Raw genomic sequence first — 113,710 nt, 5'->3', positions numbered from 1 at the left:
CTGCACGAGGCCGGGTACCGTCTCGGGCTGGTCGGCAAGTGGCACCTGGGGGCCAACGACCGGCCCAGACCGGGGTTCGTGCGATGGCTGGCGCACGAGAGCGGCGGCGGGCCGTACCGCGGCGCGGTGCTCTACGACCAGGGCGTCCGGCGGGACGAGCCCGGCTACCTGACCGACGTGTTCACCGGCGAGGCGTGCGCGTTCCTGCGCGCGGAGGCGGAACAGGACGCGCCGTTCTACCTGTCGCTGCACTACACCGCTCCGCACAAGCCGTGGCAGGGGCAGCATCCCGCCGCGTTCGAGGCGCTCTACGACGGGTGCGCGTTCGAGTCGTGCCCGCAGGGGGAGCCGCACCCCTGGCAGAAGTACGGCTCCCGCGGGGCTCCCGTCGGCGGTGAGCCGGACACGCGGGCGGCGCTGACCGGCTACTTCGCGGCGGTGTCGGCGATGGACGCCGGGATCGGGCGGGTGCTGGCCACGCTGTCCTCGCTCGGCCTCACCTCCTCCACGCTGGTGGTCTTCACCAGCGACAACGGGTTCAACTGCGGGCACCACGGGATCTGGGGGAAGGGCAACGGGACGTTCCCGCAGAACATGTACGACAGCTCGGTCAAGGTGCCGGCGATCGTCAGCCAGCCGGGCAGGGTGCCAGGCGGGCGGGTGTGCGAGTCCCTGCTGTCGGCCTACGACATGCGGCCCACGCTGCTCGACCACCTCGGCCTCGGCGGCGACGATCCCGACCTGCCCGGCCGCTCGTTCGCCGGGGTACTCGCGGGTGCCCCGGGGGACCCGGACGCGTCGGTGGTGGTCTTCGACGAGTACGGCCCGGTCCGCATGATCCGGACCAGCCGCTGGAAGTACGTGCACCGCTACCCGTACGGTCCGCACGAGCTCTACGACCTGGCCGTGGACCCGGGCGAGGAGCGCAACCTGGCCGGGACGCACGCCGTACAGGACGAGCTCGCGGCGCGGATGGACGCCTGGTTCACCGCCTACGCCGACCCGGCGGCCGATGGGCGGGCGCTGCCCGTGACGGGGGCGGGGCAGACCGCCCCCGGCGCGGCGGGAACGGCGGCCTTCGAGCCGCCGCCGTTCCCGGTGGTCCCGCACTACGGGAGCGCCTAGCTCAGCAGGTGCTCGAAGGTCGGGCCCTCGCAGCCTGGCGCCGTCGGTGTGGTCGAACCGCCCGAAGGCGCTGGTACTGACCGACGATCGCGTGGCCGGCCGGAACCACGTCTTGCAGCGGTGGCTTGTCGCCGCGCGGCGGTGCCGCGGCTGATCGCGTTGCGGGGGGCTGCGACGCGGCGAGAGCTCGATGGGCGGGACGTCCTGGGCCCCTGTGTCGTGGGAGGCTGTTCATGCCAGCAATTTTAGTCTAGTCTGAAATTGCTGGCATTTTGGATGACCTAGAGGGATCGCATGGCAGGGGAGCGGACCGGGCGGACCCGCCCGGCCGGGGAGTCCATCGCGGTACTCGAGCAGGCCGATGCCAGGGGCGTCACCCAGAACCTCTGAACCCGGGCACGCCCGGCTCTGGCCCGGCGCCGCCGGGCCGCTTCTTCGGCGCGCCCGGATCCGGACCCGTCCTTCACAAGGAATGACACCATGAACGATCTGATCTCGGTCGCCGGCCTCACGAAGTCCTACGGCGCGACGCGCGCACTGGACGGACTGGACCTGACCGTCCGCCCCGGCGAGGTGCACGGCTTTCTCGGCCCGAACGGCGCGGGAAAGTCCACGACCATCCGCATCCTGCTGGGCCTGGTACGCGCCGACTCCGGCCGAATACGGCTGCTCGGCGGCGACCCCTGGCAGCAGGCCTGCGAGCTGCACCAGCGCCTGGCGTACGTGCCCGGCGACGTGACCCTGTGGCCGGCCCTCAGCGGCGGCGAGGTGATCGACCTGCTCGCACGCTCGGGCGGCGGCCTGAACGAGCGACGCCGCGCGGAGCTGACGGACAGGTTCGAGCTCGACCCGCGCAAGAAATGCCGGACCTACTCGAAAGGCAACAGGCAGAAGGTCGCCCTGGTCGCCGCCCTCGCCTCCAACGCCGAACTGCTCATCCTCGACGAACCCACCTCGGGCCTCGACCCCCTCATGGAGGCGGCCTTCAGCGCGTGCGTCGCGGAGGAGAAGCGGGCGGGCCGTACCGTGCTGCTGTCCAGCCACATCCTGTCCGAGGTCGAGGCCGTGTGCGACCGGGTCAGCATCATCCGCGCCGGCCGTAACGTGGAGTCGGGCACCCTGGCCGAACTGCGCGAGCTCACCCGCACGTCGGTCACCGCCGAGCTGGCCGGGCCGCCCGACGGCCTCGACCGGCTGCCGGGCGTTCACGGGGTGTCGGTGACGGACGGCCGGCTGACCTGCCTGGTCGACGCCGACGCGCTGGACGCGCTGCTCGCCAGGCTGGCGGTCATCGGCGTGCGCGGCCTGACCTGCAACCCGCCGAGCCTGGAGGAACTGTTCCTGCGCCACTACCAGAGCGCGGGAGCGGCCCGATGACCGGCACCGGCCTGCTGCTCGGGCTGGTCGTGCGCGGCGAGAGGATCCGCTCGCCGCTCTGGATCCTCGTCGTGGTCCTGCTCGCCACGGGACTGCTCACCTACATCAACGGCTACTTCCCCACGGCGCACGACGTGCGCGTCTACGCGGAGCTGATCTCCGTCAACCCGGTGTTCCTCGGACTCGGCGGGCCGGTGCCGGAGCCGTCCGCCGCGGCGATGGCGGCGTGGCGCAGCGGCGGCATGTTGTACCTGCTCACCGCCTGGATGGCGATGACCATCGTCCTCCGTCACACCAGGGCGGAGGAGGAGGACGGGCGCCAGGAACTGCTACGCGCCGGCGTGATCGGCCGCCACGCCCCGCTGACCGCCGCGCTCGTCGTCGCGGCGCTCGCCTCCCTGCTCTCCGCGACGCTCACGGCCGCCGCGCTCGTCATGAGCGGCGTCGAGGTCCAAGGCACGCTGGCCTACGGCGGGGCGATCGCGGCCGCCGGCCTGGTGTTCGCCGCCGTGGCCGCCGTGGTCGCCCAGCTCACGCAGACCATGCGGAACGCGACCGGGCTCGGCCTGCTCGTACTCGGCGTGTCGTACGTGCTCCGCTACGTCGGCGACGCCTCGGGTCTGACCTGGCTCGCCTGGCTGTCGCCGCTCGGCTGGAGCCACCTGGTCCGTGCGTACGCGGCCGACCGCTGGTGGGTGCTCGCCCTGTCCGCCGTGACCGGCGCGGTCCTGCTGGCGCTCGCCTACAGACTGGCCGCGCGCCGCGACCTGGGCGCCGGACTCCTGCTCGAACGGCCCGGCCCCGCCACCGGCCCGCGACTGAAAGGCCCGTTCAGCCTGGCCTGGCGGCTGCAGCGGGGCATGATGCTCAAGTGGGCCGCCGGCGTCGTGGTGGCCTCGGTGCTCTTCGCGAGCCTCAGCGGCGCCGCCCCGCGCCTGGCGCAGCAGCCCGCGGAGGTCCTGGCGGGCTTCCTTCAGCGGTACGGCGGGCCGTCCGCCGACCCGGTCGACGCCTATCTGTGGGTCATCGTGCTCATGCTGGCGTACACGATCGCCCTCTACCCGGTGGTGGCGACGCTCCGGCTGCACCAGGAAGAGCGCTCCGGCCGTGCCGAGGCGCTGCTGGCCACCGCGGTGAGCCGTACCCGCTGGGCCGCGGCGCATCTGGCCGTGGCCGCCGCGGGGACGCCGGCGCTGCTGGCGCTCGGCGGGCTGGTCACCGGGCTGGTCTACTCGCTGATCCTCGGTGATCCGGCCGCCGACCTGCCCCGGGTGCTGCTGGGCACGCTGGCGCACGTACCGGCCGCCTGGCTCGTCGGGGCGGTCGCCGCGCTGGCCGTGTGCGTGCTGCCGCGGGCGTCCGTCGCGCTCTCCTGGGCGGCGTGGGGGTTGGTGGTGCTGATCGGTGACCTGCTCGGGCCGCTGATCGGCTTGTGGGGATGGAGCCGGGCCGAGCCGTTTCACTACACGGCCAACACCGTGGCGGGAGCGTCGTTCACCATCGTCTCCCCGGTGGTCATCCTGGCCCTGACGGCGGCGCTCGGCGCCGTGGCTCTGAACAGACTCAACCGCCGCGACCTCGGCTGACCACGACGAGCACCCCCGGGCCTCGCACGTCAGGGACGTCTCTTCCGACGTCCTGCCCCTCGCCCCGGACGTCGCCACGACGGGCCGATCCGCCGGCTCGCCTTCGACGTCCTCGGGCCGGCAGCCAAGATCGCTAGGCGCTCGTTCTCAAGGCTCGCGTGGTCGGTGCGTGTCCAGGCCCGGATCTGTTCAGCCGGTCAGTGAGATCGGCGAGCCGGAGATGGGGATAGGCGAGGGCGCAGGCGGTCACCGCCGCGAGCCCCTGCGGGAGTCCCGCGCTCCATTCGACGAGCTTGTCCGCGGCCATGGATTCCGCCGCGACTCTGTCCGCGCCGAGACGATGGTTCAGCATTTGCCGAGCCTCTTCTCTCGTGAACGGCTCCAGCAACAGCAGGTGGGCATCGGTCGCCGCCACGAGATCGATCAGCCGATTCCTGCTGGTGACCAGGGTCAGGGACCCGGGCGCGCCGGCCAGGAGTGAGCGTGTCGGTGCGGAGTCACTGGCGTCATCCAGCACGATCAGCACCTTCTTGGTCGCCAGCAGGCTGCGATACATCCCGATCTGCGCGTCGAGCTCCGCAGGTATCCGCCACGACGGCACACCCAGCGTTTGCAACAATCCGCGTACCGTGGTCGGGCTGGACGCTGCGAACGCCCGGAGGTCCAGATATATCTGACCGTCCGGAAATTCATCGCGAATCGCATGCGCCCAGTGGACGACCAGCGACGTCTTCCCGATGCCGGCGGATCCCGAAATGACGACCACCTCCGCCTGCCTTCTTCCGGCAAGCAGAGTGTTCAATCGCCGTAGCTCTGACTGGCGGCCGATGAACCTTCTGATGTTCGCCGGAAGCTGCTGAGGAATCACGGAGCCGGTTGTGTCGATCTGGGCTTTCTGTGGCATCCAGCCGTCGAAGGGCTCTCCTGCGAGCATGTTCTGATAGAGCTGCCGCAGGCGCGGGCTGGGATCGATGCCCAGCTCGTCAGCCAGTTTCCGGCGAATGTTCTCGTAGTGAAAGTACGCCTCGGCCTGGCGGCCACTGCGATAGAGCGCGAGTATCAACTGCCCGGCCAGTCGCTCATCCAATGGATGGTCGGTGATCAGGGCCAGGAGGCCGGGGAGCAGCATGATGTGCTCGCCGCGCCGCAACTGTATGTCGTGGTAGTCCAGCGCTGCCGCGAGACGTTCGGTCTGCAGTGCGTTTCTGAGCTGATTCAGCCACGTGCTGTCCAGGTTGGCGAACGCCTCACCCCGCCACAGACCGAGCGCCTGCTGATACAACAGCACCTGATCCTCTTCGCCGGTCACGGCACGGGCACGGCCGAGAAGCCCGCGAAATCTGTGCAGGTCCACTGCCATCTCTTCGACGCGTACGACATAGCCACCGGAACGGCTCTCAATGGCCCACTCCTCGGTCGGCAGCACCGCACGGAGCCGGGAAAGATAGCTACGCACCGTTGCCGCCATGTGCTCGGGCGGATCCTGACCCCAGACTCGGTCCGCAAGCTGACCCAGGGAGACCGTGTGATTGGCGTCCGCCAGGAGCGCAGCGAGCACGGATTGCTGCCGGGCCGGGCCGAGATCGACCTCTTTCCCATCCATGGACGCACAAAGCTCCCCGAGCACCCCGAATTCAATGTGCACGCTGCCCCCTCCATGTCTTCCTGCGAACATCGCGGCAGGCCCCTCTGCCGCTCCGGGTGAAAAATGGAGAACGAGATTCTGGCGCGGTGAATCACCCGGCCCGTTCGTTCAGCAGCCAGGCGCGCCGCCTCGGCGATCTCGTCCCGGGGGAGTGCTCGGGCCTGTCGGCAATCCAGATGCCGCTCGTGCCGGCTGCCTGCATCCCACGAGCGTATTCACGGCCGATGGCACGGTCCTGTACCGCAGCCCGGCCGGAGAAATCCCAGGCCAGCCACCGGGTTCCGCCGCCTGACCGGCAGAACCCGGTGCCGCGGCGGACCAACGGCCCGGACGGAGACCCGGCCTCCCCGGAAACTGCCTCTTCCTCGGCAAAGCCCCAGGCTGAGCGCCTGCAGGGCGGTACAGGAATGTGCCGGTCCATACTCATAGCCTTGGCATCGCGTGCTGGATCGTCTGCCGGTCCTCGGGGGACTAGGTGATCATGAAGACTTCATCGGGTGAAAGCCTCAGAGCTGAGCGGGTCAAGCAAAGGCTCTCCCAGCGTGAACTCGCGTCGAAGGCCGGCGTGAGCGTCCGTACGATACGTGCGATCGAGAACGGCTCGGTCGCCCATCCCCATCCGGAAACCCTGCGGAAATTGACGGCGGTACTCGGAGAGAACGCTTCTGTGCTGTCCCAGACAGCTGAGCTCAGCATCCACATACTCGGACCGCTACGGGTGTATAGGAACGGCGAGCCGGTCGCCATCGAAGCCGAGAAACAGCGGAGGCTTCTCGGGTTGCTGGCTCTCCGGCCTGGCCGCGTCGCCACTCTCGACGGCATCGCCGCGGTCCTGTGGGACGATTCCGCACCCAGATCGTGGCAGAGTCTCATTCACACCTATGTGGCCCGGCTCCGAAACGCATTGGGGTCGGAAACCGCCATCCTCACCGCCCGTGGTGGGTACGCGCTCCATGTCGACGACGAGCACATGGACGTCGTGCGGTTCTCCAGGGCTTTTGACGACGCGCTGCGCTGCCGGCGCACGGGCGATCTCGAGGGCATGGCCCAACGGTTACGGCAGGCGCTGGACCTGTGGCGGGGGCAGGTGCTCGACGGATTGGCCGACCGGCTGCGTCCGCATCAAGCCGCGATCGACGAGTTGACCCACGATCGGCTGAGGGCCGCTCTGGCATTCGCGGACGCGGTCATGGCGCTGGGCCGGCCTGGGCAGGCGGTAGGCGTACTGGAAGGTTTGGCGCGGGAACAGCCTTTGCACGAAGGAGTGCACGCGCGGTTGATTCTCGCTCTGGCCGGTGACGGGCGGCAGGCCGCCGCGTCGACCACCTACGCGCACATCCATGAACGGCTGGCCGAAATGGGGCTCGAACCGGGATGGGAGCTTCGGGAGGCACGAATCCGGGTGCTGCCTCAGGATATGCCGGGGTGCGGAGTGGCCGTTCCCTTGGCGCTGGCGGAATCGCCCGCTGAGGCCGCCTCCTTCGTCGGACGTACGGCAGAGGGGGATGAGCTGTGTGAGCTGCTGGCCCACGGCGGAGTGGCCACGATCACCGGAGCCGCGGGTGTGGGAAAGACCGCGCTGGCGATCCATGTCGGACACCGGGTCGCGCGGGACTTTCCCGATGGACAGCTCTATCTGAACCTGCGGGGAGCAGTCCCGGGTAGGGCGCCGCTGACGGCGGGCGAGGCGCTGGGCGCACTCCTGCGTTCGCTCAAGGTGTCCGATTCGGCGATTCCGGTGACCGACGACGAAGCGGCGCGGCGGTTCCGGTCGCTCGTCGCCGGCAAACGGATGCTGCTCGTCCTTGACGACGCGCGCGACGCGGCGCAGGTTCGGCCGCTTCTGCCGGGAGGCGCCGGTTGCGGGGTGCTGGTCACCAGCCGCCGGACGTTGACCGCGCTGGACAGCGCCGCTCATCGCGAGCTCGACGTACTGTCCGAGGGCGAGGCCGTGAACGTCCTGGTTCGCCTGGTGGGCGCCGGCCGGGTCGAGGCCGATCCCCGGGCGGCGGCCGACCTGGTGCTGCTGTGTGGCCGGCTTCCGCTGGCGGTCCGCATCGTCGCGGCACGTCTGGCCGCTCGCCCCGCCTGGCCGCTGCGTGGCCTGGCCGACAAGCTGGCGGCCGAACATTCCCGGCTCAACGTGCTACGGGTGGACGATCTCGAGGTCCGCGCCAGCTTCCTGTGCAGCTACCGCGATCTCGATGCCGAAGCGGCCGCGATGTTCCGGTCGCTGGCGTTGCTCGACGGCCCCGATGTGAGCTTGGAGGTGGCCGCGTCCCTCGCCGATCTCGATACGGACACGGCCGGCACCCTGCTTGAGGTGCTGCTGGACAGGCATCTGGTCGAGGCGCACGCGGCGGACCGCTTTCGGATGCACGACCTGCTGCGGCTCTTCGCACTGGAGCGTGGGGCGGACGACGATCGCCCGCCGGCTCGGAAGGAGTCGGTACTACGGGCACTGCATCTGTATCTGGCCACGGCACGGGCGGCCAGCGAACTGGCCGGGCTCGGCCAGCCGTGGCGTCAGGAAGTCGGGCCGGCCACCCGAGGCGTACGCCGGCTCTCGCTGAAGAGCAACGCGGACGTCAACACATGGATCAACACCGACTCCGCCAACCTCATCGCCGCCGTCGGGCAGGCCGGTCGCATGGGCGAGCATGAACTCGCTGTCGCGCTGGCCACGGCGTTGTCGTTCTCGTTCTATGACCAGGGCCGATGGCGCGATCTGCTCTCGCTGGGCGAGATCGCGCTGGACGCGGCTCTCAGGTCGGAGGACGGCCGGCTGGAGGCGTACGCACGCACCGATCTCGCCTGGGCACAGCATCGGCTCGGCCTGCTCGACGCGGCCGGGCAACACCTGACCCGCGCGTTGTCGCTGATCGGCGAGCACGACCTGGACCACTTGAAGCCGCACGCCCTGGTGGGGCTGGCCGGCGTTCATCAGAGGGTGGGACGGCTCGACGAGGCGATCGCCTGTTTTCGGCTCGCGCTCGCCCTCAACCGGGAGCAGGACGATCCGGTCGGTGAGGCCTTCAACCTCACCAATCTGGGCGCCGCCTACACCCAGCTGGGCCGGCTCGACGACGCCATCGAAACCCTGACCCGCGCCGTGGTCCTGGCCGAGGAACACGGCACTCGTGCCAGGGTGTGCGCGGTCGGCGATCTTGCCGAGGCCCATCGGCTGGCCGGCGACGCGCGGCAGGCCGCCGCCCACTTCGAGAAGGCGATCACGCTCAGCCGTCGCGAGGGGCTGGTGAACACCTACGCGGAAGCGGAGAGCCACTGGCGACTGGGCTTGGCACTGCGCGACCTCGGCCGGCAGCAGGAGGCGGAAGTCAACTGGCGCAAGTCAGCCGACATCCTCCGGCAACTGGGGCTCACCCCGATCGACTCCACCCCACCTGGCGGCCACGCTTGATGGGGTTACACAACGCCGAGCCGGGTGAAGATCTCGCGCGCTTCTTCGAGTTCGGTCCGTCCCCTGCCGACCTCTCCCTGACGCATGTGCACGTTGCCCAGGACGGTCAGCGCGCGTGCCGTGTTGAAGGCATCGCCGATTTCCCGGACGATCGCCAGACTCCGCGTGGCATGTTTGATCGCCTCGCCGTCCTCGCCGGCCAGGAAACACGTATGGGCGATCTCGAAGAGGATGTTGGACCTTCCTCGGCTCCTGCCGGTGGCGGTGTCGAAGGCCAAGGTCTTGCCGAACGCCTCCACGGCCTCGGCGTACCGGCCCCTTCTGCGCAGGAGAATTCCGTGGGCCTTGGCGAGGTTGGCCGTGATGCCGGGGTCGTCGCGCCCTTCTGTGAGGGCGTGGACCTGCTCCAAAGTGGCCCCGGCTTCGGCGCCTCGCCCGGCCTGGTCAAGAGCCTCGACGAGATCTAGAAGGGCGTTGGCCTCACCGCGAAGGCGTCCGAGCTTGGCGAACTGAGCAGCCGCTTCGCGCAAGGGGCGAATGGCCGACTGCGGACACCTCTGGACGATGAACAGCATCGCCCGCAGGTGGCGTACTTCCGCGAGCAGCGTGCCGTCCCCCGTGGCCTGCGCCAGTTTGATGGCGCGGTCGCAGTGCCTGGCGGCGGTGGGCGGCTCCGATCGGGAGTAGGCGAGTTCGCCGAGCAGGACCCTGGCCATGGCCTCGCTGCGGTGATCCCCGGTGTTCTCGCCGGCCTCAACGACCGTGTGTGCGGCGTGAGCGATCGCGTTCCAGCTGATTCCCGCGCGGATCAGCCATTGCAGACTGTAGGTGAGGTCGGCGGCGATCCCGATGGCCTCTTCCGCGATCTCCGTGGTCTGGGTGATGGCCGCCAGCACATGCGGCGCCTGTTCGTGCAGCCACGCGGTCGCCGCCGCCGAGTCCTGGAACCGGAGTCCGGGGCTTTGAGTGTTGAGAAGCTTTTCCGGCCAGCCCCAGTTGGCGTCCACCGTGTTCACCGCGTTCCTGGTGGTCGCGGCGTAGAGGTCGAGGAGCCGGCGCAACGCGGCGGCTCGCTGATCCGGCGCGTCCTCCTGGTCGGCTCGGGCACGCGCGAACAGACGCAGCAGGTCGTGGTAGCGGTATCGGCCCGGGGTGCGGGATTCGAGCAGGTTGAGGTCGACCAGGTTCTTGAGCACTTCCTCGGCCCGTTCTTCGGGCGTGCCGAGCACGACCGCGGCGGCAGCGGCGTCGATGTCGGGCGCGTCGGGCAGGGCACAGAGCCGGAAGGCGCGGGCGTGGGTGGCGTCGAGTTCGCCGTAGCTGATCCTGAACGTCACGTCCATGTCGAGATCGCCTGCGTGAAGCTGATCGAGGCGCCGCTGGTGCAGACGCTCGACTATGGAGCTCAGGGTCCAGGCGGGGCGGGCGGCCAGCCGGGCCGCGACGATCCGTAATGCCAGCGGCAGGCCACCGCACAGCCGTACCAACTCCCGCGCCGCATCGGGTTCGGCGTCCATCCGGCCCTCGCCGAGCAGGTTGCGGAGAAGGTCGATCGCCTGGGTCTCGGCGAGCACGTCGAGGTGTTCTTGGACGGCGCCGAGGCCGGGCAGGATTCGCCGGCTGGTGATGAGCACGCCGCAGGAAGGAGCACCCGGGAGCAGGAGCCGTACCTGCTCGGCGTCGGAGGCGTTGTCGAGCAGGATGAGCAGGCGCCGCTCAGCCGCCAGAGAGCGGAAGCGGGCGGCCGCCTCCTCGGTGACGCGCGGGATGTTCTTCACGCCGAGGGAACGAAGGAAGTAGCTGAGCGCGTCGTGCGGATCGACAGGTCTGACGTCCGGGGTGGTCCCTCGCAGGTCCATGTAGAGCTGGCCGTCAGGGAAGTGGCCGGCCAGTCGCCAGGCCACATGGACGGCCAGGGCGGACTTGCCGACTCCGCCGCCCCCACTGATCGCCGGCACCGATCCGGAGCCGCTGAGGAGCAGGTCCCGCAGCCGTGCGCTCTCATCGGCGCGGCCCACGAACCCCACCACGTCGGCCGGCAGTTCCGCCGGTGTCACCCGGGGTGACGTCGAGGCGAGTCCGGGACGTGAGGCCGGAATCTCCTGCCGCAGCACCCGCAGATGGGCCTGCGTCAGCTCGGGGCCCGGGTCTACTCCCAGATCGGCCGAGAGACGATCGCGGATCCGGGTGAACAACGCGAGTGCGTCGGCCTGTCTGCCCTGTCCCGCCATCGCCAGGATCAGGCGCGCATGGACTCCTTCGTGCAGCGGAACCGCCGCGGCCACGGGCTGGAGCGCGGAAACCGCCGCCTCGAACTCGCCGCGTTCCAGGCTCACATCCGCGAGCCGCAGCGCGGCCGCCGCCCGCCGATCGCACATCCTCACCGTGGCCGGATCCTCCGACAACGCCGAAGGAAGATCCGCCAGTACGGGCCCGCGCCACAGGCTGAGCGCCTCGGTCAGCAAGGCCACCGTCTCATCCGGATCGTCGCAGGCCAGACCCCGCTCGGTGAGCTCATCGAATCGCAGCGAATCCAATGCGGTGGCGGCTACGCGCAACGTATATCCATGGTGCGTATGAGTAAGGAGCGCGTCCGGCTCCACCACGCTCCGCACCCGCGCCACGTAGGTGTGCACCAGTCCCCGCCACTTGGCCGGGGCTCCGTCCTCCCACAGTGTTTCCGCGATCCTGCCGAGTCCCACCGCCTGGTTGGGGTGGATCGCCAGCAGCCCCAGCAGAAGGCGCTGCTTCAGCGAGGCCACGTTGACGGTCTCACCGCCGTTGGAGACCTCCATCGGCCCCAGCACGGCGATGGACAGGCCGGCGTGGATCGCCTGATCGCCCAGGCCCAGCACGGCGGCGATCCTCATCACCGTCTCGTGCCGGGGGCGGGCCACACGGCCCAGCTCGATCCCTCGCAGGGCACGGGGGCTCACTCCGGCGCGTGCGGCCACGTCCTTCTGCGACAGTCCCAGAGCACGTCGTCGCTGCCGGGCGACCTGGCCGAATGACATCGACTCCACTCCGTATCCCACACGTCAACCGGGACCGGCTGAACGCGAAGAGCCTCTCCCGGGATGTTATAGGGGCTGTGCTCGACATCGCCCCGGAATTGATCACGGGGCAGGCGGCCGGCCATGCCGGCGCCGAAGCCGCGCCGGATCGGTCCGTGCTCCCGGGCCGAGTCCGTCCCCCACCGGTCACCGCAATCCGCCGGGACCGGGGGCACAACGTGGCCACAACGTTCCTACAACGCGGGTCGGCCATGCTGAGCTCGAACGGGGAAACGATCTGGAGGGTGCGCCATGTCCACACCGACGACCGAAGACATCTTCGACCTCGACATCGACCTCATCGCCGGCGAGGGTGTGCGAGCCCCGCAGGCCGGGGTGACGAACTACTGCGGTCTCAACTCCTTCGTCCTGACCTACACCTGCGCGTGGTCCTGCACCGGCCGGACCGGCGTGCCCTGCGCCTGCTGATCTCCTTGGCCCACGAACCGTACGTCGCCGGGCCGGTGTGCTTCGTGCGCGCCACCACGCTGCCGGTCGGCGAGGCCGTCCGCACCCACCTCGACGTCGAGGTCACCGATCCCGGCTCCGCCGGCCCGCTTCTCGCCCGGTTGCGCGAGTGGTGGGCGATCCCGGCGGTGCCGGAGGCGATCCTGCTGGCCAGCGCCTCGCTGTACCGGTCGATGGACCGGCTCTCGCAAGGCGGGCAGCCGGGTCACAAGGAACTGGTGCGCCTGTTCCGGTCCATGGCCGGCTACCTGCTGCGCATGAGCGGCCGGCCGACGCCGTTCGGCACCATGGCCGGTGTGGCGATGGCCCGCGTGGCCGGGCCGGGCGAGCCCGCGGCCGCCCGGTTCGGCGCGGACCATCTGCGCTGGGCCCGGCCCGACTGGGGGTGGCTCATCACCCTGCTGGCCGACTGGGAGAGCGAGCCCGACGTGCTCGAATGCCTGACGGTGGTGCGCGGTAACCTCGGCTTCCGGCGCGGGGACCGCTGGGTCAACCCCCATCCCCAGGAGTTCCACCCCGTGCCGGACTCGCATCCCGCCGAGTCGTCGGTACGGCTGACGCCCGCCCTGGCCTACGTCCTGAACCGCACCCGGACACCGATCCCCGCCACCGACCTGATCCAGGGCCTGCTCGCCGAGCTGCCCTCTGCCACGGCCGACGGCGCCAGGGCGTTCGTCACCACGTTGCTGCGGCAGGAGTTCCTGGTCAGCGACCTGTTCCCGCCCTTCCACGAGCCGGCGATCCTCGACCACGTGCTGGCCGTACTCGACCGCCACCCAGGGGCGAAACGCCGGCGCGAACGGCTGGCCGAGCTGGCCGAGTCGCTGGCGGGCTACCCCTCGGCGCCCGCCGGGGATCGGGTGCCGCTGCTTCGGGGCGTCGAACTGCGGATGGCGGACCTGATCGTGGTGGATCACGCGTACCTGCAGGCGGAGCTGAGACTCGACGCCGACGTCGTCATCTCGCGCGAGGTGGCGCGGGAGGCGGAACGTGCGGCCGACGCGGCCCACCGGGCGAACCCGGTGCCGCGCATGGCGGCGCACCTGCGTGGCTACTACCACGATTTCGTGGCGAGGTACGGCATGGCCACGGTCGTGCCGCTCACCATCGCGCTGGACGCGGAGCGGGGGATCGGGGCACCCGCCACCTACGAACGGCCGGTCAGCCCGCGGCGGCAGGAAGGGGAGCTGCGGCCGCAGGCGGTGATCGACGCCGATGAGGCCCGTTCGCGCCATCTGCGGGCACGACTGCAGGACGCGTGGATGTCGGGCGCTGAGGAGTTGCGCCTCACCGAAGACGATCTGCGGGCCATGCGGCCCGGGGACGCCCCTTCCGCCGGGCTGCCGTACGAGTTCGGGTTCCACCTGCTCGCGGGATCCACGGCGGCCCTGGACGAGGGTGACTTCGAGCTCATCTGGGCGCCGTACCTGGGGGCGACGCAGCTGCTGACCGGGTTCGGGCGGTTCTTCCACCTGCTGGATCGTGCGGCCGTGGCGGAGACGCTCGGGCACATGGAGAGCGCGGCGCACGTCTCGTTCCATGTTCCGTCGATCCGCGCCACGAACGTCGCCCGGCACGCGGCGGTCTTCGACCGGACCATTCACGTCGGCACCTTCCACGATCCCACCGAGCCCGGGGTGGTCGATCTGGCCGGCCTCGGCGTTTGCGCCGATCATGAGAGATTGCGCCTGGTCTCGATGGAGACCGGGGACGAGGTGGTTCCGCGGGCGTACACGATGCTGAACCCGCACGCCACGAACAACGTCGTGCGGTTTCTGCGGGAGTTCGCGCCCGACCGCGAGCGGACCGTATGGAACTGGAGCTGGGGACCGTTCGAGGAGTTTCCGTACCTGCCGCGCGTTACCCACGGCCGCACCACCCTGGCCAAGGCGCAGTGGACGCCGCCCGCCGGCCTGGCGAAGGCGCCGGAGCGTGATCGGGTGATCGGCGAGTGGCGGGAGCGGATGCGGGTGCCGAGCGCGGTTCAGCTGGCGATGGGGGACCAGCGCATCGCACTGGACCTCGACGTGGCCTCGCACCGCGACCTCCTCGCCTGGCACTGCCGCCGCCCCGGCGCCCTGATCTACGAGAACCGGGAGAGCCTCGCCGAGAACCTGGGCTGGTGCGACGGCCGGGCCCACGAGATCTATCTGCCGCTGCGCCCCACGGCACCCTCGCCGTCGACCGGCCGTCCCCTGGTCACCGTGCGGCACCAGCCGGACGTGCACCGGCCCGGCGGGCACTGGTACTACGCGAAGATCTACGTCTCGGCGGATCTGCACGACTCGGTGCTGCGCGGACCGGTGCGCCACCTGATCGACGAACTGCCCGGCGAAGTCGACCGCTGGTTCTTCATCCGGTACGGCGACGCCGCCCCCCACCTGCGCCTCCGGATCCACTGCCCCGATCTCGACGGAGCGGCCGAGGTCCGCAGGCTGGCCGAGCGGCACCTGCGGGCGATGTGCGAGCACGGACAGGCCGCGCACTTCCTCGTCGACACGTACGCGCCGGAGTTCACCCGCTACGGCGGCCCCGGCCTGATGCCCGCCGCCGAGCGCCTGTTCTGCGCCGACAGCCGCGCGGTGCTCGACCTGCTGTCCGCACCCGAACGGGAACTGGGCGGCCTGACGAGGCCCGAGATCGGGGTCCTCGCCATCCTGACGATCGCCGAGCTGATCGCCCCCGGCGAGGAGGCGTCATGGCTGGTCGCGCACTTGCCGCAGGGCGCCGAGACGAAACGGCGGCGTGAGGTCAGGAGCCGCATCGAGGCGGTCCTGCACGCGCCGCCGCCGGAGCCGGCGAGGATCCTCGGCGCGCTCCGGGCGGCCGGGCTCGACTACGGCGAGCGCGTCCGCCGGCTCGGCGATCCCCGGGTGGCGGCCGACATCGGGCTGGCGCTCGCGCACATGCACTTCAACCGCCTGGTGAACATGACGCGCAGCCGCGGCGACGAGGACGAAGGGCTGGTGCTGGCGCGCCATCTCGCCAAGCACGCCCTGGGCGCCGGCCTGAAGCTGAGGATGTCCGATGTCGCGGGCTGAGGCGGCGCGGGCGACGGCGGTGCGGCTGGCGGAACGGCTCGCCGACCCCCGGGAGGTCGCCGCGGTGGCGCGCCGGTCCCAGGGCGACGGCTTCGTGACGTGGACCGGGTTCTCTTTGGCCGGTGGTCACGCCGGTGTGGCGCTGGCGCTGGCGGGGTTCGGTGACGCGTATCTGCCCGCGGCCCGTGCGCACGTGAGTGCGGCCGCGGGCGAGCTTCGGTCGCACGGCGCGTACGGGTCGGGGCTGTACGAGGGGCTGGCCGGGCTGGGGTATGCGGCGGCGGCCATCGCCAGGCGGCCCGGTGACTGCGCTCGGGTCCTCGCGACCTGCACCGCGGACGCGGTCTCGATGGCTCGTGAACGCGCGGCCGTACTCGGAAAGCAGGATGACGAGCGCACCTTCCTGCACTACGACGTGATCGAGGGATTGTCCGGTCTGGCGCGCTTCCTCCTGGCCCGCGACGGCGCGGACGGGCCGGAGACCGTCGCGGCCGTGACCGGGCTGGCCAGGTTTCTGTGCCCGCCGGTTCCGCGCGCGGACGGCCTGCCGCCCTGGCTGGTGGGAGGTAACCCGGCGCTCCTCGACGGCGGGCACGATCCCGGCGAGAACCGGCTCCTCGATCTCGGGATGGCGCACGGGGTGGCGGGGGCGATGTCGATGCTCGCGGTCGCCAAGCTGGAGGGAGTCCGGGTTCCCCGGCTCGACGAGGCGATCGGCACGGCCGCCACGTGGCTGGCCGGCTGGCGCGGGCGAGCGGCGACGGACGGCTGGCCGACCGCCGTGTGGCCGTCGGAGGAGGCGGCCGGGCACTCTGCGATGCTCGACCGCATGGCCTGGTGCTACGGCACCCCCGGAGTCGCGGCCGCGCTCTGCGTCGCGGGGCGCGCACTGGGCCGCGACGAACTCGGCGCGCTGGGACGGCAGGCGCTCGTGCGGGCCTGCGACTCGCTGGCCGCCAAGGCAGTGACGGACATGGGCATCTGCCACGGCTGGGCGGGGATCGCCGCCATTCTGATGTCGCTGCGCGACGGCGGGCCCAGTCCGGAGATCGAGGCGCGCCTCGACGGCGTGATCGACCGGATCGTCGCGCATCAGGACGACGAACTGCCGTTCCTGTACCGCTACCCGCACGCCCCGGCGAGCCCGGACGTGGACGACGCGACCTTCCTCACGGGCGCGGCCGGCACCGCCGCGATCCTGTACGCCTACAGCCAGGGCGGGATGTCCTCGACGCCGTGGCGCGACGTGCTGATGCTGGGCTGATGGACGGCCGCGACGTGCTGTGGGAACTCGCGCGGCGCCTCCACAGCGACGAGACGCTGCGGTCGGCCTTGGACTCCTACGCCGCGACGTCGAGGTTCGCCGCGACCGTGCGGTGGACGCCCTCCGGCTGGGGTTTCGGCGGCGCGGGGCTCGCGATGCTGTGCGCGCAGGCGCACCGCGCGGGCGGCGGTGACGTCTGGGCGCGTCGCGCCCACGAGCATCTGAGGTACGGCGTGGCGGGGCTGGCCGCCGAGCGGGGCCTGGGCTTGTTCGACGGCGCCACCGGGTTCGGTTTCGTCACCGCCACCTTGGCGGAGGAGGGTTCGTACACCACGCTGGCGGCTCAGCTCGCGCGGCGGCTCGTGCCCGCCATCGGCGCGGCGGCGGCCGCCGGGGCGGGGCCGTTCGATCTGCTGTCGGGGCTGGCGGGGCACGGGGTCTACCTGAACGCCGGCGCGGGGGACAGGCAGGCCAGGCTCGCGGTGCGGGAGGCGTGCGATCGCTCCCTGCGGCTGTCCGGCGCCCACCCGCTCGCCGTCCCGGTCGCCGCCGAGGACGGTTTCCCCGCGCGCGTCGCGACCTCGGTGCGGTGCGGCATGGCCCACGGGGTGGCGGGCCTGATAGCGACGCGGGCCCGGCTGGCCTTGGCGGACGGCGAGGCCGGGCCCACGCTGGACACCCTCCGCGCCGCGACGTCCTGGCTGATGGCGCAGCGGACGGACACCCTGCTGTGGCCGAGGGCCGTGCTGTTCGACCGCGGTCACCGGGCGTGCGGTCAGGTGCCGGCCTCGTCGTTGAGCTGGTGGTGCACGGGCAGCGCGGGCATCGCGCGGTCGCTGTGGCTGGCCGGCACGGCCACCGGAACGGCGCAGCCGTGCGAGCTGGCCATGGACGTCATGGCGCGGCTGGCGGAGGACCGGTCGTCCTGGCCGTCCACCCCCGGACTGTGCCACGGAGTGGCCGGCCTGCTCGTGATCGCGCGGGAGTTCGCGCGGGACACGGGCCGGGCGGAGGTCGTTCAGCTCGCGGACGCGCTGACGGACCTGCTGGTCGAGCGGTTCGACGAGGCCGCTCCGCTGGGCTTCAGGAACGTCGAGTCATCGGGCCTGGCCGTCGACGACCCCGGTGTGATGTACGGCACGACCGGTGTGGCGCTCGGGCTCGCGTTCTCGTCGGGCCGGTCGGGCTGGGTTCGAGCGATGGGACTGTGACACGTGACTTCGATCAAGATTTCGGCGCTCGAACTGGCCGTTGCCTGGGAGGGGCGCGACGCCGGGCAGGCGCTGCGCGCGGTCGTCGAGGACGCGAGGCGGCTCGACCGCCTGGGGGCGCACCGGTTGTGGGTGGCCGAGCACCACAACAGCGTCGTGATCTCGTCGTCGTCCCCCGCGGTCCTGGTGAGCCGCATCGCGGCCGCGACCTCACGGATCAGGGTGGGCTCCGGCGGGGTCATGCTGAACAACCATGCGCCGCTGGCCGTGGCCGAGCAGTTCGCGACGCTTGAGGCGCTGTTCCCCGGCCGCATCGACCTGGGGATGGGACGCGCGTCCGGCACGGATCCCGACACGGCCCGGATGCTCCGGCAGGGCCGGCCAATGGACCGCGACGAGTTCGAGAGCCGGCTGGTCGAGGTCCGATCACTGCTTCGGAACTCGGCGGGCGTCACCCCGCGGCTGGACCACGCTCCGGCCATGTACGTGCTGGGCGGGAGCCCGGCGACGGCCGAGCTGGCCGGGCGGCTCGGGCTCGGCTTGGCGCTCGCCCACCACCTCGGCGGCGCGCCGCTCGAACCGGCGATCGCCAAGTATCGCGAGTGCTTCGAGCCCGGCCACGGCGAACCGCACGTGATCGCGTCGGTGACCCTGGTGCTCGCCGACACCGCGCGGGAGGGGGCGCGTCTCTACGACGCCGTGCTCCGCATGACCGTCGACGCCTCACGCGGCGGTACGGCGGGCCTGCGCCGGCCGGTTCCGGGGATGTGCGACGACCTGACAGAAGAGGAGCGCCGCGCCGGTGCGGAATACGCGGCGGCTCAGCTCGTCGGCGGGCCGGATGAGGCGCGGGAGGGTCTGCGCCGCCTGGCCGCCGCGGGTGTCGACGAGGTGATGGGGCTCGCGACGATCGTCGACGACCAGGCCAGGATGAACAGCTACGCGGTCGCGCTCGCCGCGGCCGGGCAGGGACCGCCGCCCTGATAGGACGCGAGCAACCACCCGTCCTTGACCGATGGGGACGCACTCGTCCCGCGGAGCAGGGAAGATCACCAGAGTTTGGCCTGGACGGAGATCAGCGCCGCCCTTTCCCGAGCTATGCTGCCCCCGGCTCTGACCGGGACCTCACCTGATGAGCCCCCTCATCGCCGGGACCTATCGGCTGGAGATTGCCCCCGGCCAGACCGCCACCGCCACGTTCACGGCCACCGGCGACGGCGGCGCCCTCACCATCGAGCGCCCGTGCCAGGACGCCGCCTTCACCTCCGGCCCGCGTACGACGCGAGCCGGAGCGGGTGGCCGGTGCGCGCTTGTCAGGGGTGGAGCAGGGTGGTCGCGAGGATCCTGGCGAGCCATTCCTCGTACGCGGTCTCGGTCCACCCGCAGACCTCGGTAAGTTTCTCGAAGTTCTCCGTCGAGGTGAGGACGTAGATCTGCGCGGCTGCTCCGGCGGGTGTGAGGCCCGGCCGCAGGGCGCCGAGCTCGTGCAGGTGGCGGGCCGGTGCGTGGCTGCCCTTCAGCCTTTCGTGTTCGATGTCGGCGAGGACTTCCTGGAGCCCCGCGTCGGCTGGGGCGGCGGCGGCCGCCGCGCGCAGGACGCGGTGCACGGGCTGGACGCGCCGGAGGATGCCGGTGGCCATCGTGGCGTATCCGGCCAGCTTGCGCACGGGGTCCGGCTCGTCGATGATCGCCTGGATCTCGGGGCGGCCGCTCTGTGGCAGGGGGCGGGCGTCGCCGGCCAGGGTGATGTCGTAGACGAGCTTGGCCAGGGCGGGTTTGCCGCCGGGGGAGGACGTGTACAGCGTCTGGAGTGCCACGCCGGCCTCGCGGGCGACCTCGGCCATGGTCGTGTCGGCGTAGCCCTTCCCGATCATCAGTTTCCGCGCCGCGTCCGCGATCTTCCGCCGCGTGGCCTCGGCCTGCTCCTGGCGTAGGGCGCTGGTGTACGGGCGGCGCTTGCTCTGCTCAGTCATCGCGCACCATGATTCCAGAGACATATTGACTGTATAAGCATCTAATGAAAATGTGTGCGTCTAGTTAACTTGTGACAGGGGAGGGTGTGCCGTGTCCTCGGTGTACGCCGCGTCCAGGGTGGTCGCGCTGCTGCTGGTCGGCCTGTACGCGGGCGGCGTGGTGTTCGTGGTGCTCGCTCCGTCCGTGGCGCGCCTGCCGGGACCCGCGTACGTCCGGTATTGGCAGGCGCTCAACACCGACTACGGCCGGGCCATGCCACCGCTGATGCTGGCCGGCATCGCTGCCCTGGTCGTCGTGGCGGCCTGGTCGTGGCGCCGCGGATGGTTCGCCTTCGGCCTCGTCGCGGCGGCCCTGATCATGGTGATCCTCGCCGTGGTCCTCACCTTGACGGGCCTGGATTCCCTCAACCGGGTCGTGGACGGCTGGGACCCCGACCTCCTGCCCGACGGCTGGGAAGAGAGCCGCCGGCGGTGGCTGGGCCTGCACCTCGTCCGTAGCGCACTCGCGTTGGCGGCGTTCGCCTGCCTGGTCATCGCCCAGACCTTCGACCGCGGCTGAGTGCCGGAGGTCCCGGCGATCGGATCAGTCGCGGCCGGGACGGGCGAGGGCGTCCACCAGAGCGCGGAGCCCGGTCAGGAAGGCGGTCTCGTGATCGAAGGCGCGGAACACGCGGTGGATGCGTTCCGGATCCTCCGCCACGGACGCCAGCAGTTCCTCGCGAGAACCGCGTCGTTCGGGGGTGGCGGCGGGCAGGTAGCTCAGGTGGCCGAGAACGTACCACCAGAGCTGGAGGTAGGCGTCGGTGGCGCGGTGGTCGTCGAGGCCGAGGTCGCCGAACCGGTCCAGGGCCCAGGTGAACATCAAGGTGGCCCGCGGAGCGAACCATTCGCCCTGACGCAGGATCTCGACGACCCACACATGCCGCGCGAGATAGGCGTCCAGCCCGGCGAACGCGGTGACCAGGCGCTCCTGCGGCGTGCCCTCGTCGCCGGGTAGCGGCGGCAGCCCTTTCGCCACGTCGTCCAGCAGGGCGAGGATCAGTGCGCGCTTGTCCTCGATATGCCGGTATATCGCCATCGGCGCCGCGCCCAGTTCGGCGGCGACCCGGCGGATGGTCAGCCCTTCGATGCCCTCGGACTCGGCCACCCGGCGCCCGGCGGCCACCACCACCTCGCGGGTGAGGAACTGGCGGCGTCGGCTGGCACTCGAACGGGCGATCACTCCCTCCACTGTAGTGGCGCGAGCCTACTGCCGATCCTGAAGTAAGGCTACCCTTGCTTTAGTGTACTAAGTACGCAAGAGTTCGCGGAGCGAGACGCTCTAGCGCCCGAAAATGATTATCGTTACTCTCTCGCTGTCCGGCTTGATGAGAAAGGTGTGGGGATGTCCTTGATGTCAACGGCGCAGCGGGCGCCATCGGTGCTGGCTCCGGCACGCGCCACACTGATCGGCTGCGGTCTCCTGACCGCGGTCAGCGCGCTCGCCGGCATGGCGCCTCTGGTGGCCGTGGTGGAGATCAGCCGGCGCCTGCTGCGCGGGGACACGGACGTGTGGCCGATCATCGCGGTCGCGCTCGTGGCGCTGGCGGTCAAGCAGCTCGGCACCTTCGGCGCGGGCGTTCTGACACATCTGGCCGACATCCGGGTCTCCTTCGGCATCCGCCGCGCCCTGCTGGGCAAGTTGCGCAGGCTCCCCCTCGGCTGGTTCACCGATCGCAACTCCGGAACGGTGAAGAAGACCGTCGAGGACGACGTGGCGGCGCTTCACCAGCTCATCGCGCACTCCGTGGTGGAGGTCACCGCGGCTGCGGTCCCGCCGGTGGTGGCGATCGTGTACCTCGTGGTCGTCGACTGGCGCATGGCCCTGGTCGGCCTGCTGCCCATGGTGGTCGGGCTGGTCGTCTACCAGCGGGCGATGGCCGACGCGGGCACGAAGTACCCGGAGTTCATGGAGTGGCTGACCCGCCTCAACGGCGCCGCGGTCGAGTTCGTCAACGGCATCGGCGTCGTGAAGGCGTTCGGCGTGCCCGGCGCCGCCAGCAGCCGCTTCCAGGAGGTCTCGCGGAGCTTCGCGCGGTTCTTCCTGGACTGGGCCCGCTCGACGAGCTCCGCGGGCGTCATCGCGGAGATCCTCCTGTCGCCGCCCAGCGTGCTCGTCGTCATGGCGAGCGCGGGAGGCGCGCTCACCGCGGCGGGTCAGTTGCCGGTCGAGAGCTTCATCGCCTTCCTGGTGTTCGGTACGGTCACCACCGCGGGCTTGATGACGGTCATGATGTCGATCCATCCACTGGTCACGGCCATGAGCGTGGCCCGGCGCATCCGCGACGTGCTCTCCGGCCCCGAACTGCCCGTCCCGGCCCGCCCGGTCGTGCCCGACCAGGACACGCCCGGCCCCGTGGTCAGGATGCGCGGGGTCCGTTTCACCTACGGCGACACCGTGGCACTGGACGGAGTCGACCTCGACCTCGAACGCGGCACGGTGACCGCGCTGGTCGGCCCGTCCGGATCCGGCAAGTCCACGCTGGCCAAGCTGCTGCCCCGCTTCGACGACCCGCAGGAGGGCTCGGTCGAGCTCTACGGCGTCGGCCTGCGTGACATCGACCCCGCCGAGCTGTACCGCCACGTGGCCTTCGTCTTCCAGGACGCGGCCCTGCTGCGCATGAGCATCAGGGACAACATCCGCCTGGCCCGCCCGGACGCCGACGACGCGGCCGTTCGCGCCGCCGCCGCCCAAGCACAGATTCTGGACCGCCTCGACGAACTGCCCCGCGGACTCGACTCGGTGGCCGGCGAGGACGCCGAGTTGTCCGGCGGCGAACGGCAGCGGGTGTGCATCGCCCGCGCGATCCTCGCCGACCGGCCGGTGCTGGTGCTGGACGAGGCGACCGCGAGCGCCGACCCGGAGAACGAGGCCCGCATCCAGGACGCGCTGAGCGAGGTCGCCCGCGACCGCACCGTGCTGGTCATCGCCCATCGTCTGAGCACCGTCCGCGGCGCCGACCGGATCGTCGTGCTGGACGGCGGCCGGGTGGCGGAGCGGGGACGGCACGAGGAACTGCTGGCTCTCGACGGGCTCTACGCGCGCCTGTGGGAGCACGACCAGCGCACGCGCGAGGACATCGTGGCCGGAACGGAGACGCGCTGATGATCACCATGATCCGATACCTGTCCGAGGTGCTGGACGAGAAGGGCAGGCGGCATCTGCGGGTCATGCTCATGGCCCAGGCGGCGCAGGGAGTCCTGCAGGGACTGGGCTTCCTCTTCGTGGCGCCCCTCGTCGCCACCCTGACGAGCCCGCCCGTGGACTGGAGCCGGTTCTGGCTCTGGCTGGGCGCGATCGCCGCCGCGGTCGGCGTCCATCACGTGCTGCTGGCCAAGAGCACCTCGCTGGGCTACCTCGTCGGCACGGACGTGCTCACCAGCTTCCACGAGCGCATCGGCAACCACCTCGCCACGCTCCCGATCGGCTGGTTCGGCGGCGACCGTACCGGACCGGTCGGGCGCATCCTCGGCAAGGGCACCATGGACGTGGCCAACATCCCCGCCCACCTGCTGAGGCATGTCGTCGTCGGCGTGACCGCGCCCACGGTCATGATCATCGGCAGCTTCCTGCTCGACTGGCGGATCGGCCTGGCCTTCACCGTCGGCGCGGTGGTGTGCGCCCTGGCACTGCGGCTGCTCATGGTGATCGTCCGCCGTAACGACGACGACTACGAGCACGACATCGGCGCGACGTCCTCCCGCATCGTCGAGTACGCCCGCCAGCAGCCGGTCCTGCGCGCCTACGGTGTGCTCGACCGGCCGGAGATGGGCACGCTGGAGGAGTCCCTGATCCGTCAGGAAGGATCGCAGTCCCGGCTGACGATCCGCGGCGCGTGGGGGCTGATCGTGTTCTTCGGCACCCTGCAACTCGTGGTCACGGCCGTCATCGCGCTCGCGGTCGCACTCACCCTGCAGAGCACCATCGCGCTTCCGGTCATGATCGGCGTACTGATCGTCACCCTGCGCATGCTGGATCCGATCACCCAGCTCGGCGAGCTGGCCGGGCACGTACAGGTCAACGCCGACGCCATCGGGCGCGTCCGCGCGCTGCTGGCGGTGCCACCGCTGCCCGAGCCGGAGCGCCCCGCCGAGCCCGCGGGCTCCGGCATCGAGCTGAGCGGGGTCCGCTTCGGCTACGAAGACGGCCCGGTCGTCCTGGACGGCGTCGACGTGACGATCCCGCTGGGGAGCTTCACCGCCATCGTGGGGCCGTCCGGCGCGGGCAAGAGCACGCTGCTGAAGCTCATCGGCCGCTTCTTCGACGTCGACTCGGGCACGGTCGCCATCGGCGGGCAAGACGTCCGCGAGCTCGGGAGCGCGGGCGTGTCCCGGCTGACGGCACAGGTGTTCCAGGACGTCTACCTGTTCGAGGGCACCATCGCCGACAACCTCCGCATGGCCGCGCCGGACGCGAGCGACGCCGACCTCGGCCGCGTGGCCGCCATCGCGCGGCTCGACGAGGTCGTCGAACGTCTCCCCGACGGCTGGCACACCCGGGTCGGTGAGGCGGGCTCGACCCTGTCCGGCGGGGAGAAGCAGCGAGTCTCGATCGCCCGCGCCCTGCTCAAGGACGCTCCCGTCGTGCTCCTGGACGAGGCCACGGCCGCCCTCGACGCGGCCAACGAGGCCGCCGTCGCCGACGCCATCACCGAACTGGCCCGCGACCGCACCGTCATCGTCGTCGCCCACCGTCTGTCCACCGTGGTCGCCGCCGACCGCATCCTCGTCCTCGACCGAGGAAAGATCACCGAGCAGGGCGACCACGACGCGCTCCTCGCCGCGGGAGGCACCTACGCCCGCTTCTGGAACGAGCGGGTACGCGCCCGCGGCTGGCAACTCGCCTCGAAGGGAACACCGTGACCACGACCACTTCGCCCGAGCGCCGTCTCGACCCGCGCATGAGCCCGAGAGACCTCATCAACATCGGCGTCTTCGGCGCCCTCTACCTCGCCGTCGTGTTCGCGATCAACATGCTGGGCTTCCTCAACCCGGCCGTCATGCTGGCCGCCCTCGTCGCGAGCATCGTGGCCGCCGGAGTCCCGTTCATGCTGTTCCTCACCCGGGTACGGCACGCGGGCATGGTCACGGTCTTCGCGATCATCACCGGCGGATTCCTCATGCTCACCGGGCATCCGCTGATCAGCTTCGTGATCACCATCGGCTGCGCGCTGGCCGCGGAGCTGATCATCTGGGTCGGCCGGTACGCCTCACGCCGCCTGAGCGTGCTCGCCTACGCCGTCTACTCCGCCTGGTACGCCGGGCCGATGATGCCCATCTTCTACGACCGCGACGCCTACTTCGCCGGCCCTTCGATGCAGGCGATGGGCGCCGACTTCGTCAGCCAGATGCGGACGCTGCTCTCCCCGCCGGTCCTGCTCGCCTTCGACGTCTCCACGATCGTCTTCGGCCTGCTCGGCGGGCTGCTCGGCCTGCGGCTGACCCGTAAGCACTTCGAGAAGGCGGGCCTGGCGTGAGCACCGGCGCCATGGCGTCGCGCGGGCGCGCCGCGACGGCGGCTCGCCCGAGCCCGCTGCTGCGGCTGGACCCGCGGACCAAAGCGCTGCTCGTGCTCGCGACGAGCCTGGTGGTCATGGCCCCGCAGGGCGCCTCGTTCGTGCCCGCCGCGCTCGTCCTCGGCGTGCTACTCGCGCTCAACGAGGGTGCCTGGGTACGCGCGCTCGCCCTGCCGGCCGGTGCCGCCGCCATCGGAGCCGTCGCCCACCTGCTGCCGGTGCTCCTCCCGCATCCGGCGGTCGGCATGGTCGCGACCCTGGCCGCGTACCTGGTCCGCTTCGTCGCCATCGGCGGCGTGGCCCTGCACCTGATCTCCACGACCTCTCCCACGGAGCTGACGGCGGCGCTGCGCGCCGCCCGGGTGCCGAGGGCGATCACCGTCTCCGCGGCCGTGATGCTGCGGTTCCTGCCGACGATCTTCGCCGAGGCCCGCGCCGTGTACGACGCCATGCGGCTGCGGGGGATAGGCGGATGGCGTGGCATGCTGCGCCACCCCGTGCTCGGCATCGAACGCTTCACGGTCCCGCTCATCGCCTCGAGCCTGCGCGTGGCCGAGGACCTGTCCGCCTCGGCGCTTCTGCGCGGGCTCGGCTCGCCTTCCCGCCCCAGCTCGATGCGCCCGCCACGGCTCGCCGCCGCCGACGGCGCGGCCGTTCTCGTCGCCCTGGCGCTGGGCACGGCCACGGTCCTGTGGTGATCCGGATCGACGGGGTGCGCTGGACCTACGCCGGCGCGACAAGCCCCACGCTCGACGGCCTCACCCTGCACGTGCGGCGCGGAGAGACGGTCGTGCTGTGCGGGCCCAGCGGGTCGGGCAAGAGCACCGCGCTCAGGCTCATGAACGGCCTCGTTCCGCACTTCCACGACGGCGAGCTCGACGGCGCAGTGCACCTCGACGGGCAGGCCGTCGCCGACCTGACGCTCGACCAGCTCGGCCGCCGCACCGGCACCGTGCTCCAGCATCCCCGGCGCCAGTTCTTCACCGACGAGTGCGAGGCCGAACTCGCCTTCGCGATGGAGAACTTCGGCGAGCCCGCGGAGCGAATCAGGGAACGCGTCAGCGCGGCCGCCGCGGAACACCACCTGCGCCCTTTCGCCGGACGCAGGCTGCAGAACCTGTCAGGAGGACAGCAACAGCAGGTGGCCTGTGCCGCCGCGGCCGCCCACGGTCCGTCGTTGCTGCTGTTCGACGAGCCCACCTCGAACCTGTCCGCCGCCGCGGTCGAACGCTTCACGGCCACGCTGGCCCGGCTCCGCGCGAGCGGCGCGACCATCGTCATCGCCGAGCACCGCCTGCACTTCCTGCGCGGCGTCGCCGACCGCGTCGTCGCCCTGCGCGAGGGCCGCGTCGACGCGCAGTGGCGGGGTGCGGAGTTCGCCGCCCTCGACGACGACACCCTGGCGGCCGAAGGGTTGCGTTCCCTCGACCCCGTCCGGCGTCCGGAGGCACCCCGCGTCTTCGCCCGGGGCCCCAGCGTCGACCCGGGCACGCCTTCGGCGCGGCACTCGGGGGCAGGCGTGACCCTGCGCGGCGTCCGGTGCGCCTTCCGCGGCCGCCGGGTGCTCGACATCGAGGAGGCGTACCTGCCGGCCGGCGCGATCACCGCCGTGACCGGCCAGAACGGCGCCGGCAAGAGCACGCTCGCCCGCGTACTGACCGGCCTGCAACGACACGAGGGCGAGATGTCGCTGGACGGGCGGCGGCTCGGCCGGGCCGAACGCCAGCGTGTGAGCGGCATCGTCATGCAGGACGTGCAACGGCAACTGTTCACCGACAGCGTGAGCGCCGAGCTCAGGCTCAGCGGGTCCGGCGCGCCGCAGGTCGGCGGCCTCCTGCGTGACCTCGACCTCGAGTCTCTGCGGGACCGGCACCCGTTGTCCCTCTCGGGCGGGCAGCAGCAACGCCTGGTCGTCGCCGCGGCCCGGCTCGGCGCTCGCCGGATCGTCGTGTTCGACGAGCCCAGCTCCGGCGTCGACCGCCGTCACCTGCACTCCGTCGCGCGGATCATGCGCGAGCTCGCGGCCGAAGGCGTCACCGTGCTCGTCATCAGCCACGACGACGATCTTCTGGCCCTCGCCGCCGACCAGGAGCTCAGGCTCAGGGCCCTCGGTGGAGCGTGAGCGAGAAAGGTGCCGATCACCTGGCCGGCCGGGCCATCCGCGTCGGTGGGGTCGGGGCAGACCCGCCATGCGCCTGTTGAGGTATGCGTTGGCCCAGCTCACGGCGAGGTTGGCCGTGCACGGCGTGCGCCGGCTCCGCCCCTCAGGAGAGGGTGCCGCTTCGCCTGACCCATCTCGCTGCAAGCCGGCCTGACCGGGAACCTGGAGTAGGTTGCCGTAGTCATCGCGATATATCTTGACTTGGAGTGCAACGCGACATATCGTGACTTCCCGGCGATGCGTATCGACCCCTGGAGGGACGATCTCATGAACGAACTGGTGCCTGCCCTGGTTGTCCTCTTCATCGTCGTCCTCGTGCTGCTGTCGGTCTTGCAACTAGCCCTCGTGTGCGGCGCGCCATGGGGGAGCCTGGCATGGGGTGGGCGGCACCGGGTCCTACCGGGACCACTGCGGGTTGGCAGCGGTATCGCGCTGGTGCTCTATGTCGCGTTCGCAGTCGTGGTCGTGGACCGTGTCGGATGGATCGACGTGGTGGCAGACCCCGTCGCGGGTATCGGCACCTGGGCGGTGTTCGGGTTCGCCGTGCTCAGCGTCATCCCCAATGCGGTGTCCCGAAGCAAGCCGGAGCGGTATGTCGGAACATCCGCCGCGTTCATGCTCGCCGCGGCCAGCCTCGGCGTCGCGCTCAACGCGGCGTCGATTTCGTAAGCCGTCCTCGAACGCTGCGGCTGCCGACAATCCCGTCCGGCCAGGTCATGGTCTTGGAACGGCAGCTCGGCGCCGGTGCGCGGGTGAGGTTCGCTCCCGAGGACCGCTTCTTCCCGGCGGAGCTCCTGACCTCACTGCCCCGCGCGGTCCTGCACAGGCTGCGGCTTGTGGTCGGCCCGGACGCCATCCTGCGCCGGCACCGCGAGTCCGTGAGGCAGCAGCATGCCCGGACCTGTCGGCCGAAGCGGCGAGGGCGCCCAGCCGCAGTCCGTCATCTCCGCCGCCACGGCCGCCCAGGCCCACGAGTTCGGCACCCGCCTGTCCGGCGGCCGGCGCCAGCGCATCGCCATCGCCCGCGCCATCCTCAAGGACGCGCCCATCCTCGTCGTGGACGAAGCCGTCTCCAGCCTCGACACCGAAAGCGAGCAGGAGGTCGCGGCCGCCATGTCCTCCGTCCGTCCGACCGCACCACGCTGATCATCGCCCACCGGCTGTCCACCATCCTGACCGCCGACCGCATCGTGGTACGGGAATCCCGCCGCGTCGCCGAGGCCGGCACCCATGAGGCTCCTGACCGGCGATGGCGCCTACACCCGCCTCATATCCGCCCAACTGACCGGATCCGTGTCATGATGGCCGGGTAAAGGCGAGCGCGGACTGAGGAAGCCGGTGTGACTCCGGCGCGGTCCCGCCACTGTGATCGGCGAGCGGATCCCCTCGACGCCACCACCCTTCCCCGAGGGGTGGGAAGGCGGGGACGAGCCTCGACCCGAGAGCCAGGAGACTCACGCGGTCGCCTCCTCGACGACCTGGGGCGGATTTCCCCGGAGAGGAGCAGGCCATGGCGCCTGAAGAACGATGGCGTGCCGTCGGCCGCTCGATCCCGCCGTGAGTAGTCCCTGATCTCTCCAGAAACTGCCGGATTTGCCGTCCGGCCATTTAGTCATGCCCTTTTTGAGAATGGAGCCTGGAGTTATGGAAGCGGCGTCGGAAGAGTCCGTCCGCAGCACGCTCGAGGAAATCGCCGAATTCGGTTCGTTCTTCGCTCCGCACCTTGGCGGCGACCCCGCGGGATGGCACGACGTGAGCGCCGACTACGCGCGCGGATTCACCGATCTGGTCGAGGCGACCGCCGCCAGGTACGACACCGCCGAGTTGCGCATCGGCGCCTCCATCGCCCAGCTGAGCCACGCCGCGCGCCTCTGGTCGCCTGTCGTGGGCGCCGTGCTCACCCGCGGAGTCATCCCCGACCTGACCCGGCTCGACCGCGCCGACGACGACTCACGCCTGCGGCTGCCCACGCTCGCGGGATGGCATGCAGGGACGGAAGGCCAGGTCGCCGCCCTGCTCTACGACATGGTGGTGCGCCGCCACCTCGAACCGTTCGCGCGCGGCCTGCGGGTGAAAGTCGCCCCCGGACTCCTGTATGGCAACGCCGCCTCGGCCGTCGCCGAAGCCGGACGTGCCGTGGCAACCGCCCGCCCGGAGCTCGCCCCCCGGGCCGCTCGGCTGGTGAACCTGCTGCTGGCCACTGGCGGGCTGGCCGGGAAAGGCTCCCTCACCTCTCCAGAACTCGCGTTCCGGCGCACCACGTGCTGTCTCTATTACCGGGTGCCGGACGGCGATAAATGCGGGGACTGCGCCCTGCTGGACAAATGAATTCTTGAAATCCCGGTGAGCCTGTGCCTAAAGTTCTTGCGAAGAGTTCGCAACTGCATCACTTGTGCAGAATGCCGAAGGAGGACGCACATGGCGCACCACGGTTTCGCCGAACCCGATGACCCGCAGACCTGCCTGAAGTCCCACACCCCCGCGGTGGACTCGCCGTTCGAGTGGCGTGAGGACGACGACGAGTAAGACCTGATTTCCCGGTCCCGGCACACCCAGGAAGGTCTTGCTCATGATCCGCGAAGTGCGCCGGGACCGGCCACGCCACCCTGTCGTCGCCAGCATGGTCTCGTACACCGCTGTTCAAGGGACAGAGGTGACCGGTGGCGCGGCCCTCGGTGACGAAGACGCAGCTCGCCTGGCCGCGATCGGGGAGGCGATCGAGCGCCATTGCGCCAACCAGGTGCCCGGCGGCCTGACCCGAGCCGCCCACCGAGATCTGACCGAACCCGCACTCGACCCTCGGGACTTCGCCCTCTATTCTCCCGCCCAGTACGCGGCCAAGGGCTTTCCGTTCGTCCCGATGACCCGGGAACTGGAGATCACCTGGGTGCCCGCCGAGGACCTGACCTCGGGGGAGCGGGTCCTGGTGCCCGCCTCGCTGGTCTACGTCAACTACTTCACCGGCCCACGCCGCGGCGAGCCGTACACCAACTACCCGGTCCTGGCCGGTACCGCCGCCGGCCCGACGCGGGAGCAGGCGAGGCGGGCGGCCCTGCGTGAAGTGCTGGAACGTGACGCGGTCACGCTCTGGTGGGCCGGCCGCCATGAAGCCGCCCCGCTCCCGGTGCCCGAGACGGGCCCGCTGGCCACCGCGCTGGGCGAGGCGGCGACGTCCGGGCTGACGGTCACGCCGCTGGAGATTCCATCGGAATTCGGGGCGATCGTCGCCGGGGTCTTCGTCGAGGACCGCGAGCGCGGGATCGTGGGATTCGGCAGCGCCTGCCGGGAGACCGCTGAGGAGGCCGCAGCCAAGGCGTTCACCGAGGCCATCGGCACCTATGAGACCGGCCGCGTGCTGCTGCGCCTGGATCCCGGACCACCGTACCTGCCACGCCGCGCCGACCGCCGCTACCTCGACGACCTGCGGCGCGGCTGGCGTTCGGTCAACGACGTGCGCCTGCACGTCCAGCTCTACCTGGATGAACGCCTGCGGGGCGAGACGCTCGACCGGTTGCGCCACCCCGCAGGATCGCCCGCCAGGGGCGCGGCGACCTTCCGGGCCTACGCCGTGGACCTCACCGTCGCAGGCATGGACCTGCACGTCGCCCGGGTCATCGTGCCCGGCCTGTCCTGCAACGCCCCGGCCGCGTTTCCGTTCCTGGGCGGGAGCCGGATCCCGCCGTCATCAGATCTGACACCGGTGCCCCTGCCCTTCGCGTGAACCCAGGAGGAGACGAAGACATGCGGCTCGGACTTGCGATGGGCTACGGCGGCGAGCCGATGGAGGAGGTGCTGCCGGCGATCCGGCACGCCGAGAGCATCGGCGTCGACTCCGTGTGGAGCGTGGAGGAGTACGGACCGGACGCCGTCAGCGTGCTCGGCTACCTGGCCGCCGTGACCGAGCGCATCGAGCTGGGCACCGCGATCATGCAGATCCCGGCCCGTACACCGGCCGCCACGGCGATGACCGCGATGACGCTGGACGTGCTGTCGCGCGGCCGGTTCCAGCTCGGCCTCGGGCTGTCGGTGCCGTGGATCGTAGAGGGCTGGCACGGCCTGCCGTACGACCGGCCGCTGCGCCGCACCCGGGAGTACGTCGAGATCGTGCGTAAGGCCATCGCGCGCGAGGAACGGGTGGAGTACGCCGGCGAACTGTACCGCCTGCCGTACACGGGTGCGGGCTCCACGGGGCGGGCGCGGCCGATCCGCTCGGAGATGACACCGCTCTGGCCGCGCATTCCGCTGTATCTGGCGGCCATTGGGCCCGGCAACCTGTCGCTCACCGGTGAGCTCGCCGACGGGTGGCTGTCGGGGATGTACGCGCCCGAGCACGAGGCCGCGATCCTGGCTCCGCTGGACGCGGGCATCGCCGGGGCAGGTCGCGCGCCGGGGGATGTGAAGATCTGCCCCATTCTGTACGTCGCGCACGCTGACACGGTTGAGGCGGGGCGGGAGCGGTTACGCCCGCTCTACTCCCATCTGATCGGCGCGGCTTCGCCTGGCGTGCGTAACACCTATGCCGACGTGGTCGTCCAGATGGGGTACGAGGGCGCGGCTCACGACATCCGTAAGCACTTCGCCGCCGGTGACCGTGATGCCGCCACGGCCGCGGTGCCCGACCGGCTGCTCGACGAGGTGGCCTTGATCGGCCCGATCGAGGCCATGACCGAGCGGCTCGCCGTGTGGCGGGAGTCCCGGGTGGACACGGTCATCCTGCTCGACCGCGACCCGGCCTTCCTGGAGGCCGCACGGGCCGTGCTGTGAGACGGATGTGGGCGCTGACGGTGCCGTTGCTGGTGGCGGGGCTGACGCAGATCGTCGTCAACGTCGTCGACACCGTCATGCTGGCCCGATACTCCACGACCGCGCTGGCCGCCTTCGCGCTGGCCGCGCCCGTCTACCTGATCGCCCTGGTCGTGGTGCGTGGCTGGGCCACCGCCGTGCAGATCAAAGTGGCGCAGGCGCATGGCGCCGGCACACCCGCGGCGGTGATGCGAGTCGTCCGCGTGGGGTTGGGCACCTCGATCCTGGCCGGGGCCGCGATCGGCGCCGTCCTGTACGCCGTCGCCGGATCGGCGCTGACCCTGCTGGGTGCCTCCGCCGAGCTGGCGGGGCCGGGGGTGGAGTACCTGCGGGTGCTGGCGTTCGCGGTGCCGTTCGCCGCCGCCTCCTTCACCCTGCAGAGCGCCTGCTCCGGAGTCGGGGTGACGCGGGCGGCGATGTGGCACGCGCTGCTGGTCAACGCGGTGAACCTGCCGCTCGGGCTGTGGCTGATCTTCTCCGCGGGTCTCGGCGTCACCGGCGCGGCTCTGGCCACCCTGGCGGCCACCGTCGCCGGCACCGCGTTCCTGCTGGTGTACGGCCGCGCCCGGTTGCCCCGGGTGGCCGCCGACGGCCGGCCCGTGGCCGGGGAACTGTGGCGGATCGGCTGGCCGGAGATGAGCGCGATGGGCGTCGGCTACCTCAACGAGGCGCTGCTCGCAGGCTTCGCCGCCCGGATGGGCACTCTGGAGCTGGCCGCGTACCGGATCGTGGACAACCTGCTGCTCATCGTCTTCACCGTGATGGCCTCGGCCTCGGCGTCCGTAGTCATCCTGGCTGGGCAGGAGATCGGCGCGGGCCAGACGGACCGGGCGGTGCACCGGCGGCGCACCGGGACCCGGCTACTGCTGATCGTCTTCGCCGTGCCGGCCGGGTCGCTCCTGCTCGGCGGTACCACGGTCCTGTCGTGGTTCAGCGACAACCCCGAGGTCGTCGCCCTGGCCTGGCAGGTGGTGCCGCTGGCCATGCTGAGCCTGGCGCCCATGGTGCCCGCGATGGCCTCCGGCAGCTTCCTGCGCGCCCAGGGCGACACCCGCTCGGTGATGCTGGCCAACGTCGCCTGCGACTACCTTCTGCTCATCCCACTCTCCTGGCTGCTCGGCCTGACCTTCGGCCTCGGGCTGCCCGGGATCTATCTGGCGTGGAACGCCTTCGCGATCCTCCTGGCCGTGCTTCTTGGGCTGCGTGCCCGGCGCGGCTCAGTGATGTCGACCACCCATGAACGGGGAGCATGATGAGATGGGTACGTCGGATCGCCGCGTTCGGCCGGTATTCCACCAGCCCGGCCGGTGTGGACGCGACGGCGGTGAGGCGCTCGGAGAAGGCTGCGCGAGAAGCGGCCACCTGAGCACCTCCTTGGCGGAAAGCGGAGATGAGCACTCTCGGCGGCCGGCGCAGCTGTGACGAACCCAGGCCTGTCATAGGAGGTAGCGCAGCCACAAGTAAGGGGTGACCAGCGCCACGGTGACCAGGGCGACGATCAGTCCGTACTTGGTGAACTGCCAGAAGCTGATCGGGGTGCCGTTGCGGGCGGCGATGCCGATGACGACCACGTTGGCGGCAGCGCCGACGGCGGTCGCGTTGCCGCCCAGGTCGGCGCCGAAGGCCAGCGCCCACCACAACACCTGAGCGCTGTCGTTGCCGCCCGAGGCTTGGACGAGGTCGGCCACGATCGGGCTCATGGTGGCCACATAGGGGATGTTGTCCACGATGGCCGACAAGGCGGCCGAGGCCCACAGCAACACCATCGTGGCCAGCCCGAGCTGACCGGCGGTGGCGTCGACCGCCATGCGGGAGACCTGGCCGATCACCCCGGTCTCGACCAGCGCGCCGACCATGACGAACAGGCCCATGAAGAACACCAGCGTGGGCCATTCGACCTCGGCGATGGCCTGCTCCGTGGTCACCTTGGTGGCCGCCACCAGCAGACCGGCGCCCAGGACCGCTACCACCGAGGGTTCGTAGTGCAGCACCGGATGCAGCACGAACGCCGCTATCACCAGGCCCAGCACAGCCAGGCTCTGCCACAGCAGAGCGCGGTCGGCGATCGCCTCCCGCTCATTGAGCCCCATGATCTCGGCGGCGCGTTTCGGGTCGTAGACGAACACCTTGCGGAACAAGATCCTGCACAGTCCGGCGAACACCACCATGAGCACGGTGACCATCGGCGCCATATGCACGAGGAAGTCATTGAACGACAACCCGCCCCGGCTGGCGATGATGATGTTGGGCGGATCCCCGATCAGGGTGGCGGCGCCGCCGATGTTGGAGGCCATCGCTTCGGCGATCAGGTACGGCACCACCGGCAACGCCATCCGCTGGCACACCAGGAAGGTGACCGGCGCGATCAGCAGCACCGTGGTCACGTTGTCCAGCAGCGCCGACGCGCACGCGGTGATCACCACCAGCAGTACCATCAGCCGGTACGGCCGGCCGCGAGCACGCTTGGCCGCCCAGATGGCCAGGTACTCGAACACGCCGGTCTGCTTGAGCACCCCGACGATCACCATCATGCCCAGCAGCAGGAAGATGACATTCCAGTCGACACCGGTCCGCTCGGAGAAGAACGCCGCTCCGGCGTCGCTGGCGTGGATGAGCAGCATGATCCCGGCGCCGCCGAGCGCGGCGGCGACCCGGTGGATGCGTTCGGTGGCGATCAGCGCGTAGGCGCCGAGGAAGACCGCAACCGACAGCCAGGCCAGCACGGTCACCGGGCCAGCAGCCCGTCCATGAGCGCCTGCAGAGTGACGGCCCCCAGCAGACGATCCCCGCTGACGATCGCGACCAGCGGGCTGTGTGTGCGCGCCATCAGCGCGGCCAGCTCCAGCGCGGTGGCCTCCGCGTCGGTGACCGGCAGCTCGCGGGCCTGGGCGGGCAGCGCCTCGCGTACGGTCCGGCCGGTCAAGGAGGTGAGCAGGGCATCGGCGTGCGCTTCGTCCACCACCCGAGCCAGCGCGGGATCGTCCTGGCAGTAGCCGGGGACGGCCAGGCGAAGTACCTGGGTTCCGGGCAGGATGCTGGCCGGCAGGCCGGACTCGTCGACGACGATCAGGCCGGGCAGATCTTGGTCGGCCAGCAGCCGGGCGGCATCGATCACCGCGGTGTCCAAGGTGACTGTGGGGAAGTCGGTGAGCAGATCGAGAGCGCGCACGGCGGACGCCTTTCCAGGGGTAGACGGCAGAGATTGCCGACCAGACTTCCCGGCGCACCTGTAAGGAATCTATCAATCAGCGTCGAGATCGGCGAGAGCCCCGCCATGCCCGCGCCGACGGCCTTTCGGCCGAAGTGAACGACGACCTCTTTGGGGATCCCGTGCAGGCCTGCCGGATCCCGGCGTGTGATCGTTTCTGTGCACTCGATCTTCCGTTTCCCCGACTGCGACTCGACCCGCGAGGTGGTGCCGAGCTGCCCGTGCTTCCCGTACACGGGCTCGTGCAGCACCATCCCTCGCGGCCCTTTCGGCGGGCGTGCCGGGTCGGCGAGCAGTGACAGGTCTACTTGTCAGCGCGCCAGCGCGCGATGTCCTCATCCGTGACCTCGACGGGACCCGCCGCCTGCTGCGTGATCCTGATGTGGTTGCCGAAGGGGTCACGCAGCGCGCAGTCGATGCCGTACGGCTGCTGCGTGGGCATCTCGGTGAATTCAACACCTTTGGCACGGAGGGCGTCGTAGGTCTTCTGGCAGTTGTCGGTGCTGAGGATCGCGGCGACGCCAAGGGCGCCCTTGGTCACCAGGTCGCGGACCTGGGCGGCGGACTCCTCGCTGAGCGACGGCGGACCCGGCTTTTCCAGGAGGATCGACCGGTCCGGATCGGACGGCAGAGCGACGAGGAGCCAGCGCATGAATCCCATATCGACGTCGGAGGTCACCTGGAAGCCCAGCTTGCCGACGTAGAAGTCCAGCGCCTCGTCCTGGTCGAGCACGTACACGGAATGAATGCTGATACGAGAGAACATGCCTCGAACCCTACGGACGGTAAGGGCGTAACGACTTATCCGAAACGACTCGGTCTGGTCCACGCCTTGATGAAGCACACCGGGACATCGACCGGTGACGTGCCTGCCCGGAACTCGGTGGGGGACATGCCGACGATGGCCCGGAACGTACGGCTGAACGTCCCCAGACTCTCGAACCCGACCTGCGCGGCGAGGTCGGTGATGCTGACCGACGTGGACCGCAGCAACGCCATCGCACGTTCGATCCGCCGCCGTTGCAGGTACCGGTGCGGTGTCTCGCCGAACGTCGCCCGGAACGACCGGGTGAAATGGGTGGGAGACATCAGGGCGATGCGCGCGAGCGCGGGTATGTCGAGGGCGCGGGCGAATTCCCGGTCCATCGCATCCCGTGCACGCAACAGCCGCCGGTTCTGGTCCTCACCCGGGCTGAGCACGAACCAAGCGTAGTCAACGCGGGCAGGCGACGAGCAAGCGACCCATCGACGTGCGGTACGGGCCGGCATCGTAGCCCGCGCGCCGGCCTGCTCACCCCGCGCCCGCCCGTGGGCTCCTGGAGCTGGGGCGGGGATGCCCGGCCTGAACCGCACCAGCTCCACCGAGGGTGAGCGCGCCGGCGAAGATCACTGTGCTTGCTCCTGAAGGACGGACAGGGCTTGAGATGGGCACAAAGTAACGGCGTGGTGTGCCCGCGTGGCGAGCTGGTCGCTGGGCTGGTCGGTCAGCAGGGCCACGATGCCGTCGTCGTCCTGGTCGAAGACGGCCGGTTCGGTCAGGACGCATTGGCCGGAGCCGACGCAACGGCCGGTGTCGGCTTTGATCCGGATCATGTCCCGCTCACCAGGTGACCGGGAGTTCGTGGACGCCGTAGACGACGGCGTCCGTCTTGAAGGGCAGGTCCTCTGCCGGTACGGCGAGCCGTAGGGCGGGGATGCGGCGGAACAGCGTGTCGAAGACGATCTGCAGCTCCACCCGGGCCAGGTTCTGGCCGAGGCACTGGTGCGGGCCGAATCCGAAGGCGAGGTGGTGGCGGGCGCCGCGCTCGACGTCCAGGTTGCCCGGCTTCGTGAAAACCGCCGGGTCCCAGCTGGCCGACAGGCCGGAGACGATGATGCCCTCGCCGGCCTTGATGCTCACCCCGCCGATCCGCACGTCTTCGGTGGCCAGCCGGGAGGTGACGGTGTCGGCGATGGTGAAGTAGCGCAGCAGTTCCTCCACGGCCATGGCGGTCTTGTCCGGATCGGCGGTGATCAGGGCCAGTTGCTCCGGATGGGTGAGCAGCGCGACCACGCCGAGCGAGATCATGTTCGCGGTGGTCTCGTGTCCGGCGGTCAGCAGCAGGAAGGCCAGGCTCACCAGGCCCGTGTGATCGACGGCGCCGTCTTCCCGGCGTTGCCGGGCGATCTGCCGGCTGAGCAGGTCGTCGCCGGGTTCGGACTCTTTGCGGGTGACCAGGTCGTCGAGGTAGGCGCGCAGTTCGATGAAGGCGCGATTGCGGTCCGCGGTCGAGGTCCGGCTCACCATCATGGTGGTGCGGCTTTGGAAGAACTCGTGGTCGGTGTACGGCACGCCGAGCAGTTCGCAGATCACCAGGGAGGGCACCGGCAGGGACAGCGCCTGCACCAGGTCCACCGGCCCCTGGCCGGCGGCGAGCATGTCGTCGATGAAATGGTCGACGATGTCCTGGATCCGCGGGCGCAGCGCGGCCAGGCGCTTCACGGTGAACTCGCTGATCACCGGGCGGCGGGCCGCGGAGTGCTCGGCGCCGTCCATACTGAGCATCACCGGCGGCTGGCTGCGCTGCAGTCGCAGGGTCGCCGCATCGAGGTTGAACAGGGGGAAGCCGTCCTTGCGTTTGTCGGAGGAGAAGCGGGGGTCGGCGAGGACGGCGCGGGCTTCCTCGTGCCCGGACACCCACCACGCCTGGCCGCCGCTGGTCAGGCGTACCTTGCTGATCGGCGCCTGCTCGCGCAGCCGTTCGTAGGCGGTGGGCGGGGCGAACGGGCAGCCACGTGAGACCGGCAGCTCGAGGCCGGCGCGTTCGTCGGCAACGCTGTTCGTCATGAAGAACCTCCCAGTATGAGATCTGGCTCGTCGTTGGTGTTCATCGCAGGGTGAGCGGGGTCTCGGCGGCGATGCGGGTCAGTTTGTGTGGGTTGCGGACGTAGTACAGGCCGGTGATGCGGGCGTGCTCGACACGCGCCGCGATGACGCCGTCGATCTCGCCGTCCATGCGCAGGAGGAGCGCGGGGTTGCCGTTGACCACGGTGGGCTCGCTGGTGAGCGCGATCTGGGCCTTGCCGAGGCCGTTGACGATCATGTGGGCCACCTTGCCGGCGCCGGTGATCGGCCGCGGCACCGCCTGCTTGACGCCGCCGCCGTCGCTCACCAGGACGACCTGCGGGGCGAGCACGTCGAGCAGGCCCTGAAGGTCCCTGCTTTCCAACGCGCGCCGGAACGACTCCAGCACCGCCCGGACTTGGCTCGGGGAGACCGCCTCACGCGGCTTCCGGGCGTCGACGTGCCGGCGGGCGCGGTGCGCGATCTGCCGGACGGCCGCCGAACTCTTGCCCACGGCGGCAGCGATCTCCTCGTGACTGATACCGAAGACTTCGCGCAGCACGAAGACGGCACGTTCGGTGGGCGAGAGCGTCTCGAGTACGAGCATGAGCGCCATCGACACGCTCTCGGCGAGCTCGACGTCCTCGGCCACGTCCGGCGCGGTGAGCAGCGGCTCAGGCAGCCATGGGCCGACGTAGTCCTCCTTGAGGCGCCGCATGGTGCGCAGCCGGTCGAGCGCGCGCCGGGTGGTCACCCGCACCAGGTAGGCGCGCTGGTCGCGCACCTGCCTTCTGTCGACCTTCATCCACCGCAACCAGGTTTCCTGCAGGGCGTCCTCGGCGTCGGCGGCCGAGCCGAGCATTTCGTAGGCGACGGTGAACAGCAGATTGCGGTGGGCGAGGAACACCTCGGTCGCCTCGGCGGCGCCGTCCATCGGCTCGGCCGGGCCCGTCGTCGCGCTCCCGTGCTCGTCCATTCCTGCCTCCTGCCTGGTCCCCGCGACTCTTGCTCTATGCACAAGGCGCCGGTGCCTGCCGCTGTGTGACACCTGTGATCGGTGACACACGTCACAGGGCCGCACCGTCACAAAGCCCGGGGCGCCGACGCCGCATGGTCATCAGGACACCACGCGACCGCCGCCACAGAAGGAACGGAAAAGACATCATGAGCAAGGTCTGGTTCGTCACGCGGCCTGGGCCGCGATTTCGTCGAGGCCGCCCCTGTCGCGCGGCGACCAGGTGACCGCGACCGCGCGGAACACCGCAAGCCTTGACGAGTTGGCCGCCGCCTACGGCCAGGCGGTGCCGGCGCTGGAGCTGGGCGTGACCGACAAGGCCCTCCCCTGCGGATGCTCTTCGGCCACGGCTTCTACCCGATGCTCCAGCAGGTGTACGCCGACTGGCAGGACCTTTCGGCACAGGCGCGCGGCGACCTCGATCAAGGAAATCGGCGACCCAGCGGCAACAAGCCCGAAAGGAGCACCACATGAAGCACCGGATCGTCGTTCTCGGCGCCGGCTATGCCGGGGCCTACGCGGCTGGAATCCTGGCCCGCCGGCTGTCCCCGTCCGATACCGAGATCACCGTGGTCAATGCCGTGCCGGACTTCGTCCAGCGGATGCGGCTACCCCAGCTGGTGGCCGGTCAGGAGGTCGAGGCTCCGAAGCTCGCCGACATTTTCGCGGGCACGGGGATCCGGCTGCGCCTGGCCCGTGTCACCGCCATCGACCCCGAACGCCAGGTCATCACCATGTCCGACGGCGCCGGCGGACTCGGCTACGACACGCTCGTCCACGCGCTCGGCAGCCACGGCGACGTCGGGGGTGCCCCCGGCGTGGCCGAGCACGCTTTCGACGTCGCCGCCCGGCCCTCCGCGCTACGCCTGCGCGAGCGCCTGGCCAGCCTGGACAGGTGGGGCGAAGGCGGGAATGTGGTGGTCGTCGGTGACGGGCTGACCGGCATCGAGACCGCCACCGAGATCGCCGAATCCCGGCCCGGCCTGTCGGTGGCGCTCATCGCCCGCAGGCAGCTGGGCGCCCGGCTTTCGGCCGGAGCCCGCGGCCACCTGCGCCGGGCCTGCGACCGGCTGGGCGTCACCGTCCTGGAGCACACCAGCGTCCAAGCCGTCGAAGCGACGCGGGTGCTGTGCGCCGACGGAACCACCCTGGCGTCCGACGCGACCGCGTGGACGGCCGGGTTCGCGCTCGACCCCATCGCCGCCGCCGCCGGGCTAGAGGTCACCGGGAACGGCCAGATCATCGTCGATCGCACCATGCGGTCGGTCTCACACCCGAACGTGTACGCCATCGGCGACAGTGCCCACGCCATCGGCGACAACGGCCGGCCGATGCCGATGTCCTGCGCCTCCGCCGGCTACACCAGCCGGCAGGCGATCGAGGCGATCGTGGGACGCCTGACGGGCCGCACGATCCCCCACACGAAACTGATCTACACCTACAACCAGATCAGCCTCGGCAGAAGGGACGGGATCCGGCAGACGGTCGACGACCAAGGACAGGCCAAGCCGGCGTACGAGGGCGGCCGCAACGCCGCACGCGTCAAGGCGGGCATCCTCACGATGGCGCTGTGGGCCACCTCGCACCCGACCTTCGGCATGCCCAAGCGCAAGCACCGCCTGACCCCCGCACCGGACACGACCACCGAGAGAACGCCCGCGTAGCCGCCCGCGAACGCGCCGGCGACGGCTGCCGGCCTGGCACCTCGAACAGTTCCAGGCCGGCTGTCCCCGCAGTGGCCTCGCGTTCGTCGCCTGAGTATCGGCCCGAGCGAAAGCAGCCCGCATGAACGGGTTCTGTGATCGGGCGGGCCCCCGGCCTCCCGCGAGAGGAGGCGGTCCCGGCCAGCAAAAGATCTTGAGTCGCCCCACGCAATAGGGAAAGGAACGCACATGAAGGGTAAGACCGCTCTCATCGCCGGCGCCCTGTCGCTCAGCTTCCTGGGATTGGCAGGCTACGGGCCCGCCGCCCAGGCCACCGCAGCTCCCGTGGCAGCGCCCGGCGACGAAGTCTCCTACGAGGTCGTCGGGGGAGTGGCCGTGCGATCAGCCGCGTGTGCCAACAACCGCCTGTGCCTGTTCGAGCACGACGACTTCCGAGGACGGACCTATATCCAGATCAGGATGCCCGCGCCCGGTAGATGCGGGACCCTGCCGAACAGGTACAACAACTGGGCGAGCTCTCACAAGAACACATACAACCGGAAGATCCGCTTCTACGACCGCCGTAGCTGCGCCGGAGCCTCCGGATACGCCGCACGAGCCGAGAGCCAGGACAAGGACCTCACCAACAACGGCTTCGACAACAAGACCACCTCGCTGAAGCGCTGACATGACCTGCGCAGAGGCGGCGTCCACCCGGCGCAGGCGATGATCGGTCCGCTCCGGCGATGGAGCATCGCCCTGGCATCGGCGCTTCTCGCCGGAGCGGTCCCGGCCTGCGCGGCGGCACCACCCGCGACCCTGCCGCCCCCGTCGCACGCGGCCGCCGTCCCGGAACCCGGTGAACAGGCCCGGCGGCTCACCCTCCCCTTCGACGCCTACGACTTCAGCCCGGCCGAGAACATGACCCTGGAGGTGGCCGAGGACCTGCTGGTCGGTGACTGCCTGCGCGCACGCGGCATGCGCTGGCAGGCGCTCGACACCCCCGCCGACAGCCAGAGCGAACCACCACACCGCCGCCGCTACGGCATCATCGAGCACGCGATCGCCGATGCGTTCGGGTACCACACCCCACCAGACCACCCGGCCGTGGCCGCCCGCAAGCAGAACGATCTCGCACGAACGACACAGGTACCACCGGACGTGCGCGCGGCCGCGGAGCGATGCCTCGGCCAAGCGCGCGACCACCTGTCAGCCGGAACGCCGAAGGCCGACGCCGGCTTCTTCAACAAGACCATCTTCGCCTCCTTCGACGCCTCCCAGCACGACGAGAAGGTCAAGCGGGCCTTCCGCTCCTGGAGCGCGTGCATGGAGAGCGAAGGCTTCCGCTACCCCGATCCGCTCACCGCGATCACCGACCCGCGCTGGGAGACCAGCCACCCCACCCCCCAGGAAATCCGCACCGCCCAGGCCGACCTCAGATGCAAGGGCAAGACCGACCTCGTGTCCATCTGGACGGCTGCCGAGACCCGCATCCAGAACGACGCCATCCGCGGCCACCCGAAGAAATTCCAGCAGCTACGGGCCGTCAAGATCCGGCAGCTTGAGATCGCCCGCCGAGTCATCGCCCGCAACTGACCCCGGACCGGTCAACCGCGCGAAGAACTGAAAACACGTCGAACGAGCCGCCGCCACTCAACGCCGCCACCGGCTACGGGCCAGAGCCGATCACTGGACGGACCCTCGGCTCGGACAACATCATCCCCGCCTGTCATGTTCGCGCAGGTCAGGGGCGATATGAGCCCACAAGGTGAAGCATCGGACAGGGCCGTGATCACGTCCCGGGCGGTGTGATCAGTCCATGTTCCTGAGCGAGGATCGCCGCCTGCACACGATTGGCCAGCCCGAGCCGTCCGAGGAGACGGTTGACGCGTCCTTTCACGCCGGTCTGCGTCAGGTTCAGTGCTTGGGCGATCTCGGCGTTGGAGAGCCCGCGGGCCAGCAGGTTCAGGACGTCGAGTTCGCGTGCGGTGAGGGCGGCGAGCGCCTCGGGCGCGGCCTTGGGGGTGGGAGGTGGGGTCGCGGTGAAGGTGGCGATGAGGCGGCGGGTGACGGTGGGTGCCAGCATCGCCTCGCCTGCGGCGACCACGCGGACGGCTTCGGCGAGCTGGTCGGGGGTGGCGTTCTTGAGCATGAAGCCGCCGGCTCCGGCTCGTAGCGCGTCGTGGACGTACTCGTCGAGGTCGAAGGTGGTCAGGATGAGCACGCGGGGGCAGGGCTCGGGGTGTGGCCACTCGGTGAGGATGCGGCGGGTGGCGTCGACGCCGGTGAGGCCGGGCATGCGTACGTCCATGAGGATGACGTCGGGGCGCAGGTCGAGGGCGGCGGCGATCGCTTGTTCGCCGTCGCGGGCCTCGCCGACGACGGCGAAGTCGGGGCGGCGGGCGAGGGTGGCCTTGAGGATGGCGCGGATGAGTTCCTGGTCGTCGGCGATCAGCAGCCGGATCGGGGTCATGTGTCCTGCCAGGTGAGGACGGCTTCGACCCGCCAGCCGCCCTCGGGCGTCCAGTCTGCGCTGAAGGCGCCTTCGAAGAGGGCGGTGCGTTCGCGCATGCCGATCAGGCCGAGCCCGGAGCCCGGCGGGGCTGGTGGGCGGGCGGTCTGAGGCGGGCCGTTGGTGACGGTGACGGTCAGGTTTCCCGGTGCCTGGCGCAGGGTGAGGTCGACGGTGGTGGCTCCGGCGTGCTTGAGGACGTTGGTGAGCGCCTCCTGGATGATGCGATAGGCGGTGATCTGGACGGCGGCGGGGATGTCGAGGTGGCCGGGCATGGTGATCTCCACGTGGCAGCCGGCGGTCCTGGCGGGGGCGGCGAGCCGGTCGAGATGTGCCAGGGAGGGTTGCGGGCCGTCGTGGTCGTCGGTGAGCAGGCCGACCATTCTGCGCATCTCGGTCAGGGCGGTGTCGGCGGAGGTTCCGATCACGGCCAGGCCCGGTTCGCCGGGCAGGGTCTCGGCGGTGGAGCGGGCCTGCATGGCGATGACGCTGACGTGGTGGGCGATCAGGTCGTGCAGGTCGCGGGCGATGCGGGCGCGTTCGGCCGCGAGGGCGCGCCTGGTGCTGCGCTCCTGCTCGGCGCGCAGCCGTACCGCGTAGAGGTGGGTACGGCGGTGCGCGAACCCCAGCGACCACGCCCCCGCGCAGACCGTGAGCAGCAGCAGAAGGGCCGTGACACTCCAGCCGGGGTCGGTGGACGGTGGCATGCCCAGCCAGGGCCGGATGAGGTCGGGCACGAGGAGGGTGGCGGCCACGAGGGGAATCGCCGCCGCGCTGAGCGGCGGGCGGGCGTGGCGGGCGACGGCGTATCCGGCGAAGGCCACGAACAGTCCGCCGGTGTGATCGTCCGGTGGGGCGGTCATGCCCTGGATCAGGGAGAAGGCGCTCACCAGCGCCAAGGCGACCCATGGGTGGGTGCGCCGCCAGATCAGCGGCGTCACCTGGGCCACGATCAGCGCGGGCCGCAGCAGGCCCTGGTCGGTGCTGTGGTCGGCCCAGATCAGCACGTCGAAGACGATCAACGTGCACACGAGCAGCAGGTCGGCCGCTCGCGGGTGCCTGGTCAGCCACCGCCGGAGCGCTGGTAGTGGGGTCGTCATGGGAGGCACCAGCCTAGACGAGCGCCGACTTAGGTGGCGTGTCCAAAGATACGCGGCCGTGTCCGCCTCCTCCTGTGGCCTGCCCTCAGGATCGCCCTCACGGCTGAATTCCCACGTCAGATCCACTTCTAGGGTCGAAAGGCATGCCAAACAGACGTGAGAAAGGGCCGACCCCATGAAGAAGACGTTGACCGCGATCCTGGCCGCAGCGGCGACCGTGACGTTGGCCGCACAGGCCGCGAGCGCGCAGGCGAGCGCGCCCGGCGACCGTAAGGCCGTCGTGCAGCGCAACCTGGACGAGCTGACCGCGCTCAGCCAGGCGGGGGCGGTCGTGCGCGTGGTCCAGGACGGGCGGACGTGGAGCGCGCGTTCGGGTACCGCGGTGTGGGGCAGGAAGACGCCGGTGCCGCTGAACGGGCACTTCCGGATCGGCAGCGTGACCAAGATGATCGTGGCCACGGCGGCGCTGCGGCTCGCCGGCGAGGGCAAGGTCCAGCTTGACGGCACGGTGGACACCTACCTGCCCGGCGTGCTCAAGGACGGCGGCAAGATCACCGTGCGGATGCTGCTGCGCCACACCAGCGGCCTGAACTCCGACGCCAGCAACACCAAGTACCTGACCGACGGCGCGCTGAAGCACCGCTACACCCACGTCGAGGTCGAGGAACTGGTCAAGCTCTCCGACGACTCGCCCCGGGACTTCCCGCCCGGCACCCGGCACTCCTACTCCAACGCCAACTACTACCTGCTCGGCATGATCATCGAGAAGGCGAGCGGCAAGCCCTGGGCCGAGGAGGCGACCAGGGGCCTCGGCCTGCGAGCCACCTTCTACCCCGGCGACAAGACGAAGCTGCCCCGCCCGCACGCCCGCGGCTACGAGTGGGTCGACGGCAAGCCCCTGGACATCACCCGGCTCAACACCACCACCGCCCACGCGGCGGGCGGGATGGTGTCCACGACCGCCGACCTGGACAGGTTCATCGAGCGCCTGCTGTCCGGCAAGGTGCTCAAGCCGGCACAGCTGCGCGAGATGCTCGACGTCACGGCCCCGCCGCCCGGTGACCAAGGCGACGGTGAACCCGGCCTGGGAATCTTCCGCTCCACCACTCCGTGCGGCAAACGCGTCTACGGGCACAGTGGCGGCATCTCCGGCTACGCCACCTATGTCGCCTCCACGCTGGACGGGCGCCACCGGGCCGTGCTCAGCCTGACGACGGCCAGCCCGAAGCTCGCCGATCCGGCACAGCTCACCAAAGTGATCAACTCGCTGTTCTGCGGCTGACCCGCCTTCGCGAAAGACAGGAACATCCTTGATTTCCGCCCTCATGGCGATCACCACGGCTCTGTCCGTGCTGTCGCCGTCCTCCTCCGCGCAGAGCGCGCCTGCCTGGTGTCCCACCGTCGCCGGCCACCGCGTGGAATGCGGCACCGAGTCGCGCCCCCTGGTGGCGGGCAAGCCGGCGCTGGGGACCATCGACGTCGCCTACGCCCTGATCCGCCGCAAGGACGAGTCGAAACCCGCCAGGAACACCATCGTCGTCAACCCGGGCGGCCCCGGCGGCGGTGCCATCGAGTCCACGAAGGGTTACACCAAGCTGACCAGATCGCTGGCCGCCGACCACGACCTGCTGCTGATCGACCCGCGCGGCACGGGCCAGTCCGGCAAGCTGACCTGCGGCCTGACCGGCCTCGCCCTGCTCACCCGGCCCGAGCTGCGCCGCGCCGCCGCCCGCTGCGCCGCCACTCTGGGCCCCCGCGCCGAGGGCTACACCTCGGCCGCGACCGCCGACGACATCGACGCGGTACGGCGCCGCCTCGGCCTCGACCAGATCGTCCTGTACGGCGTCTCCTACGGCACCTACCTGATGTCGATCTACGCCGAACGTCACCCGGAAACCGTGCGCTCCGTCTTGTTCTCCGGCGCCTACCCGGTCGGCTTCGACCCCCTGGGCGGGCCCAGCGCCAGGGCGGTCTCCCTCACCCTGCGGCGCATCTGCGAGCGCGCCGCCGCGTGTGACGGCGACGCCGTCGTCGCCGACCTGCGGACCGTCAACGCCCGGCTGCGTGCCGAGCCCCGCCCGATGACCGTCACCGTGGACGGCAACCCGCGCGCCCTCACGCTCACCGAGTCCATGCTGGCCCTCGTGCTCACGTTCCCGGCCAGCGACGCCGTGGGCAGCACACCGGGCAAGGCGTCGCTGCTCGGCCGCATGCCGGCCCGTCTCCACCACGCGGCCCGGGGCGACTTCCGCCCGCTGGTCAAGGAGATCGGCGGCGTGTTCAAGGAACTCGCCGCCGACCAGGACGACCAGGCGCTGAGCACCAGTGTGGTCTGCAACGACTACGCCAGGCCGTGGTCGGTGCACGCACCCCTGCGCGAGCGGTGGCGGCAGTTCCACCGCTCCGTGGAAAGCGCCCGCCCCGCCGAGTTCGGCACGTTCAGTCCGCGCGCCTTCGCCACCAGTCCGCTCGACGGCGGTGACCTGTGCATCGCCTGGCCTGCGAAGGGTACGGCCCGGCCGTACACGCTGACCGGGAAACTCCCCGACGTGCCCACGCTCGTGATCTCCGGCGACCTCGACAGCAACACCTCCGATGAGAACGGCCGGCGCAACGCGGCGCAGTTCCCGCGCGCCCGATTCCTGCCGGTGCCCAACACCGGGCACATACCTGAGCTCGACGCCACCGGCTGCGCGAAAGCGATCGTGACCGGCTTCATCCGCCACGAACGCCTCGGCGACACCTCCTGCCTGCGGCGCATCCCACCGATCAAGGTCAAGCTCGTCCGGTAACCTTCCGCCGGATTCGGCCGTGATGCGGGTGGTGCTCTTGTCGTGAACGCCGGCACGGTGGCCGGCCTGATCTCAGCGAAGGCGGCGGATCTCGTCGGCCAGGCCGTCCTGACCGGCCACCACGGTGAGGGCACGCCCGGTTCCTTGGTCTGAACTCCGGTCGGCGAGTACAACGGAGAACGCCTGGACGAGTGCGGTCTCACCGGCCCGTTCCGGTGCCTTCCCAAGCCGTCCCGAAGGGAATGGGCCGATGGGCCGCGGAAGGATCAGGCGTGTAGGTCCCCGGGTGGGCGAGGTCCCGCCGCGGCCATCGCGGGACAGGCCTTCGTCGTGTCGGGCCCGGCCGTCGGCGGAGACTTTGACGTTCTCTTTGGTCTGTGACTCCGGAGAGTTATCCTGCCTGGATGGCGGGATGGTCCTCGAGGTATGACCTGCCCCAGGTGTCGAGCAGGCCGACGATGGTCTCCAGGCTCCGGCCCGTGTCCGTGAGTGAGTATTCGACCCGGGGTGGCACCTCGCGGTAGACCATGCGGGAGATGATCCCGTCCTCCTCCAGTTCCCGGAGTTGCCGGGTGAGCATGCGCGGGGTGATGCCGGGCATCTCCCGCTGGAGTTCGCCGAAGCGATGCGTGCGCTGGAGCAACTTGTAGACGATCGCCAGCTTCCAACGGCCGCCGAGGATCTCCATGGCCACCTCGACCATGCAGTTGGCAGGCTTGTCGTGCAACCCCTTCCGCACCTGTGACCTCTATTCCTATACAAATCGGCACTATGACACATCAAAGACAGTACTTGTAGAATACGCAGTATTATCCGCAGGCTGGTGCCCATGCACCAAGACGTTCACCTACCTTCGACGCCACGCAAGTGGGCGGTCCTCGCCGTCATGTGCGCGAGCCTGTTCCTGGTCGGCATCGACGTGACCGTGCTGCATGTCGCCCTGCCCAGCCTGTCCAGAGATCTGAAGCCTGGCGCGAGCGCGATGTTGTGGATCGTCGACAGCTACTCGCTCACCCTCGCGGCACTGCTGGTGACCTCCGGCACCCTGGGAGACCGGCTCGGCCGCAGGCGCATGGTACTGGCCGGGTTCGCCGTGTTCGGCGTGATTTCGGCCGCGGCAGCGATGTCCGCCACGACCGCCCAGCTCATCGGGGCAAGGGTCCTGCTCGGCGTGGGAGCGGCGATGATCATGGCATCTACCGTGGCGATCATCAGGTCGGTCTTCCCCGACGCCCGTGAGCGGACGATCGCGCTAGGAGCGTGGACGGCGGCGCACAGCGCGGGCGCGATGCTCGGCCCCGTCCTCGGCGGACTGCTCCTCGAACACTTCTGGTGGGGCTCGGTCTTCCTGGTCAACCTGCCCATCGTGGCCCTCGTGCTGATCATCGGTGCCCGGCTCATCCCCGAGTCCAAGGATCCCGCGCCGCGCCGCTGGAGACCGGCGGACGCGGCGCTGTCGGTCGCCGCTCTCGCTCTCATGGTCTACGGGCTGAAGCACCTGGCCGAGGATCCGTCGCTGGTGCCGGCGGTCGCCGGGTCGGCCGGAGTGGCGCTGGCGGTGCTGTTCGTGCTGCGCCAGCGGCGTGCCGCGGAACCGCTGCTGGATCTGTCTCTGTTCGCCGACCGCCGGGTAAGCGTCGCGACGGTGAGTGTGCTGGTCTGCTTCGGCGCCAACACGGCGCTGCTGTTCCTTCTCACCCAACGGTTCCAGCTCGTGGACGGGCTCGGTCCCTTTCAGGCCGGCTTGTCGCTCGTGCCGCTGGCCGCCGCCAACGCGGTGGGCGCGGCCGCGGCACCGTGGCCGGCGGCACGCTGGGGACGCCGCTCCAGCGTGGCGGCTGCGCTGGCCGCCCTCGGCGCGGCGCTGGCCGTTCTCCCCCTGGCCTTGGGCGGGCCTGCCGTACCCCTTGTGCTGGTCGTCGCGGGAGCGGCGGCCGGCGTGGTGATGACGCTCGGCGCGGACCTGGTGATGTCGGCGGCCAGCGAAGAGCGTGCGGGACAGGCGGCCGCCATCCAGGAGACCTCGTTCGAGCTGGGTGCGGGGCTGGGGATCGCGATCCTGGGCACGGTCGTGTCGGTCGTCTACCGTGCCGCGCTGCCAGGCCCGCCTTCCGAGGCGAGCCCATCGCTCGGCTCAGCCGTCGACAGCGCGGCGATACTCCCTCCCGCCCAGGCGGCCGACCTCCTCCACCTGGCACACGGCGCGTTCCACACCGGCCTGAGCGCTGCTCTGACCGCCGCCGCGGTCGTCCTGTGGCTGACCGCCGCGACGGCGATGGTGCTGCTGCGCGACGCACCTGTCCACGATCGCTCATGAGCCGGACCACCTGCGCCGTCGGCGCACCCGCCCCGGCCAGGCGGGGATGCGCTCCTCGATGAAAGGTCAGGAACGGGTGCTCAGGTAATGCAGGGAGAGCCGGGCGATGTCGTCGGTGCCATGCCCGGCGTCGACGACGGCCTGGGCCACAGGGCGCACGGCCCCGAGCGGACCGGGATCCATGCCGCGGTCCTGCGCGGCATGGATGATGTGATCCATCGTGGTGACGTTCGAGGCGATGCTGGACACGTCGGCGGAGAACTCGCCGTGGCCGATCTTGCCCGCCATGTTGGTCACGGATTCGGGCAGCAGGCCGATGATTCCCTGGGCGAAGGGCGCGAAGTCCGCGGCCTTGATGCCTTCGGCCTCGGCCATGGCGAAGGCGTGGGCGAGGCCGGACATCGAGGTCCAGAAGATGTTGAGCAGCGCCAGGTCGTAGCCTGCGGCGCGGCCGGGGTCGGCGCCGAGGTGGGTGTGCGTGCCGCCGAGCGCGGACAGCGTCCCTGCGTGAGCCTGGTACGGCTGCTCGCCGCCGCTGTACAGCACGACGGCAGAAGGGGTCCCGATGGTGAAGGTGGGCGACATGATCGCTCCGTCGACGTAGTCGATGCCGTGCTCGGCGGCCCAGACGGCGGCGGCGCGGGAGCGGGCGGGCGTGTCGGCCGTGAGGTTGATCAGCGTGCGGCCCTTCAGCGAGTCGGAGATCGGCAGCAGGATCGCGTCGGAGGCGTCGTAGTCGAGCACGCAGACGATCACCAGCGGGCTGGCGGCAGCCGCCTCGGCGGGCGAGGCGGCCAGGACGGCACCGCCGGCGACGAGCGCGTCCGCCTTGCCCGCGGTCCGGTTCCAGACCGTCGTGGGATGGCCGGCGTTCACGAAGGCGGCCGCGAGGGCCGCGCCCATCGGGCCAAGGCCGATGACGGTAACGGGGGTCTTGTGTGCGGTCATGTCGGTGCCTTTCGTCGTTCGGTGCCTTCACCGTGCCCGGCAGGGCTGTCGGCCGGCTGTCGCCGCGCTGTCGGCCGGTAAGCTGCGGGAATGCGTTTCGGGGTGCTCGGCCCGCTCGAGGTGCGGACGAAGGACGACCGGCTCCTTCAGATACCCGAGGCGAAGGTCCGCGCGCTCCTGGCGGATCTGCTCGTCCATCGCGGCCGTCCCGTCTCGGCCGACCGGCTCATCGACGACCTGTGGAGCGAAAGGCTTCCCGCCGATCCCGCCGGTACGCTGCAGCTGAAGGTGTCGCGCCTGCGACGGGCTCTCGGTGACGCCGAGTCCGTCGTCCTCGGACCCTCCGGATACCTGCTGCGGGCCGAGACCGGCGCGGTGGACGCCGACCGGTTCGAGACGCGGGTGGCGCGTGCCCGCGGACTCGCGGGCGCCGGCGAACGGGCCAGGGAACTGGGCGACGCGCTGGGGCTCTGGCGGGGGGCGGCGTTCGCCGGATTCGACGACGAGGAGTTCGCCCTTCCGGAGATCCGGCGGCTGGGCGAGCTGCGGCTGGTCGCGCTGGAGGAACTGGCGCGGGCGCGGCTTGAGCTGGGCGAGCACGAGCTTGTCGCGGGTGAGCTGGCCGAGGTGGTCGCGGCCCATCCGCTGCGTGAACGGCTTCGCGCGATCCACATCCGCGCGCTGTACGGCGCCGGCAGGCAGAGCGAAGCGCTGGCCGGCTACGGCGACGCGCGTGACCGGCTCCGCGCCGAACTGGGCATCGACCCCGGCCCGGAACTCAAAGCCGTGCACACGGCCGTGCTCCGGCAGGATCCCTCGTTGCAGGCGACACGGAGCGATCCCGCCGCACGCGGGAACCTCCCGGCCCGGCTCACCGAACTGATCGGCCGGGAAGGAGCGGTCACCCAGATCGGCGCGCTGATGAGCACCGGGCGCATGGTCACGCTCACCGGACCAGGCGGAGTGGGCAAGACCCGCCTGGCGATCGAGGCTGCAGGCTCGCGAACCGAGCGCTTCCCGGACGGGACCTGGCTGGTCGAACTGGCCGGGTTGCCGCCGGGGTCCGGCCAGGAGGCCGTCGCCGACGAGGTGGGGAGAGTCCTCGGCATACGGCAGGACGGAGCGCGAGGGAGCTTCGCCGGAGCGGAGCCGGGCGCCGACTGGCTGGCGGCCGCGCTGAGCGGCCGGCGGATGTTGCTCGTACTGGACAACTGCGAGCACGTGGTGGAGGCCGCAGCCGGCGTCGCCGCGGGAGTCTTGCGGGCGGCGCCTGACGTGCACGTGCTGGCGACGAGCCAGGAGCGGCTCGCGACCGCCGGTGAACTGCTGTGGACCGTGCCGCCACTCGACGGCGACGCGGCGGTGCGGTTGTTCGCCGAACGCGCGGCGGCGGCCGAGCCGCGGTTCGCGGTGACGGCGGCGAACCGGGCATGGGTGGAGTCGATCTGCCGCCGGCTGGACGGGATACCTCTCGCGCTGGAACTGGCCGCCACCCGGGTCCGTTCGGTGGACGTGGCGGAGCTCGCCGGACGCCTCGACGACCGGTTCCGTCTCCTTTCCACGGGCAGGCGGGACGCCCCCGCGCGGCAGCGGACGCTCCGTTCGATGATCGAGTGGAGCTGGGAGCCTCTGAACGACGCCGAACGGCAGGTGTTGCGGCGGCTGGCCGTACACACCGACGGTTGCACGCTTCACGCGGCCGAGGAGCTGTGCGCCGCGGACGGCGTGCACTCCGCCGACGTCCTGGATCTGCTGGGACGTCTGGTGGACAGGTCACTGGTCGTGCACCAGAGCGGGCGCTACCGGCTGCTCGAGTCGGTCGCGGCCTACTGCGTGGAGCGGATGAGCCGGATCGGCGAGCTGGAGCCGATGCGTGACAGGCACCTCGCCCACTACCTCGATCTCGCGGAACGCGCCGACCTTCGAGGCCACGACCAGGGGACCTGGCTGGAAAGGCTGGACGTCGAGTCGGGCAATCTGCGCGCGGCCCTCCAGTACGCGGGCGGCTCGGCGAGCGGGCTCCGGCTGGTGAACGCCCTGGCCTGGTACTGGTTCCTTCGCGGACGACTCGGCGAGGCGAGGCGTTCACTGACACTCGCGCTCTCCCACCGGCAGGAGGAGGACCAGGCCGCGATCGAGGCGACCGCGTGGCTGACCGGCTTCGAGATGTTGCTCGGCGACGACGCCGACCCGGTGGAGCGTTCCCGCGAGGTGCTGGAACGGTTTGATCGTCACGGTGTGCGCGCCGTACGGGCGAAGTGGTTCATGGCCTTCGCGCAGTTCGGCCACGGGGACCAGGACGTCCGCGAGCGACGACTGCGGGAGGGACTGGCGGAATCGCGCGCGGAAGGCGACCGCTGGGGCATGGCGGCGGCGCTGGTTACCCTGGCCTCGCCCGCGCTGCTCCGCAGCGACATCGCGGCCGCGCGGAGCGCCGGGACGCGGAGCCTGGCGCTGTTCGAGGAGGTCGGGGATCGGTGGGGGCAGTTGCGAAGCACCGCGGTGCTGGGCGACCTGGCCGAGATCGCCGGCGACTACACGGAGGCCGCGCGGCTACGGCGGGGCGGGCTGCGAGACGCCGAGGAACTGGGGCTGTGGCCGGAGGTCTCCTTCCGGCTGGCGACCCTGGGCCGGCTGGCACTGCTGGCCGGGGATCTCGACGAGGCGAACGAGTTGCACGAACGGGCGCGGAGAATCGCGGCTGAGCGGTCCAGCCGGCACGAGGAGCAGTTCGCCGAGATGGGCTTGGCCCTCGCGGCGCGGCGGCAGGGCCGGCTCGACGACGCAGAACGGTATCTGCGCCGCTGGCTCGAGTGGAACCGCAGCAGGGAGGGCGAGCCGGGCACAGCGCTGATCCTGGCCGAGCTCGGGTTCGTGGCGGAACTGCGCGGCGCGCCCGAGGCCGCACTCGCCCTGCACCGCGAAGGAGAGGACTCCGCCCGAGCCACGGGCGATCCCAGGTCGATCGCACTCGCCCTGGAAGGCCTCGCCGGCGCCCATGCCCTGGCCGGATCCCACGAACAAGCCGCCGCCCTGCTCGGGACGGCCGCCTCGCTCCGCGAGTCGGTCGACACCCCCTTGCCCCCGGCCGAGCGGGGCGACGTCGACCGCATCACCACCACGGCGCGTGCGGCCCTGGGAGATCAGGCATTCGAAGCGGCCCTGAACACCGGCAGGGATCAGAGCGCCGCGCTGATCCAGAGCGTCGCCCGCCGTACCAGCCGTGGCCTTGCCAGAAGGGGTGGACGTGACCGTTCATGAACGCGGGTCACTCCCCACGTGCGCGGTGATCCGCCACATCGCACCAGGGTCGAAGGCTCCGAAGAGGACTGAATCGTCCCGGGTTCGGTGGAGACTTTGGTAGGCCCCGTGTTGTCGTAGAGGTTCTACCCACAGCTATCCGGACCGTGCTCGACCGTCGCGATGCTCACGCTCCTCGGCGCTGACCGTCTCTACCAAGCGGCCGGCTACGACGGCTTGATCTGACGGTTGACGGCCCGATCTGGTTGCTGCCACTCTCCCCGCATGGGCTTGGGGGGACGCGTTCGCTACCAGACCTCCTTTACGGACTCGGCCCGCTGGGATGGGTTCGTGTTCCGTCCCGGCGACATCGTGATCAGCACCCCGGCGAAGTGCGGCACGACCTGGCTGCAGATGGTCTGCGCCCTGGAGATCTTCAAGAGCGCGACATTCGACCGGCCGCTCGACCAGATCTCGCCGTGGCTGGACGTCCTGCTGCGCCCGCTCACCGGAGTGCTGGCCGACCTCGAGGCACAGGCGCACCGGCGGATCATCAAGACCCATACGCCCCTCGACGGATTGCCCTTCGACGACCGGGTCACCTACCTCTGCGCAAGCCGGGACCCCCGGGATGTGGCCGTGTCCTTGGACAACCATGCCGGCAACACCGACCGGGCCGTGTCCCTCGCGTTGCGGGAGGAAACCGTGGGCGCCGTGGCCCTTGAAGAGTTGCTGGCCGCCGCTCCGTCCCTGCCAGGCGGGACCGCGCGCGAGCGCTTCTGGTCCTGGGTCAATCCGGTCGCGCCAGGGAAGGCCGTGTCCGACCTGGAGATCATGCTTCACCATCTAGACACGTTCTGGCAGGTCCGCGACCAGCCGAACATCGTGCTGCTGCGCTACGAGGACCTCCTTGATGACCTCGAAGGGCAGATGCGCTGCATAGCGGCCCGGCTCGGGATCGCCATCACCGAGACAGCCTGGCCGGACCTGGTCCAGGCCGCCACGTTCGCGGTCATGAAGGGCCGGGCCGTCGAGCTCGCGCCCGAAGCCAGCCACGACGGCTTTTATCACGACCGCAGCCAGTTCTTCCACAGCGGATCAACAGGCCAGTGGCGGCAGGTCCTCAGCGAGGAGGAGCTTCCCCGGTACGCCGCCCGAGTCGCCGAATGCGCGCCCGCGGACCTTGCCGCCTGGATCCATCGGCCCGCGCTGCCCGCGGCAGGCAACCTCTAGGGCGCGGTGCGTGAGTGAAGCCGCACTGGAGCTGACAGTGGAACTGCCGGCGGTCCGGCGTCAGCGCCACCAGGAGGTGGCCACCTGGCACACCATCCACGACGCCGCCGAACGCCGGTCACCGAGCTCCACACCAAGACCGCCGAGCAACTCGGCAGCGACGAAGCCCCGGTCCGGCCGGCTGGCCTGTACGCGCGCTGGAGCGACTGGCCCAGGACACCCCGGCCCTGCGGCAGACCATCGTGGACGTCATCTGTGCCTACCTCCGCATGCCGTACACCGATCCCGGCCGCGGAAGCGCCCGAGAGGGAACCCGGGGCACCGCGAGCGGCGATCGGCGGCGTCGCCAAGCCCGCGCCCCGCCTACCTCGCGCACCCTGAACACGCCTTCACCGGAATCGGGCCGGCACCTACGAACTGCGGCGCCAACGCGAACAGGTCGGCCAGGCGCGGCCTTACCCAGCCGCGCCCACGTCCGACGCGGAGGGAGCCGGGCCGGCCGGGATCGAGCGGGCGGCGTCGATGCTCGGCGATAAGACTCGACAAAATAAAAATACGAAGATATGGTCACGTGCGTGCCGAGAGTTGCTGATCATGCGGAGCGTCGTCGTCAGGTGGTGGAGGCCACGCCGCGGCACGGGCCGATCTCGCGGCGGCCATCACACAGGCGCAGGCCGACGGAGAAATCCCGGAGGGCAGCGATCCGGGCGAGGGGGCGGCGTTGCCGTGGGCCTTGGTCGACGGGCTCGCGGTGCGCGCATGCGTTGATTTCGGCGGACTCCCGCCGGTCTCGGCCGGGCGTCTGGTCGACCGGCACCTGGACCGCCTGTTCATCTGAGGCGTTTGCCCATGACCTTTTTCTGGACCATCGTCCAGAAAAAGGAGGCATCTATGGAAGGCGTGGGCCGTGGAACACGCTCCATCACACCCACATCGGAGAGGAAACCATGATCGAGATCAAGGCCAGTGCCCCGTCGCTTCCTGCGGTGTGCGCATGACGAGCACTCGCGCGGCGGAGCTGCGCCTGGCCGCACGCCCCGACGCCGAGCTGCGCGAGGACCACTTCGAACTCGCCCGCACCGAGATCGGCCCGCCGGGCGACGGCCAGTTCTTGGTCCGTAACGACTGGATGATGCTGTCGGTCGTCATGCGTGACCTGATGGAGGCAGAGCCTCACCCCGATCTGCCGATGTCCGCCTTCGAGGTAGGCCGCCCGCCGTGGGCGCCCACCGTCGGCACCGTCGTCGCCTCTCGCAGTTCACGCTTTTCCGTGGGCGATCTGGTCCAGCATGTGTACGGCTTTCGCGACCACGTCCTGAGCGGGGAGGGCGACGAGGCGTTCACCAGGCTGGAGCCCGGCCTGCTGCCCAGCCCCGAATATCACCTCACCCAGGGCACCACCGCCTGGCGCGGCATGGTGACGCTGGCCGCGGTAGGTCCCGGTGACACCGTTTTCGTGTCGGGAGCGACCACGAGTGTGGGCTCGGTGGCCGGGCAGATCGCCCGCTGCCGCGGCGCCAAACGGGTGATCGGCAGCACCGGCAGCAAAGAGAAGATCGACTACCTGGTCAGGGAACTGGGCTTCGACGCGGCCTTCGACTACCACGAGGCCCCCATCGCCGCCCAACTGGCGGAACTGGCGCCGGACGGCATCGACGTCTTGTTCGACAACGTCGCCGGCGAGCAGTTCGAGGCCGCGCTGTCGCTGGCCGCGCCGAACGCCCGCTTCGTACTGTGCGGCTCGCTGTCGGGCCGCAATCCCACCCTCGACCTGGACCCCGCCGTCCTCCGAGACGTCACCATCCGTGGGTTCACCACGCCCTACGAAGACGATCCCGCCTGGCTGGAGCACTACAGCACGTGGGTGCGCGAGGGCCGCTTCGTCTTCCCGCACACCGTCGTCGAGGGCGGCCTGGCCGCGGTGCCCGGCGCGCTCGTCGCCCAGATGAACGGCAGGCACCGGGGAACAACGCTGGTCCGACTGTGAAGCCGAGCGGCGACGACAACCCCGTGGTCTCTCAGGGACCACGGGGTTGGGAGGTGCGGACAGCCGTTGGCGGCAGCGGCGCCGAGCTACGCGAGCCCTCGGTGACCGGGCGGGCGATGACGCCGTCGGGATCGCTGGCCAGCGCATGCCGGGCGGTGGCGAGGAACCCTACGTGTCACGAGAGTGCTGACACGGGGATGCACGACCTGCTGCGCCTGTATGCCGGCGAACAGGCCCACCGAACTCTTGAGCCGGACGAGTTGCGGCAGGCGGTTGGCCACCTGCTGGAGCACTACCTGAATGGGGCGTGTGACGCCGACACCGCGCTGAACGCCTTGACCGGGCAGGCCACCAGGCCCGAGTTCGCCGACCGGGGCAGCGGCCCTGGCCTGGTTCGACGCCGAGCGTCCAAGCCTCGTGGCCGCCGTCGGAGCCGGCCGGCAGACCGGCCGCTACCAGCTGGCCGCTGACCTGGCCACCTACCTCGGCGACTACCTCGCGATCTCCTCAAGCCGGTTCCAGCTGTAGGGGAGGACCCGCGTCGCCGGGTCTGGTGGGGTGGTCAGCGGAACAGGCCGGCGTTCTCGATGGCCCGGTCGTCGTAGGTGCGCGGCAGGCGTGCGACGATGTCGCGGACGGCGGGCTGCAGGTGGTGGGTCCATTGGGTCGGTTCGGCCAGTTCTGCGCCGTATTCCTCGAGGGCGTAGAGGGTCTTCCAGGCTTCGAAGCGTATGGAACTCGGCCGGTTCCGACAGCCGTCCAGCCCCGCACCGGTACTCGCCATCACGGGCGAACCTGAATGCCCCGACCACCGTGGTGCCTTCGCCGGGCACGCTGCTGAGCGAGAGCGTCCCGCCGATCTCCGCGAAGGCCGCCCGCATCCTGGCGATCCCGCGCCCCGCTTGCCGTTCCACGGACAGAACGTTGTGGGTGCCGAGAATTCGGCCACCCACCTTGACCTGGGAGCGCTCAAGTGATGATCATTCTCGCTTGGGCGCTGACCTCAGTCGGCGACTGTGACCGGCTCGGCCGGTGCGCCGGTCACGGGGACGTGTCTCAGCTGGACAATGATGAAGATCGCCGCAACGACGAGGATGGCGACGCTGGCCCCGGCGAAGACCGTCACGCCGTCGGCGAAGGCGGCCCGAGCCGCCGAGAGCAGCTCCCGGCCGGGCCCACGCGGCAGATCGCCCGCCACGGCCACAGCGGTGGCGACGTTCTCCAACGCCGCCTCCGGTACCCCGACCGGCCCATCGGCCGCGAGCCGGGCGGCGTAAACGGCGGCGCCGAGACTTCCCATGACGGCCACGCCCAACGAGCCTCCGGCCTCGTTGGCCACCTGCGCCATCGAGGAGGACGAGCCCGCCTTCTCCGGTGGAGCGGCACTGACCACCAGGTTGGTGCCCAGCGACAGCAGCGGCCCCTCGAACAGCCCCATCAGCGCGAACCCGGTGATGAGGATCCACGGGCCGGAGCCGGCCTCCAGCCGGGTGAACCACGCGAACACCAGCGCCACGCCGAGCACCCCGAACCCGATCAGGTAGGCAGGCCTGATCCGCCGGGCGAGCAAAGGAGCGACGGTCGTGCTGACGGTGGCCGCCGCCATGCCCGGCAGCAGGCAGAACGCCACGGTCAACGGCGTCATGCCCGACACCGATTGCAGGAACTGGGTGATGAACAGCATGCTCGACGCTCCGATGAGGCCATAGAGCAGCAGGCCGACCAGCATGATGCCAAAGGAGCGGTTGCGGAAAAGGCTCACGTCCAGGATCGGCTGGTCCAGACGGCGCTGCCGCCGAACGAACCCCACCCCGAGGGCGATCCCCGCCAGGCCCGCGACCACGGGTACGGGCTGCCAGCCGTACCGTGCGATCTCCTTGAGCGCGTAGATGAACGCCAGCATCGCCACGAGCGACATCAGCACGCTGAGCAGGTCCAGCGGGCTGGCGTCGGGATCCTTGGACTCCGGGACCAGGATCGGGCAGAGCACCACCAAAAGTGCCATCACCGGCACCCCAACGAGGAAGACCGACCCCCACCAGAAATGGGCGAGCATGAGGCCTCCCACGACAGGGCCGAGAATCGCGCCGAGGGTGAACCCGCCCGCCCAGATCCCGACCGCGACACCCATCTGCTGCGGGTCTCTGAACATCGAGCTGATCAGCGCGAGCGTCGAGGGCGCCAGGGTGGCGCCCGCGATGCCCAGTGCGGCACGCGCGATGATGAGCATCTCCGGGCCCGTGGCGAAGGCCGATACGACCGAGGCCACCGCGAAGCAGACCGCCCCGATGACCAGCAGCTTCCGCCGTCCGATCCGGTCACCCAGCGAGCCCATGGTGACGAGGAACCCGCCGACCATGAATCCGTAGACATCCAGGATCCACAACTGCTGGACCGCCGACGGGCGCATGTCGGCCGACAGACCTGGCAAGGCCAGCAACAGCACGAACATATCGAAGGTGATCATCAAGGTGGCGAGGGACAGGACGGCCAGCCCGCCCCATTCCCGCAGTCCGGCTCTGGTGGACACGGTCGTGACTCCTCTCGGATGGATGAGGGTTCACTCAGGCCGACGAGCGAGAATTCGGAAATCGACAGGTGTCGATTTCGGCTGGGCCGTACGTCGACATAGATGAGGACATGGTTGAGAGAGAGGATCAGCGGATGCCCCAGTACGCGATCTTGATTTACGAGCGGGAGATCCCGGTGGCCGACATCCCGGCCGAAGTCATGGAGGCCAACGGCGCCGCCGGGGCGAAAATCGAGGCCCTTGGCGCGCGCGTGGTGGATGAAACGCCGCTGCAGCCCGCCAGCATGGCGACCACCATCAGGAAGGGCGGCATCGTGACCGATGGGCCCTTCCTGGAGACCAAGGAGGCCTTCGCCGGCATCTTCGTGGTCGAGGCGAGAGATCTCGACCAGGCGATCGAGATCGGCCGGCTGCTGCCGATCATGGACGGCGGAGTCGAGATCCGGCCGCTGGTCGAGAGTTGACCATGCCGGATCCGCGCGCCGTACACAGCGCGCTCGCAGATGCGCACCGGCGCGAGTGGGCTCACGTGCTCGCCGCGACGGTGCGCATCACGCGCGAACTCGACCTGGCGGAGGAGTGCGTGCAGGAGGCGTATGTCGCGGCCCTGGACGCCTGGTCGCGTGAGGAGATCCCGGCGAACACGGGGGCGTGGCTGGTGACGACAGCGCGCAGGAAGGCGCTGGACGCGCTGCGGCGCGACCGGGTGATGAAGTCAAAGCTGCCCCTTCTCGTGGCGGACGTGGATGTGGAGGCCACACCGGTGGCCGAGGCCCCTTCATCGATCCACGACGACCGGCTGCGGCTCATCTTCATGTGCTGTCATCCTGCGCTGAATGCCTCGGCGCAGGTCGCGCTCACCCTGCGGCTGGTGTGTGGGGTCCGCACTCCTGACATCGCCAAGGCTTTCCTGGTCTCCGAACCCACCATGGCGGCGCGTCTTACCCGGGCGAAGAAGAAGATCGCCCTGGCGCACATCCCGTTCCGTGTGCCCCGCGACGCCGAGGTGCCCTCCCGGGTCGACGCCGTACTCACGGTGATCCACCTGTTGTTCACCGCCGGGCACACCGCGCCGCACGGGACCGATCTGACGCGAGCCGATCTCCAGGTACGAGCCATCGACCTGGCTCGGCTGCTGTATGCCTTGATGCCCGGCGAGCGCGAGATCGGAGGGTTGCTGGCGCTCATGCTGGTCAACCACGCCCGCCAGGCCGGCCGCACAGACGCCGATGGGCGGCTGGTGCTGCTGCAGGACCAGGACCGGTCGACCTGGGATCGTACGGCCATCGCCGAAGGTCACACGCTCATCGACGCGGCGCTGCGCAGCGGGCCGCCCGGCAGGTTCGTCCTGCAGGCGGCCATCGCGCTGCTCCACGCCACCGCACCCACCTACGACTCCACCGACTGGGTCCAGATCCTGCAGCTGTACGACACTCTGCGCAGGGTGTGGCCATCACCCGTGGTCGAGCTCAACCGGGCCGTCGCCCTAGCCATGGTGCATGGGCCGGAGGCCGCGTTGCGAGTGGTCGAACGGCTTGAGGAGGAGATGGACGGGTACCAGTACGTGCCCGCGGTGAAGGGGGAGTTGCTGCGGCGGCTCGACCGGTTCGAGGAGGCGGCCGCCGCCTATCGCCGGGCCCTGGACCTCACCGACAATGAGGCGGAACGTGCCTACCTCAACGACCAACTATCCCTGTAGTCAGTTCGCGGGTGCCGGCTAGTTGTCCTGACCACGGAGGTTAGGTGCAGGGGTTGATCGTTTTGGCATGGGGAAGGGCTTCCGGGTTTGGTGTGGATTGCGAGATCTGCACCTGAACCAGAAAGCCCTTCATGCTCTGGGCCTACCACGCCCACGGACCGGCCGGCATGAGCGGCCGCGCGCGGTGGCCGACCGGGAGCGGGCCAGACTCTCGCGCTGGGGCGAGGAGGACGTCCTCTCCGGCCTGGTCGGCATCCGCCGCCGGGTCGAGGCGCACGACGGGTCGTTCACGCTGGACAGCCCGGCCGGCGGCCCGGCCGTCCTCAACGTCACCCTGCCCTGCGGAACCTGACCCCGCGAAACCACCACCAGCATCGCTCTGCTTCTCCTGGCGGGCAGGGGCGGCTTTCGCGGGCCCCTTCAGATGAGCCGGTGGTAGCGGCCCATCCAGAACGGCAGCAGGTAGGACGTGCCGTCGTGCTCGCCGTAGCCGTCGCCGCCTTGGTCGAGCTTGTACGGGTCATGGTTCCAGTGGCTGATCACCCGTTCGTCGATCGGCAGGACGGTGCCGGCGCGGAGCAGGCCAAGCTTCTTCGGGTCGGAGTCGGGGCGGATGTGCTGGTTCAGGTTGACGATGTCGAGCCGGTGGCTGTTGGTCTGCTTCCAGTCGATCATGTTGAGCGGGAAGCGCTTGAGCGTGTCGACCGACTGCTCCAGCCACGGGCCGGTCGGATCGAGCTTGACCTCGCCGTAGGCGTCGGTCCAGGTGGCGTCCTTCAAGTAGATCCCGGCGATGAAGTTGAAGAACGGGCTCAGCTCGTACTGCTCAAGCTGCCAGTAGTCGTACAGCGAGCGCCCCCAGGTGCGCTTGAGCCCGGCATCCTTCTCGTACTTGAGCAGGTGGTAGTAGTTCATGAACGCCATCTCGTCGTCGGACTGGTTGCCGCCGCCGACGCCTGGGCTGACCTTCGGCGCGAGGGTGTTCATGGCGTAGCCGTACTCTTCGATGAGCTTCTTCCTGGCCGCCCCGTACTTCGCGTCGCCCGAGACGTGCTCGGCGATCGACAGGAAGGTGAGGATCGTCTGGCTGTTGAGCCCGCGCTCTTCGCGGCGCCACGGGTTGCCGTTGAGCTCCCTGGGGTTGAAGAAGCCCCAGCGGGTGGGCTTGCCATCGTGGTCGACGAGGTAGAGGTCATTGGCGATCATGTGGTCGGTGAGCCTGGTGACGACGGAGGCCACTTCGCGCTTCTCCGCCTCGTCCTTGGCGGCCAGGTCGTAGTAGAGGGCGTTGAAGAAGTAGTGGCCGACGAGCTCGTCGGAGCTGGCGTCGGTCTTCCAGTACCACGCGCCGTCGGCGCTCTTCGGCCAGCGCGGGACCAGGATCTTCCAGTAAGCGTCGCCCTTCCGCTTGTCGATGTCGTGCTGCTCGTTGTCGGTGAGGTTGGGGTCGGTTGCGGTGGTCTCCAGGATCGTGCGGGCGATGAAGCCGGGCGGGGCGGGGTTCGGGCCGCCCTGGGTGACGTCGCCGAGGAACTTCAGCGCCTCGAACACCTTGCGGGCGTTGGCCCTCGCCTCCGGATCCTTGGAGGCGGCGTACTTGAAGGTCTCGGCGGCGCCGTACATGGAGGTCCACAGCCCGTCGTTGTCGCTCGCGCCCTGCGCCCACTTGCTGAGGTCGCCGGGCTTGGCCAGGCCGATGCCCTCGACGAAGCCGTACGGCGTGCGCTTGTGCCTGGCCTGGATGGCCTGCTCGTAGACCTCCGCCTTCTGCTCCAGCGTGGTACGGCGGGCCTCGATCAGACCGACGGCGCCCGCGGTGCCGAAGTAGGCGTTGCCCTGCCCGTCGACGGCGATCGCGGCGACGGCGTCGTCGGGCAGCCAGCGGCGGCCCTGGCGGTACTCCCAGGTCCGGCCGTCGAAGCGGATGGCGCCGCGGGCCGTACCGAGCCAGACGTCTCCGCCCGCGCCCGGCGCCAGCGCGGTGAAGCCGAGCAGCGGCAGTCCGCGAGCCGCGTCGTACAGCTTCCCTTTGCCATCGCGGACGCCGACGCCTTGCGCGCCCGCGAACCAGAGCCGGTCCTTGCTGTCGTAGGTCAGGTGGGTGATCGCGACCGCGGCCCAGCCTCCGCCCTCGCCGACCAGGGGGACCGGCCGCCACGAGCGGCCCTGCTGCTCGAAGACGCCGTCGGCGGTGGCGATCGCGAGCGTGCCCGCCTTCGAGCGGGCCAGCGCGGCGGCGGCGCCCGGCAGGCGATCCTGCCGCCAGGATCGGCCGTGGCCCTGCCGGTAGAGGCGGTCACCGTGGACGAGCACCAGTTCGGAGCCGCCGGCGAGCAGTGCGGTGGCGGGCGACACGGCATGCGGGAGCCGCTCGGACGTGGTGCGCCAGCTGCCGTCGGCGCTCCGCCTGGCGGTCAGCAGGCCGCTCGCGGTGAGGGCGGTCAGTTCGTCGCCTCGCCAGGCGACCCGGTAAGCGGTTCCCGAGGCCACCTGGGTCCAGCGGCCCGAGGCCCAGACGCTGACGCCCTTGTCGTGGGCGGCGGCGACGAGCTCCTTGGGACCGGCCGCGAGGGCGGCGACCTTGCCCGGCAGGGCGGGGAGCGTGGAGCCGACCTGGAGCGTGAAGGGTTCGACCGTGGTGGCCGCCGAGGCGGGGACGCCCGCGGTCGATAGGGGGCCAATGGCGACGGCGAGCGTAGCGGCGAACAGGAGGTTCTGCAGACGTGCCATGGGGTTCCTCCGTGGAAGGGGGCTGCGAAATACAGTAAAGAGTCTTTATTGCATTTAGGCAAGAGCCTTTACTAGAATTCGGTCCATGCCCCAGCACGCGACGCTCACGACTCTGCGTGAGATCAACGCCTCGGTCGTCCTCGACGCCATCCGCGCCGATCCCCCCATCTCCAGGGCCGAGGTGAGCCGCCGCACCGGCATGACCAAGCCCACGGTGGCCAACGCCCTCGCCCTGCTTCTGGCCGCTGACCTGGTACGGCAAGCCGCGCCACCGGGCGAGACGCACTACGGCGCCGTCTACTTCGAACCCGCGCGGGAGCTGGCCCACGTCCTCGCCCTCGACATCGGCACCAGGTTCGTCAGGGGAGCGCTCTGCGACCTCGGCGGCACGATGCTCGCCAGGCACGACGAGCGGATCGACGACTCCACCCCCGACACCGTGCTCGCGGCGGCCACGGCCGTACGCGACAACCTCGCCGGAGGCGGCCTCCCCATCGAAGTGGCCGTCGCCGGCGCGGCCGGCGTGGTCGACCCCGAGGAGGGGGTGATCAGGCAGAGCAACAGGCCCTCGCTCGAAGGCATGGCGATCAGAGCAGAGCTCAGCGCCGCGCTCGACGTGCCCGCCGAGGTGGAGAACGACGTCAACCTCGCCGCCGTCGGCGAGCACGCCGCGGGCGCGGGCCAGGGCGTCACGGACTTCGCGTTCCTGTCCATCGGCACCGGCGTGGGCGCCGGGCTGGTCCTGAACGGCCAGCCGCACCGCGGCCACAGGGGGGCCGCGGGCGAGGTCGACGACCCCGCGCCCGGCGAGGAGGAGGTGCCCGACAGCCCGTCGGCCGACGTCCTCATGAACTGGGCTCGCCAGTGGATCGCCGCCACCCCGGCGACATCCCTGCGCGCCGACGCGACCCCCGAGGCCATCTTCGCGGCCGCCGCCGAAGGAGACGAGCTCGCGGGCGCGATCCTCGACGAGGAGGCCCGCCGCATCGCCAGCCGGATCGCGACGATCTCCAGGGTGGTCGACGTCGAGCTCGTCGTGCTCGGGGGCGGCATCGGCCTGGCCTGCGAGGGGATCCTGCCGCAGGTGGGCGCCGAACTGGCGGGACTGCTCCGGCACCCGCCGCGGATCGCCGTCTCGGCCCTCGGCGACGCGCCCGTGCTGACCGGCGCGCTCGCCTACGGCGCCCGGCTGGCCCGCGCGTCCGTCGCCACCCGCCGGATCACCTCCGCGGCGCGCAGCCAATGAAGATCACCGTGATCGGGGGCGGCTCCACCTACACCCCGGAACTGGTCGAGGGGCTGGCCGCGCTGCCCATCGGCGAACTTGTGCTCATGGACCCCGAGGCCGGACGGCTCGAAGTCGTCGGCAGCATGGCCCGGCGGATGTTCGCCGGGGCCGGCCATCCCGGATGGGTGCGCTGGACCACCGACCTCGACGACGCCGTCGACGGCGCGACGGCCGTACTCCTGCAGTTGCGTGTCGGCGGCCAGCGCGCCCGCCACCGCGACGAGACCTGGCCGCTGGAATGCGGCCTCGTCGGCCAGGAGACGACGGGGCCCGGCGGGCTGGCCAAGGCGCTGCGCACCGTGCCCGCCGTGCTGCGGATCGCCGAGCGGGCCCGCGCGCTCGCGCCAGGCGCGTGGATCGTCGACTTCACCAACCCCGTCGGCATCGTCACCCGGGCCCTCCTCGACGCGGGCCACCGCGCCGTCGGCCTGTGCAACGTGGCGATCGGCTTCCAGCGCCTCTTCGCCGGCCTGTACGGCTGCGCGCCCGGCGAACTGGCCGTCGACCACGTCGGACTCAACCACCTGACCTGGGAGCGGGCCGCGTGGGTCGGCGGCGTCGACGTGCTCCCCGCTTTGCTGGCCGAGCACGGCCCCGCCCTCGCGGCGGAGACGGAGCTGCCGCTGGAGCTCATGCGCGGCCTCGGCGTCGTCCCTTCCTACTATCTGCGCTTCTTCTACGCGCACGACCAGGTGCTGGCCGAGCAGATCGACCGCCCGACCAGAGCGGAGGAGGTGATGGCGCTGGAGGAGAAGCTGCTGGCGATGTACCCCGGGCTCGACGTCAAACCCGCGCTGCTGGAGGAGCGCGGCGGCGCCCACTACTCGACGGCCGCGGTCGGACTGCTGGAGTCGCTGCTCGGGGATCGGGGCGACACTCAGGTGGTCAACGTGCGCAACGACGGCACCCTGCCGTTCCTGGCCGACTCAGCGGTGATCGAGGTCCCGTCGCGGATCACCGCCGCCGGTCCTGTGCCACTACCGGTCCGGCCGGTCGAGCCGCTGTTCGCCGGGCTGGTCGGGCACGTCAGCGCGTACGAGGAACTCGCCCTCGACGCGGCGCTCCGCGGCGGCAGGGCGCGGGTGGAGGCGGCGCTCTTGGCCCATCCGCTGGTCGGGCGGTACGACCTGGCGCGCGGCCTCGCCGACCGGCTCGTCGCCGCCAACCACGCCTACCTGCCGTGGGCGGCATGAACCGGCCCGGCACGGTGCTCGCCGTGGATGCGGGCAACAGCAAGACGGACGTGGCCCTCGTGTCGGCCGCGGGCGAGGTGTTGTCGTGGGTACGCGGCGGCGGCTTCCAGCCCCACGGCCCCAAGCTGCCCGAGGCGATCGGCACGGTCTCCGCCCTGGTACAGCGGGCCATGGCCGAGGCGGGCGCCCGCCTGCCCGCCGACCACGTCTCCGCATTCCTGGCCCACTGCGACCTCCCCGTCGAGCAGGAGCTCCTGCACGCGGCCATCGCGGCCGAGGGCTGGGCGCCGAGCCTGACCGTCGACAACGACACCTTCGCCCTCCTGCGCGCGGGCAGCGGCCGGCCGTACGGCGTGGCCGTGGTGTGCGGCGGCGGCATGAACTGCGTCGCCGTCTCCCCCTCCGGTCAGGTGGCCCGCTACCCCGCGCTCGGCCGCAGGTCAGGCGACTGGGGCGGCGGCCAGTTCCTCGGCGAGGAGGCACTGTGGTGGGCGGTCCGCGACGAGGACGGCCGAGGTCCGCGCACCGCGCTGCGCGAGGCCGTCACCGCGTACTTCGGGCTGCCCGACGCCACCGCCGTGTGTATTGCCTTCCACCTGGGCGAACTCCCCGAGGAGCGGCTGCACGAGCTGGTGCCGCTGCTCTTCCAGGTGGCCGGGGACGGCGACGCGGTCGCCGGGACGCTCCTGGAGCAGCTCGGCGCCGAGGTCGCCGTGATGGCGGCCGCCGCGCTGGCCCGACTCGACTGGGACGGCGTCACCGTGCCCGTCGTGCTGGGCGGCGGCGTGCTCACCACGGGCGACCAGCGGCTGCTGGCCCACATCGACAAGGGTCTGCGCGACGTGGGGGCCGATCTCGACCTCCGGGTGCTCGCCGACCCGCCCATCCTCGGTTCGGCGCTGCTCGGCCTGGACCGGCTGGCGGCCGCGGGATCCGACGTCGAGCGGCGGCTTCGAGCCGCGTTCGCCGACCCGGCAAACATGCTCACCCCCTGAATGGAGCCACCATGATGCGAAAATCCGCTGGAATCCTCGCGCTCGCGCTGCTCGCCACCGCCTGCGGGAACGGGAGCGGCACGGCCGACAACGTGCTGCGGATCGCCATGACCTCGCCCGGTGAGGCGCAGGTCAAGGTGTGGAGGGACGTGACGGCACAGTACGAGAAAGCCCATCCGGGCGCGAAGGTGGAGCTGAACTTCCAGGAGGACGAGCTCTACCAGACGATCGGGCTGCCCAGCCTGCTCAACGGCCGCAAGGCGCCGGACATCTACTTCGAGTGGGCGGGCGAACGGCTGAAGACGCGCGTGCGGGACGGCTTCGCCGCCGACCTGGGCGCCCCGGTGACGGGCGGGCCGCTCAAGGATCTGATCCCCGACTCCGCCTACAACCACACGAAGGTCGACGGGAAGATCGTCATGGTCCCTTTCGCGTCCGACGTCACCAACGTGCTCTGGTACAACCCCAAGCTCCTCGCCACCCCGCCCAGGACGTTCGAGGAACTGCTCGCGGCCTGTGACACGCTCAACGCCAAGAACGTCACGCCGATCGCCTCGGGCAACAAGGACCTGTGGGCGGCCGGCAACTGGCTCTCCCACCTCGTCTCGCGCGTGGTCGGCGAGCAGGCGTACAGCGACGTGCTGTCCGGCAAGGCCGCCTTCGCCGGACCCGCCTGGGAGCGCGCGCTCGGTTACGTCGGGCAGCTCCACGACCACAAGTGCGTGAACGACAGCGTCAACGCCACCAACGACAACGACGGCGGGCAGCTCTTCTTCCAAGGGAAGGCGGCCATGCACCCGATCGGCTCCTGGCTGGTGAGCTGGGCCATCGAGGAAGCACCCGGCCTCGACTTCGACTACGTCAACCTGCCGGCGATGCCCGGCGCGGGAGACCAGTCCAGCGTCATCGGCGTGGCCACCGGCTACGTCGTCAACGCCAAGAGCGCGAAGGTCAAGGAGTCGACGGAGTTCCTCGCACTGCTCAACTCGCCCGCCAACGTGGCCGCCTTCATCAAGGCGGGCACCGTACCGCAGGCGAAGGCGGCCACCACGCAGGCCGTCGACGCGCGAACGACCAGGCTCAACGACCTGCTGGCCAACGCGAAGACTGTCGTTTCGCCGCCCGACACCGGCTACGACCTCAAGCGGGCCGACGCGCTCTACCGCGCGCTGGCGGCGGTGCTCGGCGGGCAGAAGTCGCCCAAGGACGCACTGGCCGAGGCCGCGGCCAAGGCGAGCTGAGCATGCGCCCCAACCGCCGCATCGTTCCCTACCTGTTCGCGGCTCCGGCCCTGCTGCTGTTCGGCTTCGCGGTCCTCGCGCCCGCGCTCGCCACCGGCGCCTTCAGCCTGACCGAGTGGTCGGGGTTCGGGCCGATGGAATTCGTCGGCCTCGACAACTTCGTGCGGGCCGCGCGCGACACCGTGTTCGTCAGCTCGTTCCTGCACGTCGCGGTCTACATCGCGGTCACCATCGTCCTGGAGGTGGCGGTCGGCCTGGCCCTCGCCGGGGTACTGGTGACCAGGCGCGGTGGGTCGCCGTGGTTCCGCGTGGCGCTCTTCACCCCGGTCATGCTGCCGATGGTGGTGGTCGCCGTCCTCTGGGGGTTCGTCTACAACGGCGACTTCGGCCTGGTCAACGCCGCCCTCAAGGCCATCGGGCTCGGGGACCTGAGCCGGGTGTGGCTGGGCGACCCGGCCACGGCCCTGCTGGCGGTGTGCGTGGTGTCCGGCTGGGTCTACGCGGGCTTCTACATGGCGATCTTCTACGCGGCGTTCGCCCAGATCCCCGGCGAGGTCGTCGAGGCCGCCCGGCTCGACGGGGCCGGAGAGCTGACGATCTTCCGCAGGGTCAAGGTGCCGATGATCCGCAACGCGGTCGAGGTGTGCGTGCTGCTGTGCGTGACCGGAGGGTTCCAGAGCTTCGACCTGTTCTACGTGCTCACCGGTGGCGGGCCGTACAACGTCACCGAGATCCCGACGACGTACCTCACACGCGTGGTCTTCCGTGACGGCGAGGTCGGATACGGCTCCGCGATGGCGGTGCTGATGACCGCCGTCGTCGTGCTGATCGGCCTGGCGTTCATGCGGTCGCGGTTGAGGAAAGCCTCGTGAAGCGCCTCACCACGGTCCTGCTCGGCGCGGTCGCGGTGGCGTTCTTCCTGCCGCTGATCTGGATGGTCGCGTCCAGCTTCAAGTCCAATCCGCAGATCTTCGCCAGCCCCTTCGCACTGCCCTCCTCGTTGGACTTCGGCAGGTGGGCCGAGGCGTGGGAGGTGGGCGGCATCGGTTCGTACGCGCTCAACAGCGTCATCGTCACCACCGTGACGGTGGGGCTGATCCTGTTGCTGGGCTCGGCGGCGGCATTCGCGTTCAGCCGCTTCGAGTTCCGCGGGCGCGGGCTGTTCATGGGGCTGCTCGCGCTCGGGCTGCTGTTGCCGCTGCAGTCGTACTTCATCGCGCAGAGCACCATGTTCACCGAGCTCGCGCTCAACGACACCCGGTGGGCGCTCATCGTGCCCTACACCGCCATGGGGTTGCCGCTGGCGACGTACCTGCTCAAGGTGTACCTGGACGCGCTGCCCGCCGAGCTGTTCGACGCCGCCCGGGTGGACGGCGCCGGCGACCTGCGGCTCTACCTCCTCATCGCGCTGCCGCTCCTGCGGCCCGGCCTCGCGACCGTGGCGGTGTTCTCGGCGCTGGCGTGCTGGAACGAGTTCCTGCTCGCGCTGCTCTACATCCAGGACGACTCGCTGAAGACCATCCCGACGGGGTTGCTGGCCTTCTCCAGCCGGTACGTCACCGACTACGGCCTGCTGTTCTCCGCCCTGTCGATCATCACGCTGCCGATGATCGCGGTCTACGTGGTCTTCAACCGGCAGGTGGTCAGCGGGATCACCGCGGGGAGCCTCAAGTAGCGCCCGGCTCACGGGCCAGAGGAGGGTGAAACGAGATCCTCGCCGACGTCGGCATCCAGACCGTACTCACCGGCATCCGAATGCCACGGATGAACTCCATCATGGAGCGGTGGGTGCTGACCCGCCGCCGCGAACTCCTGGACCGCTGCCTGATCTGGAACGAACACCACCTACGCCGCGCTCTGGCCGAGCACGAGAAGTTCTACGACGAACACCGCGCCCATCAAGCCCTCGACCAGACGGCTCCACTCCGCGCCACCTCCGAACCAGCGCGCATCATCGACCTGAACGTCCGCCGATGCGACCGGCTCGGAGGAAAATCTCCACGAGTACACACACGCAGCTTGAACTGCACGGACGTAATTTTCGGCAGGCGCGCAGTCCAGGTGCTACGGCGGCATCCACTTCCAGGACGGCGACCTGCGCGGGCGCGCCCTCGGCGCCGAGGGCGGCCAGGCCGCCTGGGACAGGGCGCGCGCCTACTGGACAGGCGCGGCCTCCTGACCTTTCGACCACAGCCCGTAGACCATCGTGCGTGCCGGTTCGCTCTGATCTGTCCAAAGAGGCTGAGCTGCTGGTGCTAGGTGACGAGGACCATATGCTCCACCGCCGGCTCGATGGCAAGCCGCGCTGGATGTCCAGCTTCAGAGGGCCTTCCGCGAGTTGATGTCCCTTTCGGCCCTTGGGCAGGGTAGGGCGGGCAGACGGGGGATGTCGTTGTCGAGCTATGGACGTGGCTGAGCGAACAATCCGGGCTCGGTCTCAACGAGGACGCCCTGGCCGACCAGGCGTTTGAGCTTGGCGCGGATCTTCTCGGTGTTCTTGGGGATGATGGGCAGGTCCAGGGCCTGACACAGGTCACGGGCGCGAACCTGAAGGACCTGCGCAAAGGGGTACGGCCGCGCAGGTCCCAGAGCCGCAGAAGGCCGTCCCCATCGGCGGTCATGGCGATCGGCCTGCCGTTGACCGTGGCGGGCACGATGCGGGGCACCGGGCGGACGGGACCGGCCGATTCCGTCCGGCCCGGTTCCCGCCCCGTGCCCGGGTCCCCACAGCCTGATCGTTTGTCCGCGCTCCCGCTCAGCACGGCTCTCCGCCGTTCAACGTGCCTGCGGCCAGTCGCGCCACAGATTGGCGCGATCTTTGCGGAATATCCCTTCGCCGGGCGTGGCGGCGATATCCGTTCCCTGGAGACCTCAACTAATTCTTGTTTACTCGTCAGGTGTTGCACTCTGGAATCGTCCGCCGACGGATGAATCACGAGCGTATACGGGGGTCCAGTGGACGGCGAGGGCGAATACAGCCCACCCCGGCACCCTGGTCTACGCAGTGTGGAAAAGTCCCGTCGTGCTCCCAGCCCAAGCCGGCCCTGTCATGGAAAACGCCGATGAAGGTCCGGCAGGCTGAGAGCAGGATAATTCGGCCTCACCCTTCCTGCTGGAAGGGTGAGGCAGATGCGAGGGTGTCAGTGTGCGTAGACGTTAGGAGGAGGGGAGTTCACCTGGACGGTTCTGTAGTTGAACACCCGTGTACCGCCCTGCGTCCATGCGTTATTGAAGGAGGTGACGTTTCCGTTTTGAATGTTGACGCGCGCGTTGAAAACGATCCACGTCACTCCGGGGGTGTATGGAGGCGTCGTCAGAGATCCGGTGTACCGGTAGTGGGTGCGGTCGACCGGCAGCAGATTGGCGAGGTTGATGTCGCCGTGCGATTTCAGCTGGTCGGTCACCCTCGGTGGGTCGGTCAGGAACGCGTCGAAGGTGGTCGAAGTGAAGATGTTCGGGTCGGTCTTCGACTGCACTGCGAGAACTAAGGTCTGCCCGCCGACCGACTCGTGCTGGAGATGCGCCTCGATGGGGGACACGGCGTCGCCGGCGAACCGATGCTCGGACAATCCGTGGAAGTGCACGTTGAGGAGTTTGTAATGCACACCGGCATAGGTGACGTAGAGGTCGGCGTTGTTGACCTTGAATTTCATCTCATCGTTGGATGACGTCTGCCCTTGGGGTGCGGCGTCGTGGAATTCGAATACTCCGCTCAGCAGGGTGCTGTAGGTGGCGGGAATGATGAGCTGGTCGGCGGTACCCGATATCGCACAGGCCCGATCGATCTCCACGGGGCTGGCGACGGCGGAGTCGGTTCCGGGTGGACATACTGCGACGCCCTGCGCGGATGCTGTCCCCGGGACGCCGACCAGGGCGATGAGGGTGAAGAAGGCGACGGCTAATCGATAGATACGTACCGGCATGCGCAAACCTTCCGCGAACGGCCCTCTTATATGCGACAAGGGCTCAAATGGTGAGCCTCATCATCAAATAAGAGGGGCATGGGGAGATGACTCCTACTGCGATTTCCGGTTCCTCGAACACCCTGCGTCTGACCTCCAGGCAGGTCGTCGGCGCGCCAGTCTCCACGGTGAAGTCGGGGGTCAGCGTGGCGAGCTTCTTCACCGTCTCGCTGGTCGTGAGCACGCCGCTGTCGATCACGATGACCTGGAGGAGCTCGCCGAAGATTTCGGCGTCCGGTCTCTGATTGATCCGGTCGCGCGGGAAGGCGCGAATGCTGGAATTCCCACGCACTGTCTGCGGATGACGTTCGCCGTCATCTGTCATTCTGTTCTCCGTGTTCTGCAGGATGCCTTTTCGTGATATCGGGCCAGCCGCCCGTACGGAAGCTTTCTGCACGAATGGCGCAGGATTTCCGCACGCTGTGACAAATCATGGCAACGACAGCGTTCTGGCGCCGTGAGGGCGGTGGTGCCGAGGCTCCGGCGCCGAGCAGCAGGGATCATCCTCGTGAACATGGTCAGGACGCTCGGGACTGTGGCCGTCACGCGCTGACCCGGAGGTGGCTGTCTACCGTGGTCAGGAGTGCGGGGATCGCCGTGACATCCCGGAGATCGGTCCGGCGTGGTGAGCATCGGGGTGCATGCCGGATGCGAGGCTTCGTGCGAGGACTGTGTGGAATCCCCGGCACGCCGCGTCAAGGAGATGGTGACGGGCCGGATGGCGTCCGCAGGGAGCGGCGGTAGGTGCTGGGCTGGTGCCGAAGGTTTGGCGGAAGGCCCGGGAGAAGGACGATGGGCTGGTGAATCCCCAGCGGGCGCCGATCACCTGAACGGGCTGCCGGAGCCAGGCGGGGTCGGCCAGATCGGTCCGGCACTGTTGCAGGCGGCGTCGCCGTATGTGCGCGGCCACGCTCTCCCCACGGCTTTCGAAAAGGGAGTACAGGGTGCGGAGAGAGACGTTGTGGGAGGCCGCGATGGTTTGTGGTGCCAGATGGAGGTCGGCGAGGTTGTGGTCGATGAAGGCGTCGATACGCCGCAGCAGCACCTGTTTCCGGGTTTCGATCGGGAGACGATCCCAGGCGTCGAGCTGCTGGGCCAGCAGTCCGGAGACGAGTTCGAGTATCGACCGCTCCAATGCACGTAGTTGTGGTGTCGCGCAGTGCGCGGCGTGGGTGTCGAGGGAGGTGAGGAACCGGCGGAGGATGGGACCGATGCCGTGGCGCAGGATGAACCGGCAGCCCAGCGCAGCGTCGAGCCGGTCAGCCGGGAGACTGATCATCGTGCGGGGGATGTGCACGATGATCACCCCGGTCCCTTTCTTGTCAGGGGTTCCGGCGGCGTAGGGGTGGGAGGTGTCGAATAAGACCGCGTCCCCGGCCGCCAGGTCGCTCCCGGTGCGCCGCTGGGAGATCCCCTTGCGACCGTACATGATCATCCCGAGTAGATAGTGCTCCGGATCGCTGCGGCGGATCAGCGCGGGCGTACGCCATGCCCGGTGGGCGGCATGGCTGTGCCACGAGACCTCGACCTGCCCCAGGCTCAGGACACAGGTTCGCGATCGGAACCCGGCGGGGTCATCAATGGCCAGGATATGGGGAGCCACGGTCCTGGACACCACATCCTGGTACCAGTCGGCCCTGTCCTTGGGCACAACCTCGTCCGTGGACATCCGCACCCACACGACGGTCTCCTCTCATAGAGCGCTGGACTGGGTGAGCATGCTGGTCTGGGCGTCGACGACCCAGTAGGGTGCCCGGCTTCTCGCGGGACAGAACGGCCAGAGCGATGTCGGCGGTGAGTTCGTCACACAGGCCCGGTGGTGCGCTCACCCTCGTCACGCTACGCCGCCAACCGTCCCGACACCCTTGGGCAACCAGGGCGATCCAAAGATCTACTACGCTCGACATCATCGGCCCAACGAAGCCCTAGCGATCAACCGTCGAGCTCTCCACCAAAGCCGGGGCGATTCACCCCGTCTGGCTGCGCGATCCTGTCCCTTTGCCAATCTTTCGGAGGATGCAGGGCTGAGCGAGGATACGCACCCGGCCTTCGACGACCTGGACGAGGAAGAGGCGGGAATCGTCATCGTCGACGAGCGCGACGGGCCGCCCCGGCGGCGGTGGGTGCGCTACGTCATGCCGGTGATGGTGGAAGTCGACCCGGAGACCGGATCACCCGGGTGGTGACGCTGTCGGAGGAGATCCGCGACGATCTGGGCCACTTCTGCGTGTATGACGAGAAGTTCATCCGCCGCCGAATGGACTACGACCCCGTCGACCAGCCTGAGCTGCAGGCCTGTAACGTCGCCGAGCCTCGCTGGAACGAGCGGTTCCGGGTCGGCGGCCCGGACAACTGGCCGGACACCGGCCAGCTGGAGGAAGGCTTCGACCTCACCGAGGGCGACGACGCCTACGCCGAGGTCAACCCTTACGCCGAACGCACATGACGGTGCGCACGACGGCGGGGCGCAGACCCCTGCCCTCGTGCGCGGCCAGACATCCTGGCCACCGCAACCAAACTGCTCGCCGGCAGGCTCTGAGAACTACAGCAACCTCTGGGGCGAACTCCTGGGCTTCTTCGCCGACAAGATCCCAACTCGCTGACCAGGGCCGCAACACCTTCGACCACGGCGCGACTCGCGTTGTCGCGCCAGCCAGCGCCGACTCGTTCCCGAACGCCTGGCCCGAAACCCGGCTCTGGATTCGGGCACTGGTCACCCACGGTGACCTGCGGCAACGCTCCATTTGGGGCCCATCACACGAACCCGAGCATCGGGCCTTGAACGGCGGGCTGCCGCGCCTCCGTGTGTGACGGAACGACAGGGAGGCGCGGCAGTCAGACGTCGCCGAACATGCGGTTCCTGTCGCTCTCAGGAACGTCAAGAGCGCGCAGTGCCTGATTCAGGGAGCCTTCCTCGAAGCCGAAATGAGCCTTCATCGCGGCCTTGATGTCATTGATCTGCAGGAAGAGCTGCTCTGGTGAGGATTGCGGATCGTCGAGGCTCAGCTGGAAGTCGGTGAGCAGGCGTGCGAGGGTCTCGTGCTCGCGGCTCAGGCGGGCGATCGTAGGCTCAAGTTCGGGCATCTGCCGCAGCAAGGCCGGGAAGAAGTCGCTGTCCTCGCTGCGGTGATGGCTGCCCAGGGCGGTGCAGAAGGTGTAGCAGAAGTCGCGGAGTTCGGGTTTGAGGCTTTGGGCGCGTTCGCCGGAGCGGATGGCCCTGCGGGCGTCTTCCAGCGCCCTTTCCAGGCGGTGGTGCACGTCCTGCAACTCCCGATGCCAGGCGAAGATGCGGTTGCTCAGCATGACGGTGCTCTGCGGAAGTCGTCGGCGTGCTCGTCGGCCCACTGCGCGAAACCCCGGGCGGACAGCCCGGTGAGCTGCTCGACGGCGGGTGACACGGTGGCGGGCACTCCGGCGGTGGCGGCCCACATGGCCAGGAGCTCGTCGATGATGGAGCCGGGCATACCGTAGCGGGTCATCCGCTCACGGGCCTGGTCCGGTGTCTCCTCGACGAAGGAGAGCTCACGGCCCAGCGCGCGGGCGAGGATGGCGACCTGCTCGCGGAAGGTCAGCGACTGCGGCCCGGTGAGCGAGTAGCGCCGGCCCGCGTGTCCGCCCCTGAGAACGATCGCGGCGACGGCGGCGAGGTCGGCCTCGTGGACGGGTGCGGTCGCCGCGTCCGGGTACGGGGCACGGACCGCGCCCTGGTATCGGATCATGTCGCCCCAGTGCCGCAACGCGTTGGAGGCGTAGGCGCTGGGCCGCAGATGGGTCCATTCCAGCCCGGCGTCGGTGAGCGGCCGCTCCACGTCGGCGGGGTCGTCGTCGAGCCCGGAGACCACCACGACCCGCTTGACCCCGGCACGTCCGGCGGACGCGGCGAAATCGCCGGCCGCCCGCCCGGCGGAGAACAGGTACACCGCTTCCACGCCGGTCAGCGCCGGCGCCAGCGACGCCGGCTCGCCCAGCTCGCCGCCGGCCACCTGCACACCGGGCGGCTGGTTCGCGGTCTCTGGACGGCGGCTGAGCGCGCGCACCTCGGCGCCGTCCCTGCGCAGCGTGGTGATGAGGTGCCGCCCCACCAGACCGGTCGCTCCGGTGATCAGAATCATTCCTGCCGTCCTTCCGCTGCCGGTGTTTGGCCGCGGTTGTTCGCGGCGAGCAGTTTCGGTAGCTGTTCCAGCAGGCTCTCGTGCCAGGCGATCTCGGCCCGCAGGCGGGCCGTGATGTGATCGAAGGTCATCGGCTCCAGCCCACGCAGGTACGGCTCGGCCTGCTCGCGCTGGTGCCGCCAGGCCGTCAGCCGGGCGATCAGCGCGTCGCGCCGGCCGCCGATCACTGCCCGCAGGTCCTGTTCGGCGAGATCGTCGGCGTAGTGCAGCGCGAGATCCACCGGGTCAGGCCGCAGCCGGACCTCGCGCAGCGTCCGGTCGCGCAGCGCGATGAACTCCTCGCGCCCGGCCGCGGTGAGCGCGTACACCGTCCGCGCCGGACCCGCCGCCTGCTCGGTACGGACCACCTCGATCGCGCCCTCGGCGACCAGCCGGTGCAAGGCCCCATACAACGAGCCCACCTTGATGTCGGTCCACAGCTCCGTGCGATCCAGTTGCGCCTGCCGGCGGATCTGATGCCCGTGCATCGGACCGCGCAGCAGGGCGCCGAGCACGAACATGCGAATGTCACTCACCCAGCTACTCAAACACGAGTAGCTCCGGCTAGTCAAACGCGAGTAGTACAAGCGAGTCGTTGGTCAGATACGTCTCCCCTGGGGTCGCGGGATACCTGTTGTCATCTGGCAAGATAGCGATCACGAACCGGGTGCGACCTCACGTCGCAACCACGGTTTCTCCCGGTCTCCGATTCAGGTAGGCCAGCACAGCCAGCACACGGCGATGAGTGTCGTTGGTGGCCTCGATGTCGAGCTTGGCGAAGATACCCGCGATGTGCTTGCCGACAGTGCCCTCGCTGACGAACAGCTCCCCGGCGATGGCCGCGTTCGAGCGTCCCTGCGCCATGAGCTGGAGTACGTCCCGCTCGCGCGGGGTCAGCCGGGCCACCGGGTGCCGCGGCGAGGTGCCGCCGAGCAGCTTGGCGATCACCTCTGGATCCATCGCGGTTCCGCCGGAGGCGACCCTTCGCAGGGCGTCGACGAAGTGGCCGGTGTCGAAGACGCTGTGCTTGAGGAGGTAGCCGACGCCGCCGGCGCCGTCTGCCAGCAGTTCCCTGGCGTAGATCTGCTCGACGTACTGCGACAGCACGAGCACCGGGAATCCGGGGTGGCGCCGGCGCGCCTCCAGAGCGGCCCGTACGCCCTCGTCGGTGAAGGTGGGCGGCAACCGTACGTCGACGATCGCCAGGTCAGCCCCTTGCTCGGTGACCGCGTCCAGCAAGTCCTCACCGGTGTCAACGGCGGCCACGACGGTGATGTCGTGTGCCTTCAGCAGGTGGATGAGCCCTTCTCGGAGGAGGAAGGCGTCCTCGGCGAGGACAACGCGCATGGGATCTCCAAGGTCGCTACGGTGGGCCCGCCAGGCGGGCTGACGAGCGTGAGGACCCCGTCGAATCCCTCAAGGCGGCGCCGGATGCCGTACAGGCCGCCACCAGACCCGGCTGCCGCGCCGCCTCTCCCGTCATCGGTCACGGTAGCCTTCAGGACGCCGTTGGTGTGCCGTAAGTCCACCAGGACCTTCGAAGCCTCAGCGTGCTTGGCGACGTTGGCCAGCAGTTCGCTGACCGCGAAGTAGACCGCCGCCTCGATCGGCGGAGCGACCTGGCCGCCGACGATCGCCCTCACCTCTGCGTCCAGCGGCGCGTCGAGGGCGAGGGTACGTACGGCGTCCGCGAGCCCTCGGTCGGCGAGCACCGGCGGGTGGATGCCGCGGATGAGCTCGCGCAGTTCGCCGAGCGCGCTCACCGACAGGGCCTTGGCCTTGGCCACCATCTCCTTGGCGGTCTCCGGGTCTCGCGCGATGAGATCTTCGACCGCGCCCAAGGTCATGCCCACGGCGATCCATCGGGTTTGCGCGCCATCGTGCAGGTCTCGTTCGATGCGCCGCAACTCGGCGGCCTGCGCGTCGCTGAGCTGTGTCCGGCTGGTGGTCAACTCTCCGATCCGCTGGCTCATCACCGCTGCCTTGGAAGGAGCCAGGAGCAACCGGCTCAGGCGGGCATGCCAGCGCAGGACCAGGGGGGCGATGGCGATGCCCAACGCGGCGGCGGCCATACCGGCGACCGGCGCCGGCACCCCGGCCAGCGCCGGCATGGAGGCGTGGAGCAGGTCGTCAGGAGACCAGGGCACCTGCCAGCCGACTGAGCGGAGAAGGTGGATCCACACCCACAGCCAGCAGATCACGAAGCCGCCGGCGATAAGCGCGGCCGGCCCAGCAAGGACGACAGCGACGGGAAGCTCCAGCGACAGCCACGCGAGATCACGCCACGAGGCGGGATCGCGTACGATCCACTGCCACCGTCGCGCGCGGGCAGCGGACTCCCGCGTGCGATGCACGGTGCCGAATTCTCCCCACATCGTCCTGTATGACCCGTTGTGGTCTGGCTGGGGCGGCAGCGGTTCCCCGCGGTAGGGCTCGGCGATTCGTACGCCTGTCCACACGCCCAGTCGCACCCGGCGCCAGGATACGTAGCGGCGTCCGGCCAGCACCGCGTCCGGCCACAGCCGCGTCGCCGTCAGGACGATCGCCAGCACCTGAACCACCGCCAGCACCACCGCCATGAAGGCCAGCGCCACGCTCGCGCACAGCCGCAGACCGGTGAGCACGCGCGGTCCGAGCACCTGGCCCGCGTTGGCGCGTGCGGGCGCGAGTAGCGCTCCGGTCCAACGGGCGTGCCAGCGCAGCGCCGCCGGGCCCACGGCGATGCCGAGCAGTACGGCGGCGCCACCGAGAGCCGGACGCTGCAGCCACACCACGACGAGACCACCGCTGATCAGCGCCGGCGTCAGCAATGCCAGCGGTCCGCCGATCAGCGGATTGAGCGCCATCCACCATAGGTCGCGTGTGGTCGCGGAATCGCCGGCGATCCACCGCAGCCTCGCCAGATAGGCCGGGACGGCCGCGGAACGGTACAGATCATCGCCATCGCGATACCACCCATCGAGGTCACGCTTCGGCGGACCCGGCGCCGGATGGTAGGGGGAGGGGATCTCGACTCCGCCCCATCGCCCCGACAGCCGCCGGGCCAAAGCCGGCAGGCGACGGGCGTGCTCGAAGAAGAAGGCGGGGGACGGCAGCCCCATGTGCGCGGTCACGAACAAGACGACCAGGAGCGGCGGCCCCAGCATCGCCAGCATGACCAGGATCAGACCTCGCACGGGGGCGACGGCGTACGCACGCACCTGTGCGCATGTGCCCGCGCCGGGCCTCCACCACCCTTCCATTCGATCGATGAAACCACGCGGGTGGCCCCGACGGTATGGGTGCCAGCCCCCACCCGAGCCGGGAGCCAGGCCCATTACCCGCCCCCGCCGTCGCTCCTAGCGTGGCCACCATGACTGCCACCGCCGTGCGGCTGCACTACCTCGACCGCGTACGCGTGCTTCTGACCGTACTCGTCGTCCTGCACCATGTCGCTCTGACGTACGGAAGCTTCGCCCTGTGGTACTTCCACGAGCCGAGCATGGGAACACCGTCGCCGCCAGGTGAATGGGACCGGTTGCTAGACCTTTTCCTCTTGCTCAACCAGACGTACTTCATGGGGCTGTTCTTCCTGATCTCCGCCTACCTCGTACCCGGCTCCTACGACCGCAAGGGCGGACGACGATTCCTCGCCGATCGAATGATCAGACTGGGGATCCCGCTGATCCTCGTGGTCTTCGCCGTCGTCCCGCTCGCCAAACTGCCGTCGTACCGCATGCGGAACGCCCGCGCCCCGGCCCCCTACCTCGACTTCTACCTTCGTGAACTCGAGCAGGGTCCTGGCTGGTTCCTGGTGACGCTGCTGGCCTTCGTGGCGGCCTATACCGCCATCCGGGCCCTTGGCCCGGCCCCTCGTCAACGGTCGGCCACGGCGCTACGGGCGCGCACCATCATCGGCTTCGCCGTGCTTCTCGCGGTGCTCGGCATCGCCTGGCGGGTGCTGCTGCCGGGCGTTCACATCCCCGTACTTCAGCTTCCGGTGCCCGAATATCTCCCGCAGTACGTTTGCATGTTCACCGCCGGGTTGATCGCCTACCGCCGCGGCTGGCTGGCGACGATCTCAGCACATGCTACCGGCTGGGGATTCGCCGTCGCCGCCCTGGCGGTCGTGACGCTCTTGCCTCTCGCCCTGGGAGGCGCGGACGCGTCAGGCGATCGGCTGCTCCTCACACGGGTGGCGCATGGGCTCTTCGACGGCGTCTATTGCGTGGGCATGTCCCTGGGAATCCTTGGGCTGTTCAGCCGGAGATTCGCCGGAGCGCCGACTCCTGTCGGCCGTTTCATGTCAGCCAACGCCTACGCCGTCTACGTCCTGCACGCGGGCGTGCTCGTGGTGGTGTCCGTCGCGATCTCCGGCCTGCCCGCCGGCGCGCTGACGAAGTTCGTACTCGCGACGGCGCTCTCGCTTCCCCTGTGCTGGGTGGTGGCGGCCATCGTCCGCACGGCACCGGTAGGTCGGCTCGTGCTCTGAGGCACGCACAGATGAATCAGTGAGAAGAGGAGGAAGTCAATCGTGAACGATGTCTCACGCCGCCGGCTCTTCGGCGGAGCGGCGGCCTGCAGCGCGGCAGCCGCTGTGGGGTTCAGCACGTCCGAAGCCTTCCCCGTGGAGGCGCCGCCCATGGGAGCGGTTCGGATACGGCCAGGCGATCCGCGCTATGAAGACCTGACCGTCCGGCGGGTGAACCAGCGCTTCGAGCCCAGACCCGAGTACTTCCACCTGGTCGGGTCCACCGACGATGTGGTCAAGGCCGTATCCGAGGCAGTCCGGGCGGGCAAGCGGGTCACCGTACGTAGCGGTGGGCACTGCTATGAGAATCTCGTCGGCGACGGCGCGCAGGTGGTGATCGACCTGTGCGAGATGTCGGAGGTGTACTTCGACGAGAGCCGAGGAGCCTTCGCGGTCGAGGCGGGGGCCACCCTGATGCAGGTCTACCGCAAGCTCTACCTGGGATGGGGGGTGACCATCCCAGGCGGCCAGTGCGGGGGCGTGGCAGCCGGAGGTCACATCGCGGGCGGTGGCTACGGTCAGCACTCTCGTCGCCTGGGGGCCGTGGTCGACTACCTGCACGCCGTCGAGGTGGTGGTCGTGGACCGCACCGGCCGATGCCGGGCGGTGATCGCCACGAGAAATCCCGAAGACCCCCATCGCGACCTGTGGTGGGCGCACACCGGAGGCGGCGGCGGGAACTTCGGGATCGTTACCCGCTATTGGATGCGTGACCCGAAGGTCGCGGGAAACGAACCGCACACCCTGCTGCCCAAGCCTCCGCCAGCTCTCCTGGTCTGTCGGCCCGCCTGGTCGTGGGGCGACATGTCTCGCGAATCGTTCAGCGCCCTGCTGCGTAACCACGGCGAGTGGCACGAGCGCAACAGCGATGCCGGTTCGCCTTATGCCGGGCTGTGGAGCGCCCTGCTGATCCAGAGCCGTGCCCACCGCGGCGACCCAGGCGGCATGATCCTCCCGACGATGATGGACGCCTCGGTCCCGAACGCCGAGCGCCTGCTCGGCGACTACTTCGTGAATCTGGTCCGCGGGGTGGAAGCCACCGCCCACATCCCTCAGGTGGCGCGGATGCCGTGGTACCACGCCGTCAGCAATCAAGCGCTGAACAGCGACATGGAGTCTGGGCGGTTCAAGGCGAAGTCCGCGTACCTACGTCGGCGGTTCACCGACCGACAGATCGGCGTCGCCCACGACTACCTCGGCACCCCCGGGCCTGGCGGGGTACTGGCGCTCTTCTCGTACGGCGGTCGCGTCAACGCCACGGCCTCCGACGCCACCGCCCTGGCCGAACGCGATTCCATCCTGAAAGCCCTCTACCTGGGGACGTGGACGGAAGGTGAAGGCACCCAGCATCTCCAATGGGTGCGAGCCTTCTACCAGGCGATGTACCGAAACACAGGAGGCGTGCCCGTCCCCGGCGGCGGCAATGGCGGCGCCTACGTCAACTACGCCGACACCGATCTGGCCGATCCCGCGTTGAACACCTCCGGTGTCCCCTGGTCCAGGCTCTATTACGGTGACAACTACCCGAGGCTGCAGAGGGTGAAGGCGCGATGGGACCCACTTGACATCTTCCGGCACGCGCTCTCCATCCAGCCTCATCGGTAGATGAGCACCGGATGGGGCCTGTCATCGGTGATCACCGAGATCATGGCCCGGTGGCAGGAGCGGCCAGGGCCTTGATCCGGGAGCTGTAGGCGCCGCGTTTACCGCGCCGTCGGTGACCGGCAGGTGCCGCTCGTCACGGCCGATCCAGCCGTTGCCGGGCCAGGCGGGGCGACGCTACCGGCGCGATGCGCTCGGTGGTGGTGTTCGTTCCAGATCTGGCAGCGGTCGAGAAGCTCGTGACGGCACGACTGCACCCACCGCTCCATGATCGAGTTCATCCGCGGCATCCGAATGCCGGTGAGCACCGTCTTGATGCCGCCCCTCGGTGAGGATCTCGTCCGTGAGGGCCGGGAACGTCCCATCCCTGTCTCGGAGCAGAAAGCGCGCGCGGCAGCCCGCATCGTCCGGATCCCTCACCAGATTCCTGATCGCTTGGATGACCCGGCTGGCGCTCGGGTGCGCGGTGGTGCCGAGCACGCGCACCCGCCTGGTGGCGTGCTCGATGACGGCCAGGATGTACTGGCGTTGCCCGCTGAGAGTGACGGTTTCGATGAAATCCGCGGCCAGTAGGTCGTCGGCTTGCGAGCGCAGGAAGTCGGCCCACGTGGTGGACGCCCGTGATTTCGTCGGCCAGTAGCGACATCGTTTGTTGGTGAGTTTGGACAGCGGTTGGCGATCAACAGGCGCAGAAATGTTGGTGAGAAATGGCAGCACCCACCTCCGCCCGTTCTCTAGCGGAGACGGGCCAGCAAGTGGGCGTCCAGGAAGCCCCGCTCGGAGGCCGGGTCGTGGAGCAGCCGCGCGAATGTGGCGAACCCAGCCCCGGCCAGCAACTCGGCGAAGCGGTCCGCCGGCCAGCTATAGGCGGGTGTCACCTTGTGGTCGAAGCGGACCGGCTCGGGCGCGTCGGTTCCGAAGAACGAGACCAGGAGAAGGCCCCCCGGCGCCAGGACACGCGCCTGCTCGGCGAGCAGCGCGGGTAGTTCCCCAGGAGGGGTGTGAATCATCGAGTAGTGGGCCAGCACGCCGCCGAGCGCGCCGTCCTCAACGGGGAGTTCCTCCATCCGGGCCTCATCGAACTTCAGCGCCGGATGGGCCCGCCGAGCGTGGTCGACCATGGCCGGAGAGAGGTCGAGCCCGAAGGCATCCAGTTCCAGGTCGTGCAGCATGGCCGTCAGATGTCCGGGCCCGCAGCCGACATCCGCCACCCGCGAATTCCCCGTCCCACGCACCAACTCGGCGAAGGTGCCGATCATGTTCCGTGCGAACGGCTGCGTCTCCAGTCGGTTAGCGAACATCGACGCATATAACTCGACGACCCCGTCGTAGGCCGTCCTGGTCTCGTCCTGGTGCTTCGCCACGGGAAGGACGTTAACACCCCCCATTCTCAGCTGTTCTCCGGCCCCGTGCCGAATCCTGCGCCGTCGTATCGGACTCGCTCGGCTACCAGGCCAACGCCTTCTGCACCGTGCGGAACCCGACGCCGTGCTTCGTTTGCAGTGCCCGGTTGGACATGCCAGTGCGAGCATCGCGGCGGATCGCCGCGTACAGCTCAACCTTCGACATGCGAGGCACGTGGGCTCCCTCACGGTGCGTAGCACTCTGATAGTCCCACCGCAACCACTTGGGTGCTGTCAAAACTCAGCAACACAGTCCGGCGGACTACACGACCGCTGTCACGGCCGGCCAACAAGCGCTGTCGCAACTCAGGTATAGAGCCACGCCCGCTCGGGCACCGGGTCAAGCCCCGCCTGTTTTGAGGATCTCCCACACCGTGGACGGCGCGACCGTGATGCCGAATGTGGCGAGCTCGCCGTGCACCCGCCGATAGCCCCAGCCAGGGTTCTCTCGCACCAGGCGCGCCCCGCGCTCACGTGACGTCCCGGCGTAGCGTGATCAGGCGGGCGGCCGTCACGAGGGCCGCGACGTAGGCGGAGAACAGCAGGCCGCCCGCCCACCACGACAGCAACGTGCCGCCCTGCACCGGCATGCCGATGAGCGCCCTGGCCGCCCCGGCCGGCAGCCACCTGGCGACCTCCGGGATCAGATACGTCAAGAAGGCGTCGCCGTACAGGAACCAGACACAGGCGACCACGATCGCGGCGGTCTGGTTGCGCACGAGCGCGCCGAAGGCGACGCCGAACACCCCATAGAGGGTCGTGCTGAGCACCGCGCCCGTCAGCACGGCCGGTACGTCCGCGCTCATCGGCGGCAGGCCCCGCGTGGCCAGCGCGACGGAGCCGAAGGCCACCGTGGCGGCCGCGGATACCAGCGCCAGGATCAGCGCGACGATCCCGTACGCCGCCAGCTTGGCCGTCACGACCCGCTCGCGGCGCGGCGTGATCAGGAACGACCAGGTGATCGTCTGATGCCGGTATTCGCCGGTCATGCCGAGAATGCCGAGGATCAGGGCAAAGACATAAGCCTGCTGGGTCATTCCGTAGACGCTCTCCGCGCGTGGAGGCCCCGGCAGGAGCATCAGGGGCATCAGCGTCCACAGCACGCAGGTGAGCGGTGCGATGATGCCGAGCGCCCACGTGGTACGGCTGGCGCGTGCCCTGATGAGCTCGGCCGCGACGAGCCTGTTCACGCCGTCACCTTCAGGTAGAGCTCCTCCAGGTCGGCGACCGACTCCCCGCTCCAGGCGAGCCGGCCTTCGTTGATGATGACCACACGCTCGGCGACCTGCTGGATCTCGGCCAGGACGTGGGTCGACACGAGAACGGTCCCGCCACGCAGCGTGAACGCGCGCAGGAACTCGCGCAGCCAGTGCATGCCCGCGGGGTCCAGCCCGTTGGCCGGTTCGTCGAGGACGAGCGTGCGCGGGTCGCCCAGCAGCGCGCCGGCCAGCGCCAGCCGCTGCCGCATGCCGAGGGAGAAGCCGCCGGCCTTCCTGTCCGCCGCGCCGGAGAGGCCGGTGCGGGCCAACACCTGCGGCACGCGGCCGAGATCGAGCCCGGCGGCGGTGGCCAGCGCACGCAGATGCTCGGCGGCGGTCAGCCCTGGGTGGAAGGCCGCCGACTCGAGCACCGCCCCGACCTCGCTGATCGGACGGTCCAGCGCGGCGTAGGGGACGCCCGCGATCGTCGCGGTCCCGGCCATGGGCGTGACCAGGCCGAGGATCATGCGGAGTGTGGTGGTCTTTCCGGCGCCGTTGGGACCGAGGAAGGCCGTGATCGTACCCCGTTCGACGGTGAACGACAGATCGTCCACCGCGTGTACCTTCCCGAACGACTTGCTGAGGCGTTCGACCTCGATGGCTGTCATGCCCCGACCTTGCGGCAAGGCGCCCCGGGAGGGCATGCGACCGTGGGTGGAAACGGCGTTCTCCACCCTGGAGCCGATGTCTGCGTCCGGGGGTGCGGGCTAGCGTGATCGAGTGGCCCGTTTACGCAAGGCACTGATCGCGCTCGCGCTGGCGGACACCTCGTGGTGCGCGCTGGCGGCCACCGCGCACGCGGCGCAGCGGCTGGGCTGGCCCGCCGCTCTCGCCACAGCCGTGGTGGGGACGACGGGGGTGTTCTGCTTCGGGTGGGCGCTGCTCAAGGACGCGCCCGCGCGCAACGGCCGGCTGCTGGTGGTGAGCCTCGCGTGCGGGCTGGCCATCAACCTCACGGCACCGTACAGCGGGCTGGGGTTCTCCTTTCTGCTGGTCTTCGCGGCACCGTTCCGCACCGGGCTGCGCCCGGCGATCGCGATCTCGGTGCTCGGCAGCGGATGCACCTGGCTGGTGCTGCACCTGCTGAGGCTGCCGCCAGGCGCCGTGATCGGCACCGGCCTGGGGCTGATCTACTTCGCGCTGTTCGGCCATCTGACCTGGTACGCCTACTCGGGGCGCCGGCAGGCCGCCCAGGTGGCCGAGGCGCGCGCGGGCGAGGCCGTACTCCAGGAACGTGCCCGTCTGGCCAGGGAGATCCACGACGTGCTCGCGCACTCGCAGTCGGCGCAGATCGTGCACCTGCAGGGGGCGCGGCTGCTGCTCGAACGCGGTGGTCCGCCGTCCGAGGTGCTGGATCGGCTCGACCGCGCGGTACGGCTGGCGCGCACCGGGCTGGAGGAGACCAGGCGCGCCCTGGACACGCTGCGCGGGCAGGAACTGCCGCTGCCCGAACGGCTGGAGCGGCTGGCGGTGGAGTTCCGTTCGGTCACCGGGACGCCGTGCGAGGTGTCCGTCGAGGGCGACGTGGACACCCTCCCGGCGGGCGCGCGCCTGGCCGTCGCCCGTACCGCGCAGGAGGCCCTGACGAACGCGCGCAAGCACGCCCCCGGCGCCGCGGTCTCGCTGGCCCTGCGCCGGCTCGGCCCGTGGTGCGAGCTGGAGGTCCGCGACGATGGGACCCCATTGGGGCGACGGCGGGGCGAGGCGGAGCACGGCGGCTACGGGCTGGTCGGGATGCGGGAGCGCGCCGAGCTCATCGGCGGGTCGCTGGAGGCCGGGCCGGGGGCCGCGGGGTTCAGCGTGCGGCTGCGGGTGCCCGTATGACGGTGCGGGTGGTGGTGGCCGACGACCAGACCGTCGTGCGGGAAGGGCTGGTCCTGCTGCTCGGGCTCCTGCCGGGCATCGAGGTGGCGGGCGCGGCCGCCGACGGCGAGGAGGCGGTACGCCTGGCGCGGGACCTGGCTCCGCAGGTCGTGCTCATGGACCTGCGCATGCCGCGCATGGACGGAGTGGAGGCCACCCGGCGCATCCGTACCGAGCTGCCCGGCGTCCAGGTCGTCGTGCTGACCACCTACTCCGACGACGAGTCGATCTTCGCCGCCCTGCGCGCGGGAGCACGCGGCTACCTGACCAAGGACGCGGACCCGGAAGCGCTGGCCACCGCGATCACCACGGTCGCGGCCGGGCAGGCGGACTTCGACGCGCGCGTCCAGCTCCGGCTGGCCGAGTCGGTCACCACCCCGCGCCGGGCCGCGCCCGACGGTCTGACCAGACGCGAGGTCGAGGTGCTCACCCTGATCGCGGGCGGCCGGTCCAACGCGGAGATCGCCGCCCGCCTGTTCATCTCGGAGGCGACGGTCAAGACCCACATCAACAACCTGTTCGCCAAGGTAGGCGTGCGTGACCGGGCGCAGGCGGTCGCCTATGCCTTCCGGCACGGCATCACCGATTCGCCGTAGAAGAGCACGCCTCGGTCCGCCGGCCGGGACCTTTGACGGCTGTTGTGCGGGTCAATGGTGCTCGCCGGCGCGGCCGAGGCCGTCGGGGTCGCGGATGATGATCTTGCGGCGGCTGGTGGTGATGATTCCGCTGGTGCGCAGCCTGCTCAGCGCCCTGACGACGGACTCGCGCGAGGCTCCGACGAGCAGCGCGAGGTCGTGCTGGGACAGGGCCAGCCCGATGAGCAAGCCCTGCGGGTCTGGCCTGCCGTAGCGCGCCGCCAGCTCTTTCAACATTCTCGCTGTACGGCAGGCCACCGGGTGGGCGGCCTGCCGTACTCCATTGTCGGCGGTTCTGCGCAGCCGGTCGTTCGTGACCGCGACCAGCGTCCGGTAGATCTCAGGACGCGCGCGCAGCACCTGGCGGAAGCGGCTGGCGGCCAGCACCCGGCAGGTGACGGAGTCCACGGCGATCACGGCGGCCAGCCGTGCGCTGCCCTCGCCGGCGACGGCCGAGGCCTCGCCCACGATGTCGCCGGGGCCGCAGAGTCCGAGAACGGTGTGCGAGCCGTCGGAGAGTGTTCTGCCGACCTTCGCGGTGCCGCGCAGGATCAGCATCACGCGGGTACCGATCTCACCCTGCGCGCAGAGCGCCGAACGGGCAGGAAAGATCTGCTCGACGCCTTCGCTGAGCAACGCCTGCCGATCACCTTGCGCCAGCTGCCCGATGAAACCCCTCGTTGTGGCGTCGGTCACCGAGCAAGCCTAAGCCGAGTGCGGCAGGTGACGCAGAAGGTTCCGAGCGCCCGGAGCACGCTGGAAAGCAGTCAGATCCCCTGTCTCCAAGGGAGGCTTCATGCGTGTTCGCTGGATTCCCGCTCTGCTGTCGGCCGCGCTCGTGACGGTCGCCACTCCGCCCGCCTCCGCGCTGGCAGAGGAGTTCCCGCAGACGTTCACCATCCGCCCGCGCGCCGCCGACCGGTTGTGCGTGAACGCCCCTGCCGCCGGCAACGGCAGCATCGTCCTCCTGCTCGACTGCGCCGGCTCCTGGGGGGCGGGGACCAGGACCTGGACGAGCGCCAAGGTCGGCGGCATCGGGGACCTGGTCACCATCCGCAAGCGGGACACCCAGCAGTGCCTGGAGGTGGCGGGCTGGTCACGTCACAACGGAGCGAGTGTCATGACGTGGAACTGCGGCCCGCAGAGCAACCAGTACTGGCGCGTCAGCAAGAACGCCGACGGCTGGTGGCTGATCAAGAACGAGAACAGCGGCGGCTGCCTGGACGCCCGGATCCACGGGAACTGGTCGAACGTCTACCACTGGGCCTGCCACGGCGGTGGCGAGCAGCAATGGAAGGTCGTACCCGCCTGAGCGGTCAACAGCACCCGGGTAGTGGACAGGCACCCATGGGGTGCCTGTCCACTAATGATCGCTCTCATTCGGCTCGAGGCGGTCTTCCCAGGTAGGCCGTTGGAGTTGATCGTCGTACACGATGATGTCGGCGTGGTCGGTGGGGCGGGCTGTGGCGAAGTAGAGCTGTTGGGAGGGGATGTAGCGGTCGCGCCAGGACCGTTCGATCGCGGCGGTGTCGGTGGTGAATTACGTCCGTGCGGTTCAAGCCGCATGTGAGTACGCGTGGAGGATTCCGCCGAGCCGGTCTTGTCGGCGGATGGTCAAACTCGCGATCCGCTCCTGATCGATGATCGGATCCGGGACGGGACGCAGCGGGGCCGCCTGGGCAAGGGGCTTGATGGGCGCGGTGCCGGTGGTAAAACTGTTCGTACTCGTGCAGAGCGTGCCGCACGTGGCGTTCGTTCCACAACAGACAGCGGTCGAGTAGTTCGCGACGGCAGGACCCACCGTTCCATGATCGCGTTCATCCGCGGCATCCGGATGCCGGTGAGCACGGTCTGAATGCCGGCCTCGGCGAGGATCTCGTCCATGGGCGCCGGGAACTTCCCCGTCTCGATCGCGGATCAGATAGCGGGCCCGGCAACCGGTGTCCTCCAGATCCATCACCAGGTTCCTGACGGCCTGGGCGACCCGCTTGAGGACCTCCCAGACCGTGGACGGCGCCACCTTGGTGCCGAGCGTGGTGAGCTCTCCGTGCACCCTCCGATACCCCAGGACAGGTTCTCCTGGACCAAGCGCAGGACGAGGGCGCGGATGGAACGGACGGTTGGCGGGCGCCCGCGCCTCTTCGGCACGCAGGCACGAGCATGACGCCGTTGCACGAGATCGCGGTGCCGGCGCACGACAGTGTCCGACCGGACGAGGAGCCTCAGCCGGCGAGGTACGTCGCGGAGCAGCGGTGCCAGGAGAGCGGCGAGGAAGGCCCGGTCCTCAGGCGCGAACCGCGCCCTGGCGCCGACGCCGAGCTCCCGTTCGAGGACGGCGATCTGATAACGCAGGGCGAGAATCTCGACGTCCTTGTCCCGATCTCCCATCGGCAACAACCGCAGCGCCGCGAAGGTATTTTGTGACAACGAGATAGGCCAGGCGAAAGAGCACGACCGGTCATCCTTCCGCGCTGGCGCCTCTTCGGGAATCGAAGCCTGCCTGCGAGAGAAGCCCTGCAAGACCGCGACCTGGACGGATGGAATTATCGGCAGGCGCAAAGTCGGCGCCGAGCCCGGCCAACGTCCCGCACCGGGATGCTGTACCGCTCGAATGGGGAGCCGGCCGTGTGATCGGCAAGCAGGCTCCTGCGGTCGTCGCACAGATATGGGGACAGGAGCCCCAGCCTTCCCACCACCCGAGACCCAGCCTGAGCCTGGCCCCGATCGACGACGTCGACTGCACCCGCCTGCCCTGGGACGATCCGCCCGCTCTCACCGCGCCGGCCGCGGATGACGGCGTCCGCCGGCTGCCGCAGGCGTGGCCGCCGAAGGTGCCGGCGCCCGGCGCTGATGGCTGGCCGGGCAGGGCGGTCGGCTGGTTGCTGGAGGCGATGCCGCCGGGCTATCGCGCTCACCGTGACGTGCTCGCCATCCATCCGCTGCTGCTGGCCCGCTCCGCGTACGAGGACACCGTCCGCGCCCGCGACGCCGTACGGGACAGCTACCGCGGCGCGGCCGTCGCCCTGCGCGATCAGCTGCCGCCCGAGGCGATCACCGCCGTACTGGAGGTGCACCGCGCCGAGCTCGCCCATCTGAACGCGCTGGTGAGGCGATCGGGCACGTCGGCCGGGCGCCTGGTGCCGTGACGGGGTTCCTTCGCTCTGCCGGGGGCCGGTGTCTGGGTCCTGTCGGAGAACTTCACGGTCGGCATCTCCTGGTCGTGATCGGCCAGGCCGTCGTGGGTCTCTTCCATGCGCAGGGCAGCGCGAGCTGCGCGGCTGAAGATCTGGTGATCTTGCCGAGTTTCCCGTGAGCCCGCTAGGTTCGACGAATACGAATGTTTGAGGAGAGTCCGCTTGCCCTCCCGCCTTGCATTGCTCATCTCTGTGGTTCTTCTGCTACCTGCCGTCTCCTCCTGCTCGAAGGGCTGGAACACCTCGGAGGTCGGAACGTGCTTCACCACCAGGGGCTACGACGTCGTTGAGTGCTCGTCACCTGACGCGGGCCGCAAACTACTGAGGATCTTGGAAGGTTCGTCGCTCAGCATCGGCGATTGCCCCAACGGCACCTCCGTCATGCGGGAATACGACGGCAAGGGCTTCTGCATCGGGTCGCCGTGACGGCCTTGTAGAGCCCTGGAAGAGGCGAAGCGGCGCATCGACTCGGGACCGGGAGGGGAACCGGATGACCCTCCGCCTGGGACCGGAAGGTCTTGACGGGAAGGGACAGGGCGTCATGCGTGCGACACGGGGGTCCGGGCCGTCGCGCATAGGCCCGTTCCAGACGGTGGCCGAGCTCGGGCAGGGTGCCATGGGGCGCGTCCTGCTCGCCGTCGCCCCCGACGGCCGTCTCGTCGCGGTCAAGCAGGTGCACCCCGAACTGGCCGAGGACGCCGGGTTCCGGGTCCGGTTCCGGCACGCGGTGGCGGCCTCGCGCAAGGTGTCGGGTGCTTACACCGCCGCCGTACTGGACGCTGACACGGAGGCCGAAGCGCCCTGGCTGGCCTCGGTGTTCGTGCCCGGTCCCTCGCTGGGCCAGGTCCTGGCCGCCGCGGGCCCGTTGCCCGAGGAAGCGGTCAGGCCGCTCGCGGAGGGTCTCGCGCAGGCACTGGTCGACGTGCACCGGGCGGGTCTGGTCCACGGCGACCTCAAGCCGTCCAACGTGCTGCTCGCCAAGGACGGCGTACGCGTCACCGACTTCGGTATCGCACGGGCCGCAGAGGGGCACCCGAAGCTCACCCACGCCGGCGCCATGGTGGGCTCGCCGCCATTCATGGCACCGGAACAGGTCCAGGACCTGCCGCGGACCGGCGCCGCCGACGTGTTCTCGCTCGGCTCGACCCTCGTGATGGCGTGCACGGGCAAGCCGCCATTCGCGGGTACGTCGGTGCCGGGCGTGCTCTACAACCTCGCGCACCGGGCACCGACCCTGGACGCGGTACCGCCGGCACTACGGTCGTTCATCGAGGTGTGCCTGGCCAAGGACCCGGCGCAGCGCCCGTCGCCACTGGAACTCCTCACCGCGATCGGCACGGTGACGCCCGCGTGGCGGCCTTGGCCCGAGGCGGTGCATCGGCTCGCGGCCGAACAGCAGGCTGAGATCGATCGGCTGGTCGTTGGACCGGTCGCCTCCAGTGTCCCTACGCTCGCCGCCCCCGTCAGGATCCCGGCCCCGCCTGTCGTGTCCTCGCCGCCGTTCCCGCCCAGGCCGCCTGCCGCCGCGCCCCGTCGTAAGCGCACCTGGTGGCCGGCGGGGGGTGCCGCGGCCGCGGTGGTGGCCGCGGCGGCGGTCTTGACCTTCGTTTCCCTGGACGGCAACGGCGGCGACCCGTCGAGCCCGCTCCCCGGGAATCCGGACGCCCAGGAGCCCAGCAGCAGCGAGACCGTCCCGGCCCCCGGGACGACGCCCTTGTCGAAGGTCCCCGACAAGTACACGCAGCGGGTGCCGACGTGCAAGGAGGCCACGGGCATGGTGGAGGTGCCCGCGGGCTACGGAAAGCCGAGCGGCAACCTGGAGGCAGTCGGTGAAACGCCGAAGCAGTCCAACCAGTGCTTCTGGAGCAACCAGAACGGAGACAGGATCGTCGTCTCCTGGGATCATCACCTCTCCCAAGGCGGCAAGACCGGAGCGGAGCTGGCAGACGAGCGCTTCGAGAGCGGCTACGCCTCCGCCCACGGGTCGTACGAGCGCACCGCCGCCGGAGTCGGTGAGGAGGCGTACTGGCAACGGGGCATAGCCAATCTGTACGCCCGAGACGTCAACATGAGGCTCAACGTCATCGTGGAGAGCCGGCGATACTCCCCCGACGAGGCCAGGAACATCGCCCAGGCCGCCGCGAAGTCGGCCGTGAAGCTGGCGGAGTCTCGGTGATGATGACCACCGCGGTCCGCACCATCGGCGGGGAGGGCGAGGCGCGCCTGCACGCATGGGGCCACACACGCGCAGAGACGAAACAGCGTGCACAAACCGTGGAGCATCACGGTCGGTGATGACAGGCGGATTTCGACAGTGTGATGGCCGCGCCGACTCGCCTCAGGGCGGCTCCTGGAGGGCGGTTACGCGTTTCGCCCCCTTGTTTCCTTTGCGCGGTCACAATGGGATGGGCCCGGAGGCGATCACGATGACGGCGGGAGATCCGTATGCCGCTTCTTGCTGAGGTCATGGCGCTGACTGTCGCCCTCGGTCTGTACCTGTCAGGGCCGATCCCGTCCGGCGAGCCTCCTCCGTCCAAGATCGAACCGTGGTCCAGTTCGGCAGAGGCCCGCAGCGCGGACGGTCCCGTCTTCGTCCAGTCCTCACCGGTCAGGGTGCCCGCGGGTGGCACCGCCGAAGCCATCGCCGCCTGCCCGGCCGGGACGCAGGTGTTCGGCGGCGGCGAAAGCAATCCCGTCTTCGGGGCCGTGGTCCTTACCCGCTCGATCCCATGGCGCGGCACGTGGGAGACCACCGTGCGCAACAACGGTACGAGCGAGGCCTATGTCACCGGTTACGCGGTCTGCGGCAGCGGCCTCACCGCGTACCGGCAGGTCTTTGGAAGTGCGGTCAGCGTCACCCCGAATGGCGGCCAGGAGTCGGCCTCCGTGGACTGCCCGGCGGGGATGCGGATCCTCGGCGGCGGGCAGTGGATCAGCGGCCCGCTCAACGTCTCCGTCGACGCTTCGCTTCCGGGGAGCGACTCGGTCGGTGATGACTGGTTCATCCGCGTCCGCAACCACAACACCGAGATCATCGGCATCCAGCCCATCGCCATCTGCGGCAGCGGTCCGACGATCCAGATCGTCTCGGGAGGGAGTGCGGTCGTCGCCCCGGGCGAGTACAAACCGGCCACCGCGACCTGCCCGGCGGGGACCACGCTCCTCGGCGGAGGCGGGGGCGGCGTCTGGTACGACACCTACCAGGGGGTGGCGCTCACCGACTCCTACCGCTCGGGGGAGGGCTCATGGACGGTCTACGCCCGCGCGCACCCCACCAGCACCGGCCCGAGAGGCATCACCTCGCGCGCCATTTGCGGAACGTGAGTTCGTCGACGACGCCGAGCACCTGCCCGCCGGTGAGCTGGCCGCGGTCATGGGCTTGTCTGCGATCACGCCAGACGTTCCATGCTCTGCCCATGGCGCGGCGGATCAGGTCGTGGCCGGGCTACGGGTGCGGCTCCTTGCGCCGGCGGGCAGGCCCACCGGGAGACGATCTCCGACACCTACGCCAGTCCCGGCCTGGAGATCGAGCCGCAGGAGGCGGTGCAGTATCCGTACTCGGTGGGTGAGATCGTCACGGCGGCGGCGGAGGCGGGGTTGACGGTGACGCGCCTCGGCGAGCACGTAGCCGTCGATCTGGACCCCCGTTCCCTGCTGTCACGTGGTGAGGACGGACTGTTCCGGCTTCCGTTCGGGGACTCCCACCTGCCGATGCTGTACTCATTGCGGGCGCACCTGCCCGGATGAGGTAACGAGGGCGCCCCTCGGCCGGATGCCGGCCATCGGTGCCCCCTCACCAAGCGCATCCGCCCGGGCCTTATGGCTCTGAACGCCGTGCGGCCGGTCGGCGGCCGCCCCTGGGACGATCACACTTCGTGACAGGTCGGGCAGGGGCGGCGGGCCGCTCGGGTGGCCGGGTGCGGTCAGGTTGTGCCGAAGGCCCAGGTTGCGGGGCTGTCGGGCTGCTGGTCGGCGAAGAGCTTCAGCGCGGTGTTCTTCGCCGACTCCACCGGGACCGGGCTGCCGGATTTGCTGATCTGCCCGAGTGTCTGCTCATCGGCGCCGAGCGCCCGCAGCACCGAGCGGTATTCCTGCGCGGTGAGTTTGCCGTCCTCATCTCGGTCGGCGGCGGCGATGAGGGCGGCCACCCAGGGTGCGGCCGCGTCGGCCAGGGCCTTGCCCTGCTGCGAGGTCGCGGCCAGGCCGAACGCGGCCAGCGCCCGGCCGGTCACCAGGTCGAGGTCGGCGCGGGTGATCACGCCGTCCTGGTCATGATCGAAGCTGGCCAGGCGGGACTGCACCTTGCGCTGTAGAAGTCGTGGCGTCGCTCATGAGCGGTGTCCGGTGCCAGAAATGATGCAGAGGGTCTGACCTGCTCTCCTAGGCTCGGTTCTCGTGCTGTTCCGTCTTGTGTATCTGCTGGTGGTTCGGGTGTTCGGTTGGCTGGTGCTGCTCGCTCGGGGTAGTGCTTCCAAGGAGGTGGAGATCTTGGTGTTGCGGCATGAGGTCGCGGTGCTGCGTCGCCAGGTCGCTCGGCCCCGGCCGGACTGGGCCGATCGGGCGTTGCCGGCCGCGCTGGCCAGGCTGTTACCCGCTCGCCTTCGGCTGCATCGCATCGTGACGCCTGGCACGCTGCTTTGCTGGCACCGCAGGCTGGTCAAGAAGAAATGGACCTGCTGATGGAACTGGGCGAGCGAGCCGACGGGTTCCGGTTCCTGATCCGAGCCAGGGATGGCAAGTTCGGCGGAGGATTTGACGATGTACTCGCCTGGGCGGACGTGCGTGCCCTCAAGATCCCGCCGCGATCGCCGCGGGCGAATACCTTCGCCGAGCGGTTCGTCGGCACGCTCCGGCGCGAATGCCTCGATCACCTTCTGGTTCACGGTGAGCGGCATTTGCGACGGGTCCTGGCCAAGTACGAGCGCCACTACAACCAGCATCGACCGCATCAGGCCCTGTCGCTACGCGGGCCCCTTCACGATCCTGCCGAGGTGGTCGATCTCACGGCTCGAATAGAGCGACGAAGCGCTGTCTGCGGCCTGATCCACGAGTATCGCAGAGCCGCTTGACGCCGCGTGAAACCGCAGGCCAGCGCTATGAGCGAGTTTTGGCACCGAACGCGATGGTTAGCAGGATGGAGAACTCGTGCGCGCCTACAGACAGCTTCACGTTGTCGATGGCGCCGCCGAGCAGCCTGCAACACAACCTCGTGCACTGCGACCCACTCGACCATGCCCGCCTGCGCCGCCTGGTGAACAAGACCTTCACCCGGGCCGCGACCGCCGCCGCCGCAACGCCAACGGTGACCGCCTTCTCGTGAGCTTGTACGTACGTGGGAAAGCGCGAGCCGAGCCTGACCACCACCGTCGGCACGCCCCGGGCCCCGAGGTGGCCGCCTTTGCCATCTGTGTCGCACTTACTGATCGTGTGCCGGGGGCGGGCCGGTGGGCAGGTCGCGTTCGGAGAACATGTCGATCAGGCGGCGTACGGGCAGGTCGGCTTCGGTGGGGTAGCGCAGGTGCTGGTCGGTGTTGAGGGTGTAGTGGTTGTGGCGTCCGATGCGCTGGCGGGTGAGGTAGTCGGCTTCGTGCAGGTCGTTGACGATCGTTTGCACGGTGCGTTCGGTGATGCCGATGGTGGTGGCGATGTCGCGTAGCCGTACTTCGGGGTTGCGGGCGATTTCCAGCAGCACGCGGGCGTGGTGGGTCAGGAAGGTCCAGGCGGGGATCTGCTGGCCGGGCTGCATGGTGCTCCCCCGTTCGGCCCTGGTGGTGACGGGTGGTGTCGAGATGGTGACTATGACCAAGTTTATCCTGAAAGGTCTTTCATGTAAGAGTGTTCAGGGGTTACGGTCGAGGAAGCCAGGAAACCTCCGCAGCACCCACCGACGCTACACCGCCGTCAAGAACCGGACGCGCGGCCGGCGTCCACGACGAGGACCTGGCCGGAGACGAGGCCGACGTGACACCGCTGCACCTGACCAGCAGGGCTCTGATCGGTGGCACCCTGATCGAGGTGGCCGGTGAGCTGGACATCGTCACCGCCGCGCAACTGACCGCTTTTATCGAACGCGAGCATCCGCGGCCCGAGTTGCCGCTGGTGCTGGAGCTGTCCGCGCTGACCTTCATGGACAGCTCCGGCCTGCACCTGCTCATCGAGCAGCACCACCGCCAGAGCGTTCACGGTGCCGGCCTGCACCTGGCCGCGCCGCACGAACGCGTCACCCGAGCCCTGGAGATCACCGGCGTCTGCCGGCTGCTGCGCACCCACGCCACGCTCGGTCAGGCGATCACGGCCGCCGACCTGATCGACCCGCACGCAGTGCTTCACAACGGAGCTTGAACCCGCACCGCGTGGCGTTTCTCACTACCTTGGGCCGCCTTCCGGCTCTGTCATGGGGGTCGGGGAAGTCATAGGCCCGTTTGCGTGAGCGGGCGGCTGTTCGGGGTCGGTGGTCAGGTCGCCGCTCTCCGCACGGGTCAGCGCGGCCATCGCCTGGTCCCGGCTGTAGGTACCCGGCCGCCAGGACAGCACCCATCCCCCTCGGGTTCGGCTTTCGCCACCTGCTTGCAGCTGTCGCTGGTGATCCACTCGCCATCGAACCGCAGTGTCATCGCCCAAGCGTAAACAACCCCGATGCCGCAACGATCAAGGTTCGCGTGCCTGGTGGCGGTCTCGATGGTGCCAGATCTTCGGCGCAGGCGACCCCGACATCGTCGGCGACACCTACGCCGCGGACCTGCCGCCCGCTGAGCTGGAGGGCTATACCGCCTGCGCCCACCGCTGGGCGCAGCGAAACGGCAGAGAGCTCTCTCGAGCTCGGTCCTCGCCCGCTCGTCAAGAGGTTGTGTCGAGCCACCCCTTGATCCGGGCTTGTGAGGGTGGCCCATCGACGATTCGGCCTAAAAGGGAGGATGCGTGTCCAGTGGGGCTGGTTGCCTGATAAGCGAGAATGCCGGTCGGCAGGTGAGGTGGCGATGTGGTGAGTGCGCGTGTGGCTTCGAGGGACTCGGGTAGCGCCCGGTCATGACCGAGGACCGTAGCGTGGCGGGGGAGATCAGCGTCCCTGACCGGCCGACTGATTTGTCCGGACGTTCGCTGGCAGGTGCTGAAGCGCACGGTGCGGGAGTTCCAGGATGACCATGTCGTGGATTGGGCTGCCGCCCTGACCTACTACGCGGTCTTGTCGATCTTTCCGGCTTTGTTGGCGGTCGTGTCGCTCCTCGGTCTGTTCGGGCAGTCGGCGACGGAGTCGATCTCTGACAATCTCCGTGCGATTGCTCCCGGGCCGGCCAGGCAGATCATCGATCAGGTCCTGCAGTCACTGCAGAGCAGCCAGGGGGCGGCCGGTACCGCGACGGTCATCGGGATCGCCGTTGAGCTGTGGTCGGCGTCGGGGTACGTGGCGGCGTTCATGCGGGCCGCGAACATCATGTACGAGATGCCGGAGGGGCGGCCGATCTGGAAGACACTGCCGCTGCGGCTGGCGATCACGCTCGTCCTCGTGGCCATGATGGCCGCGGGGGCGAGCGGGGTGGTGTTCACCGGCAGCCTCGCGGAGCAGGCGCGCAAGGTGCTCGGGATCGGCGAAACCGGTGTGACGGTCTGGAACGTCGCCAAGTGGCCGGTGCTGGTCATCATGATGATCGTGGTGCTGGCGCTATTGTACTGGTTCGCGCCCAATGTCGAGCATCCCGGATTTCGCTGGATCACTCCCGGCAGCGCTCGTGGCCGTGCCATCGCCGCCGGGTATCCGGCCTCCCATGAGCCCTATCTCGAGCCGCGTGACGTACGGAAGATGAACGAGGACGAGAAGCCACGACGGTGGACGAGTGTTTTGTCCCTTTTGGGGTAGCTGGGTGGCATGTTCTTGCTGAGGCCGCCGGACGTGTACCGGCCGCAGGGTGATACCCAGCTTCTCGCCGCCGCGCTCGCCGCGAACGTGCTTCCGGTGGGTGCGCGGGTGCTCGATCTGTGTACGGGCACCGGGATGCTCGCGCTGTGCGCTGTGCGCTGTGCGCTGTGCGCTGTGCGCTGTGCGCTGTGCGCTGTGCGCTGTGCGCTGTGCGCTGTGCGCGGCGCGTGGCGGCCTGCCCCGGGTGACGGCGGTGGACTTGTCCTGGCGTGCGATGCTGGCGGCGCGCGTCAACGCGATGGCGCGTGGGCTGCGGGTGCGGGTGATGCGGGGGAGCCTGTTCGCGCCGATCGGGCAGGAGATGTTCGATCTCATCACGGCGAATCCGCCGTACGTGATCGGTCTGTCGCAGCTGCCGGGCGCGCATAGCAGGGCCCGCGCGTGGGAGGCGGGTCTGGACGGGCGGCGGGTACTGGATGAGATCTGCGCCGGGCGGCGGCGCATCTGGCTCCGGGTGGGCGGCTGCTGATCGTGCAGTCGGCGCTGAGCGGCGTGGCCGCCACCTTGTCCCGGTTGCGGGCTCAGGGGCTGTGTGCGCGGGTGGCGGTACGCAAGCGGGTGCCGTTCGGACCGGTCATGAACGGGCGGGCGGCATGGCTGGAGGAACGCGGGCTGATCCTGCCGGGCCAGCGCTATGAGGAACTCGTGGTGATCCGCGCGGAACATCTCCCGGTGCCCGCGACGACCTCGGGCGGGCCTGATCCGGCCGTGGCCGTTGCCGCCAGGCCAAAGGACGATCTGGTGTGACCAGGTCCTTGGCGGTGCTGAACGCGCCAGGGCGGTGAGGACGAACAGGACCGCGAGGGTAGTTCCGGCCCATGGTTTCCACGCGCTCAGCGGGGACTGATGCTCGGCCTCGAAGTCCAGGTTTGCTCGACGGCTTCGCATGCTTTCGGGCTGGCGGCCGCTGTTCTCGCAGACTGCGCGGCGTGGGCTGGTCATGGTGTGGCGAGGCTCGCTGGGGATTCGTCAGCGGTTGTGGCAGGTGTGGTGAGGCGGGTCAGCAGGGCGAGGATGCGCTCGGCGTCGGTGAGCAGGCTGCCGCTGGCAGCCCAGCCCTGGGGGCGCTCCACCTCGCCGGCGCGGATCTCCGCGGTCATCTGCCGATGGATGGCTTCGATCTTCTCGCGAGCGCGCGAGAGCAGTTCGGCGGTTTCGCGGTCGTCTGGCTCGGGCGGGATGACCCGGACCAGTGCGGCCGCCAGCGTGTCCAGCAGTTCGGCGTAGTCGCGGGCGAAGTGCACGCTGATCCAGCCGGTGGCGGTATCCACGCCCGGCTGCTGCTCGATGTGGGCCAGTGCGCGCACGATGGCGTGCACGTGTACGCCGGCCTGGCTCATCGCGCTCAGCAACACCGCATGATCCCCCTCGGCAGGGTGGCGGGAACGGCGCAGGTTGTAGCGGCGGCTTTCGACGCCGTCGGTGATCGCCTCCCGGGTTTGGACGAGGCGGGCATCCAGTTCTGCGGCCCGCGTCTCCCACTCGGGAAGACGTGACAGGTCACAGCGCTCCTTCAAGCCTGCCGCCATGCTCTCCAGCAGTGCCGCGGCCTCCCGGCTCTGCCCGCGCAGCGCCCGGAAAGGGCGACGCAGATACAGTGGCGGCCAGATCAGCGCGTTCACCCCCGCTCCGCATAACGCCCCGATCACGGTCGCCACCAGGTACCCGGCCAGATAGCGCTCCTGGGAGGCGGCGCCGAACGACAACATCAGCACGGCCGTGGTGGCCACGTCCGAACCGTGCCGTCCCATCCGATGCCAGCGCGCCGCGATCAACGCGGGTGGCACGACCAGGACCAGGCTGAGTGCGTTCAGGCCGAGAAGATGGCCGATGCTGCCGGCCAGGAAGACCCCGGCGGCCACCGCGCCGACCCGCCGCAGCCCGTTGGTCACCGTGCGATACACGGTCGCGTGAACCATGATCACCGCGGTGGCCGGGGCGAACCACACCGTCTCCCGCGCCAGCAACCGATCAGCGATCAACCACGCCAGCACCGCGGCCGCGGTCGCCTTGGCGATCTGCCGCAGTTCCAGACGCTGAGAGGAACTCTGCTCGCCCAGTCCTGTCACCTGCTGACGCACATAGCGCAACTCCCGCCGCGCCGCCCCCGCCAGCCGTACCCCCCAACGCTCACTCACACGATCCCCCTGTCACCGCATTCACCGAACTTTCCCAGGAGCCAGGCGCGGCCCCGGCAGCCCGATCACTTGTGGCCTTTGCCGGGCGAGTGGAGTTTGTGCCCGTGTTTGACCTTGCCGCCGCCGTCACCGGTGAGCTTCTTCGCCTGCCCCGGCGGCATGGAGTCCACCGCTGGGACGCGGGCGGGCCCTACGGTCTGGTGCCGGCCACGTCTGGTGGACCCGGGCTTCAGTTGCAGGAGCGCGGCGGGTGAGGTGGGTGCCGTGGTGGCAGGCGTGCCGGGGGAGGGACGCCCGGCGGTGCGAGTGTCCGTCGGTCCGTCCGGCCAGTTGGCGGCCGCCAGCACACCGGCGGCCAGGACGGACACCGCTGCCGCGTACATGATCCAAGGCGCCCGCGCAGCCGGATCGGCGGCGTGGCGCGCGGGTGCCGGAGCGCGGACTGCGGTGGGACGGGGGCCGGTCGGATGGGTCCGCGGCGGGGTGGGCTCGGTCGCGGACGGTGCCGCGACGGCGGGCGAGGCGGTCGCGGACGGTGCCGCGACGGCGGGCGAGGCGGGCGGGGCGGTGATGTGGCGCAGGCGCCGGCGGGCGTCGTCGACGCCGGTACGGCGGGCCGGGTCCTTGACCAGCAAACCGGTCAGGAGGGGCGCCAGCGGACCTGCGCGTACGAAAGGGACCGGATCCGCTGTGAGGACGGCGCTGATGGTCGCCAGAGGGCTGCCCTGCTCGAACGGGCAGCGGCCCTCGACCGCGGTGAACAAGGTGACGCCCAGCGACCACAGGTCGCTCTCGGCGGTCGGGGCCGCGCCGCGGGCGCGCTCCGGGGAGATGTAGGCGGGGGTGCCGACCACGATGTCGGCCTGGGTGAGGCCGCTTTGGGCGGGCTGCATCAGAGTGGTGGCCAGGCCGAAGTCGGTCAGCACCGCGTGCCGGCCGGCGTCGGCCAGGAGGATGTTGGCCGGTTTGACGTCGCGGTGCACGATGCCTGCGGCGTGTGCCGCCTGTAACGCCTCCAGCACCTGAAGGCCGATGCCGGCGACGTCGGCGGGCGGCAGCGGGCCTCGCTCGGCCAGCACATCGGCCAGCGTGGGGGCGGGAATCAGTTGCAGCACGATCCACGGCCGCCCGTCGGCCTCCACCACGTCGTACACGGCGGCGATGTGCGGATGCGACAACCTGGCAGCCAGACGGGCCTCGCTCATGGTACGGCCCAGCAGCGCGGCACGATCGCCTGGCGGCCGCCGATCCAGAATGACCTCCTTGACCGCGACGGCGCGGTCGAGCAGCTCGTCGTGGCCGCGCCAGACCCTGCCCATGCCGCCCCGGCCGAGCTCGGCCTGCAGCCGGTAGCGGCCGCCCAGCAACCAATCCTCAAACCCCTGCGAACCCGGCATAGCGCACGACCTACCCGATCAACGCTCACCCATTCGGCGACGAGCATTCGAGACCGGTCAAGCACGACGCCATACCCTTCTACAGCAGGCTGCCGGCCCACTGCAGCCGGGTGATCGTCCCAAAGAAGCCGTCCGGAGTCACCCTCCAGCAGCGTGATCAGTCTTTGGAAGCGCACGCGGACAGCCATCATGGCCCGCTTTCGCTGGGCCGCGGAGATGACGACGTGTGATCGCTCCGCGGTGAGCTCGGGTGAGTGCGTCCTGCTGACCGCATGTCTGCTGCTATGGGTCGGCCCTGTCCCTGGGCAGGGGCGTTGCTTTACCCGACGGCGGGCAGGGCCCGTAGCGCATTTCCACGCAGTTCAAGGAGGACTCGCACATGGACAACGACTTCTTCCAGCGCAAAGTGCAGGCACGACTCGCCGGATTCGATCACGACAAGGACGGCGTGATCACGCAGGCCGACGTCGACACGGTGACCGAGCGGGCGATGGGCGCCTACGGCCTGGCGGCGACTTCGCCCCAGGCCAAGGCCCTCAAGGCCGCGGCCGGGACGTTCTGGCGGCAAGTGGCCGCGAACGCTGACGGTGACCGCGACGGCAAGATCAACCAGGACGAGTTCTTCCTCGCCGCGGCAGGATTTCAGCAGGCGGTGCAACCCTGGGTGAGGGCGCTGGTCTCGGCGGCGGACACCGACGATGACGGTTGGCTCACCGACCGGGAGTACCGGTCCCTCCTGCAGGCGCTCGGCGCCGACGCAACGACGCTTGACCAAGCCGCCCAGCACACTGCTTCAGATGGCTCCATCGCCGTTGCCAACGTACAGAAGACCGCGCTGGAGCTGTTCGCCGACCACAAGCCCTACGCCCCCGCCACCTGGTCATTCGGGACGTTCTAACCGACGCGGGCCTAGACCGGCCTAGATCACGATGAGACGGCCAACCGCGGGTGCGGGCACGGCGCCAGACCCGCGTCCTGCACCACCACGAACAGGTCCGGCTTGGCCAGGACGCGGCGGACGCGGGCCAGGTCGGGCAGCGACACCGCCGGGTTCGTGGCGACGATCCACAACATCGTGATCTCGCCCTGTTCGGCGAGCTGGAAGATCTCCAGCGCGGGGGTGGGCGGGCCGCTGTGCGGGATGGTGGCCGGGTCGACGTTCCACCGGCGTGCCAGGTCCTCGACGTGCGCGGGGTTGGCCCAGTTGCGGAAGCCCGGCAGGCCACCGTCGGCACCCGTCTCGCGGGTGTTCCGCGCCGTCGGCTGGCCGTCCATCTGGCACAGTCCCGCTCCGGTACGGCCCAGCATGCCGCGCACCAGATGCAGGTTGTTGACCTGGCAGGCGGCGGCGGTGGCCTGATGGGACTGGTAGAAGCCCTGCAGGACGGTCGAGAACAGGTTCCTGGCCGAGCCGAGAATCTCGGCCGCCCGCTCGATGAGCACCGCCGGAACGCCGCACACCCCGGCCGCCCACGCCGGCGTGCACGGCTCGACCACTCGGCACAACCGATCGAACCCGATGGTGTGGGCGTCGATGTAGTCCGGCTCGTGCCAGCCCTTGGCGATGATCTGGTGCAGCAGCGCGTTCATCAGGGCCAGGTTCGTGCCGGGCCGTACCGCCAGATGTACGTCGGCCTCGGCCGCGACGGCGGTGTCGCGCGGATCCACCGCGATCATCATCGGCGCGTCCGCGCCACGGCGGCGATCCAGCATGCGCTCCCACAGCACGATCTGGGTTTCGGCCGCGTTGTGGCCCCACAGGGCGAGCGTGTCGCAGTGGTCGACGTCCTCGTAGGAGCCCGGCTGGCCGTCGGTGCCGAAGTTCGCCTTCAGCGCGGCGGCGGAGGTGGCGGTGCACAGGCGGGTGTTGCCGTCCATGTGCGGCGTGCGCAGGCCTGCCTTGCCGATCACCGCCAGCGTGTAGCTCTCCTCCAGGAACAGCTGGCCGGAGGTGTAGAAGCCGATCTGGTGCGGCAGACGCTTCCGTGATCTGGCCGCGATCAGGTCCAGGGCCTCGTCCCAGCCGGTCTCCCGGCCGTCCACCAGCGGCCTGACCAGGCGGTCCTGGTGATGGTTGGCCTGCCAGCCGTACCGGTCCTTGGGGTCGAGGCGGCCGCGGTTGACCCGGTCGGCCGCGCGCCCGCGCACCCCCACGATCCTCTCGTCGCGCACGGCGATGTCCATCGCGTCGCCGTTGGAGTGCAGCAGCGACGCCGACGGCACCCACCGCTCGACATCACGCACCCGCACCCCGTCCGCCAGGCTGACGTCCACCCGCTCGGGCCACGTTTCTCCTGGTCCGTACGGCATGCGTTCACCAGACATACGACTTCCGCTACCCGGTTTCGGCCGATCTACCGCAAGGGTTCCTGAGCGAGCAATCCGCGTAGGCGCATTCTCACGGTGGGTGACGGGGATGGCGGAGGGGTAAGGGGCTCCGTATGAGAGCGCGTACAGGGGCCGTCGGGCTACTGACCGTGATCCTGATCTTGGGGGTGACGGGCTGTTCCTCCACTGCGCAGAAGGCGCAAGTCTTGGCGGCGGTGGAAGATTTCTACGTTGCGATCAACGCTGGGCGGGCAGAGCAGGCCTGTACCCTGCTCTCTCCTCGGGCCAGGGAAGGCATGGAGAGCGGCGGCCAGACGTGCGCCTCCTCGATCGCCGAGCTGCGCCTGCCCGGCGGGCGGGCGTTGGAGACCCACGTCTGGGGAGATGAAGCGCAGGTACGGCTGAGCGCCGACACCGTGTTCCTGCACCGGTTCGCCAAAGGCTGGCTGGTGAGGGCGGCGGGATGCGCTGCGCGAGAGGCCCAGCCGTACCGGTGCGAGGTGGAGGGCTGAGATGCGGGTCATGTTCGCCACGACGCTGGCCATCATCGTGATCGGCCTGGCGTACATGCTTGTCGTCGGTTTGCTGGGCCGTTAAGGGGGATCGGTGGGACGTTTCGTCAAGGACAACGCCCTCAGCCTGTTCTTCCTGCTGGCCTTCGTGGCCGCCCTTGTCGGTCAGTCGATCGCGGGTACGGCCGACTACAACGCCACCCAGTTGAGCGGCGGGGGTGAACCCGTCTCCTGGCAGGCCTACGTCACCTCCTCCGACTTCGCCGTCGACGTGGCGGAGAACTGGCAGTCGGAGTACCTGCAGTTCCTGCTGTTCATCATGGTCACCGTATGGCTGGTGCAGCGGGGCTCGCCGGAGTCGAAGAAGCCCGGTGAAGAAGGCGGGCAGAGCGACCACGAGCAGAAGGTCGGCCCGCATGCACGGTCCGACAGCCCGGCGTGGGCCGCGACGCGGGGGTTGCGCCAGAGCCTGTTCAGCAACTCGCTCGGCTTGGTGATGGGGCTGGTTTTCGTGCTGTCGTGGCTGGCCCAGTCGGTGGCGGGCACCGCCGCCTACAACAACCGGCAACTGGCTCAGCTGCAAGATCCGGTGAGCTGGGGCGGGTACGTGGCCTCGGCCGACTTCTGGAGCCGCACCTTGCAGAACTGGCAGTCGGAGTTCCTGGCCGTTCTGTCGATGATCGTCCTGTCGGTCTACCTGCGCCAGCGTGGATCACCCGAATCCAAACCCGTGGGCGCGCCCCACACCACGACGGGTGAGGAGAACTGACGGTCTGCCCAGTCCTTCCGGTGGAGGATAAAGCAGTGATCAGAGGCGTGATCAATGCTCCCGGGGTAGGGGTGAGGAGATGTCCACCTGTTGAGGGGCGATATGACCGGGACCGTTGGCGTGGAAGAGTGCTCTCCGCGGTCGGCGGGCACTCGGGCGGCGGCTTCCATCAGGAGCTCTTCCAGACGCAGGTCGAGGCCGCCACCGGTGTCTGCACCACTCTCGGTCTTCAGGACACGCGTTTCCTGTTGGCCGCGGCAGCGCGGCAAGAGGGCCTGGGCCTGGTATCGGTTGGAACGCCCGTGCTCGCCGCGTCATCGCCCCGCCCGTCTTCGGGTGAACGGTTCACCCGCATCATGGGGATGTACCAGGGCGTCGTCGCCGACTATCAGAGTTCCGGGTGCCACGTGCACGTCGGGGTGAAGGATCGTGAAACAGCCGTTGCCGTGATCAACCATTTGCGCCCCTGGCTGCCCGCCTTGCTGGCGCTGTCGGCCAACTCCCCGTTCGACCGTGGCCGAGATTCGGGCTACGCCAGTTGGCGAATGGTATAGCAGTCGCGGTTCCCCGACGGGGGCGTCCCGCCCTGGTTCGATCCCGTCGCCGCCTACGACCGGGAGGCGGAGCGCCTGGCCGCGTGCGGGGTGCTGGTGGACGATGCGATGTCGTTCTGGCTGGCCAGGCCGGGGATCGGGGTGCCGACCGTGGAGGTTCGGGCCGCCGACGCCGTCGGTACGGCCGACGAGGCGGTACTGCAGGCGGCACTCACCAGGGCTCTGGTCGCAACGGCGGAATCGGCGCTGGCCGGGGGACGGCAGGCGTCGAAGGTGAGCGATCAGGTGTGCTCGGCGGCGGTGTGGAACGCGGCGCGACACGGGCTCGACGGCCCCGGGATCGACCCCTTCGAGGAACGTTCTGTGCCTGCGCTGGAGGCCCAGGTCCAGCTTGTCCTGCACGTCAGCCAGGCCCTGACCGACAGCGGCGACCTACCCGCGGTGAGCTCGCTGCTGACGCGGGTGAAACGAGCCGGTACGGGCGCGGCGTTGCGGGACAAGACCGCCGGTGGGCAGGACGTGGCGGGCGAACTCGGGAACCTGCTCGTCGAGTCCATCGATGGTGACGGCCTGTCCTACCACCTGCGCGAGGACGGGGAACGCTGGCAGTTGCGGGAGTACGTGGCGCATCGCTCGATTTACCACCTCAAGGAGGCCGACCCTCACGTGTGGGTCATCCCCAGGCTGCAGGGACGATCCAAGGTCGCCCTGGTCGCGGTGGAGTTCGACGAGTTCGGCGGTGGGCGGGCGGAACGGATGCACGCTCGGCTGTTCGCCGATCTCATGGAGGAACTGGGCCTGGACGCCGCCTACGGGGCCTGTCTGAACGCGGCGCCCGCCGAGATGCTGGCGGCCGTCAACATGATGTCGATGTTCGGCCTGCACCGCAGTCTCCGCGGCGCCATGGTCGGACATTTCGCCGCAGCCGAGATCACCACCCCGCCCAGCACCAAGCGGATCGACCAGGGACTGCGCCGCCTGGGCGTGGGGCCGCGCGGCACCCTGTTCTTCACCGAGCACATCGAGGCGGACGCCGTACACGAACAGGTGCTGCGGCACGACGTCATCGGCGACCTGCTGGAGCGGGAGCCGTACCTGACCGGAGACGTGGTGTTCGGCATCCAGGCGACCGACTGGCTGGAGGACAGATTCGGCGAACACGTGCTCGGCTCCTGGCGCGCCGGACGCACTTCGTTGCTGAGCCCGCTGTCCGGCGGACAGGGATGGTGATCCGTGCAGGCACATCAGAAGCCGTCTCGCGAGGGCGAGCCGCCTGAACCCCGGCCCGTCCCGGCCACCCGCGTCACGGTGGTGACCGGTGGTCCCGTCCTTGTCGAAGGGCCGGTCGAGATCGTCCTGGAAGACGGCTCCATCGCCCGGTCCGATCGTTTCCTGATCGCCTTGTGCGCCTGCCGCAGGAGCCGTACTTACCCGTTCTGCGACACCAGCCATCGGCGGCGCACCCGTCCGCAGCAACCTTGACCGGTCAGCGAGCCAGCCGTCCACCTTGGCTGGCTCAGTCGCCGAGGTTCGACAGAAGTGGGATGCGGCAGCGGTTATGCGGCCCCTCCCGGCGGCAACGGCAATGGGCTCCCCTCCACGATCGAGGGGAGCCCATTGCGTGAGCTGACGCGGCTGCCGGTCAGGGCAGGTGCGGGTAGCGGCCGTAGTAGTCGCCGACCTGCTGGCGGTAGTCCGGCTCCCGGTAGGTGTTCTCGTCGAACTCGGGAGCGTCCTTGATCTCCTCCTTGGTGCGGGCGAGGTAGACCTTCTGCTCCTGGGTGTCGACGCGAGTAATGGTACTGGCGGGCATCACGACCTTCTTGCCGAAGATCCAGAAGCCGGTGTCGACGACGAGGTAGCTGTCGCCGACCGCGCTGCTCTCCTCATCCACCGATCCGATCTTGCCATCGGTGGCTTCGACGTCGAAGCCGATCAAGCTCACGCCGGTGTCGGAGACGACGCCTTCACGGTAAGTCCACGGCTCAGTCATATGCTGGTCACTCCTATCGTGCGGGGTTGCAGGAGCATCGGCTACCCTTCAGGGCCACCGCAAACCCGCGCTCAGCCATCGCGCCCCGTCTCAGATAGCGGCCGTGCCCGTCTGCCGGCTACGCACGCGGGGCGTCGCGGCCTCACTCTTTCGCTTCGCTTCGTCTTGTTCGCGCACGTCGGTGATGACGAAGCCGCTGCGGGGACGGGTCGGTACCCGGCGCAGGGAGATGGTCAGGTCCTGGCGCGGCACCATGTAGTCCAGTCGCGCGAGCTGTACGGCCAGCGTACGCAGGATCGCCACGGTGACGGCCTCGCCGGGGCAGCGGTGACCGGTGTGCGGATCGCCACCACCCTGAGGCACGAGATCGTCACGTCTGACGGAGGCGCCGGTGAACCTGCCGGGATCGAAGGAGTAGGGACTCTCCCACAGCTGGTCGTCGTGGTTTTGGCCGTGAAGGTCGAGCAGCACCAGCGTGCCTTCGGGGATCTGCTCGCCCTGCCAGGTCAGGTCCTTGACGGCGAACGCTCCGACGAAGGGGGCAATGGGATAGAAGCGCCGGACCTCCTGGGCGAACGCGTCGGCGTAGCCGGGGTCGGCGCGCAGGCGCGCGCGGTTGTCCGGCCAGCGGTGCAGGGCATGGGCCGCGAAGGCGACGTACCAGGCGACCGCGACCGTGGGCCTGACGATGTTGAGCAGTTCGGTCGCGGCGATGCCCGGATCGAGGATCCGGCCGTCCTCGTCGCGATGGCGCGCGACGAGCTCGGCCACCGATCCCGAGGGCAGCGCGTCCGGTTCGGCGAGCAGGGCCGCCAGCCACTTCTCGCGCCGTGCCCGCGCCATCCGGGCCTTCCAGTGCCGCGGGCCGAGACCGCCGAACCCGTCGACGAGCGCCACCATGTCGGCGGCCAGCGCGTCGGTGGCGTCCATCGGGATGCCCACCCAGTCGCACACGCCCTCGGTGATGGCCTCGGCCGCCTCGTCGAACACCACGACACGCGAGTGCGCCGGCCGGTCGCGCAGCCGGCGGTCCCAGTGCGCGCCCACCTCCTCGGCGAGTGCGGTGACCCGGCCGGGGTCGGCGAGCACGGACATGAACAGGTGCTTGCGCGTCCGGTGTGCAGGCCCGTCGAGACCGTGCACGGTTCGTTTTCCGGTGAGCGTGGCCTGGACCGGTTCGGGGAGTGCCCCGTGCCGCGTCATGTGGCGCTCGTCGTAGAAGAACCGCACCGCCTCGGGTCCGCGCAGCGCCACGGTAGGACGTCCGAGGACCCGCGTGCGCACCATCCTGCCGTCCCCGCGTCGCCACAGCCCCGGCAGCCAGGCGTATCCGCCGGCCAGCAGGTTGAGCGTCTGGTCGAGGAAGGATGCGCGTGAAGTCGTCATCTCTGCCGCTTGCCCCCGAGGCGGCGGACAAAACAGATGGTCAAGGGCGCTTGCCGACACCGCTGCTGAACTCGCGCGTCCTGGCCGGGCCGCTGGTCTCGGCCGCCAGCGGCGGGGGGTCGGCGTCGGCGCCGGTCCTGATGCCCTCGAGGAGTTCCCGGACGGCGTCGACGGCGGTGTGCTCCGGGGTCCAGCCGAGTTCGGCGCGGGCGCGGGTGGTGTCCATGAGGGGCACCCGCAAGACCATGTCGAGCAGGTCGGGCGCGGTGGGTACCAGGCGCATCCGCCAGGCGGCGGCCAGCGCGCCGCGCAGAAGCGCCGCCGGCACGCGTACCAGCCTGGCGTCCAGGAGGTCGGCCAGCGTACGCGGGTCGATCACCGGGTCGGCGGCGATGTTGAAGGCGCCCGTCACCTGCCGGGTGACCGCGAGGCGGTAGGCCTGGCCGACGTCGGCGGCGTGCACGGCCTGCAGCCGCAGCAGCGGATGGTCGGGCACGACGGGGATCAGGCCGCGCCGGATCAGGGCGTTGGGGAGGAAGGGGCCGCCGAACAGCCGGCGCTGCTCGGTCGCGGCCTCGCGTTTGAAGACGAAGCCGGGGCGCAGCCGTACCACGCGGATGCCGGAATGGTCGCGCTCGAAGACGTCGAGCGCGCGCTCGACGTAGGCCTTCTCCTGGCCGTACGCGGCGGCGGGCCAGCCGTGGGTGGGCCAGTCCTCGTCCACCGCCGGTCCTTGGGGCCGGGCGAGTACGCGCCGACGGAGGACGCGTACACGAGCGCGGACACCCCGCAGGCGGCGACCGCCTCGAAGACCCGCAGGCTGCCAAGGGTGTTCGCCTTCCACGTGGTGACGCGGTCGCGGGTCGGCTGGAACAGCCATGCGAGGTGGACGACGGCGTCGGCACCTTCGAGATGCGGGCGTAGATCATCGCCGCGTACGTCGATGGCCCTCCAGGTGGTCTTGTCCGGCTGCCAGTCGGGCAGGCGCCGGGCCAGGCCGAGGATGGAGGTGACGCCGGGGTCGGCCCCGAGCGCCGAGATCACGCTCGTGCCGACGTTGCCTGTGGCTCCTATGACGACGACTCGCATCTTTCCCCTTTTCCGGCGGAACCGCCGGGTGCTCGGGTCAGGGCCTCGTCGCCTGCTCTACCCGCGCCGGTCACGTTTAGCCGCCCTCACCCGGGTAGCGCACCATGGCTGAGCAGCGCTTTTATGCGAAGGGGACAACCGTGAAAGCCGTCACCTGGCGCGGCAGGCGAGACGTCCGCGTCGCGCAGGCGCCCGACCCGGCCGTGAAGGAGCCGACCGACGCGGTCGTCAAGGTCACCTCGACCGGCATCTGCGGCTCCGATCTCCACCTGTACGAGGTGCTGGGGCCGTTCATGAGCGAAGGCGACGTCCTGGGCCACGAGGCGATGGGCGTGGTCGAGGAGATCGGCGCCGAAGTCAGCCACATCGCGCCGGGCGATCGCGTGGTCATCCCGTTCAACATCTCCTGCGGCCACTGCCACATGTGCCGGGAGGAGCTGTTCGCCCAATGCGAGACCACCCAGGTACGTGAGCACGGCATGGGGGCCGCCCTGTTCGGCTACACGCGCCTGGACGGCCAGGTCCCCGGCGGCCAGGCCGAATACCTGCGGGTGCCACAAGCGCAGTTCGGCCCGATCAAAGTGCCGCAGGGGCCGCCGGACGAGCGGTTCGTCTACCTGTCCGACGTGCTGCCCACCGCCTGGCAGGCCGTCGAGTACGCCGACATCCCAGGCGGCGGCATCGTCACCGTTTTCGGCCTGGCCCGATCGGGCAGATGTCCGCCCGTGTCGCCCGTCACCGCGGTTACCGGGTGATCGCCGTGGACGGCGTACCCGAACGGCTGGAGATGGCCCGCCGCCACGGCGCCGAGGTGCTGGACGCCCGCCGCGCCGGCGACGTCCCCAGTGCCGTCCGCGAGCTGACCGGCGGGCGTGGCACCGACTCCGTGATCGACGCGGTCGGCATGGAGGCCCACGGCTCACCCGTCGCCAAGTTCGCCCACGCGCTCACCGGTCTGCTGCCCGACGCGCTGGCCGCGCCGCTGATGACCAACGCCGGCGTCGACCGTCTCGCGGCGCTGCTGCAGGCCATCGACACGGTACGGCGCGGCGGCACCATCTCCGTCGTCGGCGTCTACGGCGGCATGGCCGACCCGATGCCGATGCTGCGCATGTTCGACAAGGGCGTCACGCTCCGCATGGGGCAGGCTCACGTCAAACGCTGGATCCCCGACCTGATGCCCCTGGTCTCCGACGACACCGACCCGCTCGGCGTCATGGACCTAGCCACGCACCGGCTGCCGCTGGAGCGGGCGCCACGGGCGTACGAGATCTTCCAGAAGAAGCAGGACGGGGCCATCAAGATCCTCCTCAACCCTTAAGGCGGAGACCATGTTGCGACAGGTGGCCGCGGGAGCCGCGGCAGGCGTCCTGGCGACGCTGACGATGAGCGCGGCCATGGTGGCCGGGCGCCGGGCGGGGCTGATGAACGAGCATCCGCCCAAGAACGTCGTGCGCGCGATGCTGCCGGGTTCCAAGCACCGCCCCAAGTCCGGCGAGAACGTGCTCGGCGCGGTGGCGCACCTGGGGTTCGGCGCGGTGGCGGGGGCGACGTTCGGCGCGTTCGCCGGTCGGCACCGGACCTCGGCCCCGGCGGGTGTGGGCTATGGACTGGCCATCTGGCTGACCAGTTATCAAGGGTGGCTGCCTGGCCTGGACATTCTGCCGCCGATCTCCGAGGATCGTTCGGGCCGTCCCGCGGTGATGGCGGCAGGTCATGTCGTCTACGGGCTCACGCTGGCCAGGGCGCTCAGGCATCTCGCGCCCTGACGACAGCGGGAGAGGGGGGTGAGTGCGGTGACGAGCGGGGCCGAGAGGATGCTGGAGGGTCTGCTGGATGCCAGCCACCTGGCGACCCTGGACGATCTTCCCG

Annotated in this window: 107 protein-coding genes, 4 pseudogenes and 1 riboswitch (2 of these 112 only partly in view); of the genes and pseudogenes, 69 read left to right on the top strand and 42 right to left on the bottom strand. The window is 69.8% G+C overall.

Features of this window, described 5'->3' with window-relative positions; all coding sequences use genetic code 11:
• The 3 genes from ACIBI5_RS37995 to ACIBI5_RS37985 all read left to right on the top strand — a co-directional run.
• Positions 1–1,125, top strand: the 3' portion of a protein-coding gene (locus ACIBI5_RS37995; RefSeq protein ID WP_397254022.1) for a sulfatase-like hydrolase/transferase. The gene continues 303 nt to the left of window position 1, outside the view; only the last 1,125 of its 1,428 coding nucleotides appear in the window; the start codon falls outside the window, past its left edge; the stop codon is at positions 1,123–1,125.
• Between the two features lie 480 nt (positions 1,126–1,605).
• The gene (locus tag ACIBI5_RS37990) at positions 1,606–2,502 is read left to right on the top strand and encodes an ABC transporter ATP-binding protein (RefSeq protein WP_397254020.1); all 897 of its coding nucleotides are present in this window, start codon (positions 1,606–1,608) and stop codon (positions 2,500–2,502) included.
• Positions 2,499–4,088, top strand: coding sequence for an ABC transporter permease (locus tag ACIBI5_RS37985; protein ID WP_397254018.1), 1,590 nt, complete (start codon positions 2,499–2,501; stop codon positions 4,086–4,088). The genes ACIBI5_RS37990 and ACIBI5_RS37985 overlap by 4 nt, the downstream gene beginning before the upstream one ends.
• A 133-nt stretch (positions 4,089–4,221) precedes the next feature.
• On the opposite strand, the gene ACIBI5_RS37980 is transcribed toward ACIBI5_RS37985, so the two are convergent.
• Entirely contained in the window at positions 4,222–5,733 is a 1,512-nt protein-coding gene (locus ACIBI5_RS37980) for a BTAD domain-containing putative transcriptional regulator (protein WP_397254017.1), read from the bottom strand.
• Positions 5,734–6,214: 481 nt separating this feature from the next.
• Between ACIBI5_RS37980 and ACIBI5_RS37975 the strand changes: the two genes are divergently transcribed.
• Positions 6,215–9,154, top strand: a complete 2,940-nt coding sequence (locus ACIBI5_RS37975; RefSeq protein WP_397254294.1) for a BTAD domain-containing putative transcriptional regulator — start codon at positions 6,215–6,217, stop codon at positions 9,152–9,154.
• 5 nt (positions 9,155–9,159) lie between these two features.
• Here ACIBI5_RS37975 and ACIBI5_RS37970 read toward each other — a convergent pair whose 3' ends face one another.
• Positions 9,160–12,168 (bottom strand): BTAD domain-containing putative transcriptional regulator, encoded by a 3,009-nt coding sequence (locus ACIBI5_RS37970; RefSeq protein WP_397254015.1) that lies wholly within the window; start codon positions 12,166–12,168, stop codon positions 9,160–9,162.
• Between the two features lie 291 nt (positions 12,169–12,459).
• On the opposite strand from ACIBI5_RS37970, the gene ACIBI5_RS37965 reads away from it, so the two are divergent.
• The 5 genes from ACIBI5_RS37965 to ACIBI5_RS37945 are packed head-to-tail and all read left to right on the top strand — an operon-like array spanning position 12,460 to position 19,175.
• Positions 12,460–12,636: a hypothetical protein gene (locus tag ACIBI5_RS37965; protein WP_397185248.1), complete on the top strand. Its 177-nt coding sequence runs from the start codon at positions 12,460–12,462 to the stop codon at positions 12,634–12,636.
• The gene (locus ACIBI5_RS37960) at positions 12,594–15,716 is read left to right on the top strand and encodes a lantibiotic dehydratase (RefSeq protein ID WP_397254013.1); all 3,123 of its coding nucleotides are present in this window, start codon (positions 12,594–12,596) and stop codon (positions 15,714–15,716) included. Before ACIBI5_RS37965 ends, ACIBI5_RS37960 begins: the two co-directional genes overlap by 43 nt.
• A complete protein-coding gene (locus tag ACIBI5_RS37955) occupies positions 15,703–16,980 on the top strand; it encodes a lanthionine synthetase C family protein (protein ID WP_397254012.1) in 1,278 nt (425 codons plus the stop codon). Before ACIBI5_RS37960 ends, ACIBI5_RS37955 begins: the two co-directional genes overlap by 14 nt.
• Positions 16,980–18,191, top strand: a complete 1,212-nt coding sequence (locus ACIBI5_RS37950; RefSeq protein WP_397254010.1) for a lanthionine synthetase LanC family protein — start codon at positions 16,980–16,982, stop codon at positions 18,189–18,191. Before ACIBI5_RS37955 ends, ACIBI5_RS37950 begins: the two co-directional genes overlap by 1 nt.
• 3 nt (positions 18,192–18,194) lie before the next feature.
• Complete coding sequence (locus ACIBI5_RS37945) at positions 18,195–19,175, top strand: MsnO8 family LLM class oxidoreductase (RefSeq protein WP_397254008.1); 981 nt, start codon at positions 18,195–18,197, stop codon at positions 19,173–19,175.
• Between the two features lie 329 nt (positions 19,176–19,504).
• Here the strand turns inward: ACIBI5_RS37945 and ACIBI5_RS37940 are convergent, their stop codons facing one another.
• Positions 19,505–20,164, bottom strand: coding sequence for a TetR/AcrR family transcriptional regulator (locus ACIBI5_RS37940; RefSeq protein ID WP_397254006.1), 660 nt, complete (start codon positions 20,162–20,164; stop codon positions 19,505–19,507).
• A 91-nt stretch (positions 20,165–20,255) separates the two neighbouring features.
• On the opposite strand from ACIBI5_RS37940, the gene ACIBI5_RS37935 reads away from it, so the two are divergent.
• A complete protein-coding gene (locus ACIBI5_RS37935; protein WP_397254005.1) occupies positions 20,256–20,723 on the top strand; it encodes a DUF1772 domain-containing protein in 468 nt (155 codons plus the stop codon).
• Positions 20,724–20,747: 24 nt separating this feature from the next.
• On the opposite strand, the gene ACIBI5_RS37930 is transcribed toward ACIBI5_RS37935, so the two are convergent.
• Positions 20,748–21,386: a TetR/AcrR family transcriptional regulator gene (locus tag ACIBI5_RS37930; protein WP_397254003.1), complete on the bottom strand. Its 639-nt coding sequence runs from the start codon at positions 21,384–21,386 to the stop codon at positions 20,748–20,750.
• Between the two features lie 162 nt (positions 21,387–21,548).
• Between ACIBI5_RS37930 and ACIBI5_RS37925 the strand changes: the two genes are divergently transcribed.
• The 11 genes from ACIBI5_RS37925 (at position 21,549) to ACIBI5_RS37875 (ending at position 33,936) form a co-directional block, all read left to right on the top strand.
• Positions 21,549–23,309, top strand: coding sequence for an ABC transporter ATP-binding protein (locus ACIBI5_RS37925; RefSeq protein ID WP_397254001.1), 1,761 nt, complete (start codon positions 21,549–21,551; stop codon positions 23,307–23,309).
• Positions 23,309–25,066, top strand: coding sequence for an ABC transporter ATP-binding protein (locus tag ACIBI5_RS37920; protein WP_397254000.1), 1,758 nt, complete (start codon positions 23,309–23,311; stop codon positions 25,064–25,066). Before ACIBI5_RS37925 ends, ACIBI5_RS37920 begins: the two co-directional genes overlap by 1 nt.
• Positions 25,063–25,680: an MptD family putative ECF transporter S component gene (locus ACIBI5_RS37915; protein WP_397253998.1), complete on the top strand. Its 618-nt coding sequence runs from the start codon at positions 25,063–25,065 to the stop codon at positions 25,678–25,680. The genes ACIBI5_RS37920 and ACIBI5_RS37915 overlap by 4 nt, the downstream gene beginning before the upstream one ends.
• Positions 25,677–26,417 carry an energy-coupling factor transporter transmembrane component T family protein gene (locus tag ACIBI5_RS37910; RefSeq protein ID WP_397253996.1) on the top strand — a complete coding sequence of 247 codons (741 nt, stop codon included), beginning with the start codon at positions 25,677–25,679 and terminating at the stop codon, positions 26,415–26,417. Before ACIBI5_RS37915 ends, ACIBI5_RS37910 begins: the two co-directional genes overlap by 4 nt.
• Positions 26,414–27,841: an ABC transporter ATP-binding protein gene (locus ACIBI5_RS37905; RefSeq protein WP_397253995.1), complete on the top strand. Its 1,428-nt coding sequence runs from the start codon at positions 26,414–26,416 to the stop codon at positions 27,839–27,841. The genes ACIBI5_RS37910 and ACIBI5_RS37905 overlap by 4 nt, the downstream gene beginning before the upstream one ends.
• Before the next feature lie 306 nt (positions 27,842–28,147).
• Complete coding sequence (locus ACIBI5_RS37900) at positions 28,148–28,549, top strand: hypothetical protein (protein ID WP_397253993.1); 402 nt, start codon at positions 28,148–28,150, stop codon at positions 28,547–28,549.
• Positions 28,550–28,771: 222 nt separating this feature from the next.
• Positions 28,772–29,026: an ATP-binding cassette domain-containing protein gene (locus tag ACIBI5_RS37895; RefSeq protein ID WP_397253991.1), complete on the top strand. Its 255-nt coding sequence runs from the start codon at positions 28,772–28,774 to the stop codon at positions 29,024–29,026.
• Between the two features lie 130 nt (positions 29,027–29,156).
• Positions 29,157–29,357: riboswitch (cobalamin riboswitch) on the top strand.
• A 167-nt stretch (positions 29,358–29,524) separates the two neighbouring features.
• Positions 29,525–30,208, top strand: a complete 684-nt coding sequence (locus ACIBI5_RS37890) for a (2Fe-2S)-binding protein (protein WP_397253989.1) — start codon at positions 29,525–29,527, stop codon at positions 30,206–30,208.
• A 241-nt stretch (positions 30,209–30,449) separates the two neighbouring features.
• Positions 30,450–31,601 carry a YcaO-like family protein gene (locus tag ACIBI5_RS37885; RefSeq protein WP_397253988.1) on the top strand — a complete coding sequence of 384 codons (1,152 nt, stop codon included), beginning with the start codon at positions 30,450–30,452 and terminating at the stop codon, positions 31,599–31,601.
• 20 nt (positions 31,602–31,621) lie between these two features.
• Positions 31,622–32,644 carry an LLM class F420-dependent oxidoreductase gene (locus tag ACIBI5_RS37880; RefSeq protein WP_397253986.1) on the top strand — a complete coding sequence of 341 codons (1,023 nt, stop codon included), beginning with the start codon at positions 31,622–31,624 and terminating at the stop codon, positions 32,642–32,644.
• 5 nt (positions 32,645–32,649) lie between these two features.
• Positions 32,650–33,936, top strand: coding sequence for an MATE family efflux transporter (locus ACIBI5_RS37875; protein WP_397254292.1), 1,287 nt, complete (start codon positions 32,650–32,652; stop codon positions 33,934–33,936).
• A gap of 183 nt (positions 33,937–34,119) precedes the next feature.
• Here ACIBI5_RS37875 and ACIBI5_RS37870 read toward each other — a convergent pair whose 3' ends face one another.
• The 7 genes from ACIBI5_RS37870 to ACIBI5_RS37840 all read right to left on the bottom strand — a co-directional run bounded on the left by ACIBI5_RS37870 (position 34,120) and on the right by ACIBI5_RS37840 (position 39,691).
• The gene (locus ACIBI5_RS37870) at positions 34,120–35,412 is read right to left on the bottom strand and encodes an ArsB/NhaD family transporter (RefSeq protein ID WP_397253984.1); all 1,293 of its coding nucleotides are present in this window, start codon (positions 35,410–35,412) and stop codon (positions 34,120–34,122) included.
• Positions 35,409–35,852: a CBS domain-containing protein gene (locus tag ACIBI5_RS37865; protein ID WP_397253982.1), complete on the bottom strand. Its 444-nt coding sequence runs from the start codon at positions 35,850–35,852 to the stop codon at positions 35,409–35,411. The genes ACIBI5_RS37870 and ACIBI5_RS37865 overlap by 4 nt, the downstream gene beginning before the upstream one ends.
• A 343-nt stretch (positions 35,853–36,195) precedes the next feature.
• Positions 36,196–36,657, bottom strand: a complete 462-nt coding sequence (locus ACIBI5_RS37860; protein WP_397253981.1) for a VOC family protein — start codon at positions 36,655–36,657, stop codon at positions 36,196–36,198.
• A 35-nt stretch (positions 36,658–36,692) separates the two neighbouring features.
• Positions 36,693–37,091 (bottom strand): helix-turn-helix domain-containing protein, encoded by a 399-nt coding sequence (locus ACIBI5_RS37855; protein WP_397253979.1) that lies wholly within the window; start codon positions 37,089–37,091, stop codon positions 36,693–36,695.
• A gap of 186 nt (positions 37,092–37,277) precedes the next feature.
• Positions 37,278–37,484, bottom strand: a complete 207-nt coding sequence (locus tag ACIBI5_RS37850; RefSeq protein WP_397253978.1) for a ferredoxin — start codon at positions 37,482–37,484, stop codon at positions 37,278–37,280.
• Between the two features lie 7 nt (positions 37,485–37,491).
• A complete protein-coding gene (locus ACIBI5_RS37845; protein WP_397253976.1) occupies positions 37,492–38,718 on the bottom strand; it encodes a cytochrome P450 in 1,227 nt (408 codons plus the stop codon).
• 40 nt (positions 38,719–38,758) lie between these two features.
• Positions 38,759–39,691, bottom strand: a complete 933-nt coding sequence (locus tag ACIBI5_RS37840) for an RNA polymerase sigma-70 factor (protein WP_397253975.1) — start codon at positions 39,689–39,691, stop codon at positions 38,759–38,761.
• Positions 39,692–40,200: 509 nt separating this feature from the next.
• On the opposite strand from ACIBI5_RS37840, the gene ACIBI5_RS37835 reads away from it, so the two are divergent.
• From ACIBI5_RS37835 to ACIBI5_RS37825, 3 genes are all read left to right on the top strand, one after another.
• Complete coding sequence (locus ACIBI5_RS37835) at positions 40,201–41,394, top strand: NAD(P)/FAD-dependent oxidoreductase (protein WP_397253973.1); 1,194 nt, start codon at positions 40,201–40,203, stop codon at positions 41,392–41,394.
• Between the two features lie 228 nt (positions 41,395–41,622).
• Complete coding sequence (locus tag ACIBI5_RS37830) at positions 41,623–42,060, top strand: peptidase inhibitor family I36 protein (protein ID WP_397253971.1); 438 nt, start codon at positions 41,623–41,625, stop codon at positions 42,058–42,060.
• Positions 42,061–42,099: 39 nt separating this feature from the next.
• The gene (locus ACIBI5_RS37825; protein WP_397253970.1) at positions 42,100–42,969 is read left to right on the top strand and encodes a hypothetical protein; all 870 of its coding nucleotides are present in this window, start codon (positions 42,100–42,102) and stop codon (positions 42,967–42,969) included.
• Positions 42,970–43,165: 196 nt separating this feature from the next.
• On the opposite strand, the gene ACIBI5_RS37820 is transcribed toward ACIBI5_RS37825, so the two are convergent.
• On the bottom strand, positions 43,166–43,846 hold the full coding sequence (locus tag ACIBI5_RS37820) for a response regulator (RefSeq protein WP_397253968.1): 681 nt from the start codon (positions 43,844–43,846) through the stop codon (positions 43,166–43,168).
• Entirely contained in the window at positions 43,843–44,985 is a 1,143-nt protein-coding gene (locus ACIBI5_RS37815) for a sensor histidine kinase (protein ID WP_397253967.1), read from the bottom strand. Before ACIBI5_RS37815 ends, ACIBI5_RS37820 begins: the two co-directional genes overlap by 4 nt.
• Before the next feature lie 175 nt (positions 44,986–45,160).
• Here ACIBI5_RS37815 and ACIBI5_RS37810 point away from each other — a divergent pair, with 175 nt between their 5' ends.
• Complete coding sequence (locus ACIBI5_RS37810) at positions 45,161–46,267, top strand: serine hydrolase domain-containing protein (protein WP_397253965.1); 1,107 nt, start codon at positions 45,161–45,163, stop codon at positions 46,265–46,267.
• 28 nt (positions 46,268–46,295) lie between these two features.
• A complete protein-coding gene (locus ACIBI5_RS37805) occupies positions 46,296–47,777 on the top strand; it encodes an alpha/beta fold hydrolase (RefSeq protein WP_397253964.1) in 1,482 nt (493 codons plus the stop codon).
• Positions 47,778–48,168: 391 nt separating this feature from the next.
• Here the strand turns inward: ACIBI5_RS37805 and ACIBI5_RS37800 are convergent, their stop codons facing one another.
• Complete coding sequence (locus tag ACIBI5_RS37800) at positions 48,169–48,516, bottom strand: winged helix-turn-helix transcriptional regulator (protein ID WP_397253962.1); 348 nt, start codon at positions 48,514–48,516, stop codon at positions 48,169–48,171.
• 90 nt (positions 48,517–48,606) lie between these two features.
• Here ACIBI5_RS37800 and ACIBI5_RS37795 point away from each other — a divergent pair, with 90 nt between their 5' ends.
• The gene (locus tag ACIBI5_RS37795; RefSeq protein ID WP_397253960.1) at positions 48,607–50,094 is read left to right on the top strand and encodes an MFS transporter; all 1,488 of its coding nucleotides are present in this window, start codon (positions 48,607–48,609) and stop codon (positions 50,092–50,094) included.
• 66 nt (positions 50,095–50,160) lie between these two features.
• Here the strand turns inward: ACIBI5_RS37795 and ACIBI5_RS37790 are convergent, their stop codons facing one another.
• A complete protein-coding gene (locus ACIBI5_RS37790; RefSeq protein ID WP_397253959.1) occupies positions 50,161–51,042 on the bottom strand; it encodes an NAD(P)-dependent oxidoreductase in 882 nt (293 codons plus the stop codon).
• 90 nt (positions 51,043–51,132) lie between these two features.
• On the opposite strand from ACIBI5_RS37790, the gene ACIBI5_RS37785 reads away from it, so the two are divergent.
• The 4 genes and pseudogenes from ACIBI5_RS37785 to ACIBI5_RS37770 all read left to right on the top strand — a co-directional run bounded on the left by ACIBI5_RS37785 (position 51,133) and on the right by ACIBI5_RS37770 (position 57,502).
• Positions 51,133–54,303 (top strand): BTAD domain-containing putative transcriptional regulator, encoded by a 3,171-nt coding sequence (locus ACIBI5_RS37785; protein WP_397253957.1) that lies wholly within the window; start codon positions 51,133–51,135, stop codon positions 54,301–54,303.
• Between the two features lie 330 nt (positions 54,304–54,633).
• Positions 54,634–55,515, top strand: a complete 882-nt coding sequence (locus tag ACIBI5_RS37780; RefSeq protein ID WP_397253955.1) for a sulfotransferase domain-containing protein — start codon at positions 54,634–54,636, stop codon at positions 55,513–55,515.
• A gap of 637 nt (positions 55,516–56,152) precedes the next feature.
• Positions 56,153–56,353: pseudogene (locus ACIBI5_RS37775) on the top strand (TetR family transcriptional regulator C-terminal domain-containing protein); the annotation flags it as partial.
• 156 nt (positions 56,354–56,509) lie between these two features.
• The gene (locus tag ACIBI5_RS37770; RefSeq protein ID WP_397253954.1) at positions 56,510–57,502 is read left to right on the top strand and encodes a zinc-binding dehydrogenase; all 993 of its coding nucleotides are present in this window, start codon (positions 56,510–56,512) and stop codon (positions 57,500–57,502) included.
• Between the two features lie 562 nt (positions 57,503–58,064).
• Here the strand turns inward: ACIBI5_RS37770 and ACIBI5_RS37765 are convergent.
• Together ACIBI5_RS37765 and ACIBI5_RS37760 are read right to left on the bottom strand one after the other, a co-directional pair.
• A complete protein-coding gene (locus ACIBI5_RS37765; RefSeq protein ID WP_397253952.1) occupies positions 58,065–58,289 on the bottom strand; it encodes a hypothetical protein in 225 nt (74 codons plus the stop codon).
• 216 nt (positions 58,290–58,505) lie between these two features.
• Positions 58,506–60,032: an MFS transporter gene (locus tag ACIBI5_RS37760; protein WP_397253950.1), complete on the bottom strand. Its 1,527-nt coding sequence runs from the start codon at positions 60,030–60,032 to the stop codon at positions 58,506–58,508.
• A gap of 134 nt (positions 60,033–60,166) precedes the next feature.
• Between ACIBI5_RS37760 and ACIBI5_RS37755 the strand changes: the two genes are divergently transcribed.
• The 3 genes from ACIBI5_RS37755 (at position 60,167) to ACIBI5_RS37745 (ending at position 62,083) form a co-directional block, all read left to right on the top strand.
• Positions 60,167–60,496 (top strand): YciI family protein, encoded by a 330-nt coding sequence (locus tag ACIBI5_RS37755; protein ID WP_397253949.1) that lies wholly within the window; start codon positions 60,167–60,169, stop codon positions 60,494–60,496.
• A gap of 2 nt (positions 60,497–60,498) precedes the next feature.
• Complete coding sequence (locus tag ACIBI5_RS37750) at positions 60,499–61,731, top strand: RNA polymerase sigma factor (RefSeq protein ID WP_397253947.1); 1,233 nt, start codon at positions 60,499–60,501, stop codon at positions 61,729–61,731.
• A 184-nt stretch (positions 61,732–61,915) separates the two neighbouring features.
• Entirely contained in the window at positions 61,916–62,083 is a 168-nt protein-coding gene (locus tag ACIBI5_RS37745; RefSeq protein ID WP_397253945.1) for a hypothetical protein, read from the top strand.
• A 68-nt stretch (positions 62,084–62,151) separates the two neighbouring features.
• Here ACIBI5_RS37745 and ACIBI5_RS37740 read toward each other — a convergent pair whose 3' ends face one another.
• Entirely contained in the window at positions 62,152–64,461 is a 2,310-nt protein-coding gene (locus ACIBI5_RS37740) for a hypothetical protein (RefSeq protein WP_397253944.1), read from the bottom strand.
• A gap of 85 nt (positions 64,462–64,546) precedes the next feature.
• On the opposite strand from ACIBI5_RS37740, the gene ACIBI5_RS37735 reads away from it, so the two are divergent.
• From ACIBI5_RS37735 to ACIBI5_RS37705, 7 genes are read left to right on the top strand one after another with little or no spacing between them, the layout of a single operon-like run.
• Entirely contained in the window at positions 64,547–65,707 is a 1,161-nt protein-coding gene (locus tag ACIBI5_RS37735) for an ROK family protein (protein WP_397253942.1), read from the top strand.
• Positions 65,704–66,942, top strand: a complete 1,239-nt coding sequence (locus ACIBI5_RS37730; RefSeq protein WP_397253940.1) for a 6-phospho-beta-glucosidase — start codon at positions 65,704–65,706, stop codon at positions 66,940–66,942. The genes ACIBI5_RS37735 and ACIBI5_RS37730 overlap by 4 nt, the downstream gene beginning before the upstream one ends.
• Positions 66,939–67,937: an N-acetylglucosamine kinase gene (locus ACIBI5_RS37725; protein WP_397253939.1), complete on the top strand. Its 999-nt coding sequence runs from the start codon at positions 66,939–66,941 to the stop codon at positions 67,935–67,937. Before ACIBI5_RS37730 ends, ACIBI5_RS37725 begins: the two co-directional genes overlap by 4 nt.
• A gap of 11 nt (positions 67,938–67,948) precedes the next feature.
• Complete coding sequence (locus ACIBI5_RS37720) at positions 67,949–69,178, top strand: ABC transporter substrate-binding protein (RefSeq protein ID WP_397253937.1); 1,230 nt, start codon at positions 67,949–67,951, stop codon at positions 69,176–69,178.
• Positions 69,179–69,180: 2 nt separating this feature from the next.
• On the top strand, positions 69,181–70,050 hold the full coding sequence (locus tag ACIBI5_RS37715; protein WP_397253935.1) for a carbohydrate ABC transporter permease: 870 nt from the start codon (positions 69,181–69,183) through the stop codon (positions 70,048–70,050).
• Positions 70,047–70,853 (top strand): carbohydrate ABC transporter permease, encoded by an 807-nt coding sequence (locus tag ACIBI5_RS37710; protein ID WP_397253934.1) that lies wholly within the window; start codon positions 70,047–70,049, stop codon positions 70,851–70,853. Before ACIBI5_RS37715 ends, ACIBI5_RS37710 begins: the two co-directional genes overlap by 4 nt.
• 35 nt (positions 70,854–70,888) lie before the next feature.
• Positions 70,889–71,437 (top strand): integrase core domain-containing protein, encoded by a 549-nt coding sequence (locus tag ACIBI5_RS37705; protein ID WP_397254290.1) that lies wholly within the window; start codon positions 70,889–70,891, stop codon positions 71,435–71,437.
• An 881-nt stretch (positions 71,438–72,318) separates the two neighbouring features.
• On the opposite strand, the gene ACIBI5_RS37700 is transcribed toward ACIBI5_RS37705, so the two are convergent.
• From ACIBI5_RS37700 to ACIBI5_RS37690, 3 genes are all read right to left on the bottom strand, one after another.
• A complete protein-coding gene (locus tag ACIBI5_RS37700) occupies positions 72,319–73,101 on the bottom strand; it encodes a carbonic anhydrase family protein (protein WP_397253932.1) in 783 nt (260 codons plus the stop codon).
• Positions 73,102–73,144: 43 nt separating this feature from the next.
• On the bottom strand, positions 73,145–73,465 hold the full coding sequence (locus ACIBI5_RS37695; protein WP_397253930.1) for a hypothetical protein: 321 nt from the start codon (positions 73,463–73,465) through the stop codon (positions 73,145–73,147).
• Between the two features lie 252 nt (positions 73,466–73,717).
• Positions 73,718–74,821: a helix-turn-helix domain-containing protein gene (locus ACIBI5_RS37690; protein ID WP_397253928.1), complete on the bottom strand. Its 1,104-nt coding sequence runs from the start codon at positions 74,819–74,821 to the stop codon at positions 73,718–73,720.
• 184 nt (positions 74,822–75,005) lie between these two features.
• On the opposite strand from ACIBI5_RS37690, the gene ACIBI5_RS37685 reads away from it, so the two are divergent.
• Entirely contained in the window at positions 75,006–75,326 is a 321-nt protein-coding gene (locus tag ACIBI5_RS37685; protein ID WP_397253926.1) for a hypothetical protein, read from the top strand.
• On the top strand, positions 75,320–75,586 hold the full coding sequence (locus ACIBI5_RS37680; protein ID WP_397253924.1) for a hypothetical protein: 267 nt from the start codon (positions 75,320–75,322) through the stop codon (positions 75,584–75,586). Before ACIBI5_RS37685 ends, ACIBI5_RS37680 begins: the two co-directional genes overlap by 7 nt.
• 389 nt (positions 75,587–75,975) lie before the next feature.
• Here the strand turns inward: ACIBI5_RS37680 and ACIBI5_RS37675 are convergent, their stop codons facing one another.
• The 5 genes from ACIBI5_RS37675 to ACIBI5_RS37655 form a co-directional block, all read right to left on the bottom strand.
• Positions 75,976–76,443 (bottom strand): hemerythrin domain-containing protein, encoded by a 468-nt coding sequence (locus ACIBI5_RS37675; RefSeq protein WP_397253922.1) that lies wholly within the window; start codon positions 76,441–76,443, stop codon positions 75,976–75,978.
• Positions 76,437–77,252 (bottom strand): NAD(P)H-binding protein, encoded by an 816-nt coding sequence (locus ACIBI5_RS37670; RefSeq protein WP_397253920.1) that lies wholly within the window; start codon positions 77,250–77,252, stop codon positions 76,437–76,439. The genes ACIBI5_RS37675 and ACIBI5_RS37670 overlap by 7 nt, the downstream gene beginning before the upstream one ends.
• A complete protein-coding gene (locus ACIBI5_RS37665) occupies positions 77,249–77,827 on the bottom strand; it encodes a PadR family transcriptional regulator (RefSeq protein ID WP_397253918.1) in 579 nt (192 codons plus the stop codon). Before ACIBI5_RS37665 ends, ACIBI5_RS37670 begins: the two co-directional genes overlap by 4 nt.
• 139 nt (positions 77,828–77,966) lie before the next feature.
• A complete protein-coding gene (locus ACIBI5_RS37660; protein WP_397253916.1) occupies positions 77,967–78,638 on the bottom strand; it encodes a LuxR C-terminal-related transcriptional regulator in 672 nt (223 codons plus the stop codon).
• Positions 78,578–80,467, bottom strand: a complete 1,890-nt coding sequence (locus ACIBI5_RS37655; RefSeq protein WP_397253914.1) for a sensor histidine kinase — start codon at positions 80,465–80,467, stop codon at positions 78,578–78,580. Before ACIBI5_RS37655 ends, ACIBI5_RS37660 begins: the two co-directional genes overlap by 61 nt.
• A 176-nt stretch (positions 80,468–80,643) precedes the next feature.
• On the opposite strand from ACIBI5_RS37655, the gene ACIBI5_RS37650 reads away from it, so the two are divergent.
• Together ACIBI5_RS37650 and ACIBI5_RS37645 are read left to right on the top strand one after the other, a co-directional pair.
• Positions 80,644–81,762 (top strand): acyltransferase, encoded by a 1,119-nt coding sequence (locus ACIBI5_RS37650; RefSeq protein ID WP_397253912.1) that lies wholly within the window; start codon positions 80,644–80,646, stop codon positions 81,760–81,762.
• A 135-nt stretch (positions 81,763–81,897) separates the two neighbouring features.
• Positions 81,898–83,406, top strand: a complete 1,509-nt coding sequence (locus ACIBI5_RS37645) for an FAD-dependent oxidoreductase (RefSeq protein WP_397253910.1) — start codon at positions 81,898–81,900, stop codon at positions 83,404–83,406.
• Positions 83,407–83,580: 174 nt separating this feature from the next.
• Here the strand turns inward: ACIBI5_RS37645 and ACIBI5_RS37640 are convergent, their stop codons facing one another.
• The 5 genes from ACIBI5_RS37640 to ACIBI5_RS37620 all read right to left on the bottom strand — a co-directional run bounded on the left by ACIBI5_RS37640 (position 83,581) and on the right by ACIBI5_RS37620 (position 86,673).
• On the bottom strand, positions 83,581–84,120 hold the full coding sequence (locus ACIBI5_RS37640) for a hypothetical protein (RefSeq protein ID WP_397253908.1): 540 nt from the start codon (positions 84,118–84,120) through the stop codon (positions 83,581–83,583).
• Positions 84,121–84,137: 17 nt separating this feature from the next.
• Positions 84,138–84,767, bottom strand: coding sequence for a class I SAM-dependent methyltransferase (locus ACIBI5_RS37635; protein WP_139635863.1), 630 nt, complete (start codon positions 84,765–84,767; stop codon positions 84,138–84,140).
• Between the two features lie 82 nt (positions 84,768–84,849).
• Positions 84,850–84,972, bottom strand: a complete 123-nt coding sequence (locus ACIBI5_RS37630) for a hypothetical protein (RefSeq protein ID WP_397253906.1) — start codon at positions 84,970–84,972, stop codon at positions 84,850–84,852.
• A 304-nt stretch (positions 84,973–85,276) separates the two neighbouring features.
• On the bottom strand, positions 85,277–85,996 hold the full coding sequence (locus ACIBI5_RS37625; RefSeq protein ID WP_397253904.1) for a hypothetical protein: 720 nt from the start codon (positions 85,994–85,996) through the stop codon (positions 85,277–85,279).
• Complete coding sequence (locus ACIBI5_RS37620) at positions 85,993–86,673, bottom strand: ABC transporter ATP-binding protein (RefSeq protein WP_397253902.1); 681 nt, start codon at positions 86,671–86,673, stop codon at positions 85,993–85,995. Before ACIBI5_RS37620 ends, ACIBI5_RS37625 begins: the two co-directional genes overlap by 4 nt.
• Positions 86,674–86,785: 112 nt before the next feature.
• On the opposite strand from ACIBI5_RS37620, the gene ACIBI5_RS37615 reads away from it, so the two are divergent.
• Positions 86,786–87,889 (top strand): sensor histidine kinase, encoded by a 1,104-nt coding sequence (locus tag ACIBI5_RS37615; protein WP_397253901.1) that lies wholly within the window; start codon positions 86,786–86,788, stop codon positions 87,887–87,889.
• Positions 87,886–88,524, top strand: coding sequence for a response regulator (locus ACIBI5_RS37610; RefSeq protein ID WP_397253899.1), 639 nt, complete (start codon positions 87,886–87,888; stop codon positions 88,522–88,524). Before ACIBI5_RS37615 ends, ACIBI5_RS37610 begins: the two co-directional genes overlap by 4 nt.
• Positions 88,525–88,575: 51 nt before the next feature.
• Here ACIBI5_RS37610 and ACIBI5_RS37605 read toward each other — a convergent pair whose 3' ends face one another.
• Positions 88,576–89,259, bottom strand: a complete 684-nt coding sequence (locus tag ACIBI5_RS37605; protein ID WP_397253897.1) for a Crp/Fnr family transcriptional regulator — start codon at positions 89,257–89,259, stop codon at positions 88,576–88,578.
• A 100-nt stretch (positions 89,260–89,359) separates the two neighbouring features.
• Here ACIBI5_RS37605 and ACIBI5_RS37600 point away from each other — a divergent pair, with 100 nt between their 5' ends.
• Positions 89,360–89,875, top strand: coding sequence for an RICIN domain-containing protein (locus tag ACIBI5_RS37600; RefSeq protein ID WP_397253895.1), 516 nt, complete (start codon positions 89,360–89,362; stop codon positions 89,873–89,875).
• Between the two features lie 243 nt (positions 89,876–90,118).
• Here ACIBI5_RS37600 and ACIBI5_RS37595 read toward each other — a convergent pair whose 3' ends face one another.
• A complete protein-coding gene (locus ACIBI5_RS37595) occupies positions 90,119–90,616 on the bottom strand; it encodes a hypothetical protein (protein WP_397253893.1) in 498 nt (165 codons plus the stop codon).
• A 116-nt stretch (positions 90,617–90,732) separates the two neighbouring features.
• Here ACIBI5_RS37595 and ACIBI5_RS37590 point away from each other — a divergent pair, with 116 nt between their 5' ends.
• The 5 genes from ACIBI5_RS37590 (at position 90,733) to ACIBI5_RS37570 (ending at position 95,504) form a co-directional block, all read left to right on the top strand.
• Positions 90,733–90,987 (top strand): hypothetical protein, encoded by a 255-nt coding sequence (locus tag ACIBI5_RS37590; RefSeq protein ID WP_397253891.1) that lies wholly within the window; start codon positions 90,733–90,735, stop codon positions 90,985–90,987.
• A gap of 203 nt (positions 90,988–91,190) precedes the next feature.
• Positions 91,191–91,709, top strand: a complete 519-nt coding sequence (locus ACIBI5_RS37585; protein WP_397253889.1) for a hypothetical protein — start codon at positions 91,191–91,193, stop codon at positions 91,707–91,709.
• A gap of 589 nt (positions 91,710–92,298) precedes the next feature.
• The gene (locus ACIBI5_RS37580; RefSeq protein WP_397253887.1) at positions 92,299–93,933 is read left to right on the top strand and encodes a serine/threonine-protein kinase; all 1,635 of its coding nucleotides are present in this window, start codon (positions 92,299–92,301) and stop codon (positions 93,931–93,933) included.
• 269 nt (positions 93,934–94,202) lie between these two features.
• Positions 94,203–95,081, top strand: coding sequence for a hypothetical protein (locus tag ACIBI5_RS37575; RefSeq protein ID WP_397253885.1), 879 nt, complete (start codon positions 94,203–94,205; stop codon positions 95,079–95,081).
• A gap of 81 nt (positions 95,082–95,162) precedes the next feature.
• Positions 95,163–95,504: a hypothetical protein gene (locus ACIBI5_RS37570; protein WP_397253883.1), complete on the top strand. Its 342-nt coding sequence runs from the start codon at positions 95,163–95,165 to the stop codon at positions 95,502–95,504.
• Positions 95,505–95,680: 176 nt separating this feature from the next.
• Here the strand turns inward: ACIBI5_RS37570 and ACIBI5_RS37565 are convergent, their stop codons facing one another.
• Positions 95,681–96,058 (bottom strand): hypothetical protein, encoded by a 378-nt coding sequence (locus ACIBI5_RS37565; RefSeq protein WP_397253881.1) that lies wholly within the window; start codon positions 96,056–96,058, stop codon positions 95,681–95,683.
• Positions 96,059–96,152: 94 nt separating this feature from the next.
• On the opposite strand from ACIBI5_RS37565, the gene ACIBI5_RS37560 reads away from it, so the two are divergent.
• The 3 genes from ACIBI5_RS37560 (at position 96,153) to ACIBI5_RS37550 (ending at position 97,077) form a co-directional block, all read left to right on the top strand.
• Positions 96,153–96,437 carry a hypothetical protein gene (locus ACIBI5_RS37560; protein ID WP_397253879.1) on the top strand — a complete coding sequence of 95 codons (285 nt, stop codon included), beginning with the start codon at positions 96,153–96,155 and terminating at the stop codon, positions 96,435–96,437.
• Positions 96,425–96,826: an integrase core domain-containing protein gene (locus tag ACIBI5_RS37555; RefSeq protein WP_397253877.1), complete on the top strand. Its 402-nt coding sequence runs from the start codon at positions 96,425–96,427 to the stop codon at positions 96,824–96,826. Before ACIBI5_RS37560 ends, ACIBI5_RS37555 begins: the two co-directional genes overlap by 13 nt.
• 65 nt (positions 96,827–96,891) lie before the next feature.
• The gene (locus ACIBI5_RS37550) at positions 96,892–97,077 is read left to right on the top strand and encodes a hypothetical protein (protein WP_397253875.1); all 186 of its coding nucleotides are present in this window, start codon (positions 96,892–96,894) and stop codon (positions 97,075–97,077) included.
• A gap of 96 nt (positions 97,078–97,173) precedes the next feature.
• Here the strand turns inward: ACIBI5_RS37550 and ACIBI5_RS37545 are convergent, their stop codons facing one another.
• A complete protein-coding gene (locus ACIBI5_RS37545; protein ID WP_397253873.1) occupies positions 97,174–97,563 on the bottom strand; it encodes a helix-turn-helix transcriptional regulator in 390 nt (129 codons plus the stop codon).
• 155 nt (positions 97,564–97,718) lie between these two features.
• Here ACIBI5_RS37545 and ACIBI5_RS37540 point away from each other — a divergent pair, with 155 nt between their 5' ends.
• The 4 genes from ACIBI5_RS37540 (at position 97,719) to ACIBI5_RS37525 (ending at position 100,419) form a co-directional block, all read left to right on the top strand.
• On the top strand, positions 97,719–98,099 hold the full coding sequence (locus tag ACIBI5_RS37540) for an STAS domain-containing protein (protein ID WP_397253871.1): 381 nt from the start codon (positions 97,719–97,721) through the stop codon (positions 98,097–98,099).
• A gap of 763 nt (positions 98,100–98,862) precedes the next feature.
• Positions 98,863–99,612, top strand: coding sequence for a YihY/virulence factor BrkB family protein (locus ACIBI5_RS37535; RefSeq protein ID WP_397253869.1), 750 nt, complete (start codon positions 98,863–98,865; stop codon positions 99,610–99,612).
• Positions 99,613–99,865: 253 nt separating this feature from the next.
• Entirely contained in the window at positions 99,866–100,141 is a 276-nt protein-coding gene (locus ACIBI5_RS37530) for a hypothetical protein (protein WP_397253867.1), read from the top strand.
• A gap of 2 nt (positions 100,142–100,143) precedes the next feature.
• Complete coding sequence (locus ACIBI5_RS37525) at positions 100,144–100,419, top strand: hypothetical protein (protein WP_397253865.1); 276 nt, start codon at positions 100,144–100,146, stop codon at positions 100,417–100,419.
• 191 nt (positions 100,420–100,610) lie between these two features.
• Here ACIBI5_RS37525 and ACIBI5_RS37520 read toward each other — a convergent pair whose 3' ends face one another.
• Positions 100,611–101,810 (bottom strand): aromatic acid exporter family protein, encoded by a 1,200-nt coding sequence (locus ACIBI5_RS37520; protein ID WP_397253864.1) that lies wholly within the window; start codon positions 101,808–101,810, stop codon positions 100,611–100,613.
• A 65-nt stretch (positions 101,811–101,875) separates the two neighbouring features.
• Positions 101,876–103,207, bottom strand: a complete 1,332-nt coding sequence (locus ACIBI5_RS37515) for a serine/threonine-protein kinase (RefSeq protein ID WP_397253862.1) — start codon at positions 103,205–103,207, stop codon at positions 101,876–101,878.
• 379 nt (positions 103,208–103,586) lie between these two features.
• Here ACIBI5_RS37515 and ACIBI5_RS37510 point away from each other — a divergent pair, with 379 nt between their 5' ends.
• Entirely contained in the window at positions 103,587–104,105 is a 519-nt protein-coding gene (locus ACIBI5_RS37510; protein WP_397253860.1) for an EF-hand domain-containing protein, read from the top strand.
• Between the two features lie 26 nt (positions 104,106–104,131).
• Here the strand turns inward: ACIBI5_RS37510 and ACIBI5_RS37505 are convergent, their stop codons facing one another.
• The gene (locus ACIBI5_RS37505) at positions 104,132–105,532 is read right to left on the bottom strand and encodes a molybdopterin-dependent oxidoreductase (protein ID WP_397253858.1); all 1,401 of its coding nucleotides are present in this window, start codon (positions 105,530–105,532) and stop codon (positions 104,132–104,134) included.
• 218 nt (positions 105,533–105,750) lie between these two features.
• Here ACIBI5_RS37505 and ACIBI5_RS37500 point away from each other — a divergent pair, with 218 nt between their 5' ends.
• The 5 genes and pseudogenes from ACIBI5_RS37500 to ACIBI5_RS37480 all read left to right on the top strand — a co-directional run bounded on the left by ACIBI5_RS37500 (position 105,751) and on the right by ACIBI5_RS37480 (position 108,852).
• Positions 105,751–106,047, top strand: coding sequence for a hypothetical protein (locus ACIBI5_RS37500; protein ID WP_397253857.1), 297 nt, complete (start codon positions 105,751–105,753; stop codon positions 106,045–106,047).
• Between the two features lie 94 nt (positions 106,048–106,141).
• Positions 106,142–106,816 carry a DUF6766 family protein gene (locus ACIBI5_RS37495; protein ID WP_397253855.1) on the top strand — a complete coding sequence of 225 codons (675 nt, stop codon included), beginning with the start codon at positions 106,142–106,144 and terminating at the stop codon, positions 106,814–106,816.
• Between the two features lie 20 nt (positions 106,817–106,836).
• Positions 106,837–107,685: pseudogene (locus ACIBI5_RS37490) on the top strand (YbdK family carboxylate-amine ligase); the annotation flags it as partial.
• The gene (locus ACIBI5_RS37485; RefSeq protein ID WP_397254288.1) at positions 107,671–108,600 is read left to right on the top strand and encodes an iron-containing redox enzyme family protein; all 930 of its coding nucleotides are present in this window, start codon (positions 107,671–107,673) and stop codon (positions 108,598–108,600) included. The pseudogene ACIBI5_RS37490 and the gene ACIBI5_RS37485, both read left to right, overlap by 15 nt.
• 78 nt (positions 108,601–108,678) lie before the next feature.
• Positions 108,679–108,852: a CDGSH iron-sulfur domain-containing protein gene (locus ACIBI5_RS37480; protein WP_397254286.1), complete on the top strand. Its 174-nt coding sequence runs from the start codon at positions 108,679–108,681 to the stop codon at positions 108,850–108,852.
• A gap of 160 nt (positions 108,853–109,012) precedes the next feature.
• Here ACIBI5_RS37480 and ACIBI5_RS37475 read toward each other — a convergent pair whose 3' ends face one another.
• From ACIBI5_RS37475 to ACIBI5_RS37460, 4 genes and pseudogenes are all read right to left on the bottom strand, one after another.
• A complete protein-coding gene (locus ACIBI5_RS37475; protein ID WP_397253853.1) occupies positions 109,013–109,363 on the bottom strand; it encodes a PRC-barrel domain containing protein in 351 nt (116 codons plus the stop codon).
• Positions 109,364–109,453: 90 nt separating this feature from the next.
• Positions 109,454–110,749, bottom strand: coding sequence for a cytochrome P450 (locus ACIBI5_RS37470; RefSeq protein WP_397253851.1), 1,296 nt, complete (start codon positions 110,747–110,749; stop codon positions 109,454–109,456).
• Between the two features lie 40 nt (positions 110,750–110,789).
• Positions 110,790–111,473 (bottom strand): hypothetical protein, encoded by a 684-nt coding sequence (locus tag ACIBI5_RS37465; protein WP_397253849.1) that lies wholly within the window; start codon positions 111,471–111,473, stop codon positions 110,790–110,792.
• 38 nt (positions 111,474–111,511) lie between these two features.
• Positions 111,512–111,838, bottom strand: a pseudogene (locus ACIBI5_RS37460) (NAD-dependent epimerase/dehydratase family protein); the annotation flags it as partial.
• Positions 111,839–111,978: 140 nt separating this feature from the next.
• On the opposite strand from ACIBI5_RS37460, the pseudogene ACIBI5_RS37455 reads away from it, so the two are divergent.
• From ACIBI5_RS37455 to ACIBI5_RS37445, 3 genes and pseudogenes are all read left to right on the top strand, one after another.
• Positions 111,979–113,159 (top strand): annotated as a pseudogene (locus ACIBI5_RS37455) (zinc-dependent alcohol dehydrogenase).
• A 10-nt stretch (positions 113,160–113,169) separates the two neighbouring features.
• Positions 113,170–113,607, top strand: a complete 438-nt coding sequence (locus ACIBI5_RS37450) for a DUF6789 family protein (protein WP_397253847.1) — start codon at positions 113,170–113,172, stop codon at positions 113,605–113,607.
• A gap of 18 nt (positions 113,608–113,625) precedes the next feature.
• Positions 113,626–113,710: the start of a PP2C family protein-serine/threonine phosphatase gene (locus ACIBI5_RS37445; protein ID WP_397253845.1), read on the top strand. Its footprint extends 1,130 nt past the window's final position; only the first 85 of its 1,215 coding nucleotides appear in the window; its start codon is at positions 113,626–113,628; its stop codon lies off the right edge, out of view.

Source organism: Nonomuraea sp. NPDC050540, from assembly GCF_044457485.1.
Lineage (GTDB): Bacteria > Actinomycetota > Actinomycetes > Streptosporangiales > Streptosporangiaceae > Nonomuraea.
This window is presented reverse-complemented; position numbering and strand designations above follow the sequence as displayed.

Coding starts and splice junctions, on each gene's coding strand:
- ACIBI5_RS37990 (WP_397254020.1), top strand. CDS start 1,606: ATGAACGATCTGATCTCGGTCGCCGGCCTCACGAAGTCCTACGGCGCG.
- ACIBI5_RS37985 (WP_397254018.1), top strand. CDS start 2,499: ATGACCGGCACCGGCCTGCTGCTCGGGCTGGTCGTGCGCGGCGAGAGG.
- ACIBI5_RS37975 (WP_397254294.1), top strand. CDS start 6,215: ATGAAGACTTCATCGGGTGAAAGCCTCAGAGCTGAGCGGGTCAAGCAA.
- ACIBI5_RS37970 (WP_397254015.1), bottom strand. CDS start 12,168: ATGTCATTCGGCCAGGTCGCCCGGCAGCGACGACGTGCTCTGGGACTG.
- ACIBI5_RS37965 (WP_397185248.1), top strand. CDS start 12,460: ATGTCCACACCGACGACCGAAGACATCTTCGACCTCGACATCGACCTC.
- ACIBI5_RS37955 (WP_397254012.1), top strand. CDS start 15,703: ATGTCGCGGGCTGAGGCGGCGCGGGCGACGGCGGTGCGGCTGGCGGAA.
- ACIBI5_RS37950 (WP_397254010.1), top strand. CDS start 16,980: ATGGACGGCCGCGACGTGCTGTGGGAACTCGCGCGGCGCCTCCACAGC.
- ACIBI5_RS37940 (WP_397254006.1), bottom strand. CDS start 20,164: ATGACTGAGCAGAGCAAGCGCCGCCCGTACACCAGCGCCCTACGCCAG.
- ACIBI5_RS37925 (WP_397254001.1), top strand. CDS start 21,549: ATGTCCTTGATGTCAACGGCGCAGCGGGCGCCATCGGTGCTGGCTCCG.
- ACIBI5_RS37920 (WP_397254000.1), top strand. CDS start 23,309: ATGATCACCATGATCCGATACCTGTCCGAGGTGCTGGACGAGAAGGGC.
- ACIBI5_RS37900 (WP_397253993.1), top strand. CDS start 28,148: ATGAACGAACTGGTGCCTGCCCTGGTTGTCCTCTTCATCGTCGTCCTC.
- ACIBI5_RS37895 (WP_397253991.1), top strand. CDS start 28,772: ATGCCCGGACCTGTCGGCCGAAGCGGCGAGGGCGCCCAGCCGCAGTCC.
- ACIBI5_RS37890 (WP_397253989.1), top strand. CDS start 29,525: ATGGAAGCGGCGTCGGAAGAGTCCGTCCGCAGCACGCTCGAGGAAATC.
- ACIBI5_RS37885 (WP_397253988.1), top strand. CDS start 30,450: ATGATCCGCGAAGTGCGCCGGGACCGGCCACGCCACCCTGTCGTCGCC.
- ACIBI5_RS37880 (WP_397253986.1), top strand. CDS start 31,622: ATGCGGCTCGGACTTGCGATGGGCTACGGCGGCGAGCCGATGGAGGAG.
- ACIBI5_RS37875 (WP_397254292.1), top strand. CDS start 32,650: ATGTGGGCGCTGACGGTGCCGTTGCTGGTGGCGGGGCTGACGCAGATC.
- ACIBI5_RS37860 (WP_397253981.1), bottom strand. CDS start 36,657: ATGTTCTCTCGTATCAGCATTCATTCCGTGTACGTGCTCGACCAGGAC.
- ACIBI5_RS37850 (WP_397253978.1), bottom strand. CDS start 37,484: ATGATCCGGATCAAAGCCGACACCGGCCGTTGCGTCGGCTCCGGCCAA.
- ACIBI5_RS37845 (WP_397253976.1), bottom strand. CDS start 38,718: ATGACGAACAGCGTTGCCGACGAACGCGCCGGCCTCGAGCTGCCGGTC.
- ACIBI5_RS37840 (WP_397253975.1), bottom strand. CDS start 39,691: ATGGACGAGCACGGGAGCGCGACGACGGGCCCGGCCGAGCCGATGGAC.
- ACIBI5_RS37835 (WP_397253973.1), top strand. CDS start 40,201: ATGAAGCACCGGATCGTCGTTCTCGGCGCCGGCTATGCCGGGGCCTAC.
- ACIBI5_RS37830 (WP_397253971.1), top strand. CDS start 41,623: ATGAAGGGTAAGACCGCTCTCATCGCCGGCGCCCTGTCGCTCAGCTTC.
- ACIBI5_RS37825 (WP_397253970.1), top strand. CDS start 42,100: ATGATCGGTCCGCTCCGGCGATGGAGCATCGCCCTGGCATCGGCGCTT.
- ACIBI5_RS37820 (WP_397253968.1), bottom strand. CDS start 43,846: ATGACCCCGATCCGGCTGCTGATCGCCGACGACCAGGAACTCATCCGC.
- ACIBI5_RS37815 (WP_397253967.1), bottom strand. CDS start 44,985: ATGACGACCCCACTACCAGCGCTCCGGCGGTGGCTGACCAGGCACCCG.
- ACIBI5_RS37810 (WP_397253965.1), top strand. CDS start 45,161: ATGAAGAAGACGTTGACCGCGATCCTGGCCGCAGCGGCGACCGTGACG.
- ACIBI5_RS37795 (WP_397253960.1), top strand. CDS start 48,607: ATGCACCAAGACGTTCACCTACCTTCGACGCCACGCAAGTGGGCGGTC.
- ACIBI5_RS37790 (WP_397253959.1), bottom strand. CDS start 51,042: ATGACCGCACACAAGACCCCCGTTACCGTCATCGGCCTTGGCCCGATG.
- ACIBI5_RS37785 (WP_397253957.1), top strand. CDS start 51,133: ATGCGTTTCGGGGTGCTCGGCCCGCTCGAGGTGCGGACGAAGGACGAC.
- ACIBI5_RS37770 (WP_397253954.1), top strand. CDS start 56,510: ATGACGAGCACTCGCGCGGCGGAGCTGCGCCTGGCCGCACGCCCCGAC.
- ACIBI5_RS37755 (WP_397253949.1), top strand. CDS start 60,167: ATGCCCCAGTACGCGATCTTGATTTACGAGCGGGAGATCCCGGTGGCC.
- ACIBI5_RS37750 (WP_397253947.1), top strand. CDS start 60,499: ATGCCGGATCCGCGCGCCGTACACAGCGCGCTCGCAGATGCGCACCGG.
- ACIBI5_RS37740 (WP_397253944.1), bottom strand. CDS start 64,461: ATGGCACGTCTGCAGAACCTCCTGTTCGCCGCTACGCTCGCCGTCGCC.
- ACIBI5_RS37735 (WP_397253942.1), top strand. CDS start 64,547: ATGCCCCAGCACGCGACGCTCACGACTCTGCGTGAGATCAACGCCTCG.
- ACIBI5_RS37730 (WP_397253940.1), top strand. CDS start 65,704: ATGAAGATCACCGTGATCGGGGGCGGCTCCACCTACACCCCGGAACTG.
- ACIBI5_RS37725 (WP_397253939.1), top strand. CDS start 66,939: ATGAACCGGCCCGGCACGGTGCTCGCCGTGGATGCGGGCAACAGCAAG.
- ACIBI5_RS37720 (WP_397253937.1), top strand. CDS start 67,949: ATGATGCGAAAATCCGCTGGAATCCTCGCGCTCGCGCTGCTCGCCACC.
- ACIBI5_RS37715 (WP_397253935.1), top strand. CDS start 69,181: ATGCGCCCCAACCGCCGCATCGTTCCCTACCTGTTCGCGGCTCCGGCC.
- ACIBI5_RS37700 (WP_397253932.1), bottom strand. CDS start 73,101: ATGCCGGTACGTATCTATCGATTAGCCGTCGCCTTCTTCACCCTCATC.
- ACIBI5_RS37695 (WP_397253930.1), bottom strand. CDS start 73,465: ATGACAGATGACGGCGAACGTCATCCGCAGACAGTGCGTGGGAATTCC.
- ACIBI5_RS37675 (WP_397253922.1), bottom strand. CDS start 76,443: ATGCTGAGCAACCGCATCTTCGCCTGGCATCGGGAGTTGCAGGACGTG.
- ACIBI5_RS37670 (WP_397253920.1), bottom strand. CDS start 77,252: ATGATTCTGATCACCGGAGCGACCGGTCTGGTGGGGCGGCACCTCATC.
- ACIBI5_RS37660 (WP_397253916.1), bottom strand. CDS start 78,638: ATGCGCGTTGTCCTCGCCGAGGACGCCTTCCTCCTCCGAGAAGGGCTC.
- ACIBI5_RS37650 (WP_397253912.1), top strand. CDS start 80,644: ATGACTGCCACCGCCGTGCGGCTGCACTACCTCGACCGCGTACGCGTG.
- ACIBI5_RS37630 (WP_397253906.1), bottom strand. CDS start 84,972: ATGTCGAAGGTTGAGCTGTACGCGGCGATCCGCCGCGATGCTCGCACT.
- ACIBI5_RS37620 (WP_397253902.1), bottom strand. CDS start 86,673: ATGACAGCCATCGAGGTCGAACGCCTCAGCAAGTCGTTCGGGAAGGTA.
- ACIBI5_RS37610 (WP_397253899.1), top strand. CDS start 87,886: ATGACGGTGCGGGTGGTGGTGGCCGACGACCAGACCGTCGTGCGGGAA.
- ACIBI5_RS37600 (WP_397253895.1), top strand. CDS start 89,360: ATGCGTGTTCGCTGGATTCCCGCTCTGCTGTCGGCCGCGCTCGTGACG.
- ACIBI5_RS37580 (WP_397253887.1), top strand. CDS start 92,299: ATGCGTGCGACACGGGGGTCCGGGCCGTCGCGCATAGGCCCGTTCCAG.
- ACIBI5_RS37575 (WP_397253885.1), top strand. CDS start 94,203: ATGCCGCTTCTTGCTGAGGTCATGGCGCTGACTGTCGCCCTCGGTCTG.
- ACIBI5_RS37570 (WP_397253883.1), top strand. CDS start 95,163: ATGCTCTGCCCATGGCGCGGCGGATCAGGTCGTGGCCGGGCTACGGGT.
- ACIBI5_RS37555 (WP_397253877.1), top strand. CDS start 96,425: ATGGACCTGCTGATGGAACTGGGCGAGCGAGCCGACGGGTTCCGGTTC.
- ACIBI5_RS37550 (WP_397253875.1), top strand. CDS start 96,892: ATGGAGAACTCGTGCGCGCCTACAGACAGCTTCACGTTGTCGATGGCG.
- ACIBI5_RS37515 (WP_397253862.1), bottom strand. CDS start 103,207: ATGCCGGGTTCGCAGGGGTTTGAGGATTGGTTGCTGGGCGGCCGCTAC.
- ACIBI5_RS37510 (WP_397253860.1), top strand. CDS start 103,587: ATGGACAACGACTTCTTCCAGCGCAAAGTGCAGGCACGACTCGCCGGA.
- ACIBI5_RS37505 (WP_397253858.1), bottom strand. CDS start 105,532: ATGTCTGGTGAACGCATGCCGTACGGACCAGGAGAAACGTGGCCCGAG.
- ACIBI5_RS37475 (WP_397253853.1), bottom strand. CDS start 109,363: ATGACTGAGCCGTGGACTTACCGTGAAGGCGTCGTCTCCGACACCGGC.
- ACIBI5_RS37470 (WP_397253851.1), bottom strand. CDS start 110,749: ATGACGACTTCACGCGCATCCTTCCTCGACCAGACGCTCAACCTGCTG.
- ACIBI5_RS37450 (WP_397253847.1), top strand. CDS start 113,170: ATGTTGCGACAGGTGGCCGCGGGAGCCGCGGCAGGCGTCCTGGCGACG.